The 113,325-nt window shown below is 58.4% G+C and carries 107 protein-coding genes and 2 pseudogenes (2 of these 109 cut by a window edge); 53 read left to right on the top strand and 56 right to left on the bottom strand.

What is annotated here, in order from left to right; all coding sequences use genetic code 11:
- The 15 genes from leuC to HP15_RS12985 form a co-directional block, all read right to left on the bottom strand.
- Window positions 1-1,152 carry the 5' portion of a 3-isopropylmalate dehydratase large subunit gene (gene leuC, locus HP15_RS12915; protein ID WP_014577882.1) on the bottom strand. It extends 258 nt beyond the left edge of the window, so the window shows 1,152 of its 1,410 coding nt (coding positions 1-1,152); it begins with the start codon at window positions 1,150-1,152; the stop codon falls past the left edge of the window.
- 14 nt (window positions 1,153-1,166) lie between these two features.
- The gene (locus HP15_RS12920; RefSeq protein ID WP_041645426.1) at window positions 1,167-1,574 is read right to left on the bottom strand and encodes a hypothetical protein; all 408 of its coding nucleotides are present in this window, start codon (window positions 1,572-1,574) and stop codon (window positions 1,167-1,169) included.
- 7 nt (window positions 1,575-1,581) lie between these two features.
- Complete coding sequence (locus tag HP15_RS12925) at window positions 1,582-2,172, bottom strand: isochorismatase family protein (protein ID WP_014577884.1); 591 nt, start codon at window positions 2,170-2,172, stop codon at window positions 1,582-1,584.
- The gene (locus HP15_RS12930) at window positions 2,172-4,043 is read right to left on the bottom strand and encodes a hydantoinase B/oxoprolinase family protein (protein WP_014577885.1); all 1,872 of its coding nucleotides are present in this window, start codon (window positions 4,041-4,043) and stop codon (window positions 2,172-2,174) included. The genes HP15_RS12925 and HP15_RS12930 overlap by 1 nt, the downstream gene beginning before the upstream one ends.
- A gap of 4 nt (window positions 4,044-4,047) precedes the next feature.
- Entirely contained in the window at window positions 4,048-6,120 is a 2,073-nt protein-coding gene (locus HP15_RS12935; RefSeq protein ID WP_041645427.1) for a hydantoinase/oxoprolinase family protein, read from the bottom strand.
- Between the two features lie 40 nt (window positions 6,121-6,160).
- Window positions 6,161-7,426 carry a DUF1329 domain-containing protein gene (locus HP15_RS12940; RefSeq protein ID WP_041645430.1) on the bottom strand — a complete coding sequence of 422 codons (1,266 nt, stop codon included), beginning with the start codon at window positions 7,424-7,426 and terminating at the stop codon, window positions 6,161-6,163.
- Between the two features lie 19 nt (window positions 7,427-7,445).
- Entirely contained in the window at window positions 7,446-9,101 is a 1,656-nt protein-coding gene (locus tag HP15_RS12945) for a DUF1302 family protein (protein ID WP_227499633.1), read from the bottom strand.
- Between the two features lie 14 nt (window positions 9,102-9,115).
- Window positions 9,116-11,506 (bottom strand): efflux RND transporter permease subunit, encoded by a 2,391-nt coding sequence (locus tag HP15_RS12950; RefSeq protein WP_014577889.1) that lies wholly within the window; start codon window positions 11,504-11,506, stop codon window positions 9,116-9,118.
- A gap of 2 nt (window positions 11,507-11,508) precedes the next feature.
- Window positions 11,509-12,498, bottom strand: a complete 990-nt coding sequence (locus HP15_RS12955; RefSeq protein ID WP_041645432.1) for a WD40/YVTN/BNR-like repeat-containing protein — start codon at window positions 12,496-12,498, stop codon at window positions 11,509-11,511.
- Window positions 12,488-13,411 (bottom strand): hydroxymethylglutaryl-CoA lyase, encoded by a 924-nt coding sequence (locus HP15_RS12960; protein ID WP_014577891.1) that lies wholly within the window; start codon window positions 13,409-13,411, stop codon window positions 12,488-12,490. The genes HP15_RS12955 and HP15_RS12960 overlap by 11 nt, the downstream gene beginning before the upstream one ends.
- A 10-nt stretch (window positions 13,412-13,421) precedes the next feature.
- Window positions 13,422-14,618, bottom strand: a complete 1,197-nt coding sequence (locus tag HP15_RS12965; protein ID WP_014577892.1) for a CaiB/BaiF CoA transferase family protein — start codon at window positions 14,616-14,618, stop codon at window positions 13,422-13,424.
- 275 nt (window positions 14,619-14,893) lie between these two features.
- Window positions 14,894-16,147 carry a D-amino acid dehydrogenase gene (locus tag HP15_RS12970; RefSeq protein WP_041645434.1) on the bottom strand — a complete coding sequence of 418 codons (1,254 nt, stop codon included), beginning with the start codon at window positions 16,145-16,147 and terminating at the stop codon, window positions 14,894-14,896.
- 143 nt (window positions 16,148-16,290) lie between these two features.
- On the bottom strand, window positions 16,291-16,647 hold the full coding sequence (locus HP15_RS12975; protein WP_041645436.1) for a translation initiation factor Sui1: 357 nt from the start codon (window positions 16,645-16,647) through the stop codon (window positions 16,291-16,293).
- Between the two features lie 34 nt (window positions 16,648-16,681).
- On the bottom strand, window positions 16,682-17,209 hold the full coding sequence (locus HP15_RS12980; RefSeq protein WP_169702224.1) for a DUF4136 domain-containing protein: 528 nt from the start codon (window positions 17,207-17,209) through the stop codon (window positions 16,682-16,684).
- An 81-nt stretch (window positions 17,210-17,290) separates the two neighbouring features.
- The gene (locus HP15_RS12985) at window positions 17,291-17,896 is read right to left on the bottom strand and encodes a YigZ family protein (RefSeq protein ID WP_008173946.1); all 606 of its coding nucleotides are present in this window, start codon (window positions 17,894-17,896) and stop codon (window positions 17,291-17,293) included.
- 12 nt (window positions 17,897-17,908) lie between these two features.
- Between HP15_RS12985 and HP15_RS12990 the strand changes: the two genes are divergently transcribed.
- The gene (locus HP15_RS12990; protein WP_008173944.1) at window positions 17,909-18,109 is read left to right on the top strand and encodes a hypothetical protein; all 201 of its coding nucleotides are present in this window, start codon (window positions 17,909-17,911) and stop codon (window positions 18,107-18,109) included.
- On the opposite strand, the gene HP15_RS12995 is transcribed toward HP15_RS12990, so the two are convergent.
- Window positions 18,065-19,387 (bottom strand): sensor histidine kinase, encoded by a 1,323-nt coding sequence (locus tag HP15_RS12995; RefSeq protein WP_008173942.1) that lies wholly within the window; start codon window positions 19,385-19,387, stop codon window positions 18,065-18,067. The genes HP15_RS12990 and HP15_RS12995 overlap by 45 nt on opposite strands.
- A complete protein-coding gene (locus HP15_RS13000; RefSeq protein ID WP_008173941.1) occupies window positions 19,384-20,070 on the bottom strand; it encodes a response regulator transcription factor in 687 nt (228 codons plus the stop codon). The genes HP15_RS12995 and HP15_RS13000 overlap by 4 nt, the downstream gene beginning before the upstream one ends.
- 173 nt (window positions 20,071-20,243) lie before the next feature.
- Here HP15_RS13000 and HP15_RS13005 point away from each other — a divergent pair, with 173 nt between their 5' ends.
- On the top strand, window positions 20,244-21,410 hold the full coding sequence (locus HP15_RS13005; protein WP_041645440.1) for a GNAT family N-acetyltransferase: 1,167 nt from the start codon (window positions 20,244-20,246) through the stop codon (window positions 21,408-21,410).
- 48 nt (window positions 21,411-21,458) lie between these two features.
- Window positions 21,459-22,073: a hypothetical protein gene (locus HP15_RS13010; RefSeq protein ID WP_227499635.1), complete on the top strand. Its 615-nt coding sequence runs from the start codon at window positions 21,459-21,461 to the stop codon at window positions 22,071-22,073.
- A 61-nt stretch (window positions 22,074-22,134) separates the two neighbouring features.
- Here HP15_RS13010 and HP15_RS13015 read toward each other — a convergent pair whose 3' ends face one another.
- Window positions 22,135-22,350: a dodecin gene (locus HP15_RS13015; RefSeq protein ID WP_008173934.1), complete on the bottom strand. Its 216-nt coding sequence runs from the start codon at window positions 22,348-22,350 to the stop codon at window positions 22,135-22,137.
- A gap of 192 nt (window positions 22,351-22,542) precedes the next feature.
- Between HP15_RS13015 and HP15_RS13020 the strand changes: the two are divergent.
- Window positions 22,543-23,312, top strand: a pseudogene (locus HP15_RS13020) (DUF3750 domain-containing protein).
- 133 nt (window positions 23,313-23,445) lie between these two features.
- Here HP15_RS13020 and HP15_RS13025 read toward each other — a convergent pair.
- From HP15_RS13025 to HP15_RS13035, 3 genes are all read right to left on the bottom strand, one after another.
- A complete protein-coding gene (locus HP15_RS13025) occupies window positions 23,446-24,762 on the bottom strand; it encodes a hypothetical protein (RefSeq protein WP_014577900.1) in 1,317 nt (438 codons plus the stop codon).
- Between the two features lie 88 nt (window positions 24,763-24,850).
- Window positions 24,851-25,162: an AzlD family protein gene (locus HP15_RS13030; RefSeq protein WP_008173928.1), complete on the bottom strand. Its 312-nt coding sequence runs from the start codon at window positions 25,160-25,162 to the stop codon at window positions 24,851-24,853.
- Window positions 25,152-25,898, bottom strand: a complete 747-nt coding sequence (locus tag HP15_RS13035) for an AzlC family ABC transporter permease (RefSeq protein ID WP_008173926.1) — start codon at window positions 25,896-25,898, stop codon at window positions 25,152-25,154. Before HP15_RS13035 ends, HP15_RS13030 begins: the two co-directional genes overlap by 11 nt.
- A 371-nt stretch (window positions 25,899-26,269) precedes the next feature.
- On the opposite strand from HP15_RS13035, the gene HP15_RS13040 reads away from it, so the two are divergent.
- On the top strand, window positions 26,270-27,367 hold the full coding sequence (locus HP15_RS13040) for a Glu/Leu/Phe/Val family dehydrogenase (protein ID WP_041645444.1): 1,098 nt from the start codon (window positions 26,270-26,272) through the stop codon (window positions 27,365-27,367).
- A 90-nt stretch (window positions 27,368-27,457) separates the two neighbouring features.
- Complete coding sequence (locus tag HP15_RS13045; protein WP_014577902.1) at window positions 27,458-28,870, top strand: sodium-dependent transporter; 1,413 nt, start codon at window positions 27,458-27,460, stop codon at window positions 28,868-28,870.
- 7 nt (window positions 28,871-28,877) lie between these two features.
- Here HP15_RS13045 and HP15_RS13050 read toward each other — a convergent pair whose 3' ends face one another.
- The 4 genes from HP15_RS13050 to HP15_RS13065 form a co-directional block, all read right to left on the bottom strand.
- Window positions 28,878-29,780: an NAD-dependent protein deacetylase gene (locus tag HP15_RS13050; RefSeq protein WP_014577903.1), complete on the bottom strand. Its 903-nt coding sequence runs from the start codon at window positions 29,778-29,780 to the stop codon at window positions 28,878-28,880.
- A gap of 15 nt (window positions 29,781-29,795) precedes the next feature.
- A complete protein-coding gene (locus HP15_RS13055) occupies window positions 29,796-30,527 on the bottom strand; it encodes a polyamine aminopropyltransferase (RefSeq protein ID WP_008173917.1) in 732 nt (243 codons plus the stop codon).
- A gap of 4 nt (window positions 30,528-30,531) precedes the next feature.
- Window positions 30,532-31,092 (bottom strand): DUF1415 domain-containing protein, encoded by a 561-nt coding sequence (locus HP15_RS13060; protein ID WP_014577904.1) that lies wholly within the window; start codon window positions 31,090-31,092, stop codon window positions 30,532-30,534.
- Window positions 31,093-31,284: 192 nt separating this feature from the next.
- Entirely contained in the window at window positions 31,285-32,871 is a 1,587-nt protein-coding gene (locus tag HP15_RS13065) for an ABC-F family ATPase (RefSeq protein ID WP_014577905.1), read from the bottom strand.
- Window positions 32,872-33,054: 183 nt separating this feature from the next.
- Here HP15_RS13065 and HP15_RS13070 point away from each other — a divergent pair, with 183 nt between their 5' ends.
- Both HP15_RS13070 and HP15_RS13075 read left to right on the top strand, forming a co-directional pair.
- Window positions 33,055-33,333 (top strand): peptidylprolyl isomerase, encoded by a 279-nt coding sequence (locus HP15_RS13070; RefSeq protein WP_008173912.1) that lies wholly within the window; start codon window positions 33,055-33,057, stop codon window positions 33,331-33,333.
- A gap of 286 nt (window positions 33,334-33,619) precedes the next feature.
- Window positions 33,620-34,273, top strand: a complete 654-nt coding sequence (locus HP15_RS13075; protein ID WP_227499636.1) for a hypothetical protein — start codon at window positions 33,620-33,622, stop codon at window positions 34,271-34,273.
- Here the strand turns inward: HP15_RS13075 and HP15_RS13080 are convergent.
- A complete protein-coding gene (locus tag HP15_RS13080; protein WP_014577908.1) occupies window positions 34,270-35,451 on the bottom strand; it encodes a M24 family metallopeptidase in 1,182 nt (393 codons plus the stop codon). The two genes, HP15_RS13075 and HP15_RS13080, sit on opposite strands and share 4 nt — an antisense overlap.
- Window positions 35,452-35,548: 97 nt before the next feature.
- Here HP15_RS13080 and HP15_RS13085 point away from each other — a divergent pair, with 97 nt between their 5' ends.
- On the top strand, window positions 35,549-36,628 hold the full coding sequence (locus HP15_RS13085; RefSeq protein WP_014577909.1) for an MBL fold metallo-hydrolase: 1,080 nt from the start codon (window positions 35,549-35,551) through the stop codon (window positions 36,626-36,628).
- On the opposite strand, the gene HP15_RS13090 is transcribed toward HP15_RS13085, so the two are convergent.
- Complete coding sequence (locus tag HP15_RS13090) at window positions 36,600-37,430, bottom strand: DUF2059 domain-containing protein (protein WP_014577910.1); 831 nt, start codon at window positions 37,428-37,430, stop codon at window positions 36,600-36,602. The genes HP15_RS13085 and HP15_RS13090 overlap by 29 nt on opposite strands.
- Window positions 37,431-37,529: 99 nt before the next feature.
- Between HP15_RS13090 and HP15_RS13095 the strand changes: the two genes are divergently transcribed.
- Window positions 37,530-38,237 (top strand): transglycosylase SLT domain-containing protein, encoded by a 708-nt coding sequence (locus HP15_RS13095; protein WP_014577911.1) that lies wholly within the window; start codon window positions 37,530-37,532, stop codon window positions 38,235-38,237.
- Between the two features lie 6 nt (window positions 38,238-38,243).
- Here HP15_RS13095 and HP15_RS13100 read toward each other — a convergent pair whose 3' ends face one another.
- Complete coding sequence (locus tag HP15_RS13100) at window positions 38,244-39,143, bottom strand: LysR family transcriptional regulator (RefSeq protein WP_014577912.1); 900 nt, start codon at window positions 39,141-39,143, stop codon at window positions 38,244-38,246.
- Window positions 39,144-39,291: 148 nt separating this feature from the next.
- Between HP15_RS13100 and HP15_RS13105 the strand changes: the two genes are divergently transcribed.
- Window positions 39,292-39,486 (top strand): hypothetical protein, encoded by a 195-nt coding sequence (locus tag HP15_RS13105; RefSeq protein ID WP_014577913.1) that lies wholly within the window; start codon window positions 39,292-39,294, stop codon window positions 39,484-39,486.
- A gap of 117 nt (window positions 39,487-39,603) precedes the next feature.
- Here HP15_RS13105 and HP15_RS13110 read toward each other — a convergent pair whose 3' ends face one another.
- Window positions 39,604-41,286 (bottom strand): AMP-binding protein, encoded by a 1,683-nt coding sequence (locus HP15_RS13110; RefSeq protein WP_014577914.1) that lies wholly within the window; start codon window positions 41,284-41,286, stop codon window positions 39,604-39,606.
- A 341-nt stretch (window positions 41,287-41,627) separates the two neighbouring features.
- A complete protein-coding gene (locus tag HP15_RS13115) occupies window positions 41,628-42,056 on the bottom strand; it encodes an Lrp/AsnC family transcriptional regulator (protein ID WP_014577916.1) in 429 nt (142 codons plus the stop codon).
- Between the two features lie 118 nt (window positions 42,057-42,174).
- On the opposite strand from HP15_RS13115, the gene HP15_RS13120 reads away from it, so the two are divergent.
- Together HP15_RS13120 and HP15_RS13125 are read left to right on the top strand one after the other, a co-directional pair.
- On the top strand, window positions 42,175-43,296 hold the full coding sequence (locus HP15_RS13120) for an arginine N-succinyltransferase (RefSeq protein ID WP_041645446.1): 1,122 nt from the start codon (window positions 42,175-42,177) through the stop codon (window positions 43,294-43,296).
- Window positions 43,286-44,092 (top strand): DUF1338 domain-containing protein, encoded by an 807-nt coding sequence (locus HP15_RS13125; RefSeq protein WP_014577918.1) that lies wholly within the window; start codon window positions 43,286-43,288, stop codon window positions 44,090-44,092. The genes HP15_RS13120 and HP15_RS13125 overlap by 11 nt, the downstream gene beginning before the upstream one ends.
- A 22-nt stretch (window positions 44,093-44,114) precedes the next feature.
- Here HP15_RS13125 and HP15_RS13130 read toward each other — a convergent pair whose 3' ends face one another.
- On the bottom strand, window positions 44,115-44,771 hold the full coding sequence (locus tag HP15_RS13130; protein ID WP_014577919.1) for a protein-L-isoaspartate(D-aspartate) O-methyltransferase: 657 nt from the start codon (window positions 44,769-44,771) through the stop codon (window positions 44,115-44,117).
- A gap of 190 nt (window positions 44,772-44,961) precedes the next feature.
- Between HP15_RS13130 and HP15_RS13135 the strand changes: the two genes are divergently transcribed.
- Entirely contained in the window at window positions 44,962-45,627 is a 666-nt protein-coding gene (locus HP15_RS13135; protein WP_008173893.1) for an AbiTii domain-containing protein, read from the top strand.
- A gap of 17 nt (window positions 45,628-45,644) precedes the next feature.
- Here HP15_RS13135 and HP15_RS13140 read toward each other — a convergent pair whose 3' ends face one another.
- Window positions 45,645-46,421 (bottom strand): TSUP family transporter, encoded by a 777-nt coding sequence (locus tag HP15_RS13140; RefSeq protein ID WP_008173891.1) that lies wholly within the window; start codon window positions 46,419-46,421, stop codon window positions 45,645-45,647.
- A gap of 96 nt (window positions 46,422-46,517) precedes the next feature.
- Between HP15_RS13140 and HP15_RS13145 the strand changes: the two genes are divergently transcribed.
- The 8 genes from HP15_RS13145 (at window position 46,518) to HP15_RS13180 (ending at window position 55,085) form a co-directional block, all read left to right on the top strand.
- Window positions 46,518-48,395 (top strand): methyl-accepting chemotaxis protein, encoded by a 1,878-nt coding sequence (locus tag HP15_RS13145; RefSeq protein WP_014577920.1) that lies wholly within the window; start codon window positions 46,518-46,520, stop codon window positions 48,393-48,395.
- Between the two features lie 85 nt (window positions 48,396-48,480).
- Entirely contained in the window at window positions 48,481-49,542 is a 1,062-nt protein-coding gene (locus HP15_RS13150) for a PA0069 family radical SAM protein (protein WP_014577921.1), read from the top strand.
- Window positions 49,543-49,605: 63 nt separating this feature from the next.
- Complete coding sequence (locus HP15_RS13155; RefSeq protein WP_041645448.1) at window positions 49,606-51,294, top strand: L,D-transpeptidase family protein; 1,689 nt, start codon at window positions 49,606-49,608, stop codon at window positions 51,292-51,294.
- A 32-nt stretch (window positions 51,295-51,326) separates the two neighbouring features.
- On the top strand, window positions 51,327-51,779 hold the full coding sequence (locus HP15_RS13160) for a hypothetical protein (RefSeq protein WP_014577923.1): 453 nt from the start codon (window positions 51,327-51,329) through the stop codon (window positions 51,777-51,779).
- Window positions 51,766-52,701: an alpha/beta fold hydrolase gene (locus HP15_RS13165; RefSeq protein ID WP_014577924.1), complete on the top strand. Its 936-nt coding sequence runs from the start codon at window positions 51,766-51,768 to the stop codon at window positions 52,699-52,701. The genes HP15_RS13160 and HP15_RS13165 overlap by 14 nt, the downstream gene beginning before the upstream one ends.
- Complete coding sequence (locus HP15_RS13170) at window positions 52,698-52,988, top strand: SelT/SelW/SelH family protein (protein ID WP_014577925.1); 291 nt, start codon at window positions 52,698-52,700, stop codon at window positions 52,986-52,988. Before HP15_RS13165 ends, HP15_RS13170 begins: the two co-directional genes overlap by 4 nt.
- 105 nt (window positions 52,989-53,093) lie before the next feature.
- Window positions 53,094-54,194, top strand: a complete 1,101-nt coding sequence (locus tag HP15_RS13175) for an oxidoreductase (protein WP_014577926.1) — start codon at window positions 53,094-53,096, stop codon at window positions 54,192-54,194.
- Between the two features lie 105 nt (window positions 54,195-54,299).
- Window positions 54,300-55,085 (top strand): ZIP family metal transporter, encoded by a 786-nt coding sequence (locus HP15_RS13180; protein ID WP_014577927.1) that lies wholly within the window; start codon window positions 54,300-54,302, stop codon window positions 55,083-55,085.
- On the opposite strand, the gene HP15_RS13185 is transcribed toward HP15_RS13180, so the two are convergent.
- Window positions 55,072-55,980, bottom strand: a complete 909-nt coding sequence (locus HP15_RS13185) for a LysR family transcriptional regulator (protein ID WP_014577928.1) — start codon at window positions 55,978-55,980, stop codon at window positions 55,072-55,074. The genes HP15_RS13180 and HP15_RS13185 overlap by 14 nt on opposite strands.
- Window positions 55,981-56,166: 186 nt before the next feature.
- Between HP15_RS13185 and HP15_RS13190 the strand changes: the two genes are divergently transcribed.
- The 3 genes from HP15_RS13190 (at window position 56,167) to HP15_RS13200 (ending at window position 60,088) form a co-directional block, all read left to right on the top strand.
- Entirely contained in the window at window positions 56,167-57,678 is a 1,512-nt protein-coding gene (locus HP15_RS13190) for a CoA-acylating methylmalonate-semialdehyde dehydrogenase (RefSeq protein ID WP_014577930.1), read from the top strand.
- Between the two features lie 28 nt (window positions 57,679-57,706).
- Window positions 57,707-59,377 (top strand): GMC family oxidoreductase, encoded by a 1,671-nt coding sequence (locus HP15_RS13195; protein ID WP_014577931.1) that lies wholly within the window; start codon window positions 57,707-57,709, stop codon window positions 59,375-59,377.
- A gap of 90 nt (window positions 59,378-59,467) precedes the next feature.
- Window positions 59,468-60,088 carry a LysE family translocator gene (locus tag HP15_RS13200; protein ID WP_014577932.1) on the top strand — a complete coding sequence of 207 codons (621 nt, stop codon included), beginning with the start codon at window positions 59,468-59,470 and terminating at the stop codon, window positions 60,086-60,088.
- A gap of 5 nt (window positions 60,089-60,093) precedes the next feature.
- Here HP15_RS13200 and HP15_RS13205 read toward each other — a convergent pair whose 3' ends face one another.
- The 4 genes from HP15_RS13205 to HP15_RS13220 all read right to left on the bottom strand — a co-directional run bounded on the left by HP15_RS13205 (window position 60,094) and on the right by HP15_RS13220 (window position 63,873).
- Entirely contained in the window at window positions 60,094-60,765 is a 672-nt protein-coding gene (locus HP15_RS13205; protein ID WP_014577933.1) for an NAD(P)H-binding protein, read from the bottom strand.
- 161 nt (window positions 60,766-60,926) lie between these two features.
- The gene (locus HP15_RS13210) at window positions 60,927-62,453 is read right to left on the bottom strand and encodes a tripartite tricarboxylate transporter permease (protein ID WP_014577934.1); all 1,527 of its coding nucleotides are present in this window, start codon (window positions 62,451-62,453) and stop codon (window positions 60,927-60,929) included.
- Window positions 62,453-62,899: a tripartite tricarboxylate transporter TctB family protein gene (locus HP15_RS13215; protein ID WP_014577935.1), complete on the bottom strand. Its 447-nt coding sequence runs from the start codon at window positions 62,897-62,899 to the stop codon at window positions 62,453-62,455. Before HP15_RS13215 ends, HP15_RS13210 begins: the two co-directional genes overlap by 1 nt.
- Window positions 62,896-63,873 (bottom strand): Bug family tripartite tricarboxylate transporter substrate binding protein, encoded by a 978-nt coding sequence (locus tag HP15_RS13220; protein ID WP_041645450.1) that lies wholly within the window; start codon window positions 63,871-63,873, stop codon window positions 62,896-62,898. Before HP15_RS13220 ends, HP15_RS13215 begins: the two co-directional genes overlap by 4 nt.
- Before the next feature lie 247 nt (window positions 63,874-64,120).
- Between HP15_RS13220 and HP15_RS13225 the strand changes: the two genes are divergently transcribed.
- The 4 genes from HP15_RS13225 (at window position 64,121) to HP15_RS13240 (ending at window position 67,824) form a co-directional block, all read left to right on the top strand.
- Window positions 64,121-65,740 (top strand): ATP-binding protein, encoded by a 1,620-nt coding sequence (locus HP15_RS13225; protein ID WP_014577937.1) that lies wholly within the window; start codon window positions 64,121-64,123, stop codon window positions 65,738-65,740.
- On the top strand, window positions 65,737-66,432 hold the full coding sequence (locus HP15_RS13230) for a response regulator (RefSeq protein ID WP_014577938.1): 696 nt from the start codon (window positions 65,737-65,739) through the stop codon (window positions 66,430-66,432). The genes HP15_RS13225 and HP15_RS13230 overlap by 4 nt, the downstream gene beginning before the upstream one ends.
- Before the next feature lie 18 nt (window positions 66,433-66,450).
- Complete coding sequence (locus HP15_RS13235; protein ID WP_014577939.1) at window positions 66,451-67,242, top strand: M48 family metallopeptidase; 792 nt, start codon at window positions 66,451-66,453, stop codon at window positions 67,240-67,242.
- Window positions 67,243-67,311: 69 nt separating this feature from the next.
- Window positions 67,312-67,824, top strand: a complete 513-nt coding sequence (locus HP15_RS13240) for a DUF2244 domain-containing protein (protein ID WP_008173864.1) — start codon at window positions 67,312-67,314, stop codon at window positions 67,822-67,824.
- Window positions 67,825-67,834: 10 nt separating this feature from the next.
- Here HP15_RS13240 and HP15_RS13245 read toward each other — a convergent pair whose 3' ends face one another.
- The 3 genes from HP15_RS13245 to HP15_RS13255 form a co-directional block, all read right to left on the bottom strand.
- Window positions 67,835-68,059, bottom strand: a complete 225-nt coding sequence (locus tag HP15_RS13245; RefSeq protein WP_156484237.1) for a hypothetical protein — start codon at window positions 68,057-68,059, stop codon at window positions 67,835-67,837.
- 151 nt (window positions 68,060-68,210) lie between these two features.
- A complete protein-coding gene (locus tag HP15_RS13250) occupies window positions 68,211-68,993 on the bottom strand; it encodes a substrate-binding periplasmic protein (RefSeq protein WP_008173862.1) in 783 nt (260 codons plus the stop codon).
- 211 nt (window positions 68,994-69,204) lie between these two features.
- Window positions 69,205-70,113: a diacylglycerol/lipid kinase family protein gene (locus tag HP15_RS13255; protein ID WP_014577941.1), complete on the bottom strand. Its 909-nt coding sequence runs from the start codon at window positions 70,111-70,113 to the stop codon at window positions 69,205-69,207.
- Window positions 70,114-70,192: 79 nt separating this feature from the next.
- On the opposite strand from HP15_RS13255, the gene HP15_RS13260 reads away from it, so the two are divergent.
- Window positions 70,193-71,083: a haloalkane dehalogenase gene (locus tag HP15_RS13260; RefSeq protein ID WP_041645453.1), complete on the top strand. Its 891-nt coding sequence runs from the start codon at window positions 70,193-70,195 to the stop codon at window positions 71,081-71,083.
- A 26-nt stretch (window positions 71,084-71,109) separates the two neighbouring features.
- On the opposite strand, the gene rarD is transcribed toward HP15_RS13260, so the two are convergent.
- The 5 genes from rarD to HP15_RS13285 form a co-directional block, all read right to left on the bottom strand.
- Entirely contained in the window at window positions 71,110-72,000 is an 891-nt protein-coding gene (gene rarD, locus HP15_RS13265) for an EamA family transporter RarD (protein WP_014577943.1), read from the bottom strand.
- 26 nt (window positions 72,001-72,026) lie between these two features.
- Window positions 72,027-72,914, bottom strand: coding sequence for a DMT family transporter (locus HP15_RS13270; RefSeq protein ID WP_014577944.1), 888 nt, complete (start codon window positions 72,912-72,914; stop codon window positions 72,027-72,029).
- 103 nt (window positions 72,915-73,017) lie between these two features.
- Entirely contained in the window at window positions 73,018-75,213 is a 2,196-nt protein-coding gene (locus HP15_RS13275; RefSeq protein ID WP_014577945.1) for a hypothetical protein, read from the bottom strand.
- Window positions 75,210-75,944 (bottom strand): TVP38/TMEM64 family protein, encoded by a 735-nt coding sequence (locus tag HP15_RS13280; RefSeq protein ID WP_014577946.1) that lies wholly within the window; start codon window positions 75,942-75,944, stop codon window positions 75,210-75,212. The genes HP15_RS13275 and HP15_RS13280 overlap by 4 nt, the downstream gene beginning before the upstream one ends.
- A gap of 59 nt (window positions 75,945-76,003) precedes the next feature.
- Window positions 76,004-76,243, bottom strand: coding sequence for a TIGR02647 family protein (locus tag HP15_RS13285; protein WP_008173849.1), 240 nt, complete (start codon window positions 76,241-76,243; stop codon window positions 76,004-76,006).
- Window positions 76,244-76,298: 55 nt separating this feature from the next.
- On the opposite strand from HP15_RS13285, the gene HP15_RS13290 reads away from it, so the two are divergent.
- Both HP15_RS13290 and HP15_RS13295 read left to right on the top strand, forming a co-directional pair.
- Window positions 76,299-76,997 (top strand): pseudouridine synthase, encoded by a 699-nt coding sequence (locus HP15_RS13290; protein WP_014577947.1) that lies wholly within the window; start codon window positions 76,299-76,301, stop codon window positions 76,995-76,997.
- 77 nt (window positions 76,998-77,074) lie between these two features.
- Window positions 77,075-78,424 carry a dicarboxylate/amino acid:cation symporter gene (locus HP15_RS13295; protein WP_041645455.1) on the top strand — a complete coding sequence of 450 codons (1,350 nt, stop codon included), beginning with the start codon at window positions 77,075-77,077 and terminating at the stop codon, window positions 78,422-78,424.
- Window positions 78,425-78,459: 35 nt separating this feature from the next.
- Here the strand turns inward: HP15_RS13295 and HP15_RS13300 are convergent, their stop codons facing one another.
- Together HP15_RS13300 and HP15_RS13305 are read right to left on the bottom strand one after the other, a co-directional pair.
- Window positions 78,460-78,936 carry a hypothetical protein gene (locus HP15_RS13300; protein WP_014577949.1) on the bottom strand — a complete coding sequence of 159 codons (477 nt, stop codon included), beginning with the start codon at window positions 78,934-78,936 and terminating at the stop codon, window positions 78,460-78,462.
- Window positions 78,937-79,014: 78 nt separating this feature from the next.
- Complete coding sequence (locus HP15_RS13305; protein ID WP_014577950.1) at window positions 79,015-79,539, bottom strand: shikimate kinase; 525 nt, start codon at window positions 79,537-79,539, stop codon at window positions 79,015-79,017.
- 179 nt (window positions 79,540-79,718) lie between these two features.
- Between HP15_RS13305 and HP15_RS13310 the strand changes: the two genes are divergently transcribed.
- From HP15_RS13310 to HP15_RS13350, 9 genes are all read left to right on the top strand, one after another.
- Window positions 79,719-80,420, top strand: a complete 702-nt coding sequence (locus HP15_RS13310) for a lytic transglycosylase domain-containing protein (protein ID WP_014577951.1) — start codon at window positions 79,719-79,721, stop codon at window positions 80,418-80,420.
- A gap of 23 nt (window positions 80,421-80,443) precedes the next feature.
- Window positions 80,444-81,376, top strand: a complete 933-nt coding sequence (locus HP15_RS13315) for a LysR family transcriptional regulator (protein WP_014577952.1) — start codon at window positions 80,444-80,446, stop codon at window positions 81,374-81,376.
- A 68-nt stretch (window positions 81,377-81,444) separates the two neighbouring features.
- Complete coding sequence (locus tag HP15_RS13320; protein WP_014577953.1) at window positions 81,445-82,260, top strand: putative hydro-lyase; 816 nt, start codon at window positions 81,445-81,447, stop codon at window positions 82,258-82,260.
- A gap of 51 nt (window positions 82,261-82,311) precedes the next feature.
- A complete protein-coding gene (locus HP15_RS13325) occupies window positions 82,312-83,277 on the top strand; it encodes a TRAP transporter substrate-binding protein (RefSeq protein WP_014577954.1) in 966 nt (321 codons plus the stop codon).
- 58 nt (window positions 83,278-83,335) lie between these two features.
- Entirely contained in the window at window positions 83,336-83,854 is a 519-nt protein-coding gene (locus tag HP15_RS13330) for a TRAP transporter small permease (protein WP_014577955.1), read from the top strand.
- Entirely contained in the window at window positions 83,854-85,161 is a 1,308-nt protein-coding gene (locus HP15_RS13335) for a TRAP transporter large permease (RefSeq protein WP_014577956.1), read from the top strand. The genes HP15_RS13330 and HP15_RS13335 overlap by 1 nt, the downstream gene beginning before the upstream one ends.
- Before the next feature lie 31 nt (window positions 85,162-85,192).
- Window positions 85,193-85,927 carry a 5-oxoprolinase subunit PxpA gene (locus tag HP15_RS13340; protein ID WP_008173825.1) on the top strand — a complete coding sequence of 245 codons (735 nt, stop codon included), beginning with the start codon at window positions 85,193-85,195 and terminating at the stop codon, window positions 85,925-85,927.
- The gene (gene pxpB, locus HP15_RS13345; protein WP_014577957.1) at window positions 85,924-86,616 is read left to right on the top strand and encodes a 5-oxoprolinase subunit PxpB; all 693 of its coding nucleotides are present in this window, start codon (window positions 85,924-85,926) and stop codon (window positions 86,614-86,616) included. Before HP15_RS13340 ends, pxpB begins: the two co-directional genes overlap by 4 nt.
- The gene (locus HP15_RS13350; RefSeq protein ID WP_014577958.1) at window positions 86,606-87,544 is read left to right on the top strand and encodes a 5-oxoprolinase subunit C family protein; all 939 of its coding nucleotides are present in this window, start codon (window positions 86,606-86,608) and stop codon (window positions 87,542-87,544) included. Before pxpB ends, HP15_RS13350 begins: the two co-directional genes overlap by 11 nt.
- A gap of 38 nt (window positions 87,545-87,582) precedes the next feature.
- Here the strand turns inward: HP15_RS13350 and putA are convergent, their stop codons facing one another.
- Window positions 87,583-91,212 (bottom strand): bifunctional proline dehydrogenase/L-glutamate gamma-semialdehyde dehydrogenase PutA, encoded by a 3,630-nt coding sequence (gene putA, locus HP15_RS13355; protein ID WP_014577959.1) that lies wholly within the window; start codon window positions 91,210-91,212, stop codon window positions 87,583-87,585.
- Between the two features lie 170 nt (window positions 91,213-91,382).
- A complete protein-coding gene (locus tag HP15_RS13360; protein WP_049784487.1) occupies window positions 91,383-94,760 on the bottom strand; it encodes an NAD-glutamate dehydrogenase in 3,378 nt (1,125 codons plus the stop codon).
- 275 nt (window positions 94,761-95,035) lie between these two features.
- Between HP15_RS13360 and HP15_RS13365 the strand changes: the two genes are divergently transcribed.
- On the top strand, window positions 95,036-95,488 hold the full coding sequence (locus HP15_RS13365) for an Lrp/AsnC ligand binding domain-containing protein (RefSeq protein ID WP_008173814.1): 453 nt from the start codon (window positions 95,036-95,038) through the stop codon (window positions 95,486-95,488).
- Window positions 95,489-95,520: 32 nt separating this feature from the next.
- Here the strand turns inward: HP15_RS13365 and paaY are convergent, their stop codons facing one another.
- Window positions 95,521-96,120: a phenylacetic acid degradation protein PaaY gene (gene paaY, locus HP15_RS13370; protein WP_008173812.1), complete on the bottom strand. Its 600-nt coding sequence runs from the start codon at window positions 96,118-96,120 to the stop codon at window positions 95,521-95,523.
- 384 nt (window positions 96,121-96,504) lie between these two features.
- Between paaY and paaG the strand changes: the two genes are divergently transcribed.
- The 11 genes from paaG (at window position 96,505) to paaZ (ending at window position 108,052) form a co-directional block, all read left to right on the top strand.
- A complete protein-coding gene (paaG, locus tag HP15_RS13375) occupies window positions 96,505-97,296 on the top strand; it encodes a 2-(1,2-epoxy-1,2-dihydrophenyl)acetyl-CoA isomerase PaaG (RefSeq protein ID WP_014577962.1) in 792 nt (263 codons plus the stop codon).
- 3 nt (window positions 97,297-97,299) lie between these two features.
- On the top strand, window positions 97,300-98,820 hold the full coding sequence (paaH, locus tag HP15_RS13380) for a 3-hydroxyacyl-CoA dehydrogenase PaaH (RefSeq protein WP_014577963.1): 1,521 nt from the start codon (window positions 97,300-97,302) through the stop codon (window positions 98,818-98,820).
- Complete coding sequence (gene paaI, locus HP15_RS13385; protein ID WP_014577964.1) at window positions 98,817-99,263, top strand: hydroxyphenylacetyl-CoA thioesterase PaaI; 447 nt, start codon at window positions 98,817-98,819, stop codon at window positions 99,261-99,263. Before paaH ends, paaI begins: the two co-directional genes overlap by 4 nt.
- Window positions 99,260-100,507 (top strand): 3-oxoadipyl-CoA thiolase, encoded by a 1,248-nt coding sequence (gene pcaF, locus HP15_RS13390; RefSeq protein WP_014577965.1) that lies wholly within the window; start codon window positions 99,260-99,262, stop codon window positions 100,505-100,507. The genes paaI and pcaF overlap by 4 nt, the downstream gene beginning before the upstream one ends.
- A gap of 59 nt (window positions 100,508-100,566) precedes the next feature.
- Window positions 100,567-101,877: a phenylacetate--CoA ligase PaaK gene (gene paaK / locus HP15_RS13395; RefSeq protein WP_014577966.1), complete on the top strand. Its 1,311-nt coding sequence runs from the start codon at window positions 100,567-100,569 to the stop codon at window positions 101,875-101,877.
- A gap of 327 nt (window positions 101,878-102,204) precedes the next feature.
- A complete protein-coding gene (gene paaA / locus HP15_RS13400) occupies window positions 102,205-103,197 on the top strand; it encodes a 1,2-phenylacetyl-CoA epoxidase subunit PaaA (protein WP_008173802.1) in 993 nt (330 codons plus the stop codon).
- 17 nt (window positions 103,198-103,214) lie between these two features.
- Window positions 103,215-103,496 (top strand): 1,2-phenylacetyl-CoA epoxidase subunit PaaB, encoded by a 282-nt coding sequence (paaB, locus tag HP15_RS13405; protein WP_014577967.1) that lies wholly within the window; start codon window positions 103,215-103,217, stop codon window positions 103,494-103,496.
- A gap of 12 nt (window positions 103,497-103,508) precedes the next feature.
- Complete coding sequence (gene paaC, locus HP15_RS13410) at window positions 103,509-104,273, top strand: 1,2-phenylacetyl-CoA epoxidase subunit PaaC (protein ID WP_008173798.1); 765 nt, start codon at window positions 103,509-103,511, stop codon at window positions 104,271-104,273.
- A complete protein-coding gene (gene paaD / locus HP15_RS13415) occupies window positions 104,257-104,826 on the top strand; it encodes a 1,2-phenylacetyl-CoA epoxidase subunit PaaD (protein WP_008173796.1) in 570 nt (189 codons plus the stop codon). Before paaC ends, paaD begins: the two co-directional genes overlap by 17 nt.
- Window positions 104,827-104,839: 13 nt before the next feature.
- Complete coding sequence (paaE, locus tag HP15_RS13420) at window positions 104,840-105,919, top strand: 1,2-phenylacetyl-CoA epoxidase subunit PaaE (protein WP_014577968.1); 1,080 nt, start codon at window positions 104,840-104,842, stop codon at window positions 105,917-105,919.
- Between the two features lie 87 nt (window positions 105,920-106,006).
- On the top strand, window positions 106,007-108,052 hold the full coding sequence (gene paaZ / locus HP15_RS13425; protein WP_041645458.1) for a phenylacetic acid degradation bifunctional protein PaaZ: 2,046 nt from the start codon (window positions 106,007-106,009) through the stop codon (window positions 108,050-108,052).
- Between the two features lie 120 nt (window positions 108,053-108,172).
- Here paaZ and HP15_RS22740 read toward each other — a convergent pair whose 3' ends face one another.
- The 6 genes and pseudogenes from HP15_RS22740 to HP15_RS13450 form a co-directional block, all read right to left on the bottom strand.
- Window positions 108,173-108,877, bottom strand: a complete 705-nt coding sequence (locus HP15_RS22740) for an ABC transporter ATP-binding protein (protein ID WP_041646303.1) — start codon at window positions 108,875-108,877, stop codon at window positions 108,173-108,175.
- A 210-nt stretch (window positions 108,878-109,087) separates the two neighbouring features.
- Window positions 109,088-109,537, bottom strand: a pseudogene (locus tag HP15_RS22745) (hemerythrin domain-containing protein); the annotation flags it as partial.
- A 17-nt stretch (window positions 109,538-109,554) separates the two neighbouring features.
- Window positions 109,555-110,313, bottom strand: coding sequence for an ABC transporter ATP-binding protein (locus HP15_RS13435; protein ID WP_008173788.1), 759 nt, complete (start codon window positions 110,311-110,313; stop codon window positions 109,555-109,557).
- Window positions 110,310-111,317: a branched-chain amino acid ABC transporter permease gene (locus HP15_RS13440; protein WP_014577971.1), complete on the bottom strand. Its 1,008-nt coding sequence runs from the start codon at window positions 111,315-111,317 to the stop codon at window positions 110,310-110,312. The genes HP15_RS13435 and HP15_RS13440 overlap by 4 nt, the downstream gene beginning before the upstream one ends.
- Window positions 111,317-112,192 carry a branched-chain amino acid ABC transporter permease gene (locus HP15_RS13445; protein WP_014577972.1) on the bottom strand — a complete coding sequence of 292 codons (876 nt, stop codon included), beginning with the start codon at window positions 112,190-112,192 and terminating at the stop codon, window positions 111,317-111,319. Before HP15_RS13445 ends, HP15_RS13440 begins: the two co-directional genes overlap by 1 nt.
- An 82-nt stretch (window positions 112,193-112,274) precedes the next feature.
- Window positions 112,275-113,325 carry the 3' portion of an ABC transporter substrate-binding protein gene (locus HP15_RS13450; protein ID WP_014577973.1) on the bottom strand. It continues 107 nt past the right edge of the window, so the window shows 1,051 of its 1,158 coding nt (coding positions 108-1,158); its start codon lies off the right edge, out of view; the stop codon is at window positions 112,275-112,277.

Below are 113,325 nucleotides of genomic sequence, written 5' to 3' on the forward strand. Positions count from 1 at the left end.
GCCAGACCCTGGAACAATCAGAGCCTGTTTCACCGACCGGTGCACTTTCTGTCCCTGCACCAGATTAGCGACGGCTCTCAAGTCCTCCATGCGGGCATTGGTGCAAGAACCAATGAAAACCTTGTCGATTGACAACCCCTTCAGGGGGCGCCCGGGCTCAAGCCCCATGTAGTCCAGAGCCCGCCTGGCCGATTCCCGCTTCTCCGGCGCCAGCTGAGAAAGATCCGGGGTTTTGCCATCAATACCGGTGACCATCTCTGGGGATGTGCCCCAGGTTACCTGCGGCACCAGGGCTTCCAGCGGAAAATGCTCCTCGCGATCAAAATCTGCCTCCGCATCCGAAACCAACGTGCGCCAATACTCACGAGCCTGCTCCAGGCGCTCGCCAACTGGCGCCTGGGGTCTGCCCTCCACGTATTGTTCCGTCACCCGGTCATAAGCAACCATGCCTGCCCGGGCACCGGCTTCAATGCTCATGTTGCAGATGGTCATGCGCCCCTCCATGGACAGGTTACGAATGGCTGCACCGGCGTATTCAATGGCATATCCGTTGCCGCCAGCGGTCCCTATACGCCCAATCAGCGCCAGAATCAGGTCTTTTGGGGTCACCCCGAAACCTGGCTGACCTTCGAACACCACTCGCATGTTTTTCTGTTTCTGGGTCCGCAGGGTCTGGGTGGCCAGCACATGCTCCACCTCGCTGGTACCGATTCCCATGGCGAGCGTCGCGAAAGCGCCGTGAGTGGAGGTATGAGAGTCGCCGCAAACGATGGTCATGCCCGGCAAGGTCAGGCCCTGCTCCGGACCCACCACGTGTACGATCCCTTGCCGGGCATCTTCCAGTTCAATCAACGGAATACCGAATTCCTCGCAATTACGCGACAGGGTTTCCACCTGTTTTCGCGCAACACGGTCGGCAATACCTGCGACGCCGAGTTCCCGTTTCCGGGTTGGTACGGCATGATCGGGCACCGCTACATTGGCCGGAATTCGCCAGGGCTTTCGACCAGCCGAGCGCAGACCGGAAAAAGCCTGGGGCGTGGTCACTTCGTGCAGCAAATGACGGTCGATGTAGAGCAACGCGGAACCGTCAGGCAGTTCATCCACCAGGTGGCGCTGCCAGAGTTTGTCGTAGAGCGTACGCGCAGCCATGTTTGTTGTCCTCGTTATTGGCGTTGCACCGCAGCCTGAACGGTCTCCCAGTCAAGCCATTGATAGAGTTCCTCACCCCTGTCGGCATCCAGACGATAGCCGCACCAGGTTTCGAGCTTACCTTCCTGAAGCGGTTCGATGATGCAGTAAGGGCGAGCGCAGTCAGGTTCGCTTAATCCCGCCGCCAGCAGACGTTCACGGGCCTGACTGAGCTGCCGCGCGGCCTCTGCCTGGCCAGCCTGATCTGACTGCGCCAAAGCGCTGACGTTCTCCCGAAATCCACGCACATAGGCTTCGCGGTAGGTTTGGCAGGCCTGCGGATCGGATGAGAGTCGTTCCAGAAACGCCTGCCGGTTACTGCCGATTTCCTGGCCGGCGGGTGTTGCCGCACACCCTACGAGGAGGGCCAAATATGCGGCCATCACCGCTCTAGTCAAGAAACGCAAGCAATTCGCTGAGAGACATAACGTCCGCATATTTGATCCCCAGATCCCGCAGGTTCGCTTCGTGGGCGTCAGGATCCCTGTCTCCGACCGCTTCCCGCGGGATCAGGGTCCGATAGTTATGCTGAAGGCTGTCCAGCGCCGTGGCCCGCACACAGCCACTGGTTGTCAGACCCGTAACCACCGTTCCGTCCACGCCAGCGGCCTTGAGCCGGTCATCCAGATCGGTACCAAAAAATCCGCTGGCCCAGTGTTTTACGAGGACCGGCTCGTCGCTCCGGGGTTGCAGTCTTGAGTCCATCTCCACGAGCCCGGAACCGGCTTCCAGTACGTTGAGTGCCGGCAGTTTCTCCCGGAATACCGAAGCCTGGGACGGCTCCGAATACGCGACGGTGGTGAAAAACACCGGCCAGCCGCGTTCCCGGAAACGTTCAAGCAACACCCGGTTGGCTTCAACCACGTCGTCAGACTCGGACGCCAAAGGGCTCTGTGACGGGTCGGTAAAGCCGACGCTGAGATCCACGAGGATCAGCGCATAGCGCTGTCCCCGTTTCAGCACGTTGGATGACAGGGCCATCAGTGCACCCCTGCGGTGTTCCAAACCGGCGTTGCCGGCGCGGGCAATCCCGTCTCAGCTTCACAACGAGCCTTGATCTGCTCGATGGTGCCACCCCTTGAGAACAGAGCGTCGTTATCACGACTGCCGGCCATCTCTGTACGCAAGGCCTCGGTGGCCGACTGGTCAATGGCGCCTTTAGCATCCAGGACCACACCATAGCGACGGGCACCGTCAACGCTGATCAGCCCTTTCACCACGTCGGTTGCCACTGCCGCCGGATCCCGCTCCAGGGGGTTGCCCCAACCGCCGCCACCCCAGGTGTCAAAGACAACGAGATCGCCTTTTTCCACCTTGATATGGTCGCACTTGGAGGGCAGTACCCGGCGTTCGCCATTTGCCTTCACCAATTCCTTCCGACTGCGCATCCCGGGGTCGCCTCCGTTAACGCCCCAAGGGTAGGTCAACCAGCGATCATCGTGGATGGAAATTTCTCCGTCTGCCAGCAAGCGATACCCTACACGGATGCCGTTGCCGCCGCGGTGTTTGCCCGCACCACCGGAATCAATGATGGTTTCATAGGTTTCGATGCGGAGCGGGAAGTAAGCCTCCACGAATTCGTTGGGCACGTTGGTAAAGCCGGGCCAAAGACTGTGGCCATCCGGGCCATCGCCGACCGGCCGGCCAGGAATACCACCGAAACCGATCTGGAAGAGCTGGAACCACTCGCCCTTGTCATCGTAGCCGGAGTACATGAAGTGCGGAGAATCAGAGAATCCCGCGGCACTCATGGCATCCGGCGTGCCCTGACCCAGCAGCCCGCCCATCACGTCGAAAATGCGACCGAGCAGGTGAGTCCGGCAAGACAGCGCCGCCGGGAAATTCGGCTTGAGAATACTACCCTGGGGAATCCGAACCTCCACCAGATCGTAGAAGCCATCGTTGAACAGGATCGACGGGTCAAACAGGTTGATGGTAAAGGCACCGAAGAACATCTTGAACATCTCCTCGTTGAGGTAGAAGTTCACTGAGGACGGAGCCTGGGGGTCGGTACCCTCGAAATCAAAAATCGCTTTGTCACCTTCACGCCACATGGTGCAACGGATGGTATAGGGCCCAAGACCAGCGCCGTCGTCACAGATGTAGTCTTCAAACGAGCGCTTGTCCTCGGGCACCACGTTGCGGATGATTTCCCGCATCGCGATATAGTTACGCTCCAGCATCATGCCAAGGGCACTGCTGAAGATGTCGTCACCGAATCGCTGGGCAAGCTCTACGCAGCGGCGTCCGGCGGTGCGGCAGGAAGCGACGATGGCGTTGAAATCCGAGCGGTTCCAGCGCGGCATCCGCACGTTATGGAGGATCAATTCCAGCACATCGTGGTTCAGCTCGCCCTTCTTGTAGATCTTCACGGGCGGGATGCGAATCCCCTCCTCGAAGATGGTCTGGGCGTCGGTGGGCAGACTACCCGGTACCTTGCCGCCAACGTCCGACATATGGCCGAACATGGCAGCCCAGTTAATCAGGCGGCCGTCCTTGAACACCGGGACCAGCACCAGCCAGTCCGGCAGGTGGCTCACTGCCCCGTCACACATGTAGGGGTCATTGGTGAGGAAGATGTCGCCTTCCTCGATATCGCCGTTGTAGGACTGGATGAAGCCTGTGATGAAAGAGCCGAACTGCCCTACCACCATCTTGCCCTCGTGATTGGCAATCATCGGAAAAGCATCACCCTGCTCCCGGATGCCCGGGGACATGGCGGTCCGAAACAGGACTGCATCCATCTCATTGCGGGCGTTCGCCATGGCGTTCTCGATGATGTCGAGTGTCACGGTATCCACGTCGACCTTTTGCAACGGGGTGCTGTTTGGCTGAATGATATTCGCAGGCATACGATTACTCCTTGCCCTGGCGGCCGACAGGTTCAATCAACAGGTTACCCACCTTATCCACTTCCGCCTGATAGCCGGGGAAGACGACGGTGGTGGAATCCATTTCGGTCACGATAGCCGGTCCAGGCAAGACGTGCCCCGGACAGAGCCGCTCGCGATCATAAAGCGTGGCGTTATGATCGGCACCGTTGAAATAGATCGGACTTTCACCGGTAATAGCAGCGGACAGATCGGTGGCTTCGGTCGCCCATTCCCGCTCGGTTATATTCGGGCGTGGCGCCCGGGCAATAGCGCGCAGGTTCACCAGTTCGTGTTCTTCGTCGAGGGAGAAGCTGAAGAGCTGCTCGTGCTCCGCATCAAATGCGCTCTGAAGAAGAGCGAGGCCCTGGTCCCGGAGGGCATCCGGCGACACATCCTGGGTCAGCAGCAATGCCTGGCCCTGGTAACGCACGTCCGCCTGCCAAGTGATGGTCTGCTGGTCAGCCGGAATATCCTGCTTCTCCAGGGACTCGGTAACCTGACGGGTCAACCCTTCCAAAATGCTAACCACGCTCTCTTTGTCCAGCTGAGAGAAGCCTTTGATCAGGGATCGGGACGCCTCGTCCTTCACTCGGGTGGTCGCATCGCCGTAGGCGCAGAGAACGCCGGGAGATGGCGGTACAATCACCGGCCAGGCATCCATCAGGATACCAAGCGCGTTGGCGTGCAGCGGACCTGCGCCACCAAAGCCACACAGGGCGAATTCCCGGGGGTCATAGCCCTGTTCGACAGAGATCAGTCGAAGGGCTCCGAACATGTGCTCATTGGCGATGCGAACAATTCCCTCCGCCGCTTCTTTCAGTGGCACGCCCATGGCGTCCGCAACTTTCTGGACCGCAGCCTCGGCCAAGTCCTTCCGGATTTCCATGTCGCCGCCCAGTTTTTGATTAGCAGGCAGGTAGCCCAGTACCACGTTGGCGTCGGTCACGGTAGGCTGCTCGCCACCCTTGTTGTAGGCCGCCGGGCCCGGCTCTGCGCCGGCACTGTCAGGGCCTACACGGAGTGCTTTCGTCAGTTCCGGTACGAACGCGATGGAACCACCGCCGGCACCCACGGTACGAACATCGACCGATGGAGCACGAACGGCCACGTCCCCCACTCTTGTCTCCCGGCGCAGGCGTGCATGGTTGTCTTCGATCAGCGCTACGTCCGTGGAGGTACCGCCGACATCGAAGGTAAGTACTTTGTCAAAGCCACCCCGGGAACAGAACCAGATCGCACCGGCAACACCGCCGGCGGGGCCCGAGAGGAGCAGGTTGACCGGTGTGTAGGATGCCGAGTCACAGGTTGCCAGGCCACCGTCGGAGCGCAGGATCGAAAGCTGCACATCATCGGCCAGACGAGCCTGGATTTCCGCTTCGAGATGGTCCAGGTAACTTGAAACCTCTGGACGCACAAAGCTGTTGACCACCGTGGTTTCGGTGCGCTCATATTCCTGCATTTCCGGAACCACGCGGGAAGAGAGCGATACCGGGATGCCAGGCATTACCTCCTCGGCGATCTCGGCTATCCTCTCTTCGTGGACACCGCTGGCGTATGCGTTGATCAGTGACACTGTCAGCGCTTCAATGTCGGCGTCACGCAACTCTTCGAGCTTCGTCCGGATATCCGCCTCGTCCAACGACGTGACCACCTCGCCGCTGGCGCTCAGGCGCTCCACCGCTTCCACTGTGTGCTCAAGCGGGGCCAGCAGCGGCTGTTTATTGAAGATAACCCAGCCCCCCAAGCCACCTGGCACAAACGAGCGGGCAATATGCAGAACCTGTTTGTACCCCTGGGTAGTCACCAAACCGACCTTGGCACCCTTCTGGGTGAGGATGGCGTTGGTGGCGACCGTGGTGCCATGCATCACCGAGCGGATCTGTTTTGGATCAATACCCGAGGTGCGGCAGATCTTCTCGATCCCGTTCAGTACCCCCACGGACGAATCCGAGGGGGTAGAGGGAACCTTGGCGGTATAGGTTGCCCCGGTATCATCGTTGATGAGGAGCAAGTCCGTGAAGGTACCACCCACATCAACCCCTAGTCGAAAGCTCATAGGTGTCTCCTGACTGTTCTATATCGGGTTTGGGCCGGCTTCAGCGAACTGCTGCCTGCTCAAGCTCGCGCAAACTGATGGAATTGCCATCAAACCCATCCGTGTTAAGTTTGGCGCTGGGCGCCAGAACAAAGATGGTGGCGTGACGACGCTGGTAATCGATGGTGAAGCCCGCGTTGGAGACAATGCCCCGGTCGCCATCCTCGGTTTCAATGGTGCGCAGGTTGTAGTTCATCCATTTCCAGAACTCGCCTTTACGATCGTAAACGTCTGCCATGTAGAATCGAGGGAACTGCGCATCCATGTACATGACTTTCTTGCTGTACGGATGCTCGGGCGGAGCGACGGCCTCAATCACCCAGACCTCACGGGGCTCCCACTGGTCCTTCGGGTTCCAGTAGGGGGCGTTGTCCAGATCGACAATCGGGAAGGCAGCACTGCCGCTGGCGTCTTCATTCCAGGCGGTGGACTGACTGTTGGCAACAACCAGAACCTTGCGCTTGCCCAGCAGCTTGTACTCGGGGTACCAGGTGGGGTGGGCGTTAAAGATCTCGATGTCGTCATTCAGCTGGTCGGTACCGCCGATCGGATCCATCCAGGTGCCACCGGATAGGCGGCGGGTGCGGCGTACCGACTTGATGTACGCCCAGCTGTCATCCAGCTTCGGACTGTCATAGCGTACGGTGAAAAGGCCCAGGCCACGGATATCGGCAGGGTAGGTGGCGTAGAGCAGCTGCTTCCAAAGTACATCGCCGTCGCCCTCCACGGTGCTTTCTTCACCCAGGCGACCTTTCATGTAGTAGCGGCGCAGGACCCACTCCTGGGTACGCTCCAGGCCCCGTTCGTCATCCACAAACAGGTACGCAAACTCCGGGTAGTCCTGGAAGTTCTTGGTGGGCTGGGCAACATGATGGTTCCAGATGAGTTTTTCTGCAGCGTACGCGGTGTTCTCGTCCACGTTCGGGAACGGCATGCCGGCCTGCCAGCCTTCCATCATCCGGGTATCCGGGTTGAACGTGGCGCTGGCCGAATACTGCTCGGTGGCTTCTAGGTAATCCTCACCCAGTTTGATGGGCTCCGGATCCTTCAGGGTGATCTCCAGGCCCTCTTCGCGGATCAGTCGCTTCTGCAGATCGGTCAGCAGACCGTCGAGGCTGTCACCATGAAAGGTATCTGACAGGCGCTGGTCCAGGTTACCCGAGTTTATGGTGTCACCCGCCGACAGTTCAGCGGCCTGCAGGAAGCCCGAGCCGGCCATAAGGCCTACAGCGAGGGTGAGACTTTTAACGGATGTGATTGTTTTCATTGTTACTCTCCTCATATGCTCAGAACTGGTAGGTCAACCGCGCAAGCAGTTGATCGTTGCCGGAGAAGTACCCGAACAGGTTCGTATCGTTGAAGCCCTGAAGAGGGCGTTCCTGATCCTTCTCGTGGAAGAAGATGTCCGCCTCCAGGCGCACACGGATGTGGTCGCCATAGGCCAGCTCGACCGCCGGAATAACAAAGCCACCGCCATAGGTCAGGTCCGAGCCAATGGCGAGGGAAGGGTTGATCTGGTCGTTGGCGTAGTTGGTGGCAAGCACCGCGGTGATGATGCTGCTGAATTCCTCGGTCTCGCCGCCGAAGCCGGCAAGGTTGACCAGTTGCTCTTCTTTCTCGTAGTCGGTAATCCAGTTGTTAAACAGCTGAACAGTGAAGAAGGATGGGCGGCTGGTACCCAGCACGTCCTGCAGATCCAGCTGCTTGTCGATCCGGAACATGGACCGGAACAGCTTCTTCTCTTCAATTCCACAGAAGCCCGGGAAGAAACCACATCCGGGCCCTTCGGCGATGCTCTCGATGCCCACGTTGTAGGGAGCATTCGGTATGTAGGCCAGTTCAGTACTGAACACCAGGTCCGGACCCGCGAAGTAGTTGTTGGCGGTTACGCCAAAGACATCAATGAACGGATAGATGAACTCACCGGCCTCGGTGGCACCGCCTTCATACACGCCCTCGTAGGGGCCGGTCTGCAACTGCGGCTGACCCGGATTGGTGGCGGGGTTCGGATTCACAACAGGATTAGGGTTGGGACCCCGGAACCACCCGACCGAGTATCCCCAGTCACCGGCCAGACCGCTCCAACGCAGACCGAAGGAGTCGTCATCCATATCGGCGTCCGGATGGTCGTAGTTATACTTCACGTTGGCACCAAACGGGGCAGAGGCAAAGGTGATGCCCTTGTTCGGATTGTTAGCCCAGCGGCCGCCTTCCACGTCGTAACTGTTGCCCCTGTCTTCGCCATCATTAAGTTTTCCGGGGATGTACAGCACCTGCAGGCTGCCATCGAGGTCGTAGAACTGCTGGGTCAGGTTGACCATGTTGAGCGGTTTGCGAAGCTCCTCGTTTTCCGGTTCCAGGAAGGAGCGCCAGCGGAAGTCGTAGCCGTGCACCACATCCAGCAATTGGAAGAAGTCCGTTTCGCCCCAAACCACCTGCTGGCGACCCACCTTGATGTTGGTGGAATCGGTAAGGTCACCCTGCACCCAGAATTCCCGGAGTTCCTCGTCGTCGTAGACGTCATCGCGTAGGTTAACGCTGGAGCCTGCAGCACCACCGGTAGCCGCCCATTCATCCATGACATCCTGAAGATCTTTACCGTAGTCAGTAGGCGATTCACGGGAAATCCGGCCAGTTATCTTGGTCCGCCAGTTGCCGAAGTCACGGTACAGATCGAGCTTTCCAACGGTGCGCGCCATGGACAGGTCGTAGCGATAGTCGTCCCTCTGCTCACCGTCCGGGCCGATCAATGTCGGATTCTCGAGGTTCCAGGACAGGTACTGGCGAATGTAACCGCTGACCTCCCAGTCCTTGGTGAGCCAGTCTTCCTCGGCCGAAGCTATCTGAGGCACACTCACCGACGCTGCCAGCACAGCACTGGCCAGAAGGCCTCGCTGCCAGGGACGGTGAATCGAGGTTGAGTTTTTGTTGTCTCTCTTCATTTTGGTACCCATCATCAGTGAGTGGATTGCGCCAGCCGTTCCATACCTTGATCGGATTCGGCCTTTACTGGGCGGTCACCGAAGATGAACTTCGGCTTCAACACCCGAACCAGGGATGGCATCACGAACAGCGAAGTGAACGCTGAAACGAGCAGCCACAGCCCAATTAAGGTGCCCATCTCCGCCTGGAATCGCAGCGAAGACAGGGACCAGAACAAAACGCCGGCCGCAAGGGTCACAGACGTGAGGAGCACGCCGCGGCCGGCAGAAAACAGGGATTGGCGAATAGCATCCATGGGGTCTGCCCCGGGATCTTTTTCCAGGTATTCCTTCACCGAATCGACGATGTAAAACGCGTAGTCCACGCCCAGACCAATCCCGAGGGCGACGACAGGCAGAGTGCTGATACTCATGCCGATGCCTTGCCAGGCCATGAAGGCAAAGGTCACCACGTTGGAGATCAGCACCGGAACAATGAAAAAGATGCCGCTGGCCGACGAGCGGTAAACGGCAAGGCAGGAAAGGATGACCACCAAAAGCGCCAGAGCGATGGCCTCGATCTGATCGGACAGCAGGATTTCGTTGACCGCGGCAATAATTCCCAGGGAACCACCCGCCAGACGCACATCCACGCCTTCGAGGGGATTTTCCTCAATGTACCGACGGATCTGGTAGGTGGCGTGACGCAGGGTCTCGCCCTGACGGTCCCGGAAGAACAGGATCACCGAGCCGTTCTGGAACAGCGGGTCGGCGAACTGGGCGAGATCGTCCGGCGCAGCCCCCTGCATGTAGAAGCTGATCAGTTCGCCATTTTCCAGTTGGGTAGCGCCCAGCTCCCGGTACCGGGGGTTGCCCTCGTACAGGTTGCGGCGCACGTCCACCACAATGTCAGCCAGTGAGACACTGCCTCCCACTGAGGGCAGGCGTTCCATACGGCGCTGGAAACCCTGCATCCAGGCCAGGACATCCGGGCGCTTGAGCGCGTCCTCCTTCTCGCCCTCCAGCACCACGAACATCTGCTCGGTGCCCGGGTAATTGGCGTTGATCAGGGCACTGTCCCGGTTGAACTGGGAATCTTCCCAAAGGATGGGGGAACCGGTGGTCGCGTCGCCAATGGTCAGATCGGTGGCCTTGAACACAAGAGCGGCAACAAGTATCAGTGTGACTGGAAGGACGAAGAACCTGGCCCGGGTTTCGACCACTTTCACGGCCACAGACAGCACGGCATTCAGGAGGAAGCGCAGGTTCAGTGGGTGGGCATTGCGCAGGGGCGCCTTGACCCAGCTCAGCAGCACTGGCGTGAGAATCACGGCAGAGAAGCCGATGGTCATCACCCAGATCGCACCGATGATCGACACCTTCTGCAGCAGCGGAATGGGTGTGAGCACCACACACAGGATGGCACCGGCATCGGACACCAGCCCCAGCAGACCGGGACGGAACAGTTCCTTCATGGTCTGCTCGGCGGCCTTTCGCGGCTCCACACCCTCGCCGTCGCAGAGGTCGTCAAACCGGGTGATTAACTGCACTGCATGGCTGAAGCAGCGCGCGGTGATGATGAACGCCACCACAATCACCAGTGGATCGAAGTTGAAGCCCAGCAGAACCCCGATACCCAGGGCCCAGATGGTAGACACCACGCCACTGAGTAGAGGCAGCAGGGTGCCGCGCCAAGTGCGGTTCAGCAGGAACAGGGCAAACAGCATGGCGCCTAGGGAGATCAGGGCAATGGAGACAGTCTCATCCAGGTAGAAGTCGACCCAACCATAGAGAATAGGCTCCCCCACCACATGATGCGTTACCTGATCGGCCACCGGGGAGGCATCCAGAATCCCCTGGACCTGCGGGAAAATCTTGCTGTAGTCCACCAGATGGTCATAGAAATCCATCTGAATCAGAGTCGAGGACAGGTCGGGCTCGACGTAGATTCCGTAAACCAGCGGGTTGTTGATGATGGCCTCGCGAAGGGCCTCAATGCCGGCATCGGATTCCGGGACATCCGGCCACATCAGCGGTACGCTCTCGATACCCATCGACGAAGCACTGACGGACTTGAGCTTGCGGGAAGCAAGAGATACTACCTGGAACGGGTTAACGCCGCTCACCTTTGCCAACTCCCGGGTAATCCGTTTAACTTCCTCAAGGATCGGCTGGGTCATGATATCGCCGTCACGGGCCTGGACCAGGATCGACACCTTGTTGCTGCCGCCGAAGGTATCCTTGTAGGTCTCATGCACGTCCACGTATTCATGGTCGCTTGGCACCATATCGCTGAATACGGTTCGTACGTCGATCTTCAGCAGGGTCAGTGCCATTAACAGAGTGGACACGAAGATAATGGCAGTCACCCAAACACGGTGACGGATGCAGAATTCGGAGAGGGAACGGGCAAATGCACTGATCATGATCAGATTCCCCCTGCCATGGCATCCGGCCAAGTCTGCCAGCTGTCATCAGAAAGCAGTCCAATCGTCTGGCCCGCGATCAGTACACCATTCTTTACAGGCTCCAGGCGTGCGTGGTATCCGTTGGCAAAGTTACCAGGCTGGAGCGCCTGCCACCGAGTTCCGTCCTCTGAGCTAAGCAGCACCCCGCCATTGCCGGTGGCGAGCCAGCGTTGGCTGTCGTGAATCACGTCGTAGAGATGCTCCGTAGTCGGTGAAGGGGTCTTTTCCCAGGTCTGGCCGCCGTCGACGCTGCGGAATATCACGCCGCCATTGCCAACAATCACGCCGTCATTGCCATGGAAGGCCACCGAACGCAGGCTTTCGTAGCCCAGTTCTTCGCCCTGCCAGGACTGACCGTTATCCCGGGAGTGATAGAGAGTGCCAAATTCAGCGGTAATCCAGAGTTCGCCGGCTTCAGTCCGGGCAATATCGTTGAGGGCAACGTCACCTTCGATACTGAGGTTCTGCCACTGGTTCGCCTGGGCGTCGGAGCGGAACACTGCACCCATCTCGCCAATGGCCCAGAAATGACCGTCAAGCCAGGCCACTTCTATCAATTTACCGGCAATGTCGGACACCGGTAACTGCAACGGCTCCCACTCGCCATCGCCATGATGACGGAAAGTCCAGCCAGCATTCCCCACCGCCAGCACGGTACCGTTATCATCGGCAGCAATACCCTGGAGGTTCACGTTTTCGGGCATCACATGCCGATGCCAGTCCTCAAGGGTTTCTCCAGCTTCCAGCACTAGGCCGTTGTTGCCAGCGAACCAGTACCGGCCAGCTTCCGAGGCGCTGACGTCATAGAACAGATCCCGCGGTTCGTTCAGTGGCTGAGGCAGAGGCAGAGGTTCCACACCGGGCTTGATAAAAGCCGCGGCGTAGGCCAGGCCACCAACGATGGCCCAGGGCGCCAGCTGCGCGGTAATCCCAAGCACCTTAGCCAACATGACCGGCCTCCCCGAGCAGCTTGGCACGCTGCTGGCTCAACCAGCGAAAGCTCTTGCCACCGAGGGGCACGCCCGTGAGCTCTTCGGCCAGGTGAACCAGAGGCACCAGATCCAGCGGATCAATACCGGTGTCATGGCCCATACTGTTGAGCAGGAGTACCACATCCTCCGTGGCGACATTGCCGGTCGCGCCCGGTGAGAAAGGGCAACCGCCGAGACCGCCGATGGAGGAATCGAATTCACAAACACCCCGATCCACCGCCACTGTGATATTGGCGAGGGCCATGCCCCGGGTATCGTGGAAGTGGCAGGAAAGTCGGTCTGCCCCAACTTCCGGAACCACGAGGTCCAGAACCTGACGGACCTGGGTCGGGTTGGCAGCACCAATGGTATCGGCGATGATAATTTTGGCGGCTCCGGCCGAATGCATCAGCCGCGCATATCGGGCAACGACCTCCGGATCAACCAGACCTTCGAAGGGACATTCAAAGGCAACCGCCAGATAGGCCTGCACCTCGACCCCTTCCAGATGCCCGCGTTCCACAATGGCTTTGCATACATCAGCAGTCTCATCCAGGGACATCCGAATATTTTTCTGATTCATGGTATCGGTAACCGACAGAACCACGTTGACAACCTTTGCGCCGGCGGCGGTGGCCAGCTGGTAACCCTTCATATTGGGCACCAGCCCTGCATAGCGAACCTTGTCGCTCGCTGGCAGACGGCTGAAAAGTTCGTCGGTGCCCGCCATTTGCGGAACCGCTTTCGGGGAAACGAAACTGCCGGCTTCAATATTTCTCAGCCCGGCACCCACAAGCGCCTCGATCAACTGCGCCCTGGCGTCCACACTCAATGTCTTGCCCTGGCTCTGTAAGCCGTCGCGGGGTCCGACGTCGTTGACACGCACCTTCATGGCTGCCTCCTTATCCGATGGCCTGCATGGCTTTGAGTTCTGCAATCCGCTCATCGCTATAGCCCAGGGACTTCAGGACATCCTCGGTGTGCTGGCCCAGCAGGGGCGGCGCGGTGTAGGAATCTGAAGAGTCGACGCTGAGCTTGATCGGGTTGCCCGGCGCCTTGACGGTGCCACCATCGAACTGGGGAATATCCACCACCATGTTGCGGAACAACACTTGGGGGTCGCTAAGGGCATCGGAGAACTTGTTGACCGGAGCACACGGAATGCGGGCGCTGGAGAGCAGCTCCACCCAGTGTTCGGTGGTGTTGGTCTTGAGCAGATCGGTAAGGATGCCGTTGATCTTGTGTTTGTCGGCAAATCGCCCGGGCTGAGTTTTGTAGGCTGGATCCCGCAGCTCATCAATGCCCAAAAGCTCCACCAAGTTGTCCCAGAAGCTGTCGAAGATCACCGCAATAATTACGAAGCCGTTGCTGGTGCGGAAGGCATCGTAGGGCACATGGACAAAATGACCGTTCCCGATCGGAGACGGATTATCGCCGCTGAGGAAATACATTGTTGCCATGTAGTTGAGCATGCTGATCTGGCAGTCGAGCATGGAAATGTCCACATGCTGTCCGTAGCCGTTGACCGCGCGGGAATGTAAGGCCGCCAGGACCCCCATCACCGCAAACATGCCTCCACCAAGGTCGCCAATGGGTATACCAGCCCGGGCCGGATGTTCAGCATCATGTCCGGTGATCGACATGCCGCCACCAATACCCTGGACCACCTGATCAAATGCCGGGCGCTTGAAATTGGGCCCGGCCTGCCCGAATCCAGTTACCGAACAGGTAATGATGCGAGGATTCACCCTCGATAGATGCTCGTGATCAATCTTGAGCTTCGCTGGCACGCCGGCGGAGAAGTTATCAAGCACGATGTCGGCGTCTTTGACCAAATCATAGAAGGTCTGTAGACCAGCCTCGGACTTCAGATCAATGCAGACACTCTTCTTGTTGCGATTGAGGGTAATGAAGTAGGCGCCGTGACCGTTGTAGGAATTGCGGGGATCCTTGGCAAGTAATGAGCGGGTGCCTTCGCCTTTCAGGGGCTCTACCTTGATGGATTCTGCTCCCATGTCGGCCAGCAGCATTCCTGCGTAAGGGCCGGACAGCATATGGGTCAGATCGATTATCCGGACGCCTTCCAGTGGTTTAGTCATAGTCAGTCAGCACACGGTTGTTGGATTGATGTTGTTGTTCATCAACAGGACGAACCTTTTACATCCACCATCGCAAAGCCGGTGCCAACTCTTGATAGACACAAAGAGAATCTTTCAAGCTGTTGAAAATTAGGTATTATTTCGTAGGTAGAAACACGTAACGGAGGGTTATCGGATGAAGAAAAACCATTTCATTTTGAAATCCTTTAATTCAAAGTGAAATGGTTTGGGGCTTGACCGAGATGCTCGCACCGGACTGGAGGTAGCCAGACCTTCTAGAGCCCGGAAAACGTAAAATCCACCTCAGGCTTGCGGCCGTCAATAATGTCCGCAAGGGCCGCGGCGGAACCACAGGAATGGGTCCATCCAAGGGTGCCGTGTCCGGTATTCAGGTAAAGGTTGGCGAAGTGGCTTTTTCCGATGTACGGCACGTTGGAAGGCGTCGCAGGCCGTAAACCGGTCCAGAACTCCGCCTGATCCCAGTAACCTGCTTCGGGCATGACTTCCGCTGTGCGGCGCACGATAGCCCGGCAGCGGGTATAGTTCAGTTTCCGGCTGTAGCCGTTCAGTTCGGCCGTGCCCGCCACGCGCATGCGATCACCCAGGCGGGAATAAACCAGCTTGTACTCGTCGTCAGTGAGGCTGACATTGAACGCCGCCTCCTCGTTCTTCACCGGTACCGTAATCGAATAGCCTTTGGCCGGATAGATGTTGAGGAAAATACCGAGCTGACTGGCAAGCGCTGCACTGAAGCTGCCCATGCTCAGCACGTAGGCATCCGCGCGCAGCGTCTCATGATGGCCGTCCCGAAGGGTCTGGATCCCAAGTACCCGCTCGCCGGCGCGTTCGAAGCTCAGGATTTCAGTGCCGTACCGGAACTCTACGCCGGCCTCCGCGCAGCGTTTTGCAAGGTTCTGGGTAAACATCCGGGCATCACCGGATTCGTCTTCCGAGGTGTAGGTTGCCCCGGCAATCCGGTTGCGGATCGGCTTGAGTGCCGGCTCCAGCTCTACCGCCCGGTCTGCATCGATAATCTGGCGGTCACACCCCAGATCCTGCATGATCCGGGTCGGCTCCATGGCACCGTCAAACTCCGCAGGATTGGTGTAGAAGTGCAGGATACCCTTCTCGAGATGGTTGTACTCGATGCCCGCTTCCTCACGCAGAGCCTGCAACTGGCTGCAGCTGTAGGTGCCGAGATTTACCATCTGGCGGATGTTGTGGGCAGCCCGGGCCAAGGTGCACTGCCCCAGAAAAGAGAGCGCCCAGCGCCACTGGGCAGGATCCAGTCTTGGCCGGAACAGCAGAGGCGCGTCGGGCTGGAACAGCCACTTCATGACTTTCAGAGGGGCGGACGGGTTGGCCCACGGCTCCGCATGGGAAACGGAGATCTGACCGCCGTTGGCATAACTGGTTTCCAGGCCGGCCTGGTTCTGGCGATCAACCACAGTTACCTGGTGCCCCTGCTTCTGCAGATACCAGGCCGTGGTAGTACCCACAACGCCTGCGCCCAAAACCAGTATATGCATGCTTGCCTCCGGTCGAACAGAATCCGCCATCCAACGGCATAATTGCAGGGATTTCTGGGCAGATTCCGGTTGGTATGAAAGTCGGGATTTGTTAACGCGGGCTCTATTGTAACGTGAGCGTGGGGGATTTGCGTGTTATACCATCAGCCACCGGCGCGCTTCACCGTCCACCCGTTTTGCTCAAGCAGCGGAACCAGAAGATCCCGCTGGTCGCCCTGAATTTCGACCACACCATCTTTTACCGTGCCACCGGTGCCGCATTTGGCTTTCAACACCTTGGCATAGGCTTTCAGTTCTTTGTCGTCCAGTGGAATGCCGGTAATCAGGGTGACACCCTTACCCTTGCGGCCCTTGGTCTCCCGGCTCACTCTGACAATGCCATCCCCGGCAGGCCGTGATGATGTACCGCAGGTACATTCATTCAAGGGGTTACGGCAATCCGGGCACATACGCCCCTGCTCGGTCGAAAAAACCAGACCGCCCTCAGATCGCTTCTTCATTCTGTCTCCGTGCTATTCCTGTCTTGTAACGCCTTCAATCGAGACCAGGAGGATACTTGGTAAACATTTCGGCCACGACCTCGTCGATCAATTCTCTTCGGGTCTCGGGTGACTGGTTTTCATTGAGATAACGCCGACTGGCGGCGCGCCAGACAACTTCTTTCGACTTGCTGTCTGCCAGCTCTACAACCAGCTTTCCCTCTTCAATTTCACGTACCGGTGGCGGCGCAGACAGGGCCCAGCCGAAATTCCCGCTACCAAAACCAAATCCGAGTCCCAGCCCCGTCTGCTCAAGGCGCTCCTCGGGCACGATCTGCCAGCTTACCAGCAAGTCGGCCTCTGCTTCAGGGACCTGTTTCAGCGCTTTGCGATTCAGCTCTCGCTCGACGGCACTGCGCACCCGAGTGCCGTCGAGTGAGGTAAAGGAAGACGAATCGGTGCCACCGGCAAACGCCCAGGAGGAATAATTACCGAAAACCACGGAAGAGTTGTAGTCGGTCACCACGTTGCTGGCACAACCGGTCATGGCCAGTGCAACAACCGCTAACATCAGAAAACGCATCATGATTCCTGTCCTCGATTGAGACTCAGATTTACGAACAGTATACGCCTCGCAGACGCACAACGATGCCCCCGGGATCCGTCACCTTTCTAAACTGTAATCCAGTTTATGGGCATCGCAGAAGGCTCCGAATGCCTCGACCTGATCCTCGGGAACCAGAACACCAGCCCGTACCGAGGCCCCGTAATCCACCGATTCCACCGATGCCCCGTTCATCTCACACCAGTGCCGCAGCGGTTGCTCGTCAGCAAATGACAGGAGCACCAGCACGTCCACCATGGGCTTCTGGACCACCCGGTCAACAGCCGACAGCACGCTCTCTGCAGCTCCGGCATAGGCTCGCACCAGGCCACCGGCGCCCAGTTTGATGCCACCAAAGTACCGGACCACCATCACCAGCACATCTCCCATATCCTTGTGCTGAATCACGTTGAGAATCGGCTTTCCGGCCGTTCCGGACGGCTCACCATCATCGTTCATCCCAGCTTCGGCGGCAGAACCGGGACGCCCGATCTGGTAGGCCCAGCAGATATGCCGGGCGTCCGGATGGTCCTGGTGGGCCTGTTCCAGCCAGTCCTTCACCTCCTCCCGCGAACTCACCGGGGCTACCCGGGCAATGAACCGGCTTTTCTTCACTTCCGTTTCACGCTCAAGGTATCCTGCCGGAACGGGGTAATCTTTTTTCATGGACAACGACCTATGGCCTCTGAAGACGAATACAACAACCCGGGCACGGCAAAGCCCGCGAAGATTCGGAAAGCGGCCTGCGGAATCCGCTTTGACGAAGACGAGCTGCAGGAGGGTATCGACTTTTCCGGCGCCGAAAAACTGAAACCTTCCGACCCGGAGCCGGAGTCAGCCGCCCCCGAAAAACACCGGAAGGCGAAGCGTCACCCGTAAGCCGCCAGTTTCTCCCGCTGCTGCCCCGATCACGCCATCGTGGGCCGCTACGATGTCTCTGGCAATAGCCAGGCCAAGCCCCCAGCCCGTGCCCCCGCGAGACTTGTCTGCGCGGAAGAACGGCTCGAAAAGCTGGCCGATCAGCTCATCCGGAACGCCCGGCCCCTCGTCATCAACCGTTAGCGTCAACCAGTCATCGGCCACCGTCACGGCGAGATGAACAGCCCTGCCAGGTGGCGTGTGGTCGAGGGCATTCTGCAGGATGTTGTCGATGGCTCGCTGTAAAAGCCCTTCATCACCCAGCACCGACGCCCTTGAACTTTCCGGCGACACCACGAGTTTGCAGTCCACACCCTGGTGTTCGGCATAGTCCGCTGCATCCTTGAGGACCTGATTGATCACATGCACCAGCCGGAGGGGCTCGCGCTCGATATCGCCGCCGGCTTCGGTGACCCGGTATAACGTCAGTATCTGACCAGTCATGGTTTCAAGCCGTTCGTTCTGGCGCAGAATGCTGGCCATCAGCTCTTCATCTGCACCGGCCTCGTTTGCCAGCTCAATGGCGATACGCTGGCGGGTGAGCGGCGTTCGCAAATCGTGGGAAATATCCCGAAGCAGATGTTTCTGGCGTTCCAGCAGACTGCAGAGCTGTTCGGTCATGGCATTGAAAGCCGTGGCCAGTTGTCCCACCTCATCCCGGCGTTGGGCGATCTTTTCGCTGACTCTCAGAGAATTATCACCGGCCGCAATCGCCTGGGCGGTGCTTTCCATGTGTTTCAACGGTCGCGATACCAGGCGGGCGATCCACCAGCACGCCAGTGAAATCATCAGCAGGGCCAGCCCGAGCTCGATGGCCCTGAAGAATCTCGGGTTGAGCCAGCCAGCGCCCTGCACCCGTGGCCAGGCCACCAGCCGGTAACCGCCGCCAACGTCCAGTACCGCGGGTTTCTGCGGGTACCAGCCGGATTTCATGCGGTCGCGGATGAACGAGGGCAGCTTGCCATCGTTTTCATCCTGTTCGAGCAACACCAGAAACAGTTCAAGACGCTCGCCTTCGTCCCGCAGAAAGCGCCACGCTTCGCCACGGTCACCGGCCTCGCGGATTGCGATAGCTTCTTCGGCCAGATCCCTTAGACCTGCCTGGCGCTCGATGGCTTCCCGCTCCCGGTCCAGAAGCATCCTGGTTGCAAGGTTACTGGCCACCACGGTGACCGCCATAGCCAGCCAGATCGACAGGAAGATCCGCCAGAACAGAGGGAACATGGGCCGCTGTTTCATTCCGGCACCCTATAGCTGTAACCCAGCCCCCTAACGGTTTCGATACGGGGCGGGTCGTCGTTGCCCAGCTTTTTGCGAAGGTTACTGATGTGCATATCAAGGGTGCGGTCGTAAGCTTCAAGGCGCCGGCCCAGCGCCCATTGCATGAGATCGGTTTTGCGGACCACGCTGCCTGCATGTGCCAGAAGAACCTGCAGAACCTCGTACTCGGTGGCGGTCAGCTCCATCGCCACATCATTCTGGTAAATTCGGCGATGACCCGGCTCGACACGGAGGTCGCCATAGGTCCGGGCCGCATTGACTTCGGTTTTCTGGTCCCAGGCAATCCGCCGCAAAAGCGCCTGCAGCCGGGCCACCAGCTCGCGCGGATTACAGGGTTTGGGAATATAGTCATCGGCACCAACCTCGAAACCGACGATCCGATCCGTTTCGTCGCCCCGGGCGGTCAGTAATACCACGGGCAGATGGGTCTCTGCCCTCAGTTCCCGCAACACCTCGAGGCCACTGATATCCGGCAGCATGATGTCCAGCACGACAATATCGCAGTCCTGACCCAGCGCCAGGGCGAGGCCGTCCCGGCCATTGGCAGCTTCCCGAATGGTAAATCCCTGATTGGTCAGGTAACGGGCAAGCAATTCCCGCAATTCATCATCGTCCTCGACCAGTAACACCCTGTTCTGCATGTCGCTTCTCCACCTGTCGTGCCGACCACAGTTGCTGCTGAAGTCTAACACGCTACCCGCAAACCACTGATTCGGGCCAGGTCACTTTGCAGAACCTTTACACTGACCCCGGGGTGATCAAAAGCCGTCTTCTGACGTATGGTATCGGGTACATAAAGGAGTTTTCCCTCACCATGTCAGAACCCGGACCAGCGACTCTCACACTGGAAACCTGCACCAGCATCAATGATATTCCCGCCCCTGAGTGGGAGCGGCTGGCTGGGCATAGCAATCCATTTCTTCGTTACGAGTTTTTCCAGGCACTGGAAGCGTCCGGATGCACATCCCCGGAGACCGGGTGGTCGCCACGTCACCTCGTGTTCCGAAAGGCTGGCAGAATCGTCGGCCTTGCGCCGGCTTTTCTGAAGAGCCACTCCATGGGGGAATATGTGTTTGACTGGGCCTGGGCCGATGCATACCAGCGGCATGGGCTGGCGTACTATCCAAAATTACTGATCGCCATTCCCTTCACGCCATCCTCAGGCCCAAGGCTGCTGCTGGATCCGGACATTCGACAACAGCTGGTACCGGAACAGGTTCATCACCTGTTGGACAGGCTGACCGATGAACTGGGAGCCCACTCCTGGCACCTGCTGTTTCCCGGCAAAGAGGACCAGGAGCTGCTTCAACACGAGCAGGCCTTACATCGCATCGGATGCCAGTTCCACTGGCATAACCATGATTACCGTAATTTCGAGGACTTCCTGGCGGCGCTGACTTCCCGCAAGCGCAAGTCCATCCGCAAGGAACGTCGCCAGGTTGCGGACCAGGGAATTTCCTTTACACGCTTTCATGGCCGGGATATTCCGGAGCACGTGCTTTCCGCGTTCTATGTGTTTTACCAGGCGACTTATCTGAAACGGGGCCAACGACCTTACCTCAACAAGCGATTCTTTGAGCTGCTTCAGGAACAGCTACCCGAACACGTACATCTGGTGATGGCAGTGCGCGAGGGCGAAATGATTGCCGGTGCCCTGTTCCTGGCGGGCACAACCACCCTCTACGGGCGTTACTGGGGTTGCCTTGATGAATACAACCACCTGCACTTTGAAACCTGCTACTACCAGGGCATCGAACTGGCGATGGACCTCGGCCTCAGCCATATTGATGCCGGAGCCCAGGGCGAACACAAACTGGTACGTGGCTTTGAGCCGGTAATCACCCACTCCTGGCATGGCGTTCTGCACCCCGGCTTCCGCGAAGCCATAGAAAACTTCACCCGAGAGGAGGCAGACCACGTGCGTGCTTATTTCAGCGATGCGGAAGCCGCCCTGCCCTTCCGACAGCAGACGCCGGATTAACTTCTATACTGATAGACCCAGACTGGATTTACGCGGGGGTCAGACACCATGGATACAGACCCATTGTGGAGCATGTTATCGGCAGGCGGCCTGCCGCTTCTGCTTTCAGCGGCCGCCCTGGGCCTGGCCGTGATTGCCCTGTTCATCGGATCGGGCGCTCGCCGGCGTAGCGAGGACCAGTTGACCGCATTACGGGAACGTTCCGATACTCTGTGGCGGGAAGTTGACGACATACGGGTGGCACAATTCAATCGTCCGGGTGAGTCCGGCAATGGCGCTCCAGGCTCCCCAGTGGAAGAAGCCCGCTATCAGAAAGAAGTGGAAGCCTACGCCAGGATCTGGCCCCAGGTATGGAATCTTCATGAACGCCTGGGCATGTTCCTGAGGGCGGTTGAAGGCGGCGAAGCGGCCGGCGAACTCAGACTGGAAGCTCGCAATGCGGCCCTGGAGGCCCGAGAGCTGCTTAACCGGAACCGCCCCTTCTGCACAGAGTCCGTCGATGAACTGGTTACCCGGCTGATTGATGCCGAGATCAAGGCGCACCTTGCGGCCTGCCAGTATCTGGACCTGCTAAAGATGTCCCCAGTGACTCATCCAATCACGACCGCCGGGTCTTGCAGGACAAGTGCCACAGCCTGCACGAGGGCGAAGCCCGGGAGCTGATGAACCAGTTGGTCTCGTCCATTCGGCACCGGGCGATTCGCAGTAACTAGGGAGCGCCTGTTCAGCTGTTGGCGATACGGAAACCGACTTTCATTACGACCTGATAGTGGCCCACCTTGCCATCAACGATATGGCCGCGGGTTTCGGTTACCTCAAACCACTCCATGTTGCGAACGCTTTTACCACATTCCTCAAGTGCATTCTCAATGGCGTCTTCAATGCTTTTCTTGGAAGACCCGACAATTTCCACTTTTTTGTACACGTGATGGTCAGACATTAAAGCCTCCTGGGAATTGCGATTTGTATGTCTGAGCCTAGAAGACAAGCGTCCTCACGGCAAACCACAACCCGGCACAAGCCTCATCCGCCAACCCACGGCTGGCGTATCTGTCCCCTATAATCCAGGTAGTCGTGAGGAACTTTCTGTCACTCAGAGGGTCCCGTCTACCCCACGCTTCGGACTGAGTTCATGAAACGATTTTTCAGATACACCGGCTGGTTTTTCGGCGCCGTGCTCCTGCTGCTGGCTGGCCCGATTCTGCTTGCCACCAGTGGCAGCCTGCAGGGAGCCGAGAGCTGGCAAACAGCCACCCGGGAAAGCGCCCGGATTGCCCCTCTGCCAGAACAGGCCGAGGAAGCAATCGTTCAGGTATACGGCGCCCGGGCATGGAGCTGGCGAGGTTACTTTGCTGTCCATACCTGGATAGCCACCAAGGAAAAGGGGCCAGCCATTATCGGGTTCATGAAGTGACCGGCTGGCGCAGCTACGTGGTCAATTCCCGGCCCGGTGAGCCCGACAGACACTGGTACGGTTCAAAGCCGAACCTCTATGCCGATATCCGCGGCGAAGAAGCCGAAAAGCTGATTCCCGACATCTACCAGGCAGTGGCGTCTTACCCCTACCCGACCGAATACGAAGCTTGGCCCGGCCCCAACAGCAACACTTTCGTGGCCTGGGTAATCAGGGAGGTTGAGGGCCTCAATGTGGCTCTGCCGAACCACGCGATCGGCAAGGACTACCTCGGCGACCGTATTATCGCAGAGGTTCCGGGTGGCGCGGGTTATCAGGTCTCACTGGGTGGGTACTTTGGTGTGCTGGCGGGTGTCCGCGAGGGACTGGAGCTGAACCTTCTGGGCCTATCCTTCGGTATCAACCCGTTGGCTTTGGGGATCAAACTGCCAGGCATCGGCGAGTTAGCGCTTAGAAACCCCAACCCGATAGCTGAAAATTCCCCTTAGGTTCGGGAAACAGGCGGGCAGGGGTTCCCAAAAATGTGCGGAGCCATGGATGGCGGAGCCAAGCGTACACGGACGTATTTACAGCGTTTTTTGGGAACCCCTGCCCGCCTGTTTCGTGCTCCAAATCCAGACATCAAAGACTGGCAAACTCCAGATACCGGCTCGCCGCCTGCTTCTTCTCGTCCTGGCTGTTCAGCATTTCCAGCCGCATCTTATCGATCAGCTTCAAATAGTCTGCAATGGGAGACTCGGGCTTGCCGGCGTCTTTCGATTCTTCGATAAACGCCTTCTGCTTTTCACGAATTTCATTCAGCTTCTCGAGCGCCGAACGTATCGCTTCCACCCTGGCCTCCACCAAGCCACTACCGCCGCGGTCTGGCGAGCCACGCTCCGCGCTCAGGACCGTCTCAGCGGTCGGCGCTTCGACGGTATTCTGTTCTGCAAGGTCGATTTCTTCCAGGGTGCGAACCTCGCCGTCGGTGCTCAGATAGATTCCCGAACCCTTGATCTGGCCCAGCGGCACACCCTGACTGTTGGCCAGCGTGAAGCGGTCTTCGACATTGTCCACATAAAGCGCCTGAACGCCGACTTCTGAGAGGGATTTCAGAGCCTGTGAGCCGTCTGCAGCCTGGACCCACACGGACAACGACGCGAAGATCTCATCGTTGGCGTCAATCCAGCGGTTACCGTCGTCATCAAAACGGGCCAGCTCCCCAAAGCCGGAGCCGCTCCGGGGACCAAACAGTTCGGAGCCGTCGTCCACTTTGCCGTTGCCATTTCGGTCCAGCACCAGGTAGCCGCTACCGCTGCCCAGGGTGGCAAACTGCCCGGTGTCACCGTTACCGTTCAGGTCGAACTCGAAGAGGGTATCGGTCAGGCGGGCTGTGGCAGAGCCGAAGTTGATCACCAGAGGGTCGGTGAGTGGCCGTTCCTGAATCTGCACCAGTTCCGAGTACTCGTAGGTCCGGGACTGGGACTGTCGCAGTGAGAGGGTGAAGTCGATGGTCTCGCCATTCTCCAATGCGATGGTGCCAGTGGAGGCAAAGCTTCTGGATTCGCTCTCCGAGTAAAACATATAGCGTCCGGCAGAAACCGAGAGACTGCCCCGACCCTCGACACCCGCATCACCACCGAGCGCGGCACGGCTAACGCTCAGTGCCTGCTGGCCCATCAGAAACAACTCTGAGGTTTTCTCGGCAAGCTGCGCACTGGTAAAGACGCTCTGCTGACCGCCATCCGTCACGGTGCTGCTGCCGCTGAAGGCGAGCTGCTCCTGGCTGCTGTAACGATAGGCAGCCTGGCGCATGAGCGTTAACTCTGAGCCAACCGCGTTTTCATTGGCCTGCGGCGCAGCGGCAGATTGCCGGTTGATGCGGAGCTGCGTGCTGTCGAAAGCCGATACCTGGCGGGAACTGTCCTGGAAAAGCGAAATCTGGCTGGAGGAAATCATGGCTCTGGGCACCTGTAATTACTACACAGGTATATCGGCCGCAGCCCCCCGGACTTGAGCACTTTTTAATCGCTTCAGATTCGAAAGGTTAGGCCAGAAACCGCACGATTCCGGCAGCCGCAATCCCGGCGGCAATGGCCGGGAGAGGTTTACGCAACGCCAGCATGGTAACCGCCGTCGTGGTCAGGGCCGCCAGCGCACCAGCGTCCCCCGTCACTGCCATGGGCACAATGATGGCAATCAGGACCGAGCTGGCCATGGTGTTGATAAAGCTCTCGATACGAGGATTGATCTTCACGAACGACATGATGAACACGCCGCCAAAACGGGTTACCAGTGTAACGGCGGTCATGATCGCAATCAGGAACAGAATACCGGCTGTGGTGGTCTCAACGGTCATGGGTGCTGTCCTCCGCGTCAGAAGCAGGCGCAGGCTTTCGCTCGAGCCAGAAGAACCCGATCGCACCACCGGCGAGCGCGCCCACGACGACGTGGGTATTCGCCGGCAACCATTTCCAGGCCGCCAATGAAGCCAGCGCTGTAACGGTCCAGGCCACGAGCACTCTCGGGGATTTCTTGCCGCCCAGCGCCATGGCCAGGAGGAAACAGCCGAGAACCATGTCCAGGCCCAGGGATTTGGGATCCTGCAGAAGGCCACCAAAATAGACGCCCAGACCGGTCCCGATGATCCAGGCCAGCCAAAGAGCCAACCCGCCACCAAGGATAACTTCCAGGTTTCTCCGGCCACTCTGGTATTCCTGGGCCGAAACCGCCCAGTTGGCATCGGTCAGCAGCAGCAAGAGACCATAGCGCTTGCCCGGCGAGACATCTTTCAGCATCGGGTACAGCGAAGCGCCCATAAGCAGATGGCGGGAATTGATGGCAAAGACCACCGCGATCATCGGCAGTACAGATACCTCGGTGCCCCACATATCGACGGCGGCAAACTGGGAGGCCCCGGCAAACACCGTCGCACTCATCAGCACCGCCTGGAGCGGCTCAAGGCCTTTCTGGGTAGCTGCCAATCCAAAGGCAGCGCCAAATGCCACCACGAATAACGAGATGGGAAGCAGCCGGAAAAACTCCACCCGTACCCGGGCCGGCTGTAGCTGATAAGAATAGGAAGCGACAGACATCCGGGGAAACTAGGTCAGTTTCCCCGATCCGCGTATAGGTAGTTTCCGCAGAAAGGGGCACATCTGCGACTAATGGACCAGATCCGCGCAACGCAAGAGGCCATTTAACCTCATGATTGCCTCAAATGTTTACCGGGGAGGCGCCCGAATCCGGGGGTGAGCCTTGTATCGGATAGTTCACATTCGCATGTTGACGTTAACGTCAATTGCCGCTAGTTTGTTTTTCGTCCAGCCCCAAAAGGGCACTTTCGGTGGGCCACCCCCCAGCGGATATACCGGACACCTGAAATCGGAACGCCGGCCACAAGCCGGCAGACAAGAACAAGATACCCGCTCATGCCGAGATCCGGCCGGTGGGAGAGGATTTCACAATGCTATTCAGCCATCCCGAGTTCGATAACCACGAACATCTGTCCTTTTTCTGCGATCCCGAAACCGGCCTGAAGGCCATCGTTGCCATCCATAACACTTCCCGCGGCCCCGCATTGGGAGGCTGTCGAATGTTTCCCTATGCCTCCGATGAAGAGGCGGTTCGCGATGTCTTGCGCCTTTCGAGGGGCATGACCTACAAATCGGCACTCGCCAACCTGGATCTGGGTGGCGGCAAGTCAGTGATTATTGGCGACCCGCGCAAACAGAAAACCGAAGCGCTGATGGAGGCCATGGGCCGCCATCTGGAAAGTCTTGGCGGGCAGTACATTGCGGCGGAAGACTCGGGCACCAGCGTACCCGACCTCAAGGTCATGGGCCGACACACCAGCCACGTTGCGGGAATTGCCTCGCGCACCGGCTTCGACGGCAACCCAAGCAACGGCGACCCGTCACCGGCGACAGCCTACGGCACCTTTATCGGCCTCAAAGCAGCGGTAAAACACAAACTTGGGCGGGACGACCTCAACGGTTTGAAGGTAGCCATTCAGGGCATCGGTAATGTTGGTTTCCGGTTGGCCAGACACCTGAAGGACGCCGGCGCTGATCTCTGGGTCTATGACATCCATGACGACAATATGCGGCGGGCCGTGGATCAGCTGGGAGCCAAGCCAGCGGCTGCCGAGGACATATTGTCACTGCCTGTGGACGTGGTAGCGCCCTGTGCCATGGGGGCAGTACTGAACGATGACAGCATTCCCCAACTGAAGGCCCGGATCGTCGCCGGCGCCGCCAACAATCTGCTGGAACACCCTGAGCACGATGCCATGCTGCAGGACCGGGGCGTTCTCTATGCACCGGACTTTGCCATCAATGCAGGTGGCATCATCGATGTGTTCTACGAGCGCGCCGGCGCCACACCGGAAACCGTTCGCGCCCACGTCGATACCATCGGCGATACCCTGACCGAAATCTTCAACCGTTCCGACCGCTCGGGTCGCCCCACCGGGGAGATTGCCAACGAGCTTGCCGAGGAACGGTTCAAAAAGCACACCGCCGGAGCCGGACAGGCGTCCGAGCGATTGGCCCGCACCGGCTGAGCTGACACCGGCGCACCCCCAGGAAGCTGCGGATAGCTGCGGCTTCCCTCTTAAACCCTGATACAAAAACAAATACTTCGGGAGATAGTTATGTCCGTCACTTCTTCAGATTCCGCCGCTTATTCCGGGGCGCTTGAAGGTTCAAACGCCCAACGCGGGCTCTGGTCATCACGTCTGGCCTTTATTCTTGCCGCTACCGGCTCTGCCGTGGGCCTGGGCAATATCTGGAAATTTCCTTATGTCACCGGTGAGAACGGTGGCGGCGCCTTCGTGCTGGTGTATCTGCTGTGCATCGCGGTCGTCGGGATTCCTATCATGATGGCGGAAGTCATGATCGGTCGTCGCGGTGGCAGGAGCCCTGTCAAGAGTCTGAGCCTGATCGCCGAGCATGACCGACTCAAGCCGGCCTGGAAGCTGGTCGGTGCCATCGGCATTCTGGCGGGTTTTCTGATTCTGTCGTTCTACTCGGTCATCGGCGGCTGGGCCATTTCCTACGTAGGCACAACCGCCAGCGGCCAGCTTGCCGGGCAGTCTGCCGACACCGTAGGCGCGGTCTTCTCGGGCCTTCTAAGCGACCCCACCAAACTGCTGGCCTGGCACACCCTGTTCATGGCTATGGTGATGGTTGTGGTAGTGCGAGGCGTTCGCTCGGGGCTTGAGCGGGCTGTCAGCATTCTCATGCCGGCCCTGTTCGTGCTGCTGCTGATCGTGGTCGGCTATGCAATGACAACCGGGCACTTCGGACAAGCCGCCGCATTCCTGTTCCAGCCCGATTTCTCCAAGCTCACAACATCCGGAATACTGGTAGCCCTGGGGCACGCGTTCTTCACCCTGAGCCTTGGTATGGCGGTCATGATGGCTTATGGCTCTTACCTGCCCAAGAACATTTCCATTGCCAAGACCTCGATCACCGTATCGGTCATCGACACCGGCGTGGCGCTGCTCGCAGGCCTGGCCATCTTCCCGATTGTGTTCGCCAACGGCCTTGAGCCGGGAGCGGGGCCGGGGCTGATCTTCCAGACGCTGCCGCTGGCCTTCGGTCAGATGCCCATGGGCTCCCTGTTCGGCACCCTGTTCTTCGTACTTCTGATCTTTGCCGCCTGGACGTCGGGGATTTCGCTTTTGGAGCCGATTGTGGAATGGCTGGAAGAGCGTAAAGGCATGAACCGCACCGTCAGCACACTCGGCGCCGGTTTTGTCTGCTGGGGACTGGGCATTGCCTCGATTCTGTCCCTGAACCTCTGGTCCGACTTCGCACCGCTTGGCTTTGTCCCCATGCTGGAAGGCAAGACCATTTTCGACCTGCTGGACTTCTTCACCGCCAACATCATGCTGCCCCTGGGCGGGTTGCTGGTGGCCCTGTTTGCGGGCTGGGTGATGTCACGTCAGGCCATGGAGCGTGAACTGGCACTGTCTCCGGCCATGTTTAACCTGTGGCTGATCACCGTGCGTTTCATCACTCCGGTTGCCGTGGCAGTGGTGTTTATCTACAACCTGATGTAAGCCGACGCTACAACTGATCGAGGGAGGCCTTCAGGGTCTCCCCGATCCTCGCGTTCAACTTCAAATCCACCAGATCTTCAGCCCGAGTCCGCCCCAGGTTCAGGGTGGCAATGGGCTTGTTCCATTCGTTGGCGTACCGGCAGAAACGGAACCCGGAATACACCATCAACGACGAACCGATGACCAAGAGGCCATCACTGGCCTTCAGCGTATCCAGGGCCGAATACACCCGGTCCTTTGGGACATAGTCACCAAAGAACACCACATCCGGCTTCAGAATCCCTTCGCACTTCGGACAATCCGCCAGCCGGAAATCCTCGAAATCCACATCCAGATCGGCATCGCCATCCGGCGCTGTCTCGGCGGTGTATTTCTGGAAACCCGGGTTCAGATCTGCGCAGCGGTCGTGCACCTCATCGCGGGGACAACGGTAGCCGCAACTCATGCACACCACCTCATCGGCCCGACCGTGGAGATCCGTCACTGCCCGGGTGCCCGCCTTCTGGTGCAAGCGGTCCACGTTCTGGGTAACCACCAGGCTGCTGTGGTTGAGCAGTTCCAGGTCAGAGATGTAATGGTGGGAAGGATTGGGCCTGGCATTGCGCATGACCGGCCAGCCAATCAGGCTCCGGCCCCAGTAGCGCTGGCGGGTGTAAACATCTTCCATGAACGCCTTGTGCTGAACCGGCTGCTTGCGCTTCCAGGCGCCATCGCCGTCCCGGTAGTCCGGGATGCCCGAATCGGTACTGACCCCTGCGCCAGTCAGGATCAGCAAGCGAGGATGGCGCTGGATAAACTCCGCCAGCAACGCCCCGGCCTCCTCCGGCTCATGCAACACCGGCGGCTGCTCCGGCTCGGGCAGGCGCTGGCTGGAGCTGAAAGGTCGGCTGCGGTGCGTGGTTAAAGACATACAGACTCCGGTTTCTCAGCCCGGCTTACGGGCCACATACACGGTGTTGAACGATTCCCTGTTCTGAAATGGATTGAAAAAGGATACGACATGGCAGGCCACATCGGTGAACACCTCGTTGAGAACGGCCATGAACTCGTCATCCTCGCCCTCGTTCGACCACATGGCAAAAACCCCTCGGGGCTTCAGTTGCCGGGCCATCAGCCTCAGGTTGTTAGCGGTGTAGAAGCTGGCACTGGAATCGTGCAGAAGCGCCCGGGGGGAATGGTCGATATCCAGAAGAATGGCATCGAATGGCTTGCCGGGGTTCTTCGGATCGAAACCACCCTCTGCCGGATCGGCAATTGCCAGGTCGAAGAAACTGCCATGAACGTAGCGGTTCCGGGGATCGGCATTCAGATCTTTACCAAGAGGCACCAGCTCCTGCTGATGCCATCCGATAACGGGTTTCAGATACTCAACCACCAGCAGTTCGGCAACACGCTCGTGCCTGAGCGCCGCCACCGCGGTGTAACCCAGGCCCAGGCCACCAACAACCACCCGAAGATCATCGCCCTCGGTTTCGCCCAGCCCGATATCAGAGAGAGCCACTTCGGCATCCACGAACATGCTGGACATCAGGAATTCCTCGCCCAGCTTCACCTCGTAGATATCCCTGTCGCCAATCGCCGGAATCCGGCGTCTGCGAAGCGTAATCTCACCAATCACCGAAGGCTGGCTGTCAATCTGTTCGAAAAGCAGTCCCATCTGTTCAGACCTTGCGAGTGGATTCATCAAGACAGGAACGCAGAATACTCCGCATCTTCTCCGAGCCCAGCTCGTTCATCAGTTCAATGCTTCTCTGCGGGATCCCATCCACATCAGGATAACTGTCAATCGCCGCTTCCAGACTGGCTTCCCGCAAAAGGTGCAGCATGGGAAATGGCGACCGATTGGTGTAGTTCTCCGCCGCATCGGGCTCGGTGCCCGCAAACTGGTAATCCGGGTGGAAACTGGCGATTTGGTAAACGCCTTCCATATCCAGATACGCCAGCAAACCATCAGCCGCATCAAGGAATTCATTGTAGGGCCCGAAATCCTGCAATACGCCCGGATGGATCAACAGCGTGGTTTCAATCTCCGGCTCATCTTCCAGACGCTGAAGCTCCGAGTGCAAGGCCTGTAACAGCTCGTCTTCCGTTTCAGCTTCCGACACAACGAAACGAACCCTGTTCCGGACCAGTTCGCGTTTGGCGAACGGACACAGGTTGTAGCCAACGACGACGTCCTCGACCCATTTCCGGGTTGCAGTAACTATTTCGGTCTCACCCATGCTGATCGCTCATTTTCACGAAGCCCACTCAAAAGTCTGGTCGGGCAGCCGGGGAGGGCTGTCCAAAACTGTGCGGAGCCAGGGATGGCGGAGCCCAAGCGTCACATGGATGTGCCGCAAGGAGCGTGTTTTGGACAGCCCTCCCCGGCTGCCCAGTCTCCGAAACCTGGGCCTAAGAAGAGCCTCAGAGGCTCACAAATACCCCTGGCTACGAAGGTAATCATCATAGGAGCCGCTGAAGTCAGTCACCCCATCAGCCTTAAGCTCAATAATTCGAGTCGCAAGCGAAGAAACAAACTCCCGATCATGGCTGACGAAAATCAGTGTACCCGGATAGTTCTCCAGCGCCAGGTTCAATGCCTCGATGGACTCCATATCCAGGTGGTTCGTGGGCTCATCCATCAGCATCACATTGGGCTTCTGCAGAATCAGCTTGCCGAACAGCATCCTGCCCTGCTCGCCGCCCGAGATCACCCGCACCGATTTCCAGATATCGTCACCGGAGAACAGCATGCGGCCCAAAGTACCGCGCACCAGCTGCTCGCCGCCCTTGGTCCACTGGGCCATCCAGTCGGTCAGGGTTTCATCCTCGGCAAAGTCCGCCGTGTGGTCCTGGGCGAAGTAGCCCACTTCCGCACTGTCGGTCCACTTCACCTCGCCACTGTCGGGCGTAAAGGCCCCTGACATACATTGCAGAAGCGTGGTTTTGCCGATGCCGTTGGGACCAATGATGGCGATTCGCTCACCGGCTTCGACCTGCAGGTTCAGATTCTTGAACAGGGGCTTATCATCAAAGCCCTTGGTCATGTTCTTGAGAGTCACCGCCTGGCGGTGAAGTTTCTTGCCCTGTTCAAAACGGATAAACGGGCTCACCCGACTTGAGGGCTTCACCTCTTCCAGCTGGATCTTGTCGATCTGGCGGGCACGGGAGGTAGCCTGCTTGGCCTTGGAGGCGTTGGCCGAAAAGCGGCTGACAAACTGCTGTAGTTCGGCAATCTGCGCCTTTTTCTTGGCGTTGTCCGACAGCATACGCTCGCGAGCCTGGGTGGCGGCGGTCATGTATTCGTCGTAGTTGCCCGGGAACAGGCGCAGTTCGCCATAGTCCAGATCCGCCATGTGGGTGCACACGCTGTTCAGGAAGTGGCGGTCGTGGGAAATGATAATCATGGTGCTGTTGCGGGCCACCAGTATGTTTTCCAGCCAGCGGATGGTGTTGATGTCCAGGTGGTTGGTGGGCTCGTCCAACAGCAACACATCGGGATCGGAGAACAGCGCCTGGGCCAGCAACACCCGCAGCTTCCAGCCCGGTGCCAGCGCGCTCATCGGGCCGTTGTGTTGCTCCAGCGGAATATCCAGGCCAAGCAACAGCTCGCCGGCGCGGGCATCGGCGGTATAGCCGTCCATTTCAGCGAACTGGACTTCCAGGTCCGCGACCGCCATCCCGTCTTCTTCGCTCATCTCGGGCAGGGAATAGATCCGATCACGCTCTTTCTTGACGTTCCAGAGTTCCTCATGGCCCATGATCACGGTATCGATCACCGAGCAATCCTCATAGGCAAACTGGTCCTGGCGCAGTTTGCCCAGCCGAACATTGGGCTCCAGCATGACCTGGCCGGCGGAGGGCTCGAGATCGCCACCCAGGATTTTCATCAGTGTGGACTTGCCACAGCCATTGGCCCCGATCAGGCCATAGCGATTACCGTTACCAAATTTGGCGGAGACGTTTTCAAACAGGGGTTTAGCCCCGAATTGCATGGTGATATTGGCGGTGGAGATCAAGAAACAAACCTGTCGATGTGGGGCCGGGCATGCGCCGGCGAAAAGAAAGCCGGCATTGTACAGGTTTGCCCGGTGGACTGTGAGGCCGCAGAAACACGGATAAAAAGGGCTTGCCTCTGACGAACTCTGCGGGCAGCATTCCGGTTCTGATGTATACATTCATCCGACACAAGGACATTGATCATGGCACAGGCTACAGCGCGCCACATTCTGGTAGACAGCGAAGCGAAATGCGAAGAACTGAAAAAGGCGATTGAAGGCGGACAGGACTTTGCCGAAGTGGCAAAGCAGCACTCCTCCTGCCCCTCCGGTCGCAACGGCGGAGATCTTGGCTCCTTTGGCCCGGGCCAGATGGTTCCCGAGTTCGACAAGGCGGTTTTCAACGGTGAACTGAACACCGTTATCGGTCCGGTCAAGACCCAGTTTGGTTATCACCTGCTGGAAGTGACCAGCCGCAGCTGATGATTCCTGGTTCCATACCGGGACTGCAAACCACCGGCCGGCGGCTACCGCTGCTGGCCGGTGCCGCTTCTCTGCTCATCGCGCCTTTCCTGTTTGTCGGCGGGCCTCGGGGCCACTCCTCAAATCGGCCTGGAACCTTGGCCACATCCTTCTGTTTGCACTACTCACTCTGGCGGTCAGACCCTGGCAGTGGCTAAGTGGCTGGCGTCTCTGGCTCGCTGTTACCGTCGTCTTGCTGGTGCTCGGAATTGGTATCGAGTTGATCCAGGGCGGACACAATCGCGACATGGATGGGCGGGACCTCCTGCGCAACCTGATTGGCAGTTGGCTGGTTATCGCATGGCGCCCCTTGTTTACATCAGAGCGGCGAAACTCTCTCGGCGAGGGCCTGGTGGCCGCATCCGTTGCGCTGCTACTGTGTTTTGAGCTGGGAGCTACCGGCATGGTGGCTGCCCGGCAATGGCAGGTACACGAACAACTTCCTCTGCTATACGATTTCACCCACCAGGATCCCGGCGCATTCTGGACCGGCAGGCTCACGGTCTCTGCCGACCACTCGCTGAATAATGCGCAGAGCCTGAAACTTGATCTGGGCACTGAAACCTACTCGGGGGTCTCACTCAACAATCTCCCGGCCGATTGGCGTGATTACGAGACACTGAGCATTACCCTGTTCAATCCCTCAACCGCTCCCCTGACGCTGACGCTTCGAATCAATGACGTAGCCCATGACCGCAGCGATCATGCCTACAACGACCGCTACAACACCCGCCTGACCCTGGGTCCTGGTGCCAATACCTTCACCCGGAAACTGGCCGACATCAAGAACGCTCCCGATGGCCGGTCCATGGATATGTCCCAAGTCAGAAGAATAGGGCTTTTTGCGGTTCGCCTGCCCGAGCCACGCACTGTTTATCTGTTGGATCTGAGACTGGACTAACCGAGCGTCCAGGGATTATCGGTTATCGGTTCGGCGCCAGCGTCGGTAACCAGAATCGTCTCACTACACCCAATGCCCCATTGCCCGGGAATACGCAAACAGATGGGCAGGTGGAAAACCATGCCCGGTCGAAATTCCACATTGCCACCCCTGGCGATGAAGCCCGAGCCCTCCACCCAGGATGGCGGGAACTGCGCGCCCACCGTGTAGCCAAATACCCCGGAGAAAAACACCTTTCCGGCCAATGGCTGAAGCGCCTTCTCGGCGTTCTGGGCGGCCTCGTCGAAAGTGACTCCCGGGCGGATCGACGTCAGCAGGGTATCCACAATCCGACGGCAGCTGTCATGGACCCGACGCATTTCAGCCGATGGCTCGCCACCAGCAACAACGGTCTGCATCATGGGTGCGGTGTAGCGGTTCCAGGCCGAGCCGAATTCCAGAAAAACAGGGTCGCCTTTTTGCACCACCATACGTTTGTGATTGCAGTGGATCACGCTGCTGCGACGGCCGGTAACAACAATTGGCTGCATGCTCATGAATTCACTGCCGGCCGCCAGCAGCGCCCTGGCGCCTTCGGCGGCAATGTCATTATCAGTGACGCCCGGCTGGACCGCGGCCACGGCCGCCCTGAAACCTTCGGCTGTTATCCGGGCGCTTTCACGCAGGCACCGGATTTCGGCATCGGACTTGACGATCCGGATCTGCTTCAACAGACCGCCGTTGTTCATAAATCTTACTCCGGGCATCCGAGCTTGCAGGCCTTCCAGCACGCCCTGGCGCAGAGAGCCATGCCAGGCATCAATACCCACGGTCTCCACGCCGTCGTTCAGGGCCTGAACCAGTGGTTCCAATACCTCGCCGATGCCTTCCCACCGGTATCCGCTGACCCGGGCGACCCGGGTTGTCATCATCGCAGGCCCCATCTCGATGGACGGCACCTGCAAAAGCAGGTCCTCCTGGGTAACCACCAGGGCCACGTGAACGGATACTTCAAAAGTGCTATAGCCGGTCAGGTAAAAAATATCCGAAGGATCGGTCAACAGCAGGGCGCCAAAATCCTCCCGGGCCATCCCATCCCGGACACGAGCAAGTCGCTCGTCGAACTCCTGCTCCGGAAACGGACACTCCAGCCCCCTCAGTTGTGAGGACAAGGCTTCCTGATAGGCATTGAAATCCATAACGACACTCCTCACTCGCATATACTAGGGAGATTGGACCCTATTCTGGCTTTGCACAAATCGCACTCACCAAATAATTCAACAATCGGGAGAGCCTATGGACCGCGAGCAACAGGGTAACGGTGCCGTCCAGGTCAGTGTTGAATTGGGAGCGCTGACCAGCGTTGCCAACGACCCGCAAGTGGCAGTCCGTGTCGGCCCCGTGGTTGCCTCCCTGGTGAACGGTGTGTGTGGCGACCCGTTGTTGCAGCTCCGGCTTCTGCACCAATCCCGCAGCCTGCTGTTTGATCTGGGAGATACCGGTCGGATGCCGCTAAGGTCCGCGCATCAGGTGACCGACATTTTCATCACCCATTGCCACGCCGATCACATTGGCGGTTTCATGTGGTTCCTGCGCAGCCGGATCGGCTACTTTCCGCCCTGCCGGCTGTTCGGCCCGCCCGGCCTGATGCGGCACATTGCCGGAATGATCAGTGGCATCCTGTGGGATCGTGTGGAAGACCGTGGCCCCAGATTCGTGGTGCACGAATGCCATGGCGACCACCTGAAACGCTGGGAAATCACCGCTGGCGACACCGCTCCCACGCCTCTGGAAGACCAGGCCACACCAGACGGGGTTTTGCTCCGGGAACCGGACTTCCAGATTCGTGCAGCCATGCTAGACCACGGCACGCCTGTTCTCGCTTTCGCCTGGGAACCCTTTGGCAAGCTTCAGGTTCGCAACGACCAGTTGCAGGCTGAGGGCCTGAAACCCGGCGCCTGGCTGCACGATTTGAAAATGGCTGTGCTGCGCCAGCGGCCGGACGAACTGATCTCGCCGGACACAGGGCGCACGCTGCGCGCCGAAGACCTGGCCAGGAAGCTGCTGATTCAGGCGCCGGGGGAAAAGGTGGTCTACGGAACGGATTTCGCCGATACGCCCGAGAACATCCGCAAAATGACGGAACTGGCGGAAGGTGCCCACACGCTGTTCTGCGAGGCCTCATTCATGGCCGCAGATGAAGCGCAGGCCCGGCACACCCACCACCTGACCACAAGGGCCTGCGCGCGCATCGCTGAAGCGGGACAGGTCCGGCAGCTGATTGCCTTCCACTTCTCACATCGCTATGACCGGAGGCGGGACGAAGTGTACCGGGAACTGAAGGGATTCACTGACCGCCTGGTGATTCCGGACTGACAAACCGCGACATCTGCTTGCCTATGCTTTCCACCGGCTCGGTAATCGCCTGCTGGATGCTGTTGGTTACAACTTTCGAGAAAGCCGAGCCGGCAGAGCTCTCCAGGAACTCCAGATAGAGATCCATCTCCTGGGCACCGATGTTCTGGTAGGTATACAGATAGCTGTCGTAAACCTGCTGACCTACCACGCCCCTGAGCATGCTGCGCTGGCTTTCAATGCGTTGGCGCAGCTGCTCGTAATTGGCCGAATCACTGCTGAACGCCGCCATTGCCGTTGCCAGGCCGAGCTGCACTGCGATCGTTGTATCCACCGCGCTTTCTGTGGCCCGCGCAGCCCGATCAAACCGATCGAACATTTCCGCTTTGCGCGTGCCCTTGTACCGGCTGTTCAATTCCATGGCACTGGACTGGATTTTCGGCCAGGCCGAGGGTTCCGAAGCTGCAATCTCGGCCGAAGAAATCTTTCTGGCCACAGGGGTTTCGTACCAGTCATGGACTGCCTGGAGCTGCGAATCCGTGAGTTTGGCTTGCAGATCTTTAATGATCTGCTGCTCGATATCCACGGAATTGAAACCGCTGCTCACGATGTTCCCGATGGTATTGGCCATCATTGGAGGAAGCTGACCATTCTGTTTGAGTCCTTCCCGGATTCCCTGGCTCATCATGGCCGGGTAACGGGCCACGATATCGTCAACAGGCGATACTTCCAGCACCTGGCGGGCATCCGGCGCTGCCTGGGCAGTACCAGTAGCAAGAAGTGCTTTGATTAAAAGAGGTTTAATTATGGGAAATCGCGTCATTTACCTATCATCCCGAGTGAATCATTGATTCCCTTATGCCATGGGTTCGAGGCAGGCAGCAAGCAATCCCGCGGCCCTGGAGATGACGGTTTGGTAGGAATGCGAAAGAAACGTACCCGCAAGACCAGAAGTCGGCAACTGACTCTGGAAACCTGGAAAAGCCGGGCAAGATGGTATGGGCTTCCAATGCTGGGGCTGCTGATGGGTCTCTGGGCAACGCTCCGCTTCAGCCTGTTGGCACCGGATCCTCCGGCAAACCCGGAGAACATCTGTGAAATCTTCCGGGAACACCCGGTGTGGTATGACTACGCCAACGACTCCAGGCAACGCTGGGGCACACCCATCGCCACCCAGTTAGCGTTTGTCTATTACGAGTCGTCATTCCGCAGCCATGCGCGTCCACCACGCACACTGCTCTGGGGCTTTATTCCCTGGACCAGGCCCACAACCGCATACGGTTATGCCCAGGCCCTCGACCCGGCCTGGCGGGAATACCTGCAGGCCAATGGCGAAGGCTGGTTCACCGTTCGCACCGACATGGAACACGCGCTGGATTTCGTGGGCTGGTACAACCAGCTAAGCCACCGGCAGCTTGGCATTCCCTTCTCGGCGCCCAGAAAGCTGTACCTTGCCTACCACGAAGGCCGGGGCGGATATGCCCGCAGAAGCTTCGAAGAGAAACCGGACGTGATGGATCTGGCCGCCCGGGTACAGACCCGGGCTTTCCGATACGACAATCAGCTGAAAACCTGCGAGCAGGAATTCCAGTGCTGGCGCTGGTACCAGTTCTGGCCGTTCTGCGGCTGACGCTCGTCAGAAAGCGGAAGAAATCTCCATCTGGGACTCCAGCGACTGCAGGCGTTCCACCAGATACTCCATAACGATACGGACCCGGGCCATTTGCTGGGTATCCTGGTTGACGTGCAGCCAGAGATCCACGCTCTCACCCTCCAGCGGGTCCGACAGGCGGCGGAGTTCACGAGTGCTCTCCCCCAGATAGCAGGGCAAAACCGCCAGGCCGGCACCGGCTTTCGCCAGCGCGTGCATGGATTGCAGGCTGTTGCAGCGAATGAAAGAGGTAACGTTCTTCAACTGTTTTCTGTACCACCGGCCCGTCGCCAGATGGCTGAAGGTTTCATCCGGTATGATCCAGAGGCAACCTTCCGGACGGTTTTCCACGTCCATGTCACGATGCCGCCGGCAATAGCGGGCCGACCCGTAAACGGCGGATTCGATGGAGGCGATTCGCTCGCCTTCCAGAGTTGCCTGCGGCTTGTTCTCGGGCCGCAAGGTGAGATCCGCTTCCCGATGGCTGAGGTTCGCCACATCGTTATCAGTAAGCGTCTCCAGCTCGATATCCGGGAACTCCCGAACCAGCTCGGCCAGGATCGGGCTGAGCAGCGCGCTCATCATTGCGTCTTCAGCCGCCAGCCTGACTTTCCCCACCGGCGCCGAATCCTGCCCGACCAGTTTGCGCTCGAGATTTTCCATCTCGATGGCCAGCCGATCCGCCTCCCGGAACGCGGTCTCCCCCACGGGGGTGAGCTGAAGTCCATCCCGGCTGCGTTCAAAAAACTGCACACCCATCGACTCTTCCATCTGGTCGAGTCGCCGTAAAACTGTGGTTTGGTGCACACCCAGTAATTCGCCGGCCTTGGCTAGCGTTCCGCCTATTGCCAGCGCCCGTATATATCGAAGATAATCCCAATCCATAGTTACTGCATATTTGCAACGTGAGTACGGATTTTAACGTATTCAAACTGCAAATAAGAACCCTTAGAATCGCTTTTAAATTAAAGGTAGATCCCTAACTAACCTACCTACCAAAATCAATACACTCATTAAAAAGGAGGAAGGCGCTATGACTCAGAACCATATCGCAACCGTAAACCCGCTGCCGTCCAGTATCCTCCACAACAGTGCTGAGGTCAGGCGCCAGTATACCCGTGCTGCGGCAAAGCAGGCGGTACAGTTTTTCAGTCGCAAGGTGCGGAGCTTCAACCGGAAAGCAGCAAACGTTGCTCCGGACATGAGCCAGATGCAGGGCGGCCACTAAAACGGCAGCCGAATCTGGCATGAGCGGGGAGATCGCTCAGGCTGAGAACAGAAAGAACATAAGGATTTGAAAACGCCGTTGGCTCCCAGGGAACCAACGGCGTTTTACGTTAGCGGATCAGAATTCCCAGACGACTTTTTTCTTCTGGCTGAACCAGTCGTCCATCTTCTGGTTGTAGAAATCTTCTATCACATTCCGCTTGATCTTCATGGTCGGCGTCAGCATGCCGTTTTCCATAGTCCAGGGCTCCCGAACCACCACGACAAAAGCTACCTTCTCGTGGGACTCGCACTCCGCGTTCACCGCCTCCAGTTCGGCCGCAAGTTCCTGCTCGAGCTCACCGCGATCCATTCCGGTCTCCAGTTCATCCCTGGCCTCTTCCGACAGCAGGACCATCAGGCAAGGCTGCGGCTGGTTGGCACCGGCCACACAGACCACTTCGGCCTTTGGATGATTAAACCGGTTTTCGATGGGCACCGGCACCACGTACTTGCCTTTGGAGGTTTTGAACAGATCCTTTACCCGGCCTGTGATGCGGAGGGTGCCGTCCCGATCGATCTCGCCCATATCTCCGGTTTTCAGGAAGCCATCCTCGGTGAGGTCCTCCTTGGTTTTCTCCTCATTCTTGTAGTAACCCAGCATCTGGCCCGGGCTTTTAACCTGGACTTCTCCGCCCTCTCCGATGCGGTGCTCAACCCCTGGATTCGCCATACCTACCGAACCGGCGCGAGCCTGGCCTGGTCGGTTGGCGTGAGAATAGCCGAAGTTTTCCGACATCCCGTACACTTCCAGCAGCTCGAGCCCAAGGTTGCGATACCAGTTAACGATGTCCGCTGACAGCGGCGCTGCGCCGGTCAGGGCTGCCCGACAATAATCCAGCCCCAGCTGTTTCAAGACCTTCTTCTTCACAAGGCCGCTGATAATGGGGAGACTGAAGAGCAGCTTCTGCTTTTTGGGCGGCAGTTTGGCGTTTACACCAAGATAGAACTTCATCCACAGGCGCGGGACCGAGAAAAACAGCGTCGGCCTTGCCCGCTGCAGGTCCTCCTGGAAGGTATCCAGGGAATTCGCAAAATAGAGATGAAAGCCATAGTAGAGGGACTGCGTTTCGACAGCTGCCCGCTCAGCCACGTGAGCCAGGGGCAGGTAAGAAAGCATGCGCTCGTCAGAGGAAACCGGGAACAGCTGCTGCAGGCCATCAGCTACTGAAATCATGGTCCGGAAGCTGTGCATGACGCCCTTGGGGCGGCCGGTGCTGCCGGAGGTATAGACAATCGTGGCTAGGTTATCCGGATTCGGCAGCTTGGGCTGCGCAGGCGACTGTTCGGCCACAATCTCCGACCACTTGGGCGTATCGTCCCGTGGCGACAGGGGCAGGGAAATGAGCGGCAAGTCTGCCGGAATGTGGTTCTTGATGTCGTTCCAGCCGTCCGCGGTCCCGTCCAGTTTTCCGAGGAACAGGAGCTTTGCCTCACTGTGCTCTAGAACGTAGGCAGCAGTATCTCCGTTGAGCGTGGGATAAAGTGGCACCGAAACATGGCCTGCCGCCCAGATCGCCAGATCGGCCAGGATCCAGTGCGCGCTGTTTTTTCCGAGGATACTGATATTGCTGGGTTCCGGAAGCTTCAGGCTGTCAAGGTAAGCCGCCATGCGGGATACCTGATCGGCTGCTTCTCTCCAGGTAATATCTTCCACCCGGCCATCCGGGTAAGGCTGAGTGAGGTAAACGTTGTCGGGGGTTTCCTCTGCCCAGTAATACAGGCAATGGAGTGAGGTCTGCTTCCGGGGGTCTACCGCCATAAACGGCTCCTTTTTGTTATTGTCCTTCGTGTTTAGGTCATGCCATTGCGATTCATACTAGCGTCATTTCAGACCTGCTCAATAGCAATTAGTGCCCGCGCCATTGGCAAATTAATCCTCGCCCGAGAACTGTTACTCAAAATTTTTCGTAACATTTGTCAAGTTTGAGCTAGTGTGAAGGGTGTACACCCTCCTTTTCGAGCAAATTGGATGTAGCCATGAGCAAACCAAAACGTTCGTTTTTAATCTTTCCGGCCTGGGGCATCATTCTTCTGGGTTCCGGTGCCTTTTTCTACAGCGCCTATGCGGGCATGCTGGGCACCTGACCCGGGAAAACCGTTTTAACGCCGAAACCGGGTTTCGAGGACAACGGCAGAGTTGGTCCTCTCAACTCCCTCAAGGTTGCCAATGTCATCCAGCACGGCGCTCAGTTCCTCCAAGGACTGGGCTTGAACAATGGCAATAAGGTCGTACTCCCCACTGACGGAAAACAGCTGCGATACCTGGCTGATTTGCTCCAGGGCAGCATTGGTTCTGCCGGTGAGCTTCTGGAACACCTTGATCGATACATGAGCCTCCACCTGGCTCGCCGAAAACTCACCCCCCAACTGAACCGAGTAACCACGGATGACACCGCTGGCCTCCAGCCGCGCGATACGGTTCTGCACCGTCGACCGTGACACATGCATGGCTTTGGCGAGCTCGGTGACACTGGCCCGGGCATTCTGCCGCAGCAGCATTAGCAGTTTCTGGTCCCGTGAACTGATCATATTGCCAAACCTACTTTACAGTTTGCATCCATTGTAGATCATTTCGATCATTCTGCAGCTGCATTATGGCGCTGACGGCTTTCATACTGGGCCCAAAACAATGCCCAGGAAGATCGCCATGATAATTCGACCGATTACCCCCAAGGATCTTGACGCCCTGATGCAGATCGCAGTGGAATCCGGCCCCGGCTTCACCTCGCTGATGCCGGATCGCGATGCCCTGAGCCGCAAGATCGATCATTCGGTTGAGAGCTTTGCACGGACTGTGACCACTCCCGGCGATGAGCATTATCTTTTTGTGCTTGAAGACAGTGCGACCGGCCAGATTATGGGGACCACCGGCATAGAAGCTGCTGCTGGCTTATCCCGCCCGCTCGTGCATTTCCGCCGTAACGCGGTTATCCATCACGAGGAAGATCCCCGGAAACGTCACGCCGAGGAAAGCCTTACCCGATGCCAGCATTACACCGGTTGCACCGAGGTATGCTCGCTGTATCTTCGGCCCGGATTTCGCCGGGCCAATGCGGGCAAGCTCCTGTCCCGGGTTCGATTTCTGTTCATGGCACTGCACCCGGAGCGTTTTGCGGACACCGTTATTGCAGAAATGCGCGGCGTTTCAGACCATGCCGGCCGATCCCCGTTCTGGGACTGGCTCAAACATCACGTAGCAGATCTTGATTTCATGTCTGCCACACAGCTGGCCTGCTGTGGCCAGAGCGGTTTTGTTGAACGCTTTATCCCCGCAACGCCATTGTTCACCCGGCAGATGACCGATGCAGCCAGGGCGGTTATCGGCCAGGTCCATGAAGATACGCGCCCTGCCCGACACATGCTGGAGCGCGAAGGTTTTCGCCACCGGGGCTTCGTGGATCTTCTGGATGGAGGGCCAACACTGGAGTGCGCCAGATCGGACATCGCCAGCGTGCGCGATACCCTTCTTACCCGCGCAAGGCTACAGAAAGGCAACCGGAGTTCCTGGAATATTGCTGGAAACACCGTTGGATCCGCTATAGTTGCCAATGCTGGCTGTTCAGGCTTCAGGGCTACGGTAACCGAGCAGGTCCTGCCGAACCCCGATGCCAATAGCCTGTCAGTGCCAGAGCAACTGGCGAACGAACTGAACCTTGGCGGATATAGCCTGGCCTGCTATCTGCCACTGGGCCAGTCCAGGGAAGAGTCACAGGGGCGTCAACAGCCCTGCCAAAAACCGGTTACTGAGGAGATTCGCTATGCACACTGATCCGGACACCCTGTTTGCGAGACTCTGGGAGTCGTACCGCCAGGTAACCCCTTCGGCCGATCGCATACATAAAATCCTGGGCGCCGAAGAGGGGCAGGCCATCGTCAACGACCACATTGCGCTTCGCACCTTCAACCTGGACCCTGTTCGGCTGGACGCTCTGGCAGAGCATTTTCTCAGCCTCGGCTATGAAGAAGGCGGCGAATACCACTTCGAGGCCAAAAAGCTTTATGCCCGCCACTATGAGCACCCCTCCCGGGAACTGCCCAAGGTGTTTATTTCCGAGCTGCTTGTAGAGCAATGCTCGCCGGAGCTGCAATCGGTGGTTAAAAGTCTTGTCGGCCAGGTAAAGCCGGAGGCGGTTACTGCCGATGATTTTCTCTATTCGGGACGCCATTGGGAGGTCGACTACGACACCTACCGCCAGCTGATGAAGGAAAGCGAGTACGCCGCCTGGATGGCCGCATGGGGCTACCGCGCAAACCATTTCACGGTCAGCATCAACCATCTGGAACAGTTCGGTTCGGTACCGGAAATCAATCAGTTGCTGAAAGATCATGGCTATACGGTGAATTCATCCGGCGGTGAAGTAAAAGGCTCCCCGGAAGACTTGCTGGAGCAGTCCTCAACCATGGCCGACAGGGTGCCGGTTACCTTTACCGACGAGACGGTAACCATACCCAGTTGTTTCTACGAGTTTGCCCTGCGTTATCCGAAACCGGATGGCCGGCTCTACTCGGGCTTCGTAGCGGCATCGGCCGACAAGATCTTCGAGAGCACGAACGCCGGCAGCTGAGTCTGCGTGCAAAGACTCGCGGTCACGACCACCCCTGTTCACCGATCAGGGGAACGAACCGGACTGCGCCGAGGTCCTCGGTCCGGAATTCGTTCTCTGTCAGCCGGGTAATACGTTCCAGCGACTGAACCGAATGCTCCGACCCCACCGGTATGACCAGGTGCCCGCCAACCGCCAGCTGATGCTTCAATGAGTCCGGCACCGCTGGCGCACCGGCAGCCACTATGATGCCATCGAAAGGCTGGTGTTCGGGCCAACCTGTCGTGCCATCGCCACAGCGAACCCGGACATTGTCAAACCCCTCGGCGGCCAGCGTTCGGGCTGCGCGATCGGCGAGTTCCTGAACCCGTTCGATACTGAACACCTCGCTTGCAATACAGCTCAGAACGGCAGCCGCGTAACCCGAACCTGTCCCGATATCCAGAACCCTTTCTCCACCCTCCAGATCCAGTGCTTCCGTCATCAACGCCACGATGTAAGGCTGCGAAATGGTCTGCCCCGCGCCTATCGGAAGAGGACCATCATCGTAGGCGCAGTCCTTCATGCGCTCGGGAATGAAGCGCTCACGCGGCACCCGACCCATGGCCTCCAGCACCAGCGGCGACCCGATTCCACGGGCTCGAAGCTGATAATCCACCATGGACGCTCTCTGCAACTCGAAGCCATTGTCCTGATTCATGACGCTCTTCCTTCCCCTGGTCTGGCTGCTTACCGGCCGTTACAAAGCAGTAACTTTTTTACAACGGCGCGCTTGAGATTATCTGTCTACTTTTTAGACATCGGTAATGACACATACAACCACCGAATGCCAAAAACAACAAACGGACAACGGGTCCACGAACCGGCCAACCCGTTGCCGAGGAGGAAAAATGTCGACATCGGTAAACCACCTCGACGAACGCACGCGGGACTCCGCAGAGCTGCTCGAAGAGATCATGCCCTCTGCCATTACCCTGGCCATGATGCTTCGTCACCGTAAAATGGCGGCCTGGCTACGCACCGAATTTGATGGATATCAGGATGTTGCTGCCGCACCGCCTTATCGTAGGCAGCTACACGGGCACATTGTTGCCAAATCCCCCCAGTATGGCTGGATCCCCGCTCCAGTAGATGATCAGCAAAAAGAGGAGTTCGGCTACATGGATCTGCTCGAGGGCGTGAAAGCTCTTGAGAAAACCTGTGTGAGTTGCAAAAAGGGCAACGGCAACCGGGTTTTGCTGGAAAAAGACGAGATGGCCGTGTTGCAGAAGCAGATCAACCTGACCGCCGAGCTGGCCATCAACCTGAGTCGCGACGTTTATTGCCGGCTCCTCAGGACCGTTCGGGCTGCAATCTACCTCTGGACCCAGGAACTGATGGCCGAGGGCATTGCCGGGGAGCACAACCACTACAGTCCGGACGAGCGCGCCAAAGTTGCGCATCTGGACGACCCCGAGAAGTTCTGGCGACGGGCCATGGACGAAGTCGACAGCCTGCCAATACCAGACGTGCGGGTGACCGGTTTCTTTGAACGGGTATTCGGGCGCGCAGGCTGAGCCTCGCGCCCTGGCTGCTACCAGAGCACGCTAACAATACCGACGCTGCTCACCAGCAGCAGCACGGTTCCCAGCAGACGGAAGAACACCGGAGTCTCCGCCTGGAGAATACGGTCATGGGCGTAGAGCCCGATTACGTGGCCGATGGCTGCGCATGGCAGCAGCCAGAGGTGATGGATAAGTTGCAGATCGATGCCGGCCCAGACGAAAGCGGCCATCTTGATCAGCACCAGAATGAACCAGAGCGCGAACAAGGTATCCCGCAGTTTTTCTTTGGGCAGGTGCTGGGCTGCCACGGCAATGATCAGGGGCGCACCGATCAGGGAAGTGCCACTGATGTATCCGCCCACCATGAGGAATATCGCGTCGACCGTTTTGCTGCCACTGCGAAAAGGTCGGTTGATGATGTAGGAAACAGAATAAAGCGCCACGATAACGAAAATGATGGCACTCAGGATGTCACTGGGCATGGTAATCAACCCGAATACACCAATCAGCTTGGGCACAATCATGATGGCGAGGATCCGCCACAGGTATTGCCAGTCGACAGTGCCCGAGCCCGCCTCACGTTGCTTCCCTGCCCCGGTGCGATTGTTCATCCAGATTGTCAGGGATGAAAACACCAGAAGGTGGACCGCAATGATCGGCAGAAAGACGAGCGGTTGATCAAGAACCAGTAACAGAAATGGCAGGGACAGAACGGCGCCACCGAATCCCAGCCCGGAGCGGACAAAACCACTCCAGACGAAAATCAGGGCAATCAGCAGATATTGGTAAATCGCGAGATCAGACATGGATTCCCGGTTGTCGTCAAAAGGGCCGTCGTTTATCCGGAACTGGTCTAAGCTCAGTTAGTTGCGAAGAAAAACAACATTCCCCGGAGGATGTGAATGGCCCTGTCATGGAAACAGAAGTTCCTGCTGTTGATTGTTGCAACGCTGATTGGTCTGGCGATTGCCACTCTGGCCTCCCTGAGCGGGCTCGGCAAGGTATCTGACGCTTATGAGGCCCGAAGCGAAGCAAGAGCCTATGAATCCGCGTCCCTGACCCTGCTGAACGACTGGCTGGCACTCGAGAGAACGAGTGAAAATCTGGAACCTAACCAGGTTGAGAACTATCAGGAGAGACTGGCGTCGCTCGCGGCCCAGTCATCGGCACTCAGTGAATCCGCCGGAACCCTGCCGGGTGACGCGATAAAGACCACTGCACAACAAATCCAGGAGCAGGTTGCGGAGTATACCCGACTTCGCACCGAATGGCTGGCCCTGAATCAACAGCTGGGCCTCACTCCGTCCAGCGGTCTGAGAGCAACAATGTCCGAAGCGATAAACGACAGGCTTCGGCAAATCAGCATTTCCATCTTTAACGACGACATCAACACCATCGCCTCCACCTACCGCGACTACCTCTCTACCTTCGATGCGACCTACGCCGAGTCAACCCGTGAGGCCCTGGCGCGGATGCAGACCACCGTCACCGAGATGGACTGGCAGGAAATTGACATCGGCCAGGCTGTCCAGGCATTCGCCAATGCCTTTTCCGATGCCGAATCGCTCATCGCCAACCTGTCTGCCATTGAGAACCAACTGTCAGCCACCGGCACCCGTATTCGCGATCTGATTGCCGAGCAGAACACCCTCCTCCGCCAGGACATTATTGTGGCAACCAGCCAGCAGGCCGAAGAGGCCCGCGCCGCCTCGACCTGGCTGATCATTGCAACCGCTGCTGCGGTGGTGATTATCCTTATCCTGACCCTGACGACCGCCTCAAGAACCCTTGTGAAACGACTCAATGAGACCGTAAACCTGCTCACCCGGGTCGCCGGCGGTGACCTCAGTCAGCGCCTCGAGCCGGGCAGGAATCCGAACGATGAATTCAATCGCCTGGGCGAAGCGGCCAACAAGATGCTGGACGATGTCTCGGACGTTATCGGGCAAGTCGTCGAGGGTAACCGCACCCTGTCATCGCTTCAGGTTGAACTGGATGCTCTGGTAGAACAGATGGGCAGAAACGGCGAGCAAGTTGAAGACGAGACCGAGCAGACCGCCACTGCGGTTCAGGAAATCTCCCACACGGCGGTCGATATTGCCCAGTACACCCAGTCAGTCAATGACGCTGTTCAGAGCGCCAACGGTGCCGCCCATTCCGGTGCCGAGGTGGTCAGGCAAAGCGCCAAAACCATGACCGAACTGGCCGAAAGAATCCAGAAAACCCACGATCAGGTCAGCCAGCTGAGCAAAACCGGCGAGAAGGTCAACTCCATCGTTGGCGTAATCAACGGCCTGGCTGAACAGACCAACCTGCTGGCCTTGAATGCTGCGATTGAGGCGGCACGAGCCGGCGAGGCCGGACGCGGTTTCTCGGTTGTTGCCGACGAAGTTCGGTCTCTCGCAGAGAAGACCGTATCGGCAACCAACGGGATTGCCGAGATCGTGGAATCCCTCAACCGTGAAACCCAGGCCATTTCCAGACTGATGAAAGAGGGCCTGACTTCCGCAGGTGAGGGAGAGGAAAGCTCGAGAGAGGCGGCGCACTCGATCGAACAGATCACCGGCTCGATACAACAACTGGCTGGCGACATGAATCAGGTGGTGTCCTCTGTTGAGGGGATATCAACGACCACCGAGGAAATCGCCCAGAAGGTGGAGCAGATCCACGGGCACACCCGGGAAACCTCGGATATCCGCCAGAAGCTCAACGCCCATATCGGACGACTGTCATCCCAGGTAACCACCCTGACCCAGGCCTCACAGGGCTTCCGTCTGTAACAGTGGGCCCTGGACAGGTTGCACGGCAGGGTTCCAGGCGGTAGCATGTTCGATACTGTACATTTAAACAGTATCGAGCATACCCATGAAAACTCGCGCCACGGCCCTGAATCCCCACAACCGGTTCCAGCCCATTGTCACTGACCGGGAGGCAGGCCATGACTGGTATCACGACCCCGAAGACGACTTGAACCCCGATACGCTCGCTACGGAAGTCGTCCTTGAGACCGCAAAATCCATAATCAGTCGAAATACGTCGCCGGACGTGCCGTTCGACCAGTCGATCAATCCATACCGTGGCTGCGAGCATGCCTGCATTTACTGTTTCGCCCGCCCTACCCACGCCTATTGGGACATGTCACCGGGGCTGGATTTCGAAACCCGGCTGATCGCCAAACCCAACGCCGCCGCCCGTCTGAGAGAAGAGCTCGACAGGCCCGGCTACCGGGTGTCGCCCATCGCCCTGGGCGTCAATACGGATGCCTACCAGCCACTGGAGCGGGACCAGAGGATTACCCGCCAGGTGCTGGAAGTTCTGGCCGAGTATCGCCACCCGGTGTCGATCATTACCAAGGGCGCGCTCATCCTCAGAGACCTTGATCTGCTCCGCGAAATGGCTTCTGATGGGCTCTGCTCTGTGCGGATCAGCCTCACCAGCCTGAGCAACGACCTGAAACGACGCATGGAGCCGAGGACGGCCGCACCGGCCACCCGCCTCAAGATGATCAGGCAGCTCTCGGAGGCCGGCGTTCCGACCGGCATCATCCTCGGGCCGGTAATCCCCTTCATCAACGATCACGAAATCGAGTCGATTCTGGAGGCCGCGGCAGAGGCGGGCGCCACCCGTGCCAGCTGGATTATGCTGCGGTTACCCCATGAACTGGACGAGCTGTTCCAGGACTGGCTGCAGCGGCACTTCCCGCAAAGGGCCGAGCATGTGATGAACCGAATGCGCGACCTCAGGGGCGGGAAGAGTTATGACGCCACCTTCGGCCGCAGAATGACGGGCACGGGCCCTTACTCGGACCTGATTCGCCAGCGTTTCACCAAAAAAGCAAGGCGTTTGGGGCTGAACCTCCATGCAGAAGAACCGCTGCGAGGTGATCTTTTCCGGCGGCCAGGTGGGGAACAAATGCCGCTGTGGTAGCATCAGACTATTGCACCTTACCACCGCGATTAACGCCTCTCAGGGAAGAGGTGGAGAACACCCATGCATGGATTCAGACGTTTTTCCCTCGCCACAACAATGTTTGCCCTGCTGGGCACCCTCTGGCACCCCGTTTGCCTGGCAGCCGATGAAGCCATTGTTGCCAGGATTGAGGCCATGGAGGCCGGCTTCCCGGTTCAGGTGCTCGGAAGCCGGTTAATGGCCCACCAGGCACTGTCAGCCTTTTACGGGGCCAACGGATACCAGCCAGCATGGAAATCGGCTGAGCTTCGCCGGCAGTTGATTGATTCGGTTGAACAAGCCAGTCATGACGGTCTGAACCCGGCTGACTATCACGCGGATATTCTCTCGGGCCTGGCACTCAGACCCATGAGCGATTTCTCTGAAGACCTGAGGGCCGATCTGGATCTGCTGTTCTCTGATGCTTTTCTGATGCTCAGCTCACACATGCTGGTCGGCAAGGTCAACCCGCAGACGGTTCACGCCGAATGGACCGCCAACAGGCGCCAGCGCCAGATGGAATCCGTTTTAAAGGATGCGTTGCAGCGCTCGGATATCACCGGCACGCTGGATTCGCTGCGTCCCGCCGATCCCGCTTACCGAAAGTTGATGGCTGCAAGGCAGGACCTGACCAGACTGCTGGGCCAGCCCTGGTTACCTCTGGCGTTGAGCCCGACCATTCGCCCCGGCGACAGGGATGAGCGGCTCAATGAGGTCCGCCGACGACTCTCTCTATTGGGAGAGCTTGCAGAATCACCGGCAACGTTTTCAGATCCGCGTGACTACGACGCGGAGCTTGAATCTGCGGTCATGCGCTTCCAGGCTCGACATGGGCTTGAAGCCGATGGCCTTATTGGGAAGGACACCCTGACAGCACTGAACGTGATACCGGTGGAACGCCTGCGCCACATTGACGCCACGCTCGAACGATGGCGGTGGCTGCCAGAATCACTCGGCGACACCTATGTCCTGGTGAATATCGCCGGATTTGAACTGAAGATGGTGGAAAACGGCGCAGAAGTACTGCGCAAACGAGTGATCGTCGGTCAGCCCTTCCGCCAAACGCCGGTGTTCAGCGATCGCATCCGGTACCTGGTGTTCAATCCCACCTGGACCGTACCGCGAACGCTGATGATTCAGGATCAATTGCCCCGGATTCTCCGCGATCCGAACTATCTCTCCCGACTCAATATCAGCGTTTACCGTGGCTGGGGCGCTGACCGGGAAAGAGTGGACCCGCTGGAGGTTGACTGGCCATCACTGAATCGGAACAACTTCCCGTACCAGTTGGTGCAGGAACCCGGCCCTCAGAATGCCCTGGGTCAGATCAAGTTCATGTTTCCGAACCAGTACGATGTTTACCTGCACGATACGCCGGGGCGCGGCCTGTTTTCCCGGGCCGAGCGTTCATTCAGCTCTGGCTGCATCCGGGTTGAGCAACCTTTTGATCTTGCAGAACGACTTCTGGCGTCGGCGCCCGACTGGTCCCGCGAAAAGATTGACCGGGTGGTTTCCGAGGCACAACCCCAGACTGTCGTGCTCCCGGAGCCGGTGCCTGTGCACATCCAATACTGGACCTCCTGGGTAGATAACGAGGGCAGGCTGCAGTTCCGCAATGATCTGTACAACCGCGATGCCCGCCTGATTGATCAGCTCCGTGGAACCGCCGAGGGGGATACGCGCTACAATACTCCGGTAGCCGGCTCGGGCCCGGCACAGGACAAGCTCTGAAACAGGATACGCGCATCAGTTGAGGAGATATCATGAAACAGATCCTGCTATTGGTCTTCGGGATACTCTTACTGCAGGGATGTCAGTCGCTGCCGCCCGCCGAAGACGAAATTGACGGAGACACCGTTTTCGTCAGCGCCAATCATTGTCTCAACGAATACCTGGATGATCTTGAGAAGGTTCATTACGGTCCGTGTCTCAAGGTCATGTCGATAAATGGCAATGAGCCGGCTGTAAGAGAAGACGGATTCATTGAACTACCGGCAGCGACAGCGCTGACCATTGGCGTGAGCTGCGTTTATCGCCACGCCGACGGCTCGCCTATTCCGGCAACCATGGAAAACGTTGACTTTGACGTGAGCAAAAACACGTTCGCAAAAGCCGGCCAACGCTGGTATCTCCACGCTCACAAACAGGCCCGCAGAGTTGTCGGCTGTGAGCCCACCCTGTCGCGCTCGGTCTATCCCACGAATGACACAAATTAGTGCCGATGCGGGGTGGGACCGGGTTCTAACGCTTTCAGATGGCAGGACCCTGGCGTTCACGGACGTTGGCGACCCCCTCGGCTACCCGATTGTCTTTGGGCACGGCATGCCGGGCAGCCGTCTGGAAGGCCGCTTCTTTGATGAAAAAGCCAGGGAGCACGGGTTTCGCATCCTGACCCCCGACCGCCCCGGTATCGGCAACTCCGATTTCCAGCCAGGGCGCAAGCTGCTCGATTACCCGGCCGATATCGAGCAGCTTGCCGATTCTCTGGAATTGGCGCGATTCAGTCACATCGGCTGGTCCAGCGGCGGTTCCCGGACCCTGGCCTGCTGTTACCGACTCGCGGATCGGGTTGATCTCGGGGTCTGCCTTTCCGGGCTCACCCATTTTGCGGAATATCCAGGCTCCGGCGGACTGGTTCAGGCCACACGATGGCCGGGCCCGCAACTGGTCAGGCTCAGTCCCCGATTGACCCGGCTGGCCGTCACATTGATTGCCTGGCTATCCAGGCGTCACCCGGGACTTTATCTCAAAGGTGCCGAGGAAATGGCCAGCAGGCATGACCGCCAGCTATTGAGGAAGCTATTGAGCGACGGCGAATTCCAGCGTGATCAGCTCATGTGTCTCAACAGTGGCGGACGAGCCATTACCACCGATTTACTGACCGAACTTGGAAACTGGGGGTTCAGTCTTCGCGATGTCCGGACCCCGGTATTCATCTACCAGGGCGAGGAGGATCCATTCGTGCCCATGGACTACGCTCGCCACCTCGCCAAAAATCTACCAGTCGCGGAGCTGACCCCGATGCCAGGCCTCGGGCATCTGTACCCGCTTTGCCGGGACTTTCAGGATCAACTTTTTCAACGTCTCACTCGGCAGCTGGACCGCCATCAAACAAAGGAGTCACAGACACCATCATGACCAACAAAATCGATATCCACTATTGCACCGGTTGCCGCTGGCTTCTGCGCTCGGCCTGGATGGCGCAGGAGCTGCTGACAACCTTCGAAGGCGAGATCAGTGAATTGAGCCTGCACCCCGGCACTGGCGGTATTTTCGAGGTATGGGTCAATGGCAAGCGGGTCTGGTCCCGCAAGCAAGACAGCGGCTTCCCGGAAATTACCAAACTCAAGCAATTGGTTCGCGACCAGGTTGCACCGGAACGCTCCCTTGGCCATTCCGACACCAAAACCGGCACCTCAGAATAATCATTCAAAAATACTGACAGGCTGTGTCGATATTCTTCGCTTTTAGAGAAGGCGCTGCACCCCGATAGTACTCCTCGTCCAATTCAACAACATGAAAGGGTATCTATGAGCGACGTGATGCAATCCATCAAATTCAACACCATCGAGGTACCTAATCGATTCGCCCTGGCACCAATGACACGCACCAGTGCGGAGCCGGACGGCACCCCGAATGCCCTGATGGCAGACCATTACGAACGCTACGCGAGGGGCGGCTTTGGTCTGGTGATCACCGAGGGAACCTATACCGATGACAAGGCAAGCCAGGGCTATGCCAACCAGCCCGGCATCATCAACGAAGCGCAGATAGATGGCTGGAAGACCATTGTCGAACGGGTACACGCCGCAGGCAGCAAGATCATCGTTCAGTTGATGCACGCCGGCGCGCAGTTCCAGGCCAACCGTTTCACCGACCAGCCACAGGGGCCCAGCGAAGTTACCCCAAAAGGCGCCCCGCTTGGTTTCTATGGCGACCAGACTGAGTGGCAAACGCCCAGCGTCATGACCAGGACCGACATTCAGGCGGCGGTTGAAGGTTTTGCACAATCCGCCGCCAATGCGAAAGCCGCCGGCTTCGATGGCATTGAGATTCACGGGGCCAACGGCTATCTGTTGAATCAGTTCCTGAGCACCTACTTTAACCAACGCGACGATGAGTACGGTGGGTCACTGGAAAACCGGCTGCGCCTGGTGGTTGAAGTGATCCGTGCGATTCGCGAGGCCGTTGGCGAGGACTTTACCGTAGGCATCCGCCTGTCTCAGGGCACGGTCACTGATCCAGACTACCAGCTGCCGGAAGGTGAATCCGGATTCCGTCAGATTGTGGAAGCGGTCCGCGATGCAGGTGCCGATTTCGTCCATACAACCGACGGTGACGTTAACCGGAAGCATTTTGTAGAGGGTGATGAGAGCCTGGCTGACGTGGCCGCCAGCGTTGAAGGGATCGGTCTTATCCTCAATGGCAACATTGATGAAACCAACTGCCAGGATGTGGCCAACCAGTTCCCGGACACATTGCTTGCGGTGGGCAAGAAGGCGCTCGCAAACCCGGACTTCGTGCAGCGCCTCAAAGACGGCAAAGAGATTGCAGACATCGATTTCGCGATGCTGCAACCGAAGGCCACCATTTCCAACGAGCTGGCCTGGCGCGAGCAGAACGCCGCCTGATCGCTTTTCTCTCCCGAGAAATGCAGCCGGAGGAACCCACAGCGGGGCCTCCGGCGTAGCTACTTCAAGCTGCTATGCTGACATCACAAGCCAACGGGAGACTGAATGACTTCTGACATCAGTATTGTCTGGCTGGGAACCATTGCCAGCCTGCTGGCGGGCCTTGCCAGTGGCGTGGGCGCCCTGGGTGTGTTTCTTGTCCGTACCCTCACCCATAAACTGCAGGACGGTATGCTGGCTTCAGCCGCGGGCGTGATGTTGGCGGCTTCATTTTTTTCTCTGTTACTACCTGGCCTCGAGTACGGCGAACAGATTACTGGCGAAACCTGGACCGCCGCGCTGATTGTCATTTTCGGCCTGCTCTCCGGTGCCGCTGGCCTCTACTTTGTGCACCAGAAGCTGCCGCATCAGCACTTCGAACTGGGCCGGGAAGGATCGGACGCTTCTTACATCCGCGGCATTTGGCTCTTTATTGTCGCTATAACCCTCCACAACTTCCCCGAAGGCATGGCGGTGGGCGTCGGTTTTGCCGGCGGCGATGTCAATAATGGCTATGTTCTTGCCACCGGTATCGGACTCCAGAACATTCCGGAGGGGCTGGCCGTCGCTTTTTCGCTATTGGCCATCAACTACTCGCGAATCAAGGCCTTCAGCATTGCCCTGATGACTGGATTGGCCGAGCCACTGGGTGGTCTCTTCGGAGCGACGCTTGTCTGGCTTGCCGAGCCAATAATGCCCTGGACCCTTGGCTTCGCAGCAGGCGCCATGCTGTTCATCATCAGCAATGAAATCATCCCCGAAACCCATCACCGGCAATGGAAAATCATGTCCACCTTCTGCCTGATGGGCGGTTTTGCCGTGATGATGTTCCTGGATGCTACGTTGGGCTAACCGCCCAGACACCCGCCAGGGCTTCCAGAGCCTCCGCGATCAGAGGCTCGCCCTGTCGGTCCTGGTGCCATACGAAACTGAGCGCGCAAGGCAACTGCAACCCGTCAACAATTTCCAGGCCGGTTTCCTGGCGCTCAGCCATCGCCAATGCATCCCGCGCGAGACTCAAACCCACACCTGCCCTGACCAGATCCAGCATGCACGCCTCCTGGTCGACCTGGGCTACGCCCCGGGGCATTAACCCCATGGGTTCCAGAGTGCCTTTAAGCAGCCGGTGATGAACGGAGTCTTCTGGAGTCACAATCCAGGGCATAGCTGCCAAGTCCGACCACTGGGCCGACCGAAGCCTCGGCCCCCAACCCGCCGGCGCAACCACATAGTAGTGAAACCGGGTCAGCTCACGGTGAACCACGTCCGGCGCCAGTGCACCTGGCCCGACGCCTGGCGGCGCCAGAAAAAAACCGACATCGAGGCGGCCATCCCTGACCTGTTCCAACACGCTGCCACTCATACCCTGACGCAGCTCGGTTTCCAGTTGTGGCGCCCGTTCCACCAGGCGGTGCAGAAACGCCCCGAGACGGATAAATTCCGGATCCACGATGGTACCAATCCGCAACCGCCCTCGAAGTGTGTTATGCAATGCCCGGGCGCTCTGCTCAAACGCCGCCATGGCAGCGAGTGCTTTTTCAGCCGAAGGCAAGAGAGCCTGACCATCGGGGGTCAACACCAGACCCTGGGGCTTGCGCAGGAACAGTTTGAGTTCCAGTTCGTCCTGCAGTTGCTTGAGCTTGAGGCTGACGGCGGGCTGAGTCAGATGGAGGCGAGTGGCGGCGCGGCTTACACTGCCCTCACGGGCGACAGTAACGAACGCCCGAAGGCTCTGAAGGGGGTACATAAGCGTCTCGTTTCAGGTTCTCGATATAAGCTCACCTTATATCTGGCTTTTGAAAATCTCAATTGCTTTCCCCCTTTGCCACACCTAACCTGCATGGTCAGAAATTACCCAAAGCTCCTTAAGGGCCCTTAGCAGAATGCATTTCTGCCATTTCGAGCGGCCAATCGCGAAAAGACAGAGGCATCCATGACCAACGCAACCATCCAGCATTATATCAATGGCGAAATATCTCTCGGCACATCCAGCCAGTCCCAGGACGTGTTCAATCCGGCCACCGGACAGGTCACAGGCCGCGTAGCTCTGGCCGGCCGTGAGGACGTAGACGCCGCTGTTGCTGCCGCCGATGCTGCATTCCCCGCCTGGGCCGACACACCGCCCATTCGCCGGGCCAGGGTCATGTTCAAGTTTCTGGAACTGTTGAACACCCACAAGGATGACCTGGCCCGCGCCATCACCGCGGAGCATGGCAAGGTATTCACGGACGCCCAGGGCGAAGTAGCCCGGGGCATCGACATCGTCGAGTTCGCCTGCGGCATTCCCCAGCTTCTGAAAGGCGATTACACCGAGCAGGTCAGCACGGGTATCGATAACTGGACCACCCGCCAGCCCCTGGGCGTGGTCGCCGGCGTTACCCCGTTCAACTTCCCGGCGATGGTGCCCATGTGGATGTTTCCGGTAGCCATTGCGGCAGGCAACACCTTTGTCCTGAAGCCCAGCCCGCTCGACCCGAGCGCTTCCCTGATGATTGCCGACCTGCTGAAACAGGCCGGCCTGCCCGATGGCGTGTTTAATGTGGTTCAGGGCGACAAGGATGCGGTGAACGCCCTGATCGAACATCCGGATGTCCAGGCCCTGAGTTTTGTCGGATCCACCCCGATTGCCAATCTGCTTTACGAGAAAGGCGCCAAGCACGGCAAGCGCATTCAGGCCCTCGGCGGGGCCAAGAACCACATGGTGGTGATGCCGGACGCCGATCTCGACAAAGCAGTCGATGCCCTGATCGGCGCCGCCTACGGCAGTGCCGGCGAGCGCTGCATGGCCATCAGTGTGGCGGTGCTTGTCGGGGATGTTGCGGACAAGATCGTGCCAAGACTGGCCGAGCGGGCCCGAAGCCTGAAAGTGAAAAACGGCGAACAGCTGGATGCCGAGATGGGCCCGATTGTTACCGCCGCCGCACACCAGCGCATTACCGGCTACATTGACAAGGGTGTGGCGGAAGGTGCCGAGCTGGTCGTGGATGGCCGGGGGTTCGATGCCTCGAACACCGGCGATGGCTGCGCCGATGGTTTCTGGATGGGCGGTTCACTGTTTGATCACGTCACGCCCGATATGACGATCTATCGTGAAGAAATCTTCGGACCGGTTCTGGCCTGTGTCCGGGTACCCGATATCGCCACGGCGATTCGTCTGATCAACGACCATGAATTCGGCAACGGTGTCAGCTGCTTCACCGAGAGCGGCAGCGTGGCCCGGGAATTTGGCCGCCGAATCCAGGTCGGCATGGTCGGGATTAACGTACCCATTCCCGTACCCATGGCGTGGCACGGCTTTGGCGGCTGGAAGCGCTCGATGTTTGGCGACACCCACGCCTATGGCGAAGAGGGCGTGAAATTCTACACGCGCCAGAAATCCATCATGCAGCGCTGGTCCGATTCCATTGATGCCGGTGCGGAATTTGTGATGCCGACCGCCAAGTAACTAGAGAACCAGCAGCGGAGAAAACGCCATGTCCGACAACAACAATGCGACGGGACATCAGGAGTTCGATTACATCATTATCGGCGCCGGCACTGCCGGCTGCCTGCTGGCCAACCGGCTGAGCGCAAACCCGGAGAATCGGGTGCTACTGATCGAGGCTGGCGGACGGGATAACTACCACTGGATTCATATCCCGGTGGGCTACCTGTACTGCATCGACAATCCGCGAACAGACTGGCGTTTCCGTACCGAGCCCGATCCTGGCCTGAACGGCCGATCTCTCATCTACCCCCGCGGCAAGACTCTGGGAGGCTGCTCCAGCATCAACGGAATGCTCTATATTCGTGGCCAGGCCCGGGATTACCAGCAGTGGGCCGAAATTACAGGCGAGGACGCCTGGAACTGGGACAACTGCCTTCCCGATTTCATGCGCCACGAAGATCACTACCGCCTTGATGAGGGCGGCGATGCCGATCCGGAGCACCGCAAGTACCACGGTCACGGCGGGGAATGGCGTGTGGAGCATCAGCGCCTGAAGTGGAAAGTGCTGGAGGACTTTGCCACTGCCTGCGTCGAGGCGGGCATACCCCGGACCCGGGATTTCAACCGCGGCGACAACGAGGGCGTGGATTACTTTGAGGTGAACCAGCGCTCCGGCTGGCGCTGGAATACGTCCAAAGCGTTCCTGAGGAACGCGGAAAAGCGTTCCAACCTGACCCTGTGGCACTCAACCCATGTATTAGGGCTCGAGACAGAAAACGCCGGCTCCGGACCTCGCTGTGTCGGCGTTCGGGTCGAGCGGTCTGGCGGAGATGACGTTATCGCCCGGGCAAAACGGGAAGTCATCCTGTCCGCTGGCGCCATTGGCTCCCCGCAGCTGCTGCAACTCTCGGGCATTGGTCCCGCCCACCTCCTCAAGGAACACGGAATTGATGTAGTTGCCGACCTGCCCGGCGTTGGCGAGAACCTCCAGGATCACTTGCAGATCCGGTCTGTGTACAAGGTGAAAGGGGTCACAACGCTGAACACCATGGCCAACTCCCTGATCGGCAAGGCCAGGATCGGCCTGGAATACCTGCTTACACGCTCGGGGCCGATGAGTATGGCGCCCTCACAGCTGTGTCTGTTTACCCGCAGTTCCGAGGAATACGATTACGCCAACATCGAATACCATGTGCAGCCCCTTAGCCTGGACGCCTTCGGGCAGCCGCTTCACAATTTCCCGGCCATCACCGCCAGCGTTTGCAATCTGAACCCCACCAGCCGGGGCACGGTGCGCATCCGCAGCAACGATCCAAAACAGGCACCGGCGATATCCCCCAATTACCTGAGCACGCCGGAAGACCGGAAAGTCGCGGCAGACTCTTTGCGGGTGACGCGCCGTATTGCCGAACAGCCTGCCTTCATGCAATACCAGCCGGAGGAATTCAAACCCGGACTTGAGTACCAGACCGACGACGAATTGGCAAAGCTGGCGGGCGACATCGGCACCACAATCTTTCACCCGGTGGGCACTACCCGAATGGGGCGAGCCGATGACGAACAGGCAGTGGTGGACCCGCACCTGAGGGTCCGGGGCGTAGCAGGATTGCGCGTGGTGGATGCCGGAGTAATGCCCACCATCACCAGCGGCAACACCAATTCGCCAACCCTGATGATTGCCGAGAAGGCCGCCAGGTGGATTCTGGCGGGTGATTGAGCATTGAACTGATTGCAGTTTCCAGGTTTTTACCGGCGGACAGGCTGCTAGAATCGGCAGCCTGTTTCAATTGCAAAGGACTGATCCACCATGACGCTTGCCACCTGGCTGACTGTTGTCACCATCTGCGTTCTGGGTGCTATGTCCCCGGGACCCTCGCTGGCACTGGTGCTCAAGCAGACGCTCACCGGTGGTCGGCGCAATGGCATCATCACCGCTCTCAGCCATGGCATCGGTGTCGGCATCTATGCCTTTCTGAGCATCCTCGGGCTCGCCGCCATCATCACGGCCTCGCCAACGGCGTTTTCAATTCTGCAATGGGGCGGCGCCCTGTACCTGGCCTGGCTGGGCGTGAAAGGACTGATGGCAAAGCGGCAGGCGGATGACGAACTGCCCGAGCCGCCCACCACCAAAAGTGCGGCCCGTGACGGTTTTCTGATTGCCTTCTTCAACCCGAAAATCGCGGTATTCTTCCTGGCCCTATTCAGTCAGGTCGTGGGCACCGACACCAGCCTGATGGCCAAGTTCGGCTATGCCGCAACCGCCCTTGTCATTGATACCAGCTGGTACCTGATCGTCGCCTGGCTGTTCTCCAACCCGAAATGGCTGACCCTGCTCAGACAGAAAGCCGTGTGGTTCGAGCGTATCTTCGGGGCCATTCTCATTGGCCTGGCCGGCCGTCTGGTTGTCGGCATTCTGAACGGGAAATAACCGGCTCAGCCCGCCAGCTGGACGATCTCATCATACTCGCGAGTCTGGACCACCTGCTCGGCGGCGGGTTCTGCCGCCAGATGGCAGGCCTCATTGACCATGGCACTGGCCACTGTTTGCGCCTCAATGCCGCGGTACTTATCCAGGGGACCGATCAGCAGACGGTTCACCAGCGGCATCGCTTTTATGCCAAGGGCCTCCGCAGTGCGCTGTTCTTTGCGATCACCCAACAACAGACTCGGGTGATAGATGGACAGGTAGGGATAGTCGAGATCTCTCAGGGCGTCTTCAAGCTCGCCCTTTACCCGATTATAAAAAATAGTCGACGACGACGAGGCTCCAATCGCAGACATCAGGATGAACGCTCGTACTCCACGGGAGCGACCCAGCTCACCGGCTTTCATCGGGTAGCCCAGATCCACCTTCCGGAACTGATCCTGTGAGCCCGCTTTTTTGATGGTGGTGCCCAGGCAGCAGATAATCACATCCACATCGAACAGTTCGGCGTGATCCTCCAAGCGATCGAAATCGACTTCATGCTGTGCCAGTTTGTCATGCAGCGTCGGCAGTTTGTGCCTCACCAGCGCCACCACCTGCGTAACCTCTTCTCTGCCCAGCAAACCCTGTAGCACTTTGCCACCAGTCAGGCCGGTAGCGCCCAGCAACATCACCCTCATAACCGTCTTCCCCAAGATTCATCTGCTCTCATCGTAACAAAGGCAGTCGCAACAAGTCTGTCCGGGCGCAAACCATTATCCCATCCACTTCGTTAGTCGTAAAAAAAGCACCGGGACAGGCCCGGTGCAAAGACTGACTGCAGATCGTCAGGTGGGAGTAATCAATCGCTGACCGGGCTCTCTTTCATCGCGGCGTTCATTCGCCGACGCAAGAGCGGACCTACCAGGTAGGGAAGAATCAGTCCCAGGCCTGCAACGATCCAGAGCCCCATCGCAAGCGGGCTCGCCCAGAGCACGCTCCACTCGCCATCTGAAAGCACAAGTGCATGACCGAGGTTCTTTTCCATCTCGGGCCCCAGCAGCAGGCCAAGGATGATCGGCACCAGCGGTATTTCCAGCTTGCGCAGGAAGTAGCCGGCGACGCCGAAGGCCACCATGAAGTACAGATCAAAGGTGCTGTGGCTGATCGAATAAATGCCAACGAACGCCACCATGGTGACGATTGGCAGCAGATACATCGGTGGCACTGACAGCAGCTTCACGAAAAAGCCGACCAGCGGAATGTTCAACACCAGCAGCAGGACGTTGCCAATCAACAGGGCGGCAATAACACCCCAGACAATGTCCGCGTTCTGGGTGAACATCAGCGGTCCCGGCGTGATATTCAGGGAGATCAGCATCGCGAGCAGAACCGCGGTGGTGCCGCTTCCGGGGACCCCGAGGGTCAGCATCGGTACGAGGGCTCCAGAGGATGCACCGTTGTTACCGGCCTCGGGAGCAACCACGCCCCGGATGTCACCCTCTCCAAACTTGCCTTTCTTGCCAACCACCTGCTTTTCGAGGGTATAGCTGATAAAGCTGCCCAATGAAGCGCCGGCCCCGGGCAAAACGCCGGATATAAAACCAAGTACACCACCACGTAGCTGGGTCGGGATCGTCATCACCAACTCTTTCATTGTCAGTGTCAGTTTGCCCACGTTCATCTTGTCTCGCCCCCGGCCCATGCGGGATTCCACAAAGAACAGCAGCTCGGAGATGGCGAACAGCCCAACAATGGCCAGAATGAAGTCGATACCCTCATACAACTCCAGCACACCAAAGGTATAGCGCTGGGTACCGGTCGAGATATCGATGCCCACCGTGGAGATCATGATCCCGAGGGTAGCGGCTACCACAGTTTTCACAGGGTTCTTGCCAGTAATTCCCCCGAGCGTGGCAAAGGCCAGAAGGAACAAGGCAAAGTACTCGGCCGGCCCAAAGGTCAGGGCAAACTTCGCCAGCACCGGAGCCAGCATGATCAGACCAATGGTGCCAATCAGACCGCCGGCGAAGGATGCGATCGCTGAGACTGCCAGTGCATCCGCTGCCCGCCCCTTCTGGGCCATGGGGTAGCCATCCAGGCAGGTCATCATCGCCGGCTCGTCACCAGGAATGTTCAGCAGAATCGAGGAAATCCGTCCACCGTACATGGCGCCAGCATAGACAGCTGTCAACAGGATCATCGCGGTTTCCGGCGGCAAGCCAAGGGTAAAGGCCAAGGGAATAAGAATGGCGACACCATTGGCAGGCCCCAGACCGGGCAGGCACCCGATCAACGTGCCCACGAAAGCGCCGAACAGAGCAAACATCAGGTTATACGGAGTCAGGGCCACCGCAAAACCGTCCATCAGGAAGCCTAGAGTTTCCATCAGTGCACCTCCAGCAAGCCGGCCGGCAGGCTCAGAGACAAGCCATAGTTAAACAGCACGAAGACCACGACGGCGCTCAACAGACCGGTGAGAAACGCCGGCCTCGGCGCTGCCCCCATGCGCCAACTGAGTGTGCCCACAGCAAGGGTAGTGGCGATGACAAAGCCAAGAGGTTCCAGCAGCAGCGTATAGACCACAAGAACCACCAACGAGATCCCAAGCTCAGCGGCGGACTTGCCAACAGGCCACTGGGCATCTGGATCCGGTTTGATCATCAGGTAGAGACTGCCAGCCACCAGCACAACCGCGAGCATGGTGGGGAAGGTTTCCGGACCCACGGTCTCGGCGCCACCAAACGGCTCGGGCCACTGTTGGGCTGCCCAGCCATAGGCAACGGCGAGGACCAGAAGGCCCAGGCCGAGAATGCGATCACCGAGCCCCGTCATTTCAGCAACCCGATTTCACGCGAAAGGTTCTCGATGTCCTGCACCTGGTTGCGTACGAACTCGTCGAACTGGCTGGCTGGCGGATGAAAGGGGATCAGGCCGTTGCTCTTCATGACCTTTTTCCACTCCTCACTGGCGTACAGCGTATCGACGGCCTCCACCCAGTAGGATTTGGCTTCTTCGCTGGCGCCTTTGGGCATGTAGAAGCCACGCCAGTTCGGGCCAACCGCATCAATACCCTGCTCCTTTGCGGTTGGGAGATCGCTGAACTTGCCCGGCAAACGCTCCTCGGCCAGTACCGCGACGACTCTCAGGTCACCAGATTCAAGAAAGCCGGTGGCTTCCGAAATATCTCCGGTGAACGCATCCACCTGTCCACCGACAACCTGGCTCATGGCTTCACCGCCGTTGTTGTAGGAAAGGTAGGGTATCGAGGGGAGTTTGTCGGCACCCGCTGCCTTGGCCGCAATCAGCACCTTGAGGTGGTCCCAGCCGCCACGCGCGCTACCACCGGCGAACTTTACAGACTTCGGGTTGGCTTTCACTGCGGCCATCAACTCGCTGAGGTTCTGGTACTCGGAATTCTTGCCAACGGCGATGATGCCGTAATCGGCACCCAGGGCCCCGACCCAGGTAACCATATCCGCGTTCATGCCCGGGAACTGTTTCTGGGCCAAACGGGTGGTGGTCGCCGTCGAAGCGGCCACCAGCAGCTTGTTATCCTCCGCCCGCTTGCTCACGGTGTGGGCATAGGCCACGCCACCGCCGGCGCCCGCCATGTTGACAGTCTGCACGCTACCATCAACCAGGCCGAGGTCCTGCAGAACATTGCCGACGCTGCGACAGGTAAAGTCCCATCCGCCGCCGGGGTCAGCCGGGGCAAGACATTCTACTTTTCCGGAGGGCTGCCAGGCCATGGCCGACATGGAGACGGCCGCAGCCGCCACGAATGACAGGGTTCGTTTGATAATCATGGTTGTCACCTCATCAACTTGTTTTTGTGATCACTCCTGAGGCAGGACCGTGTTGGCCGGGTCCCTGGCTATGGCAAGCCAGAGGAGCGATTGCAGGCAGGTTAATAGGTGAAACCCGAGACCCGGAAGCTTGTGCACGTAACGCCTTTAAAGGGCTTAACGGGCATTTTGTTCATATTGATTACGGGCAACCCGGGCGATCATGCAGTACCCTGAAAACCAAACGACAACAAGCCATGACCGCTCCGTGTTGCGAAAAACCAAACTCAAAACCCGAATGATCCTGACGCTGGGCCTGCTCGGTGCGCTGCAGACCATGCTCATTGGTGGCTTTGCCGGCTATTACCTCAGCGATTCCCTGTACGATGAGATCGGCCAGCGGGCACTTATGGTCGCAAAGACCGTGGCCGCCACCCCCGCCGTCATTGATGGCGTGCGCTCCCAAGATGTGGATGGTCTGAACCGCCTCGCCACGCGACTGACGAAGACCAATGAGGCTTTGTTCATTGTGATTGGCGATCACGAAGCCGTACGCCTGGCTCATCCGGACCCGACCCGTATTGGCCACTCAATGGGTGATGATGATGGCGACTTTGGCCGCAAGGCCCTAGTGGAAGGCAACGCCTATGTGGCCCTTGCCAGAGGCAGTCTTGGCGAATCCATGCGCGGCAAGGCGCCGATAACCGACCCGGGGAACGGGGAGATCGTCGGCATCGTCTCGGTCGGCTACAGCCTTGGCCAGGTAGAGGCTACGATTCAGCGCTATAACTTTGTGCTCTATGGCGCAGTTGGGCTGATGCTGTTGGTCACCATCCTGTCCGCCATTGTCATCGCCGGTCGATTCAAACAGGCAATTTTCGGGCTGGAACCGGAGGAAATTGCCCGGCTATTCCGGGAACGGGAGGCAACACTCCAATCGGTGCGGGAAGGAATCATTGCCGTCAATCGGGAGGGCACTATCACCACAGCGAACCGGGCGGCCTATGAAACACTGGATTTGCCACCCGACAGCCCGCTTGCCGGCAGACCCATTCTGGAGGTTCTACCTGAAAGCAGCCTGATGTCGGTACTGGAATCCGGTCACCCGGATTTTGACCGGGAGATCTGGCTGCGTGGCCGCCAGATGGTTGTTAACCGATTGCCCGTTCGACAGGGAGACGAGATCATTGGCGTGGTTGCCAGCTTCCGATTGCGCAATGAACTGGATCAGGTTAGCCGCCAACTCACGCGGATTCAGCAATATGCGGACACCCTGCGCAGCCAGACCCATGAATATTCCAACAAACTCCACACCATTGCCGGGCTCATCCAGATTGGGGCTACTGAAGAGGCATTGAGCCTCATCGGCAGTGAGGTAAGTGATCACCAGGCGCTGATTCACCTGCTATTGGAAGCTGTGCCTGATCCCATTATCGCCGGCTGCCTGCTCGGCAAATACAATCGCGCCAGGGAAATGGGATTGCGACTGGACATTGATCCTGACAGTCAGATGGCAGACCTGCCGGCCTCCCTCCCCCGGGACCAACTTGTCAGTGTGCTTGGAAATCTGATCGACAATGCCCTGGATGCCACACGCCTCAAAACAGGTGCCGGTGGGAGGGTGCAGCTCTCCATGACCGATCTCGGCCAGGAGCTGATTTTCGAAGTACAGGACCAGGGGCCCGGTATCCCGGAGTCTGAACGGCAGCGGATTTTCGAAAAAGGGGTAAGCAGTAAGGAGGGAGAGGCCCGTGGCTATGGCCTGCATCTGGTCCAGCAGTTTCTGGGGTACTGGGGTGGCTCGGTAACCGTCGATAACATCCCGGAAGGCGGCAGTCGCTTTACCCTATACTTACCGAAAAAGCCCGAACGGAGGTTCGAATCTTGACCACCATTCGCTTGCTGATCGTCGAGGATGACCGGAAAATCGCCGAAATACAGCGTCGTTTCGTTGAACGGCTGGAAAACGTTGATCTTTGCGGCATCGCCCACACACTTGCCGATGCCCGAGATCAAATCGAGATACTGGCTCCCGACCTGATTCTGCTGGACGTTTACTTTCCCGATGGCAGTGGCCTCGAACTGCTTCGCGAACTACGGGCCGAAGACAGCGGCAGCGATATCATTCTCATAACCGCCGCCAAAGAGGTCGAAACCCTGCGCAGCGCTCTGAGAGGTGGTGTTTTCGACTATATACTGAAACCCCTGGTTTTCGAGCGCTTGCAGGAGGCCGTTAACCGCTACCGTGAACACATGGCGCGCTTGTCTTCATTGCATCATGTCGCGCAGAAGGAGGTGGACGCCCTGCTGCCAAGAACATCCAGCGAAGGTGTCCAGAGTACGGATCAGCGATTGCCCAAGGGTATTGATGCCCTGACCCTGGATAAAATCCGGGCAGTCATGGCGAGCGGTCGCCATCTGAGTGCCGAGGAAGTCGGAGCAGCCATCGGCGCATCCCGAACAACTGCCCGTCGTTACCTTGAATATCTGGTGGGTACCGAAGAGCTGTCCGCCGAAGTGACCTATGGTACTGTCGGACGCCCGGAGCGACGATACTGTGCCGCAACCCCTTCCTCCTGAAAGACACCGGAGTTCTGCGTGAAGCCGTTAATTCTTGGTCTTGCAGCCCTTGTTTTCCTTACCGGCTGCCAGGAATCCCCTACCGGCCGGAACCGCCTGGCTCTGGTTCCCGACGCTGTTCTGGCGGACATGGGCCAGGACAGTTTTGAGCAGATGAAACAGCAGAACACCGTGATCACAAGGCCGGACATCAACCGCCTTGTACAGTGCATCACGGAGGCCCTGGTCAGCGCGGCACAGGCCCGGTACCCGAGAGCGCCAATGCCCGATTCCTGGGAAATTGCGGTCTTTGAAAACGCCACGCCCAATGCCTTTGCCCTCCCCGGAGGCAAGATCGGCGTGCATTCAGGGCTACTTGAACTGGCCGAAAACCAGGCCCAACTGGCCACGGTCATTGGTCACGAAATAGCCCATGTTCTTGCCGACCACGGCAATGAACGCCTGACCCAGGAACTGGGCCTGCAAGCAGGAATGCTGCTGGTGGGCCTGTTCACCGAAAGTGAAATTGCGGAGAACCAGATACAGCAGGCTTTGGGCATTGGCGCCCAACTGGGTATTACTCTGCCGTTCAGTCGTGCCCATGAGGAGGAGGCCGATTTGATGGGCCTGGAAATCATGGCCCGGGCCGGTTTTGAACCGGGCCAGAGTGTCAGGCTCTGGCAGAACATGGCGCAGGCTTCGGGCGCACAACCGCTGGAATTTCTCTCCACACATCCGAATCACGACACCCGCATTGCCTCCCTGCAAAATCAGCTGGAGACTGCCCGCTCGGTTTTCGAAACGGTTCCTCCAGCCGACTGTCAGATCTGATCAAGTCGCACTCACCGTATAATTGACTATCATCAAGTCTAGCGGCGCGTTAAAACTGAGGCAGATTCCATGGTGGAACGCTTGCCACATCCGGATGGTTTCCGGCTGGTCCTGACACCCAATCGTTCCCTCAGCTGGCATGGCAATGTCCGGATCTGGGCCGCCCTGTTCGTGCTTTCAGCCCTTATCGCAACGGGCTTTACGCTGATGGGCGCCTGGGTGATTATTCCGTTTGCCGGGCTGGAGCTGATTGCGCTCGCTTGCGGCATCTACCTGACCTCGCGGGAGTGCCAGCGGCAGGAGGTGCTGTCCATCGACGACGAGGATATTCATCTGGAAAAAGGCAGAAAGCGCAAGCAGGCAGAGTGGACCCTTCCCACCCGTTATGCGCGGCTCAGGGTTGCCTCACCGCCGCACCCGTTCACACCGGCGAAGCTCTCTCTGACCCATCGGGATACCGAAGTATCAATTGGCGGCTTCCTGAACATCGAGGATACCGAAAAGCTGATTGGCATGCTTGAGAAGAACGGGTTGCTGATCGAACGCAAAGAGCCCGATCCGCAGATCGGGCTCTGGTTCTGAGACATGCTGGCTACTTGAGCGGGGGAGTCTGTTTTCGGGCCAGAACGTAGTAGACGAGAAGCGCAACGCCGCACACGATCATCACCCATCCCGCCCCTTCAGCCATCTGAGTATCGCCACTACCAAGGCCGATCACCACCACAATACCGATGATGATGCTGTACATCGCGGACAGAAAGAGAATGATCAGACTCTTGCGTGGCTCGCGCTTAACAACCGTTTTCGGATCTTCCATAGTCCATCCTCCCATTCGGTCGATGAGCAGGCAGACCATAATCAGGCCCGCCATTTGCAACGCTCTAGTCGGGAGTGTAGATCATTTTTTGCTCACACACGGCTTTCAAGCATAGCGAATACCACTTATCCGCTTTTCGGAATCGGTGCGTTTACTCGTAGCTGGCAGCGATTCTTTCGATCTCTCCAGCCTCACGAGCCTCGTCCAGAGCCTGCTGGAGATCCTCGATCACAGCCGGATCGGTATTGTTGCTGAATGCCAGATACATGGGCGTCTCCCGGAATACCAGCACCGGCTGCAGCCCGGTGATACCGTGCTCTTCCTCTGCCATCAGGGGGCCCACCAGGCCGTCGGTAACCCACAGGTCGGCCTGGCCGAGGGTGAGGCGACGAGTGTTCACATCACCTGAAACCCCCATCACCACGTTGAATCCCTGATCAACCAGGTACTCGGACATCACATCGCCCTTGTACCCGGCGATTCTCAGGTCTTTGGCTTCTTCCAGGGAGTCCAGAGAGATATCGGAGTCTGGCGCGGCAAACAACGTCCACTTGATTGATGCCAGGGGACCTACCCATTGAAACTGATCTTCCCGCTCGTCGGTGCGCGCGGTACAGAACAGACCATGATTTTCGCGATCCTGTACCCAGTTGTAGGCGTAACTCCAGTCCCGCATTTTCATCACGTAGTCATAGTCGACCCGGGACAGCATCGCCTTGACCATATCCGCACAGATGCCGGTTATGTCGTCTTCATTGTGGGCGAACCCTTTCCCGGTTTCAGAGGCATTATAGGGAGGGTAGTTTTCCGTAAAGATATACAGGCGCTCGGCCGCAAGGGCCGGGAGGCCAATGGCCGAAAGGGTCAACGCGATGAGGCCGGTTTTAATGCCTGTGATTAACTTCGAGGAGACCGGTGCAGTTTCTGTGGGCATTCTCTAGTCCTTTTCGACGATTCAGCTGGAACGGAAGTCAGGCGGCCGCATTGAGTGGCCATAAACCAGGGATATGATTGCAAAAGCGACACACTGGCATTTAATGTCAGCCTGCTTGGTTGATTATGCCAGCAAAACCCATGATTGCGCTTCCTGCAGAAAAAGTCAGTGACAAAACGTATCTGGAAAACCTGCCATCTTTCTGTGGAGCTCAGGTGCCACCAGAGATAACGTCTCCGGCGTCACCGTCGGCAGTACTGACAATCCTGTCACCAATCACACGCAGGCAGCCGCTCTTGCAGACTACGTTGAGAGGCGTTCTGGAGACCACATCCCCGTCGGCCGTAACGGTCTTAGGTTTGCCGGTGTGTACCAGGAAGCGTTGGCTCCTGATATGAACCAGCGTACTGGTGCGCCGAGGAGTCTGCCGGTTCAGGCGAACCATCAGAAACGTGAACAAAAGCTGAAGAATGGGGCGTGGCCGGACCGCGACAATAGCCAGCTGGCCATCGCTGACGGATGCCTTGGGAATCTCATTGCCACCGCCAAAAAAAGCGCCATTGGCCACCGCGATGGAAAGCCACCGGCCCTTCACGACGCCCCGATCGCAACGGATGGTTGCCCTGAAGCCTCGCTTCGCATTCAGCCGGCGTAATAATTCGACCACATAGCTGAAACGCCCGAAGAGCTTTTTTTCGGTACTGCGGGATTCTCGTGCAGGGAGGGTTCCCATGCCGACATGGGCAACGTTCAAAAACATACCGTCACCATAATCCGCGACATCCACCATTTGCGTTCGGCCGCTGGCAATCAACTTACACAGCGCTCCCGGCTGGTGGGGAAGCCCCAGATTCCGGGCAAAGTCGTTGGCTGTACCAGACGGCAGGACAGCAAGGGTGGCCCCCTTCTCCCGGCAAACGGCGGCGGCCCGGCTTACCGAACCGTCTCCGCCCGCGACTATAAGCGTGTCCCGGTCGTCGAGCCTGGTGCTCCAGTCGGATTCCTCAAAGTCACGGCATAGAGGATCGTGGATACCGGCAGTTGCCAGGTGCTCCAGCCAGAAGTCCCGGCCTCGCTCACCATCGCCAGCACCGGAATTGCATATCAGCCAATAAGCCATGGCGCTTGTCTCTGCTCCCCTGCTCCATCACAATCCTTTAGACCATTTCCTCACAATAATGAACAACAAGGCAAGCTCGATGGATTTTGTCAGAACCCCGGAAAAACGCTTTGAACGACTCCTGGATTACCCGTTTGAGCCCCACTACGTGGAGGTGGACGGGCTGCGTATGCACTACGTGGATGAAGGGCCGGCCGACGCAAGTCCCGTTCTGATGATGCATGGCGAACCTTCCTGGTCCTACCTCTACCGGCATATGATTCCGATCTGCGCGGCGGCCGGCCACCGGGTTATCGCCCCGGACCTGATCGGTTTCGGCAAGTCCGACAAACCCACGTCCCTTGACGACTATTCCTACCAGCAGCACATGGACTGGATGCAGTCGTTCCTCGATCAGCTCGGACTCACCAACATCACTCTGGTATGCCAGGATTGGGGCTCATTGCTGGGGCTGCGGCTGGCGGCGGAGAATCCTGAACGGTTCCTGGCCATTGTGGTGGGCAACGGCATGTTACCTACCGGCGATCAGAAAGCCCCGCCGGCGTTCAAGATCTGGAAGAATTTTGCCCTGCACAGTCCCTGGTTTCCCATTGCACGGATCATCAACACCGGCTCTTTCCGCAAGCTGGGGCCCGATGAAATGAGGGCCTACGACGCACCCTTCCCTGGCAAAAAGTACAAAGCCGGCGCCCGGGCCTTCCCCAGACTGGTGCCGATGCACCCGGACGATCCCGCCAGTGAGGCTAACCGGAACGCCTGGAAAGTGCTCGAACGTTGGGAAAAGCCGTTTCTGACCACCTTCAGCAATGGCGATCCGATCACCCGGGGCGGAGACGCCTATATGCAGAAGCGGATTCCAGGCGCAAAAGACCAGCCCCACGTAACCCTCAAGGGCGGTCATTTTCTTCAGGAAGATTCCCCCGTGCCCTTTGCCCGGGCCATCAATGATCTGCTCGCGACACTCTCCTGAGTGGTCTAGTCCCGAGCGTGGCAAATTCAATCCTGGCCTACCGGCACCCGCGGCCGGTAGTGCCAGGAAGACCAGCTGTACAGGCCCAGTGCAATCCAGATCACCACAAAGCTCGTCAGTTGGGCGTCACTCAAAGGCTCGCCGAACACGAGCAGGGCAATAAAGAACTGCAGGGTGGGATTGATGTACATCAGGAAGCCGACGGTCGCCAACCGCAGGCGCCGGGCGGCACCGGCAAAAAGTAGCAGCGGAATGGCTGTCACAATGCCGCTGGCCATCAGCAGGCTGCCAATGTAGGCACTGTCGCTGAAGTGCGACATACCCTCGCTCGCCAGCCATCCAAAGGTCAGCAGGCCAACCGGCAATAGCAACATGGTTTCAACGAACAGGCCGGAAAGCCCATCGAGCAACACCTGTTTTCGAACGAGGCCATAAGTACCGAAACTCATGGCAAGGGCGAGTGAAATCCACGGCAGTTCACCAAGCATCGCAAGCTGGATCAGAATACCAACGCCTGCGAGCACCACCGCAGCCATCTGCCACGGCCCCATGCGTTCGCGAAGCACGAGCATGCCCAGGGCGACATTCACCAGTGGCGTCAGGAAATAGCCCAGGCTGGCCTGGAGAACATGGCGGGTTTCCACGGAATAAATGTAGATGCCCCAGTTGGCGGCAATGAGCAGCGCACAGGCAAGAACGCGCCAGAGCTGCTTCGGATTCGCCAATGCCGCTCTCACAGCAGGCCAGCGACGGAGGCCACTTATGACCACAGCGAGAAAAACACAGGACCAGATGATCCGGTGAATCAAGATTTCAAAGGCCGGCACACCCTCAAACAGGGCAAAGAACAGAGGAAAACAGCCCCAGATCGTGTAGGCACTCAGGCCATACCAGACCCCTTTGGTCGCATCCGTCATGTATTAGCCACTCCCGGACACCCTTCCTAGGCTGGTTTTTTCTGGGTGGCAACCAGAGCCACACCAACGATAGCGATGAGCCCGCCTGTCATTGCCAGTCCTCCAAGGCGCTCATCGAACAGCAGATACGCTTCCAGCGCGGTAACCGGAGGCACCAGGTAGAACAGGCTGGCCACCTGGGAAGCAGCACCCTGGCGTATCAGCCACATCAGAAGAAGGACGGCGCCGGTGGATAACCCAATCACAAGCCAGGCCATGGACAACTGCAACTGCAGGCTCCACTCAACCTCGCGGGTTTCGAGGGCGAAGGCTCCAATGGCAAACAGGGCGGCCGCTGCCGCAAATTGGATCAGCGTGCCGGCCACCAGATCCGCGCTGGCGCCGAAGCGCTTCTGGTAGACCGTGCCCATGGAAATTCCAGCGAGGGCAAAACCCGCCCAAAGCAGGCTCCAGGGAGAAAAGCCGGAGGCCTGACCACTCATACCGAACTTCTCGAGGAGGACAAGCGCGACACCGACCAGCCCCAGTATAAGTCCAATCCACTGACGTCCGCTGACTGTTTCCTTGAGGATTGCCACCGCCGCCGCAGCCGTCACCAGGGGTTGCAGCCCCACAATCAGGGAAACAATTCCGGACGCCATGCCATCCTGAATCGCGTAGTAGACACCGCCCAGATAGCAGCCATGCACCAACATCCCGGTAACCGCAAGGTGTCCGGCACCTCGCCAGCCCGGCCAGCGGGTTTTCATGACCCAGGCCAGGGCTCCAAGCACCACCAGTGTCAGCAGCATGCGGATCAGCAGCAGCGTAAACGGCTCCGCAAAGGGCAGACCGTACTTGGCGCCGATAAAACCAGTACTCCACAGCCAGACGAACAGCGCGGGCACGAAAAACGAGTAAAACAGTGAGCGCATGAAACTCAACCGGATTCGATGTATTTGTCAGTCAGCTTACTTTATAAGTTAGCAGGCAAACAAAACAGATACAGAAATCCGGTTTCGTGACCAGTACAGTTTGTCAGGCACGGGTCTCCGGCAGCCTTACTTCGATAGCCGGCTCGGAATCGTGCCAGTTACCCTCCCAGGTGACTTCGGGTGCTGCGCCCGGCCGGGGCGTAATGGTGACGGACACGGATCCGAAACTGGTCGGTGCCGGCCCGAAGCGGATTGGTTTGTCCTGCTCCAGCCACCGTGGAGGGATACCAGCTCCGAGAATGAGACGATCTCCCTCCTCCCGGACAAAGCAGTTGCGGACCATCAACACCCACTCGGCCGACGCCCAGACATGGTGACCATCGCCCATACAGCCGCCCTCGGTCGCCGGATGAATGGCTTCCGGCCATTGCCCGGTGGGCGATGCCAGGCCAGCCACCGCATCCACCAGATCCAGGAATCGAGCATCGCCCGCACGCAGGAGGACCTGAGCCACGTGCAGGGTGAGGTAGGCGTTAAGACCCGAGTGAATCATGTCCTGATAGAACGCCCCTTTCACAAAGCATTTTTCGAGGAGGAATTCGGCACAGTCCAGCAACCTGGGATCATCCGGCTCACACAGCTGGGTCGGATAACCCATCGCCAGTGAGCCAATGGCGCCCGCATCCAGACGGCGATAGGGCGAGGCCGGCATTCCCGGTCGCTTGAGTCGCTGCTCGCAGGTTGCCAGACTGCGATCCACCGTCTGGCTGAACTCTTGGGCACCGGCGCCAAAATGCTCGCTGGTTTCCCGGTCAATCGGGGCAAACAGTGATTCGGCGGCCTTCAGGCCGGCGATGCCCCAGAAGTCGTCCCAGTAGTAATAATCATTGGGCCCCAGGTGTTCGGCGCTGAATCCGGCGGGCAAAAGGCCAGCGTGAGGCCCTTCGATATTTTCACTCAGGCGTTTATTCTCGATCCAGCGAGCGCCCTTGCGCACCGGCTCTTGCCACTCCCGGTGCAGAGGTCGACCAGTAAGCTCATGGAACCGCCTCAGAATCCAGAGCACTTCTCCATTGGCATCCCATTCCCCTTCCTGCGAGCGGAAATAGCCGTTTTTCAGTTGCCGCGCCGGGAACTGGTAGAGCGCCCGCTCAGCGCGATCTGTCAGACCTGCACAGAGCAAGGCATGGATAATGAACGCGGCATCGCGAAACCAGAAACGCTTGTAGGTATAGGGCCCGGGGTACACATCTTCCGGAGAGTGCAGCACCAGGGAATTCAGGGCGGCGTCATAGAGGAACTGCCAGTTTTCGTCGGGGCACTCCAGGCGGGCATGGCCATGAAGGGCGGCCGCCCAGCCGTCAGAGCGAATGACTGGCGCCGACTCATCCTGCAGCGGCACTCTGAGCCTGAGCTCCGACTCCTCACCTGCTTCGACCCGGAACAGGGCCGCTGCGGTGACCATGCCGACGTCGCACTGCCCTTCGCTCTGGTCTTCCTTGTCCTGCAAGTGAATCCGAACATCACCCTCGCGATAGTTCGACACATGATGACGCTCTGCCGGGCGACTGAAAAACACCGCCTGCTTGCCATCTACGGTCCAGGCGTCTCTCTGCTCGGACAGCCGGACCTTGTTGATAAAGCTGATTCCTTCAGGATTGGCGGGGCGCAAGGATATGACCAGAGAGCCGGAAGTCTCGGCCCGGGCCTTCACGACCATTTCGCAAACCGCCCGGCCGTTTTCGACTACCACCCGGGAACGACTGGTCAGGGCCAGCCCGTCCAGTTCGGACTCTGTGACCACGCAGGGACCACCCTCAAGTTCCTGGCGTTGCCGGGCCGTCTTGCAACGTGAAAGCAGAAGGCATCGGCCATCGTCCGCCAGCAGCCACGCATCCAGTGACCAGCCGTCATGGAACGGTGTCAGCAACCCCCGGGGATCCACCACGGGCAATTCATCCACATCCGGCTGTCCGATGGCCGTCCAGTTACGGTTACTGAGATTGATGTGGGTAATCGAAAATGCCCGGGGAATGAAGGCAATGTCTTCGGGGTCGAACTGGCGCTCCACCCAGTATGGCCAGACCCAATCAAGGTTGTGCTGGATGACCCGACTGTTGATCAGCCCCCGCGCATGGAAAACCACGCCGGCCCTGAGCAGTTCGATGGGCTCGCCGACTTCCGAAGGCTGGGCAAAACTGTGAAGTTTCCCGAGCAGCGCGATCGGATCCAGGAAACCATGGCGGTGGGCCACGCGTTTTACCAGGTAACGCCAGGGCAGCCACTTCATCCAGCTCATTCGTTTGCCTCCTGTTCTGTTGGCTCAGTCTCGACCTTGTAACGGGCGAGTGCCCGCCGGGCGAGACGATTGAGAAACACCACGGCCAGTACCGTGCCTACGAAACCGGCACCGTAAATGGCCCACTCCAGGGGTGAACGGCCGGTTTCCCGCACACCCAGAGTTGACAGGTCGGCGGCAAGTGAGCCGAGATACACGTTGTGCAGGGAAAAGGGAATCACGCCGAAAAAGGTGCCGACAACGAAACCGCCAAACGAGAAATTGGTGAGACCGAACAGATAATTGGACAGCTTGCCGGGGAAGAAAGGGATCAGGCGGGTCAGCAGTACAATTTTCCAGCCGTGAGGCGCCATTTCGTTGCTGACGACAGACAATCGCGCGCGGCTGCGAATGTACACTCGGGCGTGCTCACCCAGAAAATGCCTGGCAACCAGAAAGGCAATGGCCGAACCCACAGTAGTGCCCACAACCACGTAGGCTGTGCCTTCCAGCACGCCGAACACGAAACCCGCTCCGGTGGTCAACAACACCCCTGGCAGAAGCAGCACCATGGCCAGCACCATGATGCCGACAAACAGGAGAGCCGCCCAGGCCCCCTGGGTATCAAACCAGCGCAGAAGCTCGACGACCTGCTGATGCACACCGAAGGCGTAAAGCAGACCGACTATCAGCCCAACGGCGGCAATGCTCCCGCCCATCCAGAGGACGGGCGACTTCTTCCAGTTGCTCATGGCCTCACCCTAACGCGGGAGGGCACCGGGTCTCAAAGGCCGGACAGGTCATCCGCGCTTTATGAGCTACTGAGAATCGACTGGAGTTTCTGGGTCAGATCGACTGCCTCTGCCCCCAACGGCGTGAGATAGCCGCCATCTTTCTGGCTGATCAGCCCCTTGGCATGAAGGTTTTCGGCGGCCTTCACCGTTTCCGGAGCCGCCGAATGGGCATGAACCTTGAGCCCTTCCTGAGTCGAGGTGGACGGAAATTGGCCCAGCAAATTGAGTTCGGCAAGGTGATCAACAGAGAATGGCATGGCATTTCCTCGTATTATTATCGGGGGTTTACATTCAGCATAGCCGATTCACACCATGAAGCTTTCACGAATTCTCAGCAACCGGAATGACATCAGTCGCCGTCAGGCCAATTTTCTGATTGCTTCCGGTCGGGTGGCCGTAAATGACGTCACCTGCCGCGATGCTGCTGCCGAGGTGGATCGGTTTTCATGCGTACGGATGGACGGCGATATCATTCAAGAGGCTGAAGCCTGCCATCACCTCATGCTCCACAAACCTGCAGGTTTTCTGAGTGCAACGCTCGACGACACCCATCGGACCGTGATGGAGCTGATCTCGCCAGAACTGCGCGAGGATCTGCACATTGCCGGACGACTCGACCGCGCCAGCACGGGCCTGCTGATTCTCACCAATGATGGCCGCTGGTCACGCCAGCTCACCGAGCCCCGAATCAAGATCCCGAAAGTCTACCGGGTCAGCACAGCCTATCCGATTTCTCCAGAGACCCCTCATCGATTCGCGGAGGGCATCTGGTTTGAGTTCGAGCAACTCACCACCTCACCTGCTGACCTGGATCTTCTGAGCCCCTGTGAAGCCAGAGTGACCATTTACGAGGGCCGCTACCATCAGGTAAAGCGCATGTTCCATGCCGTCGGTAATCGCGTAACAGCCCTGCACCGGGAACAAATGGGGAATATCCGGTTGGACGACGACTTGGCGGCCGGCGAATACCGCTCCCTGACTGCCGAAGAAATCAACCTGATGCCGGATTGATCTGCCTCACAAACGCAGAGCCAGCATGGGCTATGCTTGCAGGATAGCTCCAACAGAAACAGGGAAGATTCAAGGCAATGCCAAACCAGACGAGCGATTTTTACCCACGGCCACTGCGTCATCTCAGCAGCTACCTCTCGGGGCTGGTGCAGGGAAAGCTCTGGCTGAAGGTGCTCATTGGCATGTTCCTCGGGTTGATTACAGGCACGCTCCTGGGACCGTCGGTGGGACTCGTGGAACCGGAAACCGGGACGTTGATCGGTAACTGGCTGGCTTTCCCGGGGCAACTCTTCCTCGCCACCATCCAGATGATCGTAATCCCCCTGGTAATTGCCTCGGTGGTTCGCGGGCTCGCCGCCGGTGAAGACCTTGAACAGTTGCGAAAGCTCGGCCTGAGGGTAACCGGCTTTTTCGTAATCACGACGGCCATGGCAGCATCGATAGGTCTCTGGATCGGCGACCTGATCAACCCCGGCAGAATGATGGCAGGGCTCGGCACTCCCGTTGCAGCCGGGGAAAACAGTGTGCCTGTTGCCTCCATGCCGGGTGTGGATGAACTGCCCAAGACCCTGATCGGGCTGCTACCGGGCAACCCGCTCGATGCCATGGTTGAAGGCCAGATGCTCCAGGTGGTGATCTTCTCCATCATTGTCGGCATTGCCCTGGTGAGCATGGCCCCGGAAAAATCCAGGCCCATGCTGGACCTGCTCGATTCCCTCCAGCAAATCTGCATGACGGTCGTACGCTGGGCAATGCGCCTTGCCCCCATTGCCGTGTTCGGCCTGATGGCCCAACTCACAACCACCCTGGGATTCCGGGCAATGCTGGGCATGGCATCCTACGTTGCAACCGTCATTGCGGGCTTGCTGGTACTTCTGGGCGTTTACATGCTGATCCTGAAGCTGCTCGCCGGCCAATCCCCCGTCCGGTTCCTGAAAGACACCCGGGATGTGCTGTTGCTGGCCTTTTCCACATCCAGCTCGGCGGCCGTCATGCCGCTTTCCATAAGAACCGCCGAAGACAAGCTCGGTGTCCGGCCGTCGGTTTCCCAGTTCGTGATTCCCCTGGGCGCCACCATCAACATGAACGGCACGGCTCTCTACCAGGCCGTTGCTACCATCTTTCTGGCACAGGTCTACGGCATTGATCTCAGCATGGGCAGTATGGCGCTCGTGGTCGCCATGGCTGTGGGCGCGTCCATCGGCTCTCCCGCCACGCCCGGGGTAGGCATCGTGATCCTTGCCATGGTGCTGCAAACCGTGGGCATTCCTCCCAGCGGCATCGCACTGATCATGGGTGTGGATCGAATCCTGGATATGTGCCGGACGGCCATCAACGTGACGGGCGATCTGGTGACCTGCAGACTGATGGAGAATCTGGCGGGAAAGAGACTGCCGCCCGAACCAGTACCGGAAGAAACGTCTTGATCGGGCGGAGGTGACTTGGCCAGCGCTGGGCCAGGTCAGATGCTGTCGGAGCGCTTTTCCGAGTCCTGCAACTCCTCCTCGGTGCTGTTCCATTGCTCTGAAAGCGCTTCATAGGCATCGGAGAATCCCTTTCGAGCCTTCTCCCAGGCAGATGCCGAGCTGTCTTTCAGTTCCTGATACCAGTTTTGAACACGCGCCCTCTGTTCCCGCAACGACTCGAGGCTCTTCTGGGACCGCTCTCGGGCGGTATCGCTCATATCGTCCCAGTTTTTCGAAAGTTGTTGCTCAAGCTCCTGGATGCGTTTATCCAGGGCCGACAATGTTTTGTTGATCGAATCCTCGGCCTGCTCTTTCTGATCAGAACCATACTCCTGAAGCGCCTCACCCAACTCACGGGTTTCCTGCTTAAGCGACTCCACGGAAGAATCCTCGGGTGATGTTTCAGCCAGAGCCGTTCCTGAAAACAGTCCGGCAAAAACGATCGCAAGTGCGTAAGTCCAGTTCTTCATCATTAAGTCCTCCCAACACATCATGGGACTGTAGCAGCGAGGTCTGTCTGGATGCACCTTAACTTGAGCTAATACTGGAGTTCAGTGTTGCGGAGAAATAAGGCTCTCTACCACCGCCTCACAGACCTGATCCTGATTGAGACCCTCCCCTTTCACCGTCACGTCCGCATACCGGGAATACAGTTCAAAACGCTCTTCGAACAGGGCGTCCAAAGATTGATCCGGCCTCCGGGAAATGCCCCGCATGCAGTGATCGCCGATTCGCTCGATAACCAGTTCAAGCGGGATGTCGAGAAACACCACGGTGCCGTTGCTCTTGAGGTGCTCCATAGCCCGGGCGCTGTAGACCGCGCTGCCTCCCGTGCTGATCACCTTGTGCCGGACATCCAGCTTGAGAAGCACCTGTTCTTCTATTCGACGCAGGGCTTCGTAGCCATCCTGGTCTACAATTGCCTGGAGAGTACGATCGGCTTCTTCCTGAATGAGCAAATCGGTATCGACAAACCCGAGGCCCAGGTGCTTGGCCAGCAGCACACCCACCGTGCTCTTGCCACTGCCGGGCATGCCGATGAGAACGAGGTTGCGTGTGTCGGTCGGGTTAACCATGATGCTTTAGAGGGACCTCTCCATAGAATGAGAACTGGCCGGCATTAAACGCAGAACGTAACATTTTTACGACACAGCGCGCGCTTTATTCCGACCCGCAAGCCCGTATAATTCAGCCAACGGCGGTTTTCAGAGAATACCTGAAGCCGGCCACAGACGGCATCTTTCGCGAGTGAGTAATGAACATCGGCAGATCTCTTCTGATCCCATCCATCGCAGCTCTTGTGCTTGCCCTGTCCGCATCCGCCCTGGCGGACGGCATCAAGCGTATCGTGCACCCGGATGGCACCGTCGAATTCACCAACGTGAAAAGTGCCAGCCAGCCCAGAGCCTCCAGCGGTAACGACACCGTCTACCGCTATACGGATGACAACGGCGTGGTTGCCTACAGCAGTATTCAGCCGGCTGCTGCCGAGTTCGACGTTATCCGTTTCCACTGCTACGCCTGCGACCCTGAATCCAGCGTCGACTGGCGCAAAACGCCGCTGTTCACCAAACCCTTCAATTCAGAAATCCAGACCGCGGCACAGGAGTTCGGGGTTGATCCCGCGCTGGTCCGCGCTGTGATTCACGCCGAATCGGCATTCAATGAAAAAGCCCTCTCACCGGTGGGAGCCCAGGGGCTGATGCAACTCATGCCCGGCACGGCTGAAGAACTGGGTGTACGGAACGCGTTGGCGGCTGCCGAGAATATCCGTGGCGGGGTGCATTATCTGGCCAAGATGCTCGACCGGTTCAATGGTGACATCCGGCTGGCCACCGCCGCCTACAACGCGGGGCCTGGCGCCGTCAGTCGATACCAGGGGGTACCGCCCTACGCCGAAACAAAGGCCTATGTCGAAAGGGTTGGCATCCTCCACGAGCGCTACGCCGCTCTGTAGGCCCCTCAGAGGTCCAATAACCAATGAATTTCAAGCGTCTGGAGACCTTCATCTGGGTTGCAACGCTTGGCAGCTTCCGCAAGGCCGCCGAGCACCAGCACACCACCCAGCCAGCCATTTCAAACCGAATTGCCGCGCTTGAAGATGAGCTTGGCGTCAGGCTGTTCGAGCGGGAATCCGGGCACAGCAAGCTGACGAGCAAGGGGCAGGAGCTACTGCCCTATGCCGAGAAAATTGTCTTCATGGCCCAGCAGCTGCGCAAGCGCGCAGACCGGGGGGCCTCGCTCTCCGGCATTCTCAGGCTCGGGGTTTCCGAAACGATTGTGCACTCCTGGCTGCCGCGTTTTTTCCGGGAACTGCACGAAACGGCCCCCAACCTGGATGTGGAAATTACCGTGGATGTCTCCGGCAACCTCCGATCCGGTTTGCTGGACCGGAGCCTCGATCTGGCCTTCCTGATGGGGCCCGTATCTGAGCCGAAAATTGAAAACCGCGCGCTTTGCAGTTTCCCACTGATCTGGGTCGCCAGTCCCGAGCTCAACCTCCCGGATCGGCTCCTGGCTCTCAAGGAGCTGGCCGAATGGCCCATCATTACTTATGCCAGGAACACCAAACCCTTTGCTGAAATCAGCCAGAAATTCAGCGAGATGGACGAACTCCCTGCCCGTTTCTATTCCTCAAGTTCGCTGGCAGCCTGCCGGCAATTGACCCTGGATGGCATTGGTATCTCTACGCTTCCGCTGAGCGTGATCAAGCATGAACTGGAAAGCGGTCGTCTGGTCCAGCTCAATACCTCGTGGACGCCCTCCGAGCTCGCCTTCACCGCGTCTTATTCCGGTGCCCCTTTCAACCCGATTGCCGAACTGGCAGCAAACCTTGGCGTGATGGTTTCTGACGAATACGACCGGACAACACATCACGAAAACTTATCGCCAGACCTAAAAAACGATAATTAGACTTTTTCACCAGCCGGTATACCCTGAAAATTAGTTGTAAAAAACAATTTCAATCAGGGGTTACCGTCATGCACACCGGTGCGTATTCCGATTTCAAGAACAACCTGCTTGATCAGGCCTCAGAATTACGCGCTCGCATTCGTTCGGGCGCCCACACAGCGCCTACAAGTGGCCTGGCCAACAGCCTCTTGCAGGGGAACGTGGTCATCCTGCCGTCCGAATGGGCCGGGGATTTTCTCCTATACTGTCAGAATAACCCGGTTTCCTGTCCCCTGATCGGCATGTCTCAACCCGGGGACCCGACCCTTCCCGACCTTGGACACGATCTGGATATCCGGACCGATGTGCCTGAATACCAGGTTTTCCGGAATGGCGAGCGAGCAGAGACAGCCACAGACCTCAAGAGCCTCTGGCGGGACGACCTGGTGACCTTTGTCCTGGGCTGTTCATTCTCGTTTGAGGATGCCTTGATCAGGGCCGGGCTCTCGGTGCGGAACGTGGACGAGGGACGGAACGTTTCAATGTTCCGCTCGAATATCGCTACCCGGCCCGCCGGCCCGTTCAGTGGCAACATGGTGGTCTCCATGCGCCCGTTCAATGGTGCGGATGCAATCCGCGCGATACAGATTACGACCCGCCTGCCAAAGGCCCACGGTGCACCGGTTCATATCGGCGATCCGGCGCTCATTGGCATCCAGGACGTTAACCAGCCTGATTTTGGAGATCCGGTAACGATCAGGCCGGGCGAGCTTCCGCTGTTCTGGGCCTGCGGGGTTACCCCGCAACTGGCCCTCGAGAACGCGCGCCTGCCTTTCGCAATAACCCATGTACCGGGAAAAATGCTGCTTACCGAGCGGCTGAATGAAGAACTGGCGGTACTCTGAAGCCGCCGTTCAACTGAAACGATAAAAAAACAGAAACACGGGAGATTCGTTATGTTCAAAAAACTCGCCACAGCCACCCTGGTTACCGGGGCGCTGCTGACTTCATCCGTCCAGGCTCAGCAATGGCACATGCCAACGCCTTACGGCGATGCCAACCTGCCTACCCAGATTGCCTACGGTTTTGCCGAGGACATTAAAAACGGCACCGATGGTGACCTCACCATCACCGTTCATTCCGGTGCCTCCCTGGTCAAGCACCCGGAAATTCCCCGGGCAGTAAGAACCGGTCAGGTGCAGCTGGGTGAAATCTTCATCGGCATCATGGGCAACACCCATCCGGTGTTCAAACACGACAACATTCCGTTCCTGGCAACCAGCTTCGAAGATGCCAAAAGACTCTGGGAAGCCGCCAAGCCCCAGATCGAAAAGCAGCTGGACAAGGAAGGCATGACCCTGCTTTACACCGTGCCATGGCCCGCCCAGAGCCTGTATACCAAAGCCCCGGTCAACACCCTGGAAGACCTGCAAGGCCTGAAGATGCGGGCTTACAGCCCTTCCACTTCGCGTCTCGCTGACCTGATGAACACAACCCCGACAACGGTTCAGGTGCCCGAGATCCCGCAGGCGTTCAGCACCGGCATTATCGATGCCATGATCACCTCACCGTCGACAGGCGCCAACGGGCAGGCCTGGGATTACCTTTCCCACTACACCGATATCAAGGCCTGGATTCCCAAGAACGTTGTGGTCGTCAACAAGCGTGCTTTCCGTCGCCTGAGCGATGAACAGCGCCAGGTGATCCTGGATGCGGCCGCTGCTGCCGAGGCCAAAGGCTGGGAAGGCGTTCGCAAGACCGCCGCGGAAGACACCGCCACTCTGGCGGAAAATGGCATCACGGTCTCCGAACCGTCTGATGAACTGATGGCCGAACTCCAGAAGATCGGCGACATCATGGTGGAAGAGTGGAAACAGGAAGCACCGGAAGAAGTCGGCGCTATCCTCTCCAACTACCGCTAAAAGTTCACTCAACGGAAGCCTCCCGAGTATCGGGAGGCTGTTCCGGGAGGCATCCGTTATGAACTCTCTTCGAGAGAAATTTTATCTGGCATCCGGCTACGCTGCTGGTTTCTGCATCGCCCTGATCATGGTCGTCATCCTGGCGCAGATCGTCGGCCGCCTGTTCGGCTTTATCATTCCATCAGCGGAAGACGTGTCCGGCTGGGCGCTTGCAGCCTCCACCTTCTTCGGTCTTGCCTACACCTTTCATAACGGCGGCCATATCCGGGTCACCCTGGTTATCCAGAAGTGGTCGGCACGGCCGAGATTCTGGCAGGAGCTGGTCGTACTTATTTTCGGGTTCGCACTCGCCTGCTATATGACATTCTATTGCTGGCACATGGTCTGGGAATCCTACATTTTCGAGGAGGTCTCCCACGGCTATATTCCCGTTCCCATCTGGATCCCGCAGGTTCCGGTTGCACTGGGGATGACCGCACTCAACATTGCCATCCTGGACGATCTGGTTGCTGTGATTCGCAAGCGCACACCGTCCTATCAGCAGCATGAAGACGAGCTGAACCTGGAGGACGTGTAATGGATATCGCGTTTCTCTCCATTGTACTGGCCGTGGCGATGATCCTGATGCTCGCGGTGGGCGTGTGGGTGTCTCTGACGCTGGTTGGCATTGGCGTTCTGGGCCTGCTGCTCTCAGGCAACGATCAGATCGGCCTGTTGTTCGCCACGTCGAGCTGGGGCGCAAGCACCAGTTGGTCCCTGACGGCCCTGCCCATGTTCATCTGGATGGGCGAGGTTCTTTTTCGTACCCGACTTTCCGAGGATCTGTTCAAGGGGCTGGCGCCCTGGATGGGCGGACTGCCCGGCAAGCTCCTCCATGTGAATATTCTGAGCTGTGGCATTTTTGCGGCAGTTTCCGGCTCCTCGGCTGCCACGGCCGCAACCATTGGCCGAATGACCCTGCCGGAACTGAAGGCCCAGGGTTACAGCGACAAGATGGCGGTAGGCACGCTGGCCGGCTCCGGCACGCTGGGGCTGTTGATTCCACCCTCCATTATTCTGATTGTTTATGGCGTGGCCGCGGAAGTTTCCATTGGCCGCCTGTTTATTGCCGGTGCTCTGCCCGGCCTGATGCTGGTTGCCATGTTCATGGGCTACACCATGATCTGGGCCAAGCTCAACAAAGATCAGCTGCCAACCACCAAAAAGGAAAACCTGGCGTTCTCGGTCAAGATCAAGGCCCTGAAGATGCTGCTCCCGATCGTCGGCCTGATCATTTTCGTACTCGGTTCTATCTATACCGGTTTTGCCACGCCAACCGAAGCCGCTGCACTGGGCGTGTTCGGCGCGCTGATCATCGCGGCCGCAACCGGTTCACTCAGCATCCAGAGTTTCAAGGACAGCCTGTTGGGCGCTGTGAAAAGCTCCTGCATGATCGGCCTGATTCTCGTCGGTGCCCACTTTCTGACCCTGGCCATGGGCTTCCTGGGTATTCCGCGGGAACTGGCCGCCTGGATCGGCAGCATGTCCCTGTCACCGTTCGAACTCCTGGTTGGCCTGACAGTACTGTTCGTCCTCCTCGGCTGTTTCCTGGACGGGATTTCGGTTGTGGTTCTGACCGTGGCGGTTGTCATGCCGATGGTTCAGCAGGCCGGCATCGACTTGCTCTGGTTCGGGATCTTTATTGTGCTGGTGGTAGAGATGGCACAGATTACGCCCCCGGTGGGCTTCAACCTGTTTGTCATCCAGGCTCTGACAGGTAAAGACATACTGTACGTGGCCCGGGCAGCCCTGCCGTTCTTCCTGCTGATCATGGCAGCACTTTTCCTGATCGGCTGGTTCCCTGAGATTGTCACCTACCTGCCCCAGACCATGAGCCAGGGATAATGCAGGACACAACGTTTTTCGGAGGTACACAATGAAACTCAACTGCGACATGGGCGAGAGCTTTGGCACCTGGACCAAGGGCATGGATGCCGAAGTCATGCCCTACATTGATATGGCCAGTATTGCCTGCGGGTTTCATGCATCCGACCCGCTGACCATGGACCACACGGTCAAACTGGCTCTGGCCCAGAACGTGACCATTGGCGCCCACCCGGGCTACCCGGACCTGCTGGGGTTTGGCCGTCGGGACATGGACTGCCGCCCGGACGAGCTCAAGGCTATCCTGGTTTACCAGATGGCGGCGCTCAACGGCATCTGCCAGGTACATGGCACTTCCATCTCCTATGTGAAGCCCCACGGCGCCCTGTATAACCGGATGATGGTCGATAACACCACCTTGTCCGTGGTTATGTCCGCCGTTCGCTCCTACGCACCAAAGTGCCCCCTGGTGGTCATGGCAACGCCGGACTGGCAACAGGTCAAGGATCGCGCAGACGAATACGGCATCGAGGTCTGGTTCGAGGCGTTCTCTGATCGCGCCTACAGCGACGAGGGCAGACTGGTAAAACGGTCGGTTCGCGGTGCCGTGCACGAGACAACCGAAGCCATTGAGGCGCAGGTCACCCAGATTATCCGCGAAGGAACGGTCACCTCGATCTCGGGCAAACCTATTCCGATCAAGGCGGACACCATCTGTATTCACGGCGACAGCTACCATGCCGTCGACGCCGCACGGCATATGCGACAGGTCGTGGAAGCGCTATGAGGATCGAGTCGGTCAGCGAAAACACCTGCATGGTGTATTTTGGCGACCAGATCGGTGCGGAATCCGCAGGCCTGGTCAAGCGGGCCACGGACCGGCTGCGGCGCGACATGTCCGACCTCATTGTTGACCTGGTCCCCTCATACACCTCAATTCTGGTGACCTGGGATCTGGAACAGGCTGACCGGTTTGCCATCGTCCGCAGGGTGCGCGCAGCGATCGACTCCGAGGATGATGGTTCCACCGGGGGCGACTCTGCCCGCATCGTCGAGCTGCCCGTCTACTATGATCCCGAAGTGGGTCTGGACCTGGAGGATGTCTGCGAGCATGCCGGCCTGTCCCGGGACGAGGTCGTTCGCATTCACAGTGAACAGCTTTATCAGGTCTACGCCATCGGCTTCGCTCCGGGGTTTGCCTACCTGGGAAGTACCGACGAACGGATTGCCATTCCGCGGAAATCCACGCCCCGACTGAAAGTCCCTACCGGCAGCGTCGGTATCGCAGGTACCCAAACCGCAATCTACCCGAGCTGCACACCGGGTGGCTGGCAAATCATTGGCCGCACGCCGCAGAAAATGGTGGATTGGGACAGCGACTCTCTGGCCCTGGTACAGGTCGGCGATCAGGTGCGCTTTCGCGCCATAAGCCGGGACGAATTCCTCGAGCTGGGAGGCAACCTCGATGAGCTTTGAAGTCCTCGAACCCGGAATGCTCGCCCTTGTTCAGGATGCCGGCCGCCACGGCTACCAGCATATGGGCGTGACCACCGGCGGCCCCATGGACGAGTTTGCATTTTTCTGGGCGAACCGCCTGCTGGACAATGATCTCAATGCCCCACAGATCGAAATCACCTTTGGCAGGTTCAGCCTGAAGGCGAACCATGAGGCCTGCATTGCCATTACCGGCGGCGATCTGGGCGCCCGTATCAACGATCAGGCCATTGCGCCCTGGCGCACCCATCACATCAATAAGGGCGACAGACTGGACTTCACCGCGCCTGTGAGCGGCTTGCGGGCCTACCTGGCGGTCAGCGGCGGATTCAAGCCAGCCATGAAGCTTGGCAGTTGCGCCACCGTGGCACGCGAGGGCCTGGGCGGCCTGGATGGCAAAGGCGCGAAACTTGCCAAGGGCGATACGCTGGAGTTTGAGAAAAACGCATCGTTTGTTGAAGCATTTCTTCCCGAGCCGGAAGTCCCCGATTATCAACAACACCTGCGCCTGGGGGTTATTCCCGGCTATCAGTATCGGAGCTTCCCCATAGTTCAGCGGGAGAAGTTTTTCTCGTGCGATTACGAAATCAGCCAGAATATTGATCGCATGGGCTATCGCCTGAAGGGCGATGCGATTCATTCGGATCTGGACGGGATTATTTCGGAAGGGATCGCCTACGGAGCTATTCAGGTGCCCAAAGATGGCCAGCCAATCGTTCTGATGAAAGACCGGCAAACCATCGGCGGCTACCCGAAAATCGGCTGCCTGAGCGCCCTGGATGCGGGTCTTCTGGCCCAGCGTGGGCCGGGATCATCGGTGAGCTTCTTCCTCTCGGACGTTGCCGAGGCCGAAGGCCGCCGAATGCTGTTTAACCAGAGACTGAAAACAGGCGCGCCCGGCGTCAGGTAGACCTGACGCCGGGCGCGTTTTGCACCGATTGTCGCCGCTTATTCCGAGGCGGCAATCAGACTGGCGTTACCGCCCGCGGCCGTTGTGTCGACACACAGGTGGCGTTCGATCACAAATCGCTGATCCAGCGTGTGCTCAGTGATCAGCGGTAGCAACGCACCATCACGCTTGGCCAGTGCCTCGCGATAGGCTTTCAGCAGGGGCTGATCGCCACAGCTGACTACCGCCTCGAAGCCATCGATGGTTGCCAGTGCTTCCGGCTCCAACAGACCCTGGGCGCCAACAATCGGCAGCCCGGCCTTGTTCGCTTGATCGACCACATCCTGGGTGCCCGGTGCAATCACCACCACCTTGTTGCCCTGTGACAACGCGGTACCCGCCTGCTCCAGAGCAGTTTCCTTGTCCGGTCCCAGACACAGCACCACGCCACGGGCATGGTTGGACAGGCGGTTGGTCTCACCCGTTGGCCCGGGTAGCGCTTCCACGTGAGCGTCCAGTGGCTCCGGAACATTGCCAAAGATGGGCCGGATTGCGTCCATACGAGCTTCAGGCCTGGACGCCTTCAGTTTGTCCAGCTGCCCGATGAGCTTCTGCAACTGCTTGGCATCCACCTTCCTGGCGTTCGAATCCGCCTCGCGCTCGACCGTTTCACCTTTCAGGAAACGACGGACGTACTGCGGACCACCGGCCTTTGGACCGGTGCCAGACAGGCCTTCACCGCCGAATGGCTGGGAGCCCACGATGGCACCGATCTGGTTGCGGTTCACATAGGTGTTACCCACCTTGATCCGGCTGGTAATGCGCTCGACGCGGCGATCCACACGGCTGTGGATGCCAAACGTCAGGCCATAGCCCTTGGCGTTGATGTCGTCCACCACCTTGTCGATGTTCTTCGCCTCGAACGTGGCCACGTGCAGGACTGGCCCGAAGATTTCTTCTTCCAGCTCCTCAATACCACTGACGCTGAGAACTGCCGGCGAAACGAACAGGCCTTTCTCGGGGACTTTCATTTTCTTCAGCAACTTGCCGTTGCGCTCGAACTTCTCGCAGTGATCCACGATCTTCTTGCGGGCGTTCTCGTCGATCACCGGGCCCACATCCGTGGACAGCAGCCAGGGATCGCCGATGCCGAGCTCTTCCATTGCACCGTAGAGCATTTCCAGAAGGCCATCGGCAATGTCTCTCTGCACATAGAGCATACGCAGGGCGGAACACCGCTGACCGGCACTCTGGAACGAAGACGCCAGCACGTCACGGACAACCTGCTCCGGCAATGCCGTGGAGTCCACGATCATCGCGTTCAGGCCGCCGGTCTCTGCCACCAGCGGCGCGTCCGGCGCCATGTTCTCGGTCATGACCTTGTTAATGCGCTGGGCAGTAGCGGTAGAACCGGTAAAGCACACGCCGCTCACCCGCGAATCGGAGGTCAGGGCTGCACCCACGGTTGCGCCGGTACCCGGCACCAACTGGATGGCATCCTTCGGGATACCCGCCTGATGCATCAGTTCCACGGCGCGAATAGCCAGCAGGGATGTCTGCTCAGCCGGCTTCGCCACCACAGTGTTACCTGCCGCGAGGTTGGCCAGAATCTGCCCGGTGAAGATCGCCAGCGGGAAGTTCCAGGGCGAAATACAACACATCACGCCGCGGGCATCGCCGCTGTCTTTATAGCGGATGGCCTCGTTGGCGTAGTACTGTGAGAAATCGACCGCTTCACGGATCTCAGCAACCGCATCCAGCAGGGATTTGCCTGCTTCACGGGTAGTGAGCGCGAACAACTCGGCGTAGTTCTCCTCGTACAGGTCGCCCACCTTGCGAACGCAGGCAGCACGCTCTTCAGCCGATTTGGCCGACCAACTCTCGAACGCGGCCGCCGCTGAGGTAATCGCGGTGTCTACATCAGCATCGGAGGCCTGGGTGACGTGGCCAACCAGATCGTCCGGATCGGCCGGGTTACGTACCACCTGGATTTCGGTACCGGCCACCTCGCCCGCAATCAGCGGACCACCTTTCCAGCGATAGTCTTTGTAGGCTCCGCGACCTTTCTCGATCTCGTTAACCGTGACCGGATCGGTAATATCCCAGCCTTTGGAGTTGCGACGCTGATCGCCAAACAGCTTGAACGGGTGCACGATCGCCTTGCTGGAAATGTTATTGCCCATCTCCTCAACACTTACAATCGGGTCCTTGGCGATCTCTTCCGGTGTGATGCGCTTGTCCACAATCTGGTTCACGAAGGAGCTGTTGGCACCGTTCTCCAACAAACGACGCACCAGGTACGCCAGAAGATCCTTGTGCGGGCCAACCGGCGCATAAATGCGACAGGGCACGCCACTGACCTTCAGAACCTCATTGTGCAGGGACTCGCCCATGCCGTGGAGGCGCTGGAATTCGTAGTTGTCCACACCCTTGGTCTTGGCCATTTCGAGAATGGCAGATACCGAATGCGCGTTGTGGGTGGCGAACTGTGGGTAAATCCGGTTCGTCATGTTCAACAGCTTGGTGGCGCAGGACAGGAACGAGACGTCACTGCAGGCCTTGCGGGTAAACACGGGGAACCCGTTCAGACCCATAACCTGGGCACGCTTGATTTCAGCATCCCAGTAGGCACCTTTCACCAGACGCACCATGAACTTGCGGTCGTACTTCTCGGCCAGCCCGTAGAGCCAGTCGAGTACGAAAGAGGAGCGCTTGCCATAGGCCTGAACAACCACGCCAAAGCCGTCCCAGCCTGCAAGCTCGGGATCCGCCACCAGCTCCTCAATCACATCCAGAGACAGATCCAGACGATCCTGCTCCTCGGCATCGATATTGAAGCCCATATTCGCAGCCGCGGCCTTTTTGACCAGTTCGCGGGCCCGGGGCAGCAACTCGTTCATGACCCGCTCTTTGTTGCCGTACTCGTAACGGGCCAGCAGGGCGGAGAGCTTGACCGAGATGCCCGGGTTCTTGCGGACATCGCCCTTGCTCGCCTTGGCAATGCTGTCAATGGCGTTGGAATAGGAGTCGTAGTAACGCTTGGCGTCATCATCGGTGCGGGCAGCTTCGCCCAGCATGTCGTAGGAATAGGTGTAACCCTTGGCCATGTATTCCTTGGCCTCATCCTGGGCTTCATCGATATCGCGACCCAGAACGAACTGTCGCCCCATCTCTTTCATCGCCTGACCGGCCACCGTACGGATAACCGGCTCGCCGAAGCGCTTGAGCAGCTTGCGCAGGGTTTCACCCACGGTGTTGCGCTCGGAATCCTTGAGCAGGTTGCTGGTCATCAGCAGGGCAACGGTGGCGGTGTTGATCAGCCCAGAGGACGCCTTGCCCACGTGGGTGCCCCAGGCACCGGAGGTGATCTTGTCTTCGATCAGCTCGTGGATGGTGGTGTTGTCAGGCACGCGCAACAGCGCCTCGGCCAGACACATCAGGGCAACGCCTTCCTTGGTCGTCAGGCCATACTCCGCCAAGAATTTTTCCATGATGGTGGACTTGGCATTCTTGCGAACGCTGCGTACCAGTTCAGCCGCACGAGCGGAAATGGCGTCGCGCTCGGCCTGGGACAACTGGGCACCGGCAATCATCTCGTGGATAACCTTGTGCTCGTCAGCGAGATAATAATCACGAATCGCCTGCCGGCTATCGACAAGCTCGGGCGTCTGTGATTGCTGCGGTCTCATAGTTGTACCCTCTTAGTTGTTTGTCTCTCCGGCATTCTACCGAGATCGACAAAGACTATTTCGCTATAAATTCAAGGCAAGCGTGCCATTACGTCTTTAATACATCACAAAAAATTAATAATTTTCTCCAAAAAACGTGATTTTCGGTCACTTTGCCTGTCGTAGTCCTGCTATGCGGCTTTCAGTGCCAGCTCTCTGAGAACTCCATGAGCCACCGAGAAAACGGCACAATCCACATCATTGGCGGCCTGCATGTCGTTCAGCATCCGCTCCCAGCGGGCGAGTAACATCCGCTTGTTCCCCCGCCACGCCTCAATCCGCTTCTCCGGCGTTCCATCGCCATCAACGGGCTCGGAAAACACGCTGAGCGTGAGATTCCGTAACTGATGGTCCAGCTCGTCTCTGAAATGAATGGTCGCCAACACTTGCCAGTGGCCATTTGCCCGGAAGGCCCGCATTTGCCGGTCCAACCAGGTCAGGTTCAGGCTTTCACCGAGGGTGAAATACACCCAGGCCACCGACTCCAGCTTCTCGTCCAGCTGACGGGCGATCTCGACCATGTCCATCAACCAGTAGCGGCTTTCCGCGGAAGCGCACCAGGCGGAAAGATCTTCCGGAACCATCCGCTCACAGTATTCAGCATAGCGTTCATACCAGCGACTTGCAGGAATCACCGATTCAAGTCGGCTTTTCGAGGCCAGCACATCCGACATGGGAGCCCGGTAATGGTCGATACAGGAAACCGGGTCCAGCGCCTGCCGGCGGTTCTGCAAGAGCCAGCTGGTGCTTCGGGTCACCAACCGAATGGCATCGGCGAACAGGTCTGCCTGAACGCCGGCGTCAATTTTTCCATCCAGTAATTCCATACTCTCCCAATGGGCGTCTACGTCATGTATTCGCAGGGAGATCAGGTAGGCCGAGGCAATCCGTCCAGCATCAGCCCCGGTAGCGCTGCGTATCCGGTCAAACCAGGTGATCCCCATGCGATTTACCATGTCGTTGGCAATCTGGGTGGCCGAGATTTCTGCACGCAGGGGATGGGCCCCCACCGCTTCCGGGAAGGCGGCCAGCAGAGAGGCCGGGAAAGCCGAGTGCAGCGCAGAATTGAATCGCGGGTCATGGACGATCGGTGATGCGACCAGGGCCTGCTTGAGTTCAATTTTTGCGTAGGAAACCAGTACCGCCAGTTCAGGGCGCGTCAGGCCGCCGCCGTGCTCCCGGCGAGCCTGCAATTCTTCATCCGAAGGAAGAAATTCGAGACTGCGGTCCAGTTTGCCTTCTGTCTCCAGCCTGCGCATCAGCCGTTCGTACTGGTCTGCGGTGGCAACTGCGGGGTTCTGGGCAAGACTCAGCGCCATCGCCTGTCGGTAATTGTTGCGCAGCACCAGCTCGGCCACCTCAGACGTCATGGCCCTGAGCATCCGGTTTCGCTCCGGAAGCGACATCAGCTGTCGGTGCACCAGGTCATTCAGCAGAATCTTGATGTTCACCTCATGGTCCGAGCAGTCGACGCCACCGGCGTTATCGATGAAATCACTGTTCACGGAGCCGCCACGACGGGCGAAGTCGATGCGGGCCTTCTGGGTAACACCCAGGTTCCCGCCTTCTCCCAATGCCTTGCATCGCAGTTCGTTACTGTCGATTCGAAGCGCATCGTTGGTCTTGTCGCCCACATCCTCATGGGACTCCGAAGGCGCCTTCACATAGGTCCCGATACCACCGTTCCAGAGCATGTCTACCGGCGCTTTCAACAAAGCGCTGATCAGATCCGCAGGCGACAGGCTGCGTGCCTTGATGCCCAACACCTTGCGCATCTGCGACGACACAGGAATAGACTTCATGGACCGGGAGAAAACACCGCCCCCGTCGCTGATCAGCTGGGTGTCGTAATCGGCCCAGGATGAACCGGACAGTTTGAAAAGCCGCTCTCGCTCGCGAAACGAGGCCGCAGCATCCGGATCCGGGTCGACAAAAATATGCTGGTGATTGAATGCACCGATAAGTCGAATTTGGTCCGAAAGCAGCATGCCGTTGCCGAACACATCGCCACCCATATCGCCGATACCGACCACGGTGAACTCATCGCTCTGGGTATCGGTGCCTTTTTCCAGGAAGTGCCGTTTCACCGACTCCCAGGCGCCCCGGGCGGTGATACCCATTTTCTTGTGGTCGTAGCCCTCACTACCCCCGGAGGCAAAGGCATCGCCCAGCCAGAAGTTGTACTCTGCCGCCAGTGCGTTGGCGATATCGGAAAACGTGGCTGTGCCCTTGTCGGCGGCGACCACCAGATAGGTGTCATCGCTGTCATAGCGAACGACATTGGCAGGAGGGACTACCTGGCCGTCATCAAGGTTATCAGTGATATCCAGCAGCCCCCTTATGAAGGTCTGATAGCAGGCAACCCCTTCTTCGCGAACGGCCTCCCGAGAGCCATCCCTGGGCGGCTGCTTCACCACGAAGCCACCCTTGGCGCCTGCAGGCACGATCACCGAGTTCTTGACCTGCTGGGCCTTCACCAGGCCAAGGATCTCCGTACGGTAATCCTCAATCCGGTCGGACCAGCGAAGGCCACCCCGCGCCACTGGCCCGGCACGCAGATGCACGCCTTCAATTCGGGGCGAGTACACAAAAATCTCGAACTTTGGCCTTGGGCGCGGTATGTCAGGAATCGACGACGGGTCCAGCTTGAGCGACAGATAGGACGGAAACCCGCCATCCTCCCGGACCTGGAAATAGTTGGTTCTCAGCGTTGCCCGAATGAGCATGAAGAAACGCCGCAGAATGCGGTCGTCATCGAGGCTCGCCACCGCTTCCAGCGAATCCCGCAGCTCTGCCTCAAGCTTTTCTGTCCTGGACTTACGTCCTTTTACCCCGGGCTCGAACCGATTGAAAAAGAACGCCACAAGCCGCGAAGTGATATCCGGATGCCGGGCCAGGGTTTCTGCAATGAACGGCTGGCTGAATCCGAATCGCAGTTGTTTCACGTAGCGGGCATAGGCTCGGATCAGCGCCACTTCCCGCCAGTTCAGGCCGCAGAGCATGATCAGCTGGTTGAAATCGTCGTTTTCTGCAAAGCCGTTCCAGATCTCCCGGAACGCCGACTGGATCAGCGGCCTTGCAGCACTCAGGTCGGCTTGCCGGCACCGGTCGTGGAGTTCGACGGTAAAATCACTGACGCCGAAATTTTCGCCATCCCGTCGACGAACCCGGTAGGGGTGCTCGCCCAGAACCCGCATACCCAGGTTCTCCAGAATCGGAATCACATCTGACAGGATAACCGGCTGGCCTTCGCTGTAGAGCTTGAAGTGGAATCCGGTTTCGGAGGGATCCCTGGGTTGGTAGAACCGCATAGGCACATCGGTGCTGACGGCAATGGACTGGATCTGCCCAATATCGGCAAGTGCCTCGGACACCGGAAACCTCGCCCGGTAGGCCGAAGGAAACCCGCCACTGAACACCTGGGCATAGCGCCCGCCAATCGACTCGCCGAAACTCCGGACCAGTTCGCCGTGGAGGTCGTCATCCCAGGATCGGGACTCCTCCACCATCCGGGCCACGATCTCCCGGAGTTCAAGGGAGTCGTCGTTATCGGACGCCTGGTTCTGGAGGACATCGGCAAGCTGTTCCAGCAGGGTTTGTTTTGTAATGCGCGGGAATCGGTCATCGAAACTCTCCGGACTTGGTAAACGTTCTTACTGGGCTGATGAACCTACCAGTATACGCAAGGCCGGAAAGTCACTTAGACCATATAGTTTCGGATTAGAGGAGTTTCGATTATATTTGCCATATGATTTAGCCGTTAATTTAACCTGGAACAGACAACATGGCCGAATTGGATCGAATAGACCAATCCATTATTCGCGAGCTTCAGAAGAACTCCCGAATCACGGTTACCGAGCTTGCGTCCCGGGTGGGCCTTTCCAAAACGCCGTGCCAGGTGCGGATGCGCCGGCTTGAGGAGCACGGTTATATCACCGGTTACACGGCCCTGGTTAACCAGACCAAACTTGGTCTCAGCCACATTGCCTTCGCACAGGTTACCCTGAACGACACCAGCAGCGGCGCCCTGACCGCCTTTAACAAAGCTGTTCAGAGCGTCTCGGCGGTGGAGCAGTGCCACATGATTGCCGGCAACTTCGACTACCTGTTAAAAGTCCGAACCCGCAACATGCAGGAATACCGGCAGGTTCTTGGGGAGGAAATCTCGGCTCTGCCCCACGTGCTGCAAACCAGCACGTTTGTGGTTATGGAGAACGTCAAGGACGCTGGGCTCTGAGAGCAACCTCCCCTTAGCCGGCGCCAAACCATCTATTCGGACTGCTCGTACTTGGGCTTGTAACCGCTGGCGTCCACCCGGGGCCGATCCGTCTCGGCTTCTGACAGTGGCTGGACCTCCTCGAGGCTTGCCAGAGAACGAAGCGTGAGTCGCTGGTACTCTTCTGTACCCTTTCTCTTCCAGGCGATTTCCTTGTCGCTCAGCATGCGCATAACCTTGGCCGGCGAGCCGACAATCAGCGATCCCGGCTCACAGGTAAACTTTGCCTTAACGAACGCGCAGGCGCCAACAATGGAGCGGGGTGCAATGTGCGCCTCATCCATCACCACCGCATTCATGCCCACCATGGCATCTTCGCCGACAACGCAGCCGTGCAGGATTGCGCCATGGCCGACGTGTCCGTTTTTCTCGACAACCGTATCCATCCCGGGAAAGGCATGCATCACACACGTGTCCTGAACATTCGACCCCTGCTTCAGAATGATCCGCCCGAAATCTGCACGCAGCGAAGCCGCAGGCCCCACGTAGCAATCCGGTCCAATCCAGACATCCCCAATGAGAACGGCGGTTGGATGCACATAGGCGGACGGATGAACAACAGGAACAACGCCTTCTATACTGTAGCTGGGCATAACGGTCTCCTTCGCGGACGGGCCTGGCAGCGCTCCGCCAAACGACAGGCTGAACGTGGGACCCGAAAAGTCATTGTGATTCATTTTCTGTATCACATTATCCTTTTCCGGGAGATTTTTCATACCTTGGCGCCTGTTTTGAGACGAGAATTCACCCCTGCAATGGCTCAAACCTGAGAGCGCTGATGAATTTTTACCGGATATTCAGCAATATAGACAAAGCAGGCGATCACCTCCGACCAAAGTGATACAGAACCAAGCCAGCACAATCCTTGACGAGTATCAATTCTAAGATATACTCATTTTCCACATTCGATAGCAGTGTGCCGATGTAACACACCTTTCGCGCTATCCCCCCTACAACAAACAACAGGACATACCGCCATGACTCAGCCGAGCATTCTTCTTGAAATCGATCAGGGCGTGGCTCTGCTTACCCTGAACCGTCCGGACAACCTGAACAGTTTCAACGTTGAAATGCATGAGCGTATGCGCGAGGCCATCAGCACCGTGCGCAAGGATGAGTCTGTCCGTGTACTGGTCATCACCGGCTCCGGCCGGGGTTTTTGTGCGGGGCAGGATCTTTCCGACCGCAGCGTCTCGCCAGATCAGGAAATGCCGGACCTGGGCGCCTCTCTGGAGAACTATTACAACCCGCTGATGCGGAGCCTCCGGGATCTGCCGATGCCCGTGCTCTGCGCGGTTAACGGGGTGGCCGCTGGCGCCGGCGCCAACATTGCCCTGGCCTGCGACATTACCCTGGCAGCCCGTTCTGCGAATTTCGTTCAGGCCTTCTGCAAACTGGGGCTGGTACCTGATTCCGGCGGCACCTGGACTCTGCCCCGCGTAGCGGGTATGGCACGGGCCAAAGGCATGGCGCTTTTGGGCGACAAGATCAGCGCCGAGCAGGCCGAAAACTGGGGCATGATCTGGCGCTGCGTTGATAACGAGCAACTCATGGAAGAGACCATGAAACTTGCCCGCCATTTCGCGACCCAACCGACCAAGGGTCTTGCACTGATCAAGCGGGCACTGCACGCCAGCGCCAGCAACACCTTTGAAGAGCAGATCAATCTGGAGCGCGATCTGCAGCGCATGGCGGGACAGACCGAAGACTACCGTGAGGGCGTTGCCGCCTTCATGGAAAAACGCACGCCGAACTTCAAGGGGAAATAAGCCATGCCGGCACTGGATACTCAAACCAAAGTTGCCGTCGTCGGCGCCGGCGCCATGGGCTCCGGCATTGCCCAGGTGGCCGCCCAGGCAGGCCATCAGGTTTACCTGCACGACCAGAGAGAGGGTGCCGCCGAGGCGGGCCGTGACGGTATCGCCAAACAGCTTCAGCGTCGTGTTGATAAAGGCAAGATGCAGCAGCAGGAGCTGGACGATGTGATCGGCCGGATTCACCCGGTTGCAAAGCTTGATGACGTCGCAGACGCCGGGCTGGTGATCGAGGCCATCATCGAAGACCTCCAGATCAAACGTCAGCTGCTGGCGAGCCTTGAAGACCTGTGTACCGCCGATGCGATCCTCGCCACCAACACCTCCTCCATCTCTGTTACCGCCCTCGGTGCTGACATGAGCAAACCGGAGCGTCTGGTGGGCATGCACTTCTTCAACCCGGCCCCGCTGATGGCGCTGGTTGAAGTGGTCATGGGGCTGGCGACCAGCAAGACCGTTGCCGATACCGTCCATGCCACGGCCACCGCCTGGGGCAAGAAGCCGGTGTATGCAACGTCGACTCCGGGCTTCATCGTGAACCGCGTGGCCCGTCCGTTTTATGCAGAGAGCCTTCGCCTCCTTCAGGAGCAGGCCACCGATGCCGCCACCCTGGATGCGATTATCCGCGAAGCTGGCCAGTTCCGCATGGGCGCATTCGAGCTGACCGACCTGATCGGACACGACGTCAATTATGCGGTTACCAGCTCTGTCTTTAATTCCTATTATCAGGACCCCCGCTTTCTACCGTCACTGATCCAGAAAGAACTGGTGGAAGCCGGTCGCCTGGGACGCAAGAGCGGCCAGGGGTTCTATCCCTATGGCGAGAGTGCAGAAAAGCCGCAGCCAAAGACCGAGCCGGCACATCAATCCGATGAGTCCGTGATCATTGCCGAAGGCAATCCCGGCGTAGCCGCACCGTTGCTGGAGCGACTGAAGGCAGCCGGCCTGACCATTATCGAGCGCGACGGCCCGGGCCAGATTCGCTTCGGCGATGCGGTACTGGCACTTACCGACGGCCGGATGGCTACCGAGCGTGCCGCCTGTGAGGGCGTCGCCAATCTGGTGCTGTTCGACCTTGCGTTTGACTACAGCAAAGCAAGCCGACTGGCCCTGGCGCCTGCCGATCAGGCGTCCGACGCAGCGGTTTCCTGTGCCTGTGCTTTACTGCAAAAAGCGGGTATCGAAGTCAGCCTGATCGCGGATCGGCCGGGGCTGGTCATCATGCGTACCGTCGCCATGCTGGCGAATGAAGCGGCCGATGCGGCTCTTCACGGTGTTGCAACGGTCGCGGATATCGATCTGGCAATGAAAGCGGGCCTGAACTATCCCGACGGCCCCCTGAGCTGGAGCGACCGCCTGGGCGCGGGCCACGTGTTCAAGGTTCTCACCAACATCCAGACCAGCTACGCAGAGGACCGCTATCGCCCTGCCCTGCTGCTCCGGAAGAACGCATTTGCACAGAAGGGGTTTTATTCATGAGCGAGATGGATCCACAAGTACTCGCCGAAGAATGCGCCAAGGCCATGTTCGCGCGGGACCGCGCCAGCCAGAAACTGGGTATGAACATCGAGTCCGTTGCCCCGGGCAAGGCAGTGCTCACCATGACGGTCACCGGCGACATGATCCAGGGCCACGGCTCCTGCCACGGCGGTTACCTGTTCACCCTGGCCGATTCGGCGTTTGCGTTTGCCTGTAACAGCTACGACCGCGCCACCGTGGCCTCCGGTTGCAGCATTGATTACATGTACGGCGCCAAAGAGGGCGACCTGCTGACCGCCACCGCCGAAGAACAGGCCCGCGGCGGCCGCACCGGCGTTTACGACATCACACTAACCAATCAGGACGGCCGCAAGGTTGCCCTGTTCCGGGGCCGCTCCTATGAGGTTCGTGGCACTGTACGCAATTCGGAGGAAACTGCATGAGCGCCGACAATATCCTGAAAGACGCCTACATCGTCGATGCCATCCGCACCCCCATCGGTCGATACGGCGGTGCTCTCTCCGCCGTGCGGGCAGATGACCTGGGCGCCATTCCTATCAAGGCCCTGGCAGAGCGCTATCCGGATCTGGACTGGTCGAAAATTGACGACGTTCTTTATGGCTGCGCCAACCAGGCCGGTGAAGACAATCGCGACGTTGCCCGCATGTCCCTGCTGCTGGCTGGCCTTCCGGTGGACGTACCGGGCAGCACCATCAACCGTCTGTGCGGTTCCGGTATGGATGCAGTCGGCAGCGCCGCCCGGGCCATCCGTACCGGCGAAACACAGCTGATGATTGCCGGCGGCGTCGAATCCATGTCCCGTGCTCCCTTCGTTATGGGCAAGGCCGACTCTGCATTCAGCCGCAAGGCGGAGATTTTTGACACCACCATCGGCTGGCGCTTTGTAAACCCGGTACTGAAAAAGCAGTACGGCATTGATTCCATGCCCGAGACGGCGGAAAACGTTGCGGCCGACTTCGGCATTTCCCGGGAAGACCAGGACGCGTTCGCCCTGCGCAGTCAGCAGCGGACCGCGGCTGCCCAGAAAGAAGGCCGGCTGGCCGCCGAGATCACACCGGTCACGATTCCCCGCCGCAAGCAGGACCCGCTGGTGGTGGACACCGACGAGCATCCCCGGGAAACCAGCCTGGAAAAACTCGCCTCTCTGCCAACCCCGTTCCGTGAAAACGGCACGGTGACTGCGGGCAATGCGTCCGGCGTGAACGACGGTGCCTGCGCACTGCTTCTGGCGGGAGCCGATGCCCTCAAACAGTACAACCTCAAACCCCGCGCCCGGGTAGTTGCCATGGCAACGGCTGGCGTAGAGCCACGGATCATGGGCTTTGGCCCGGCACCGGCCACCCGAAAGGTTCTGGCCACCGCCGGTCTGGAGCTGGCAGATATGGATGTTATCGAGCTGAACGAGGCATTTGCTGCGCAGGCCCTGGCGGTTACCCGTGATCTCGGCCTGCCGGATGATGCCGAGCACGTAAATCCGAACGGTGGCGCCATTGCCCTCGGCCACCCCCTGGGCATGAGCGGCGCCCGGCTGGTAACCACTGCCCTGAATGAACTGGAGCGTCGCCACGCCGCGGGCCAGAAAGCCCGGTATGCCCTCTGCACCATGTGCATCGGCGTTGGCCAGGGCATCGCACTGATCATTGAACGGATGGATGCGGTGGCCTGAAGCCACCCGCCAACAAGAACAAAGACCCTTATTCGACAAGAACAACGCAGGACAGAACCATGACCTTACCACTGCAAAAACTTGGCAAACTTGACCGCATGGAAACCGCCAGCATTGATGAGCTGCGCCACGAACAGCTGCAGCGCCTGCGCTGGAGCGTTGTCCATGCCTACACCAACGTGCCGTTCTACCGCAAAGCGTTTGATGACCAGGGCCTGAAGCCCATGGACATCAACTCGCTGGAAGACCTGGCCAAGGTGCCATTCACCACCAAGGCGGATCTGCGGGACAACTACCCGTTCGGCATGTTTGCCACCCCCATGTCCGACGTGGTGCGGGTGCACGCCTCCAGTGGTACCACCGGCAAGCCAACCGTCGTCGGTTACACCCAGAGTGATATCAACACCTGGGCCGACATCGTGGCACGGTCCATCCGGGCCGGCGGCGGGTCCCGTGGCGACAAGGTTCATGTAGCCTATGGCTATGGCCTGTTCACCGGCGGTCTGGGCGCCCACTACGGCGCCGAACGCCTTGGCTGCACGGTTATTCCGATGTCCGGCGGCCAGACCGAGAAGCAGGTCCAGCTGATCAAGGATTTCGAACCGGACATCATCATGGTGACGCCGTCCTACATGCTGAACATTGCCGATGAAATGGAGCGTCAGGGCATTGATCCCCATAAACTGCCTCTGCGGCTCGGCATTTTCGGCGCAGAACCATGGACCAACGCCATGCGATCCGAGATCGAGGAGCGCCTCGGCATCGAGGCTCTTGATATCTATGGTCTGTCGGAAGTCATGGGTCCGGGCGTGGGCATGGAATGTATTGAAACCAAAGACGGCCCGACCATCTGGGAAGATCACTTCTATCCGGAAATCATCAACCCGGAAACCGGTGAAGTGCTGCCTGATGGTGAATACGGTGAGCTGGTCTTCACGTCATTGACCAAGGTGGCCCTGCCGATTCTGCGCTACCGCACCCGAGACCTCACCCGCCTGCTTCCGGGCACAGCGCGCCCGATGCGCCGGATTGACAAGATTACCGGTCGCAGCGACGACATGCTGATCATTCGCGGCGTCAACGTGTTCCCGAGCCAGATCGAGGAGCAGGTGCTCAAGTGCGAGGCTCTGGCACCGCACTACGAGATCGAGGTTTACAAGGAAGGCAACCTGGACTGCGTGGATATCCGGACCGAACTGAAACCCGGCGTAACCGACACCCCCGAGAGTCGTGCTGCGGCGGCCAAGGAACTGGCGCACCACATCAAGTCCTACATCGGCATCAGCACCCGTGTCGAGGTGGTGGAAACCAACCGTCTGGCACGCTCGGAAGGCAAGGCCAAGCGCGTATTTGATCGCCGTAACCAGTAAATCCGACCGACCAGCAGAGAGTCAGCACGCAGCGGATGCCGCTGACTCTCGCTGCTTTTCCCACCACCAGGCCCCGCAATCACCGATTTAAAATTGCTTTCCGTTTGCTGATCTCAATAGCATTTGCTCACGTATCACTTTTTTTATTATGCAAATCAGCACTATAAGATCTCATAAGGAAGCTTTTAGATATAACATGACACACAAAGACTGTTCTTGATATTTATTCAGTATCATATAATATGGAGCCATTGACCCTCAGTTGTTATTGAGGGTTCTCTGTTCACGGACAACAGAACAACAAGCCCGATCCGGAGGTATTTGTTTATGTACGCCCAGCTCGTTGAAACCGGCGCCAAGCGCCTTAAGACCAAAGAAGAGATGTCGCCCGAAGAGCGCGACTTTCAGGAAAAGGTCGACGCCGAAACCAAAATCGAACCCAAAAACTGGATGCCGGAAGGCTACCGGAAGACCCTGATTCGCCAGATTTCCCAGCACGCCCACTCTGAAGTGGTCGGCATGCTGCCGGAAGGCAACTGGGTTACCCGCGCGCCTACGCTCAAGCGTAAGCTCCAGCTGATGGCCAAGATTCAGGACGAAGCGGGCCACGGCCTGTACCTGTACAGCGCCATGGAAACCCTGGGTGCTGACCGTGACGAAGAGATCGAAAAGCTGCACCAGGGAAAAGCCAAGTATTCCAGCATCTTCAACTACCCCACCCTGAACTGGGCGGACATGGGTGCCGTTGGCTGGCTGGTAGACGGCGCCGCCATTGTTAACCAGGTGGTGCTGCAGCGTACCTCCTATGGTCCCTATTCCCGCGCCATGATCCGCATCTGCAAGGAAGAAAGCTTCCACCAGCGTCAGGGTTACCAGATCCTGCTGGACATGATGCGCGAAGGCACCGAGGAACAGAAAGCCATGGTGCAGGACGCCATTAACCGTCTGTGGTGGCCGGCACTGATGATGTTCGGACCGCATGACGACGAGTCCCCGAACTCCCAGCAGTCCATGGCCTGGAAGATCAAGCGCAAGAGCAACGACGAACTGCGCCAGATGTTTATTGACCAGACCGTGCCGCAGCTCGAATTCCTTGGCTGCACTGCACCGGATCCGGACCTGAAGTGGAACGAAGAAACCGGCCATTACGATTTCGGCGAAATCAACTGGCAGGAGTTCTACGACGTCCTCAAGGGCAACGGTCCCTGCAACCGCGAGCGCATCAAGACTCGCAAGAACGCTATTGACGAAGGTGCCTGGGTCCGTGAAGCGGCCGTCGCCTACGCCGAAAAACAAAAACAGCGCGCACAAGCCGCCTGATACCGGAGGAATACAACATGTCTGAATGGCGCCTTTACGAAGTCTTTGTACGGTCCAAGCACGGCCTGAACCACAAACACGTGGGCAGCGTGCATGCCGCAGACGCCGAGATGGCCATGGAAAACGCCCGTGACCTTTACACACGCCGTAACGAAGGCGTAAGCATCTGGGTGGTTCCCTCCGACGCGATCACGGCGTCCGCGTCCGACGAGAAGGAAGTGCTTTTCGATCCGTCGGAAGACAAGGTTTACCGGCACGCTTCCTTCTACAAGCTGCCCGATGAAGTCGGACACATGTAAGGAGCGGTACCCATGACACAAACAGAAGCATTAAAGGAATACCTGCTGCGCCTGGCAGATTCCGACATGATCCTTGGCCAGCGCCTTTGCGAGCTGTGTGGCAAGGCCCCGGCGCTTGAGGAAGAGATGGCACTGATGAACGTTGCCCTTGATCTCGTCGGCCAGGCCCGCAACTGGTACGAGTATGCAGCCGAGCTGATCGACGATGGCCGCGATGCTGACAAACTGGCCTTCCGCCGGGACGCTCACGAGTATCGCAACCTGCTGATGACCGAGCAGCCCAACGAGGACTACGCCGTCACCATGGGTCGTCAGTTCTTCTTCGACGTGTACCACTACTTCACGCTCAAGAGCCTGACCGAATCCAGCGACGAGCGCATTGCCGGCATCGCTGCCAAGGCGCTGAAAGAGGTGACCTACCACCTGCGCCGCTCCTCGGAGTGGGTGAAGCGTTTTGGTGATGGCACTGAAGAAAGCCACCGCCGCATGCAGGACGCCGTCGACATCCTCTGGCGTTTTACCGGCGAGCTTATCACGCCGGACGACACCGATCGTGTGATGGCCGAGGCGGGCATTGGTCCGGATACTGACCAGCTGGCCAAAGACTGGCGCGGCATGGTCAACGAGGTGCTCACCCAGGCAACCCTGACTCCTGGCGCGGAAGACGCCTGGATGTACATGGGTGGCAAGCACGGCGAGCACACCGAACACCTCGGTTTCATCCTGGCAGAAATGCAGTTCCTGCAGAGGGCCTATCCCGATGCCACAACATGGTGATTCAGACAGCCGGTCAGCTGTCGACATTCTGATTGCCAGTGATCGGGTGCCGGCCAACGCCCGCCCCGATCTGCTGACAGAGGACGACATCTGGGCACTTCTTGAAGAGGTCAAAGACCCTGAAGTGCCGGCAGTCAGTGTCGTGGAGCTCGGCATTGTCCGGGCAGTTCACTGGGACGGCAAAGAGCTGTCCATTGACGTGACCCCGACCTACTCCGGGTGCCCGGCCACCGAACTGATTGAGGAGCTGATCGCCGAGGCGCTACGCGCCGCTGGCTTCCGCGATCCGAAAATCAAACAGGTGCTGACCCCTGCCTGGACCACCGACTGGATCACAGACGAAGGCAAAGAAAAGCTTCGGGCGTTCGGTATCGCGCCACCCGAGGGCAGCTCCAGCAAAATGAGCCTGCTCGGAGAACCGGAAGTCATTGCCTGCCCTCATTGCGGCAGCAAAGACACCGAACGGGTCAGCGAGTTCGGATCCACCGCCTGCAAAGCCCTTTATCGTTGCAAGGAATGCCTCGAGCCCTTCGACTATTTCAAATGCATCTAGAGCCGATACGATCATGAACAAATTTTACTCACTGACCCTCAAAGAGGTCAGACCTGAAACAAGAAACGCCGTATCACTTGCTTTTGACGTGCCTGAAGATCTGGCAGACAAGTTTCACTACCAGCAGGGCCAGCACCTGATCGTGCGCACCAAGCTGGATGGCGAGGAAGTTCGCCGCTCCTATTCGATTTGCCGCAGTGTCAACGACCAGGAGCTTCGCATCGCCGTCAAACAGGTTCCTGGCGGTCGCTTCTCCACCTTTGCCAACGAGCAACTCAAGCCTGGCCAGACTCTGGAAGTCATGCCGCCGCAGGGCCATTTCTCGGTCGATCTGGACCCCGAGCGTGAAGGCAACTACCTGGCGGTAGCCGCCGGCAGTGGTATTACTCCGATCCTCTCGATCGTGAAGACCACCCTGGAAACCGAGCCCAAGAGCGAGGTCACCCTGTTCTACGGCAACAAGGCCACCAGCAGCACCATGTTCCGTGACGAGCTGCAGGACCTGAAAAACGAGTACATGTCCCGCCTTAACCTGGTGTACATCTTCACCCGTGAAGAACAGGACATCGACCTTTACAACGGTCGTATCGACCACGAGAAGTGCGACAAGCTGTTCGATCACTGGATCAATGCCAAGGAGCTCACGGCGGCCTTTATCTGCGGCCCGCAGATGATGACCGAGACCGTGCGCGACTCGCTGCTGAACCACGGCATGGAAAAGAGCAGGATCCACTTCGAACTGTTTACCCCGGCTGGTGGTGTTCCCCAGGCCCGGAAAGACCGGGATCCGGCACACGTCGATCCCCAGTCAATCAGTGAAGTAACGGTGATCGCTGATGGCCGCTCGCTGACTTTCCCGCTGGTGCGCGACACCAAGAGCATTCTGGATGCCGGCAATGAAGAAGGCGCGGACCTGCCCTATTCCTGCAAGGCTGGCGTCTGCTCCACATGCCGAGCCAAGGTCGTGGAGGGCGAGGTAGAGATGGATCAGAACTTTGCTCTGGAAGACTACGAGGTGGAAGCCGGTTACGTGCTTTCCTGCCAGTGCTACCCGATCAGCGACAAGGTGGTTCTGGACTACGACGAAATGTAGTTTCCGCCCCCAAAACAAGACAAGAGCAAGGCAAGTCCCGCAGCAACGGGGCTTGCCTTCGCGTTTCAGAAACGAATGGAGTTTCCCATGTCAGTCCTGAAAAGTTTCATTGCCGGCCAGTGGGTCGGCGAAAAGCCCGCCAAGGCTCTGCCAAGCGCCGTTAACGGCGAGATCGTCGCCCACACCCACGACGACACCCTCGATTTCAAGAACGCTGTTGAGTATGGCCGCAAGGTTGGCGGCAAAAACCTCATGGCGATGGATTTCCAGGAGCGCGCCCTGGCCCTGAAGGCCATGGCCCTGTACCTCCAGGAGCACAAAAAAGAACTCTACGCCCTGTCGATGCATACCGGTTCCACCAAGGGCGATAACGGCATCGATATCGACGGTGGTTTCGGCACGCTGTTCTCCTACGCCAGCATGGGCCGCCGCGAACTTCCCTCGGGCAACGTGGTTCACGAAGGCCCGGTGACTCCGCTGGGCAAGAACAACCACTTTGCAGGCACCCATATCCTGGTTCCCCGCGGCGGCGTTGCGGTTCACATTGACGCCTACAACTTCCCGGTGTGGGGCATGCTCGAAAAGTTTGCACCCACCTTTCTGGCAGGCATGCCGTCCATCGTGAAGCCGGCCACCTCAACCTGCTACGTGACCGAACTCGCCGTCCGCCTGATGCAGGAATCCGGCGCGCTTCCGGAAGGCAGCCTGCAGTTGATCATTGGCAGCACCGGCGACCTGTTTGACCATCTGGAAGAGCAGGATGTGGTGACCTTTACAGGCTCGGCCGCAACGGCACGAAAGCTCAGGAACCACCCGAACATCATCAATCGTTCGATTCCGTTCAACGCCGAGGCCGATTCACTGAACAGTGCCATTCTGGCGCCGGACGTCACCCCGGAGCACGAAGAATTCGACGTCTTCGTGAAGGAAATCCGCCGCGAGATGACCGCCAAGGCCGGTCAGAAATGTACCGCCATTCGTCGTATCTTCGTACCGAAAGACCAGGTGAACGCGGTCTGCGACAAGCTGAAAGAGCAGCTCTCCAAGATCACCGTGGGTGACCCCTCTGTCGAGGGCGTTCGCATGGGTGCACTGGCCTCCATCGACCAGCTGGAAGATGTGAAAGCCAACATCCAGGAATTGCTCAAGACCAGTGAGCTGGTTGTGGGTGGCGAAGGCAACTTCAAGGCTACCGGCGATGGCACCGAGAAGGGCGCGTTCATCGAACCGCACCTGCTGCTCTGCCGGAACCCGGAGAATGGCTGCGGCGCCCACGATATTGAGGCTTTTGGCCCGGTTGCTACCGTAATCCCTTACGAGACCATCGATGATGCGGTTGAGTTGTGCTCCAGAGGTCGCGGTTCCCTGGTTACCACACTGACCACCCGTGATCCCGCCATTGCCGGCAGGATCGCCCCGCTGCTGGCCGCGTTCCATGGCCGCCTGCACCTGCTGGATGCCGAAGCCGCAAAGGAATCCACAGGCCACGGTTCGCCCCTGCCCATGCTGAAGCATGGCGGCCCCGGTCGTGCCGGTGGTGGTGAGGAACTGGGCGGTATCCGTGCGGTTCACCACTACCTGCAGCGCACCGCAATCCAGGGCTCACCCAGCATGCTGGCTGCGGTTACCCGCGAGTATGTACGCGGTGCCGATCTGATCGAAACCGACGTGCACCCGTTCCGTCGCCACTTCGAAGACCTGCAGATCAACGAATCGCTGCTGACTCACCGACGCACCGTTACCGAAGCCGACATCGTCAACTTCGGCTGCCTGTCCGGTGATCACTTCTACATGCACTTTGATGAAATCGCAGCACGGGACTCCCAGTTCGGCAAGCGTATTGCCCACGGTTATTTCGTGCTTTCCGCTGCTGCCGGCCTGTTTGTCTATCCGGGCGAGGGCCCCGTGCTGGCTAACTATGGTCTGGACACACTGCGCTTCATTGAACCGGTTGCCCCGGGAGACACCATCCGGGCACGACTGACCTGCAAGCGCAAGATTGATCAGGGTCGGACATCTCCGGACGGACATCCTCAGGGTGTGGTGGTCTGGGACGTCCAGGTTCACAACCAGAACGACGAAATGGTTGCGAGCTACGACATCCTGACACTGGTTGCCAAGAAGCCCGAGTAACACCGGGCTTTCCTGTTTTCTCCCTGTCCTGGACCCCAGGGAGAAAGCGTCAGGCAAATAAAAGGGGGACAGGTCGCAAGACCTGTCCCCCTTTTATTGGTGCAAGAAAAACCCGGGCGCTTACATGCCCAGATAGGCTTCCCGCACCTTCTCATTGCTGAGCAGCTCACGGCCGGTCCCTTCGATCACTACCTTGCCGGTTTCCAGCACGTAGCCGCGATCTGCCAGAGCCAGCGCCTGGGAGGCATTCTGCTCTACCAGGAAGATGGTAATACCCTCTTCCTTGAGTTCCTTGACGATGTTGAAGATCTCCTCAATGATCAACGGCGCCAGACCCATGCTGGGCTCATCCAGCAGCAGCAGTCTTGGCTTGGCCATCAGGGCACGGCCCATAGCAAGCATCTGTTGCTGGCCACCGGAGAGCTCGCCTGCCAGGTTATGGCGCTTCTGTCGCAGAATCGGAAACTTGGTGTACATCCGTTCCAGATCGTCCATTACCTCGGGGGTTTTGCCACGGGTATAGGCGCCCAGAAGCAGGTTGTCATGAACGCTCAAGTCCTTGAACACCTGCCGGCCTTCAGGCACCTGGACGATGCCATCAGCTACCCTCTGATCGGCAGTGATCTTCGAGAGATCCTTGCCTTCAAAGGTGATGGCACCCCGGTCTGTGGGCTGAAGACCCGAGATAGTCATCAACAGTGTGGATTTGCCAGCACCATTGGCGCCTACCAGTGACACGATCTCACCACTGTTGATGTGGATGTCCACATCATGCAGCACTTCAATCTGGCCGTAGGACGTTACCAGTCCCTTGATGGACAGCATCTCTTCTTTGGCATGAGGCGCAGTCACCCGGTCTGCGTGCTTCAGGCCGAGACCACCGAATTTCTCGGGGGTATAACTGACAATCTGGTGCCGCAATTCCCGGAATTCCTCCCGGACGCGCTCACCGAACAGAGGATCATTTTCCACGTCCCGCGCTTCAATGATCTGCTGCCAGTCTTCCTCGGTCAGGAGTTTACGGGCCCGTGGAATAACCACGCCCTCTTCCTTGCGAATGTGTTTGCGCAAGGCTTCCGTGAAACGGGCCAGAGCATGGCTGAACTCTTCGCGACCTTCCGGCCAGCCTTTTTCACACTCCGCCAACAACTGGCGCAACTCCACCAGCTTTTCATGACCGATGACATAGCCCTTCGCCAGCTTCTCCAGCAGAGGCGCTGTCTCGGGGGACTTCTCACTGAGCCGTTTGTAGAGCTCAATGTCAGTGGGCGTGCTATGGACCCGCTGGGAGAAGTGCTGAATGTAATCAAAAATGGTCTTCAGCAGCCGCTCATCCGGGCGCTGATCGTTAAGGTTCATATCACTCAGCAACTGGTCCAGCAGATCCAGAATCCGCCACAGCGCCTGGTGTTCATGAACAATAATCCGTACGGCCTGCTCACTGCGTGACTGGGCAGGCGCCATTTCAGTATTTTGCTCGCTCATGTGAAATGTCTCCTTGCTCAGCCACCCAGATAGGCGGCGATAACATCCGGGTTCTGGCGAATTTCCTCGGGGGTCCCTTCCGCCAGAACACGGCCATAGTTAAGCACCAGCAACCGATCGGATATCCCCATCACCAGTTTCATATCGTGCTCAACCAGCATTACCGTGGTGCCCTGATCCGCAATTTTCCGGATCAGATCCTCCAGGGCAGCGGTTTCAACCGCGTTCAAACCGGCGGCGGGCTCGTCCAGGAGGATTACCTTTGGTTCAGCGGCCAATGCCCGGGCAATCTCCAGGCGCTTCAGCGCGCCATAGGACATCGCCGATGCTTCGGCATCCAGGTAGTCACCGCATCCCACGTACTCCATCAGCTCGGCGGCGCGCTTGCGGGCCGCGGCCTCGTTGCGGCGCAAGGAAGGCAAACGGAACAGGGTCGTAAACAGGCTGCTTTTGAGCTGCAGATGCCGGCCCAGCATCACGTTTTCGATGGCGGTCATGTTCATGCAGATCTGCATCTGCTGGAACGTGCGGCACATGCCCCGCTCTGCCAGTTCATTGGGCTCCAGCTTGGCGGTGCTCTCACCATTCAGCAGGATCTCGCCTTTGGTCGGCGTATAGAGCCCTGTGATCAGGTTAAACAGCGTTGTCTTGCCGGCACCATTGGGGCCGATAACAGAATAGACCTGTCCGGCTTCAACCGAAAAGCTGACGCCTTCCACCGCATGGACACCACCAAAGGCTTTATCCAGCCCCTTTACTTCGACCAGTGCTGTCATGCCTCACCTCCCGCTTTCTTGCGCATTTTCTTGGAAACAAACGCGGTCAGTGTGGGCAGCAGCCCTTTTGGCATGAAAATCATGGTGAGCATCAGGATCAGGCCGAACATGACATGTTCCAGCTCCTGGAAATCTGCCAGAACCTGGGGCAAAAGCTTCAGCACCACGGCGCCAAGAATGACACCGAAGGTCGAGCCCATACCACCCAGAACAACCATGGTGATGAACAGGATGGAGAATTCGAAGCTTGCTACCGCAGGCGTAATGAAGCCCTGGAAGTGGGCATAAAGACTGCCCATCAGGCTGGCGTAGATCGCCGAGATCACGAACACCAGGCTTTTGTATTTCGCGGTGTTCACACCGACAACGCTGGCAGCCACTTCCGAGCCGTGAACCGAACGCAGCGCCCGGCCAATCGGCGATTCAATGAGGTTCAGAGCAAACCACACCGCTACCAGAAGCACCACGCTGGCGAAGATATACCAGGCCTGGAAGCCTTCGATCGTGATACCGAACAGCGAATAGCGACCAAACGCGCTCAGCTCCCAGCCAAATATTTCGAAAGCCGGCACCGGCATACCGTCTGGCCCGCCGGTCAGTGCACGCTCGTTGTTCAGGATGATGGCAATAATAAAACCAACGGCAAGCGTCGCCATGGAAAGGTAGTGGCCTTTCAGACGCAGAATCGGACGGCCGACAATCCAGGCAATCGCGCCCACAACGATGGCTCCAACCACCAGAGCAGGTACCGATGACCAGCCATAAGTACCGGTTGCGATGCCGGTAAAATAAGCGCCGAGGCCAAAGAAGCCGGCATGTCCCAGGCTGATCTGGCCGGCAAAACCTACCAGAAGGTTCAGGCCAACAACCGTAGCGGCAATGATCGCCATCTGGGTAACCAGTTCGTAGTGAAACGGGTTGCCCAGAAACGCGGGCAGAATGACAAGAATGAGGGCGAGGATCACCAGTCCCCGCAGGCGCGACTGCATAAACGTGTTCAACATCAGACGCGCTCCACTACCTTGGCACCGAACAATCCGCGGGGCATGAAGAACAGCACCAGCAGGATCATGGAGAATGCAACGGCATCCTTGTAGTCCGATGAAATGTAGCCGGCCGCCATGGCTTCAACGATGCCTAGCGAGAGACCACCGACCACCGCGCCAACACCGCTACCCAGGCCGCCAATGGCAGCCGCCACAAAGCCTTTCAGCCCCAGAATGATACCGATGTCGTAGGACGTGAACGTGATCGGGGCAACAACAATACCGGCCACGGAGCCCAGTAATGCCGAAACCATGAATGCCAGCATCAGAACCATCTGAGTCCGGATACCGACAAGACGCGCAGCCTCCTTGTTCATGGATGTCGCCAGGATAGCCTTGCCAATCAGTGTCTTGGTAAAGAAAAGCACCAGGCCGACCACCAGGATCGCGCCAATACCGAGAACCCAGAGGCTCTGGCTATTCAATACCGCTCCGAAAACTTCAATAGGCTGGTCTGTGCTGAAATTCTGCATCACATGGTATTCCTTGCCCCAGACAACCTGGGCAATACCACGGATAAAGATCGACGCCCCGATGGTGATAATGATCAGGGTAACAACATCGGCCTGCTTGGCAGGTGCAATCGCGAACCGCTGCAGGGCGACGCCAAGAATACCGGCCAGAATGACCGCCAACACGACTGCCAGGATCATGGGCACGCCCATGGCCGTAAGCGAAACCGTAGCCATGCCTCCAATCATCAGAAACTCGCCCTGGGCGAAGTTGATGACGTGACTGGCGTTGTAGATGAGGGTAAAGCCGAGGGCTATCAGGGCGTAAGTCGCACCGATAGTAATCCCGGTGAACAGGTACTGTAAGAATTCTGCGAGCATAGCGGTGGTTCCGGTCGAACATCGGCTGGCGACTTACCCTGAATAGGGGGCGTCGCCAGCCGCGAGACAGGTTAAAGGGGTATCAGTCGATCAGTTTCCATTCGCCATTCTGGACTTCCAGAATGCGGAAGGAGTCTGGATCAAGGCCGTTGTGGTCTTCCGGTGACATGTTGAATACACCGGTTACGCCGACATAGCCCTGGATATTCTCCAGTGCGTTACGAACGGCTTCCGGATCGGTCGAGCCGGCTTCTTCCATAGCGCGGACCGCCAGCATCAGGCCATCGTAGGCGTAGGCACCGAAGGTGGACACCTTGGAATCCCAACGGGCTTCGTATTCAGCCTTGTAGTTCTGAACCACTTCTTTCTGGGGATCGTCGTTCGGCAGGGAATCCGGCACCAGCAGCGGAGACGCTGGCAGGCGAAGGCCTTCTGCAGACGAACCGGCGAGCTCGAGGAAGCTGTCGGATGCAACACCGTGGGACTGATAGAACGGGAGTTCCATGCCCAACTGAGCATAGTTGCGGGTTACGATGGCCGGGCCCTGACCGAAACCGAAGTTCAGCACCGCTTCCACACCACTTGTGTTACGGATATTGGTCAGCTGGGCGGTCATGTCTGTATCAGATCCGCTGTAGGTAACATCTGCCACAACTTCCATGCCCATCTGCTCGGCGACTTCCAGAGTCTGTGTGCGACCGGAGCTTCCGAAACCACCCGTGCCTGAGATCAGGCCGAACTTGGTGATACCGCGGTCTTTCATATCGCTCAGGATACGTTCCGCCGCCATGCGATCAGTCTGCGGAGTCTTGAACACCCACTTCTTGACCGGGTTGGTAATAACGACCGCACCGGCCAGGGAAATAAACGGCACCTGGGCCTGTTCAATCAGAGGAACCGCCGCCATGGTGGCGCCGGTGGTACTGCCGCCAACGATGATGTCAACCCGGTCCGAACGGATCAGGCGACTGGCAAAGTTGCGTGCAGAGGAGGCGTTGCCAACGTCGTCGTAGTGGATCAGCTCCAGCTGACGACCAAGTACACCACCTTCTTCGTTGATTTTTTCGACGTACATCTCGAGCGTTTTCAGCTCGGGATCGCCGAGAAAGGATGCCGGACCTGTGACAGACAGG

Source organism: Marinobacter adhaerens HP15 (assembly GCF_000166295.1).
GTDB lineage: Bacteria > Pseudomonadota > Gammaproteobacteria > Pseudomonadales > Oleiphilaceae > Marinobacter > Marinobacter adhaerens.

What these genes read in the sequence shown, in the direction of transcription:
- paaH (WP_014577963.1), top strand. Translation starts at nt 97,300, where the DNA reads ATGCCGGCACTGGATACTCAAACCAAAGTTGCCGTCGTCGGCGCCGGC.
- HP15_RS13150 (WP_014577921.1), top strand. Translation starts at nt 48,481, where the DNA reads ATGAAAACTCGCGCCACGGCCCTGAATCCCCACAACCGGTTCCAGCCC.
- HP15_RS13100 (WP_014577912.1), bottom strand. Translation starts at nt 39,143, where the DNA reads ATGGATTGGGATTATCTTCGATATATACGGGCGCTGGCAATAGGCGGA.
- HP15_RS13070 (WP_008173912.1), top strand. Translation starts at nt 33,055, where the DNA reads ATGGCACAGGCTACAGCGCGCCACATTCTGGTAGACAGCGAAGCGAAA.
- putA (WP_014577959.1), bottom strand. Translation starts at nt 91,212, where the DNA reads ATGAGACCGCAGCAATCACAGACGCCCGAGCTTGTCGATAGCCGGCAG.
- HP15_RS13365 (WP_008173814.1), top strand. Translation starts at nt 95,036, where the DNA reads ATGGCCGAATTGGATCGAATAGACCAATCCATTATTCGCGAGCTTCAG.
- HP15_RS22740 (WP_041646303.1), bottom strand. Translation starts at nt 108,877, where the DNA reads ATGCTGTCCATCAAGGGACTGGTAACGTCCTACGGCCAGATTGAAGTG.
- HP15_RS13055 (WP_008173917.1), bottom strand. Translation starts at nt 30,527, where the DNA reads ATGGGACTGCTTTTCGAACAGATTGACAGCCAGCCTTCGGTGATTGGT.
- HP15_RS13045 (WP_014577902.1), top strand. Translation starts at nt 27,458, where the DNA reads ATGTCCGTCACTTCTTCAGATTCCGCCGCTTATTCCGGGGCGCTTGAA.
- paaC (WP_008173798.1), top strand. Translation starts at nt 103,509, where the DNA reads ATGACACAAACAGAAGCATTAAAGGAATACCTGCTGCGCCTGGCAGAT.
- HP15_RS13275 (WP_014577945.1), bottom strand. Translation starts at nt 75,213, where the DNA reads ATGAGCTGGATGAAGTGGCTGCCCTGGCGTTACCTGGTAAAACGCGTG.
- HP15_RS12930 (WP_014577885.1), bottom strand. Translation starts at nt 4,043, where the DNA reads ATGCCTGCGAATATCATTCAGCCAAACAGCACCCCGTTGCAAAAGGTC.
- HP15_RS13130 (WP_014577919.1), bottom strand. Translation starts at nt 44,771, where the DNA reads ATGAATCAGGACAATGGCTTCGAGTTGCAGAGAGCGTCCATGGTGGAT.
- HP15_RS13000 (WP_008173941.1), bottom strand. Translation starts at nt 20,070, where the DNA reads ATGCAGAACAGGGTGTTACTGGTCGAGGACGATGATGAATTGCGGGAA.
- HP15_RS12935 (WP_041645427.1), bottom strand. Translation starts at nt 6,120, where the DNA reads ATGAGCTTTCGACTAGGGGTTGATGTGGGTGGTACCTTCACGGACTTG.
- HP15_RS13005 (WP_041645440.1), top strand. Translation starts at nt 20,244, where the DNA reads ATGTCAGAACCCGGACCAGCGACTCTCACACTGGAAACCTGCACCAGC.
- paaG (WP_014577962.1), top strand. Translation starts at nt 96,505, where the DNA reads ATGACTCAGCCGAGCATTCTTCTTGAAATCGATCAGGGCGTGGCTCTG.
- HP15_RS13270 (WP_014577944.1), bottom strand. Translation starts at nt 72,914, where the DNA reads ATGCGCTCACTGTTTTACTCGTTTTTCGTGCCCGCGCTGTTCGTCTGG.
- HP15_RS13185 (WP_014577928.1), bottom strand. Translation starts at nt 55,980, where the DNA reads ATGTACCCCCTTCAGAGCCTTCGGGCGTTCGTTACTGTCGCCCGTGAG.
- paaB (WP_014577967.1), top strand. Translation starts at nt 103,215, where the DNA reads ATGTCTGAATGGCGCCTTTACGAAGTCTTTGTACGGTCCAAGCACGGC.
- HP15_RS13120 (WP_041645446.1), top strand. Translation starts at nt 42,175, where the DNA reads ATGATAATTCGACCGATTACCCCCAAGGATCTTGACGCCCTGATGCAG.
- paaE (WP_014577968.1), top strand. Translation starts at nt 104,840, where the DNA reads ATGAACAAATTTTACTCACTGACCCTCAAAGAGGTCAGACCTGAAACA.
- HP15_RS13140 (WP_008173891.1), bottom strand. Translation starts at nt 46,421, where the DNA reads ATGTCTGATCTCGCGATTTACCAATATCTGCTGATTGCCCTGATTTTC.
- HP15_RS12985 (WP_008173946.1), bottom strand. Translation starts at nt 17,896, where the DNA reads ATGAAAAAAGATTACCCCGTTCCGGCAGGATACCTTGAGCGTGAAACG.
- HP15_RS13025 (WP_014577900.1), bottom strand. Translation starts at nt 24,762, where the DNA reads ATGATTTCCTCCAGCCAGATTTCGCTTTTCCAGGACAGTTCCCGCCAG.
- HP15_RS13135 (WP_008173893.1), top strand. Translation starts at nt 44,962, where the DNA reads ATGTCGACATCGGTAAACCACCTCGACGAACGCACGCGGGACTCCGCA.
- HP15_RS13320 (WP_014577953.1), top strand. Translation starts at nt 81,445, where the DNA reads ATGCACACCGGTGCGTATTCCGATTTCAAGAACAACCTGCTTGATCAG.
- paaZ (WP_041645458.1), top strand. Translation starts at nt 106,007, where the DNA reads ATGTCAGTCCTGAAAAGTTTCATTGCCGGCCAGTGGGTCGGCGAAAAG.
- HP15_RS13280 (WP_014577946.1), bottom strand. Translation starts at nt 75,944, where the DNA reads ATGAGCAACTGGAAGAAGTCGCCCGTCCTCTGGATGGGCGGGAGCATT.
- HP15_RS13015 (WP_008173934.1), bottom strand. Translation starts at nt 22,350, where the DNA reads ATGTCTGACCATCACGTGTACAAAAAAGTGGAAATTGTCGGGTCTTCC.
- HP15_RS12955 (WP_041645432.1), bottom strand. Translation starts at nt 12,498, where the DNA reads ATGTTGGCTAAGGTGCTTGGGATTACCGCGCAGCTGGCGCCCTGGGCC.
- paaD (WP_008173796.1), top strand. Translation starts at nt 104,257, where the DNA reads ATGCCACAACATGGTGATTCAGACAGCCGGTCAGCTGTCGACATTCTG.
- HP15_RS13050 (WP_014577903.1), bottom strand. Translation starts at nt 29,780, where the DNA reads ATGTCTTTAACCACGCACCGCAGCCGACCTTTCAGCTCCAGCCAGCGC.
- HP15_RS13315 (WP_014577952.1), top strand. Translation starts at nt 80,444, where the DNA reads ATGAATTTCAAGCGTCTGGAGACCTTCATCTGGGTTGCAACGCTTGGC.
- HP15_RS12965 (WP_014577892.1), bottom strand. Translation starts at nt 14,618, where the DNA reads ATGACTAAACCACTGGAAGGCGTCCGGATAATCGATCTGACCCATATG.
- HP15_RS13250 (WP_008173862.1), bottom strand. Translation starts at nt 68,993, where the DNA reads ATGCCCACAGAAACTGCACCGGTCTCCTCGAAGTTAATCACAGGCATT.
- HP15_RS12970 (WP_041645434.1), bottom strand. Translation starts at nt 16,147, where the DNA reads ATGCATATACTGGTTTTGGGCGCAGGCGTTGTGGGTACTACCACGGCC.
- HP15_RS12950 (WP_014577889.1), bottom strand. Translation starts at nt 11,506, where the DNA reads ATGATCAGTGCATTTGCCCGTTCCCTCTCCGAATTCTGCATCCGTCAC.
- HP15_RS12995 (WP_008173942.1), bottom strand. Translation starts at nt 19,387, where the DNA reads ATGAAACAGCGGCCCATGTTCCCTCTGTTCTGGCGGATCTTCCTGTCG.
- HP15_RS13200 (WP_014577932.1), top strand. Translation starts at nt 59,468, where the DNA reads ATGACGCTTGCCACCTGGCTGACTGTTGTCACCATCTGCGTTCTGGGT.
- HP15_RS13330 (WP_014577955.1), top strand. Translation starts at nt 83,336, where the DNA reads ATGAACTCTCTTCGAGAGAAATTTTATCTGGCATCCGGCTACGCTGCT.
- HP15_RS12960 (WP_014577891.1), bottom strand. Translation starts at nt 13,411, where the DNA reads ATGAAGGTGCGTGTCAACGACGTCGGACCCCGCGACGGCTTACAGAGC.
- HP15_RS13310 (WP_014577951.1), top strand. Translation starts at nt 79,719, where the DNA reads ATGAACATCGGCAGATCTCTTCTGATCCCATCCATCGCAGCTCTTGTG.
- HP15_RS13305 (WP_014577950.1), bottom strand. Translation starts at nt 79,539, where the DNA reads ATGGTTAACCCGACCGACACACGCAACCTCGTTCTCATCGGCATGCCC.
- HP15_RS13075 (WP_227499636.1), top strand. Translation starts at nt 33,620, where the DNA reads ATGGATGGGCGGGACCTCCTGCGCAACCTGATTGGCAGTTGGCTGGTT.
- HP15_RS12920 (WP_041645426.1), bottom strand. Translation starts at nt 1,574, where the DNA reads ATGGCCGCATATTTGGCCCTCCTCGTAGGGTGTGCGGCAACACCCGCC.
- HP15_RS13145 (WP_014577920.1), top strand. Translation starts at nt 46,518, where the DNA reads ATGGCCCTGTCATGGAAACAGAAGTTCCTGCTGTTGATTGTTGCAACG.
- HP15_RS13295 (WP_041645455.1), top strand. Translation starts at nt 77,075, where the DNA reads ATGCCAAACCAGACGAGCGATTTTTACCCACGGCCACTGCGTCATCTC.
- HP15_RS13435 (WP_008173788.1), bottom strand. Translation starts at nt 110,313, where the DNA reads ATGACAGCACTGGTCGAAGTAAAGGGGCTGGATAAAGCCTTTGGTGGT.
- HP15_RS13080 (WP_014577908.1), bottom strand. Translation starts at nt 35,451, where the DNA reads ATGGATTTCAATGCCTATCAGGAAGCCTTGTCCTCACAACTGAGGGGG.
- HP15_RS13190 (WP_014577930.1), top strand. Translation starts at nt 56,167, where the DNA reads ATGACCAACGCAACCATCCAGCATTATATCAATGGCGAAATATCTCTC.
- HP15_RS13210 (WP_014577934.1), bottom strand. Translation starts at nt 62,453, where the DNA reads ATGGAAACTCTAGGCTTCCTGATGGACGGTTTTGCGGTGGCCCTGACT.
- HP15_RS13180 (WP_014577927.1), top strand. Translation starts at nt 54,300, where the DNA reads ATGACTTCTGACATCAGTATTGTCTGGCTGGGAACCATTGCCAGCCTG.
- HP15_RS12925 (WP_014577884.1), bottom strand. Translation starts at nt 2,172, where the DNA reads ATGGCCCTGTCATCCAACGTGCTGAAACGGGGACAGCGCTATGCGCTG.
- HP15_RS13035 (WP_008173926.1), bottom strand. Translation starts at nt 25,898, where the DNA reads ATGTCTGTCGCTTCCTATTCTTATCAGCTACAGCCGGCCCGGGTACGG.
- HP15_RS13090 (WP_014577910.1), bottom strand. Translation starts at nt 37,430, where the DNA reads ATGACGCGATTTCCCATAATTAAACCTCTTTTAATCAAAGCACTTCTT.
- HP15_RS13245 (WP_156484237.1), bottom strand. Translation starts at nt 68,059, where the DNA reads ATGGAAGATCCGAAAACGGTTGTTAAGCGCGAGCCACGCAAGAGTCTG.
- pxpB (WP_014577957.1), top strand. Translation starts at nt 85,924, where the DNA reads ATGAGGATCGAGTCGGTCAGCGAAAACACCTGCATGGTGTATTTTGGC.
- HP15_RS13360 (WP_049784487.1), bottom strand. Translation starts at nt 94,760, where the DNA reads ATGGTGGAGGAGTCCCGATCCTGGGATGACGACCTCCACGGCGAACTG.
- HP15_RS13255 (WP_014577941.1), bottom strand. Translation starts at nt 70,113, where the DNA reads ATGGCTTATTGGCTGATATGCAATTCCGGTGCTGGCGATGGTGAGCGA.
- HP15_RS13195 (WP_014577931.1), top strand. Translation starts at nt 57,707, where the DNA reads ATGTCCGACAACAACAATGCGACGGGACATCAGGAGTTCGATTACATC.
- HP15_RS13205 (WP_014577933.1), bottom strand. Translation starts at nt 60,765, where the DNA reads ATGAGGGTGATGTTGCTGGGCGCTACCGGCCTGACTGGTGGCAAAGTG.
- paaA (WP_008173802.1), top strand. Translation starts at nt 102,205, where the DNA reads ATGTACGCCCAGCTCGTTGAAACCGGCGCCAAGCGCCTTAAGACCAAA.
- HP15_RS13115 (WP_014577916.1), bottom strand. Translation starts at nt 42,056, where the DNA reads ATGATCAGTTCACGGGACCAGAAACTGCTAATGCTGCTGCGGCAGAAT.
- HP15_RS13440 (WP_014577971.1), bottom strand. Translation starts at nt 111,317, where the DNA reads ATGTTGAACACGTTTATGCAGTCGCGCCTGCGGGGACTGGTGATCCTC.
- HP15_RS12990 (WP_008173944.1), top strand. Translation starts at nt 17,909, where the DNA reads ATGGCCTCTGAAGACGAATACAACAACCCGGGCACGGCAAAGCCCGCG.
- HP15_RS13240 (WP_008173864.1), top strand. Translation starts at nt 67,312, where the DNA reads ATGGTGGAACGCTTGCCACATCCGGATGGTTTCCGGCTGGTCCTGACA.
- paaI (WP_014577964.1), top strand. Translation starts at nt 98,817, where the DNA reads ATGAGCGAGATGGATCCACAAGTACTCGCCGAAGAATGCGCCAAGGCC.
- HP15_RS13290 (WP_014577947.1), top strand. Translation starts at nt 76,299, where the DNA reads ATGAAGCTTTCACGAATTCTCAGCAACCGGAATGACATCAGTCGCCGT.
- HP15_RS13340 (WP_008173825.1), top strand. Translation starts at nt 85,193, where the DNA reads ATGAAACTCAACTGCGACATGGGCGAGAGCTTTGGCACCTGGACCAAG.
- HP15_RS13285 (WP_008173849.1), bottom strand. Translation starts at nt 76,243, where the DNA reads ATGCCATTCTCTGTTGATCACCTTGCCGAACTCAATTTGCTGGGCCAA.
- HP15_RS13110 (WP_014577914.1), bottom strand. Translation starts at nt 41,286, where the DNA reads ATGGCGGTAGACCCCCGGAAGCAGACCTCACTCCATTGCCTGTATTAC.
- HP15_RS13325 (WP_014577954.1), top strand. Translation starts at nt 82,312, where the DNA reads ATGTTCAAAAAACTCGCCACAGCCACCCTGGTTACCGGGGCGCTGCTG.
- rarD (WP_014577943.1), bottom strand. Translation starts at nt 72,000, where the DNA reads ATGACGGATGCGACCAAAGGGGTCTGGTATGGCCTGAGTGCCTACACG.
- HP15_RS13095 (WP_014577911.1), top strand. Translation starts at nt 37,530, where the DNA reads ATGCGAAAGAAACGTACCCGCAAGACCAGAAGTCGGCAACTGACTCTG.
- HP15_RS13220 (WP_041645450.1), bottom strand. Translation starts at nt 63,873, where the DNA reads ATGATTATCAAACGAACCCTGTCATTCGTGGCGGCTGCGGCCGTCTCC.
- HP15_RS13350 (WP_014577958.1), top strand. Translation starts at nt 86,606, where the DNA reads ATGAGCTTTGAAGTCCTCGAACCCGGAATGCTCGCCCTTGTTCAGGAT.
- HP15_RS13155 (WP_041645448.1), top strand. Translation starts at nt 49,606, where the DNA reads ATGCATGGATTCAGACGTTTTTCCCTCGCCACAACAATGTTTGCCCTG.
- HP15_RS13215 (WP_014577935.1), bottom strand. Translation starts at nt 62,899, where the DNA reads ATGACGGGGCTCGGTGATCGCATTCTCGGCCTGGGCCTTCTGGTCCTC.
- pcaF (WP_014577965.1), top strand. Translation starts at nt 99,260, where the DNA reads ATGAGCGCCGACAATATCCTGAAAGACGCCTACATCGTCGATGCCATC.
- HP15_RS13040 (WP_041645444.1), top strand. Translation starts at nt 26,270, where the DNA reads ATGCTATTCAGCCATCCCGAGTTCGATAACCACGAACATCTGTCCTTT.
- HP15_RS12940 (WP_041645430.1), bottom strand. Translation starts at nt 7,426, where the DNA reads ATGAAAACAATCACATCCGTTAAAAGTCTCACCCTCGCTGTAGGCCTT.
- HP15_RS13085 (WP_014577909.1), top strand. Translation starts at nt 35,549, where the DNA reads ATGGACCGCGAGCAACAGGGTAACGGTGCCGTCCAGGTCAGTGTTGAA.
- HP15_RS13175 (WP_014577926.1), top strand. Translation starts at nt 53,094, where the DNA reads ATGAGCGACGTGATGCAATCCATCAAATTCAACACCATCGAGGTACCT.
- HP15_RS13160 (WP_014577923.1), top strand. Translation starts at nt 51,327, where the DNA reads ATGAAACAGATCCTGCTATTGGTCTTCGGGATACTCTTACTGCAGGGA.
- HP15_RS12975 (WP_041645436.1), bottom strand. Translation starts at nt 16,647, where the DNA reads ATGAAGAAGCGATCTGAGGGCGGTCTGGTTTTTTCGACCGAGCAGGGG.
- paaK (WP_014577966.1), top strand. Translation starts at nt 100,567, where the DNA reads ATGACCTTACCACTGCAAAAACTTGGCAAACTTGACCGCATGGAAACC.
- HP15_RS13060 (WP_014577904.1), bottom strand. Translation starts at nt 31,092, where the DNA reads ATGGGTGAGACCGAAATAGTTACTGCAACCCGGAAATGGGTCGAGGAC.
- HP15_RS13170 (WP_014577925.1), top strand. Translation starts at nt 52,698, where the DNA reads ATGACCAACAAAATCGATATCCACTATTGCACCGGTTGCCGCTGGCTT.
- HP15_RS12945 (WP_227499633.1), bottom strand. Translation starts at nt 9,101, where the DNA reads ATGAAGAGAGACAACAAAAACTCAACCTCGATTCACCGTCCCTGGCAG.
- HP15_RS13165 (WP_014577924.1), top strand. Translation starts at nt 51,766, where the DNA reads ATGACACAAATTAGTGCCGATGCGGGGTGGGACCGGGTTCTAACGCTT.
- HP15_RS13030 (WP_008173928.1), bottom strand. Translation starts at nt 25,162, where the DNA reads ATGACCGTTGAGACCACCACAGCCGGTATTCTGTTCCTGATTGCGATC.
- HP15_RS13335 (WP_014577956.1), top strand. Translation starts at nt 83,854, where the DNA reads ATGGATATCGCGTTTCTCTCCATTGTACTGGCCGTGGCGATGATCCTG.
- HP15_RS13445 (WP_014577972.1), bottom strand. Translation starts at nt 112,192, where the DNA reads ATGCTCGCAGAATTCTTACAGTACCTGTTCACCGGGATTACTATCGGT.
- HP15_RS12980 (WP_169702224.1), bottom strand. Translation starts at nt 17,209, where the DNA reads ATGCGTTTTCTGATGTTAGCGGTTGTTGCACTGGCCATGACCGGTTGT.
- paaY (WP_008173812.1), bottom strand. Translation starts at nt 96,120, where the DNA reads ATGCCCAGCTACAGTATAGAAGGCGTTGTTCCTGTTGTTCATCCGTCC.
- HP15_RS13125 (WP_014577918.1), top strand. Translation starts at nt 43,286, where the DNA reads ATGCACACTGATCCGGACACCCTGTTTGCGAGACTCTGGGAGTCGTAC.
- HP15_RS13010 (WP_227499635.1), top strand. Translation starts at nt 21,459, where the DNA reads ATGGATACAGACCCATTGTGGAGCATGTTATCGGCAGGCGGCCTGCCG.
- HP15_RS13300 (WP_014577949.1), bottom strand. Translation starts at nt 78,936, where the DNA reads ATGATGAAGAACTGGACTTACGCACTTGCGATCGTTTTTGCCGGACTG.
- HP15_RS13105 (WP_014577913.1), top strand. Translation starts at nt 39,292, where the DNA reads ATGACTCAGAACCATATCGCAACCGTAAACCCGCTGCCGTCCAGTATC.
- HP15_RS13260 (WP_041645453.1), top strand. Translation starts at nt 70,193, where the DNA reads ATGGATTTTGTCAGAACCCCGGAAAAACGCTTTGAACGACTCCTGGAT.